Below are 114,892 nucleotides of genomic sequence, written 5' to 3'. Positions count from 1 at the left end.
GGCGGCTGCCCCGGCGGCACCGTTCGCACACCAGCGCGGGCGCCCCCGGTGGACGCACGCCCCCGCGCACCCGGCGCGAGCACCGGCGCACGGGTCCTCCGGCGCTACCGACGGGTCCGCCACGCGGACCGCGGTCTGCGCGGCGCCGCGGGGCCCGCCCCCTGCGGCGGCGCGGGGCCGCTACCAGCGGACCGCGGCGAAGTCCACCGGCGCCGACCGCAGCTTCCGGCAGCGCTCGGCCAGCGAGCGCAGCCGGCGGTCCGCCTCCTCGGCGGGCATCCGGCGGCGCTCCCCGTGCCCGGGGAGCAGCCACTCGAAGCGGAGCACGCCCAGGCTGCGCTCCAGCGAGGCCGCCTGCTCCTCGATCGAGTACCAGGTGATGGCCTCGTGCACCTCCACGTCCCCGGTGGTGCGGGACCAGTACAGGCTGTCGCCGCTGAAGCAGTACCGCTCGTCGGCGACGAACAGCACGCTGCCGCGGGTGTGGCCGGGGAGCGGGTGGGCGACCAGGCCGGACCCGACCTCCACCGGCTCGGTGCCGCGCAGCACCCGGTCCGCGTCGGGGGCGGCGTCGAGGTCGCCCTCGTGGATCCAGAGCCGGGCGCCGAGCCGGTCGGCGTACTCCCGGCCGTGCCGGGCGTGGTCACGATGGGTCAGCAGGACGTCGGTGACCGGGCCGAGCGCGGCGTAGCGGGCGGCGAGCTCCTCGCTGTAGCGGGGCGTGTCGACCATCACCCAGCCGGTGGGGCGGCGGCAGAGGTAGGAGTTGGCGCCCGCCGTGAGGCGGGAGTTGTGGCCGAGCAGCAGCACGCCGTCGTCGAGGGCGAGCGGGAAGGGGTCGTCGGCCGGGTCGAGCCGGCCGGAGCCGGGGCGGACGGAGCGGGTCGGGCAGGCGTGGGCGGCGGCCAGCAGCTGTCGGCGTTCGGCCTCGTCGCGCGGCTGGCGGACCAGCTCGGAGCGGCCGGCGTGCTCGCGCACCAGGTCGGGGGCGAGCTGGCGGGCGGCGTCGCAGTTGGTGCAGCGGCCGTCGATCGACCAGTTCTCGGGCACGTCGGAACGCGGGTTCGTGGCCATGGATGTCTTCCCCCAGAAGGACGGCGGCCGGGGCGGCCGCTCCCTCGAAGCATCGGCCGCACGGGCCCGAAAGCGGAAGGGGGGACGGTCCTTGTGCTTTGCCGGGCACGGCGCTCTGAGCCGCCGCGCGGGGCCGACGAGGGCACGTGGTCCATCTCACGTGCCGCCACGGTCACCTACGGTGGCGTAGGTCACTTGATTAGGTGAACTATCTCTTTCATGCCGAACCTCCAGGAGACCCTCGACCTCAATTCGTACGCCGCCCTCGGGGACAGCTTCACCGAAGGCCTGAACGACCCCGGTGTCGACGGCAGGTTCGCCGGATGGGCCGACCGCCTGGCCGCGATGCTCGCCGACGGGCGTCCGCCGGGCGACTTCCGCTACGCCAACCTCGCGGTGCGCGGCCGGCTGCTGGACCAGATCACGGCCGAGCAGGTGCCGGAGGTCCGTCGCCTCCAGCCCGACCTGGTCACCTTCTGCGCCGGCGGCAACGACATCCTGCGGCCGGGCGCCGACCCGGACGAGGTCGCCGAGCGCTTCGAGGCGGCCGTCGTCCAACTCGCCGAATCCGCCGGGACGGTGCTGATCTGCACCGGCTTCGACACCCGCGACGTGCCGCTGCTGAAGCACCTGCGCGGCAAGATCGCCACCTACAACGGGCACATGCGGGCCGTCGCCGACCGCAACGGCTGCAAGGTGGCCGACCTCTGGTCGCTGCGCGCGGTGCAGGACCGCCGCGCGTGGAGCGAGGACCGCCTGCACCTGTCCCCCGAGGGCCACCAGCGGGTCGCCCTGCTGGCCGCCCGCTCGCTGGGCCTGGCCACCGGGCAGGACCCGGAGGCGCCGTGGCCGGACGCCCCCGTGCTCACCTCCGCCGACCAGCGGCGCGAGAACATCCAGTGGGCCCGCGAGCACCTGATCCCGTGGGTCGGCCGGCGCCTGCGCGGCGAGTCCTCGGGCGACCACGTCGAGCCCAAGCGGCCCGACCTGATGCCGCTCTGACGGATCGTCAGCCCTGTCGGGCTGTTCCACCGGCCGCCGCGGGACGCACACCCCGCGCCGCCCGGTGGAGCAGCGCGGCACCGGCCGCGCCGGTCAGGTACCAGAGCAGGTCCGGCGGGTTGAACGTCGAACCGAGGACGAGCCGGGCCAGGACGCTGCGGCGGCCCCACGCGTCCGGCAGGCCGGTGAGCTGGAACAGCTCCACCGCCCAGCTCAGCCCGGCCGCCCACGCGGCGGCCCGGACGGGGCGCACCCGCGGAGCGGCGAGCAGGACCAGGCAGTACAGCAGGACGGTGTAGAGCGCGTCCCCCGCGTACTTGGTGACGTCCCCGCCCGCCACCGCCCGCACGCCCAGGCCCGCGGCCACCGTCACCACTGCTGCTGCGCCTGCGGCCGTACGCGCACGCAGGTTCCCCCGAAGATCGTCCATCCGGCCCACGCTACCGGCCGCCCGACCGGGCGCCGCACGCACCACCCGACGCGCTCGGGCCCGGCGGAGCGGGCAGGGCGGGCAGAGCAGCCGGAGCGGGCCGGTGCGGCCGCCGGTCCGGGGGCGAGGCCAACCCCACCCGCCCGGCCGGAACCACCGCGCGGCCCCGGACGTCACTCCCCCCGATGAATCACCATCCGCGCAGGTCGCGGGCGGGTAAGGACCGGAAGGGACGGGCGGGGCGCGGTGGCGCGGATGACCGAGGCAGTGGACGGGGCGGAGCCGGGAGCAGCGGCGGGGGGCCGGGGCGGGGGGCCGGGAGTCGTGGCGCAGCGCAGTGCGCCGGGTGCGGGCGGCCCGGAGGGGCGGGCCCGGCGCGGGTTCGCTGTGGCCGGGTTCGCCCCGGCCCAGGACGGGCAGGCGCGGGAGCGCGGCAAGGAGCTGCGGGCGCGGCTGCCCCGGGAGCGGCACGCGGAGTTCGCCGTCACCGCCGGGCGGCCGACGGCCGTGGAGGCGCTTGAGGCGTCGAACGCCGGCCGGATCGCCGAGTTGGTGGCGATCCGGGTGGGGCGGATGGCCGCCACGCCGTTCGCCTTCCTGCGCGGATCGGCCGGCCTGATGGCGGCCGACCTCGCGGGCACACCGGTGACCGGGGTCGGCGCCCAGCTGTGCGGGGACGCGCACGCCGCCAACTTCGGGCTGTACGGTGACGCGCGCGGCCAGCTCGTCATGGACATCAACGACTTCGACGAGACCGTGCACGGCCCCTGGGAGTGGGACCTCAAACGGCTCGCCGCCAGCCTGGTGCTGGCCGCCCGGGAGACCGGCGCGCGCGAGAGCACCGCGCGCGAGGCAGCCGAGCACGCGGCCGGCTCCTACCGCCGGACCATGCGGACGCTCGCCAAGCTGCCCGCCCTGGACGCCTGGAACGCCGTCGCCGACGAGCAGTTGGTGTCCTTCGCCGAGGCGCACGACCTCGCGGACGTGCTGCGCAAGGTCGGCGCCAAGGCGCTCGGCAACACCAGCGCGAAGTTCGCGGCGCGCAGTACCACCCGCACGCCGGACGGCGGTTGGCGCTTCACGGCCGCTCCCCCGGTGCTCACCGAGGTGACCGACGCGACCGCCCGGGCCGTCGCCCACGCGCTCGGCGCGTACGTGGAGACGGTGCCCGCCGAGGTGCGCACGCTGCTGTCCCGGTACCGGGTGCAGGACGTGGCGTTCCGGGTCGTGGGCACCGGCAGCGTGGGCACCCGCTCGTACGTGGTGCTGCTCACCGACCACCGGGACCAGCCGCTGGTGCTGCAGGTGAAGGAGGCCCGCCCGTCCGCGCTGCTGCCGTACCTGCCGCAGGCGGAGCAGGACGGCCACGAGGGCCGTCGGGTGGTGCTCGGCCAGAAGCACATGCAGGTGGTCAGCGACACCCTGCTGGGCTGGACGACCGTTGACGGGCTCCCCTACCAGGTACGGCAGTTCCGCAACCGCAAGGGCAGCGTCGACCCGGCCGCGCTGCAGCCCTCGCAGCTGGACGACTACGCGCGGATCACCGGCGCGCTGCTGGCCCGGGCGCACGCCCACACCGCCGACCCCGGTCTGCTGGCCGGGTACTGCGGCAAGGGCGAGGCGCTGGACGAGGCGGTCGCGGCCTTCGCCGTCGCCTACGCGGACCGCACCGAGGCGGACCACGCCGACCTGCTCACGGCGGTGCGCAGCGGGCGGCTGCCCGTCGAGCACGGCGTGTAGCCGCTCCGTTGCCCGCTCTCACGGTAGGTGAGCGTCACACCGGGCAGGTCCACGGTCCGTACGTCGGTCATGGCGACCACCGTACGGACCGCGGGCCGGTCAGCGGACCGGCGTTCGCCCCGGGCGCAGCGCGACCGGCTCCTCCCCGTGCCGCTCCTCCTCGTGCCGCTCCCGCGCGGTGGCGCGGCCCGCGAGGACCGAGGCCAGCACGGCGACGCCGGCCACCGCCGCGCAGACCGTGCTCGCGGTGAGGTAGGCGGCGCGGTGCCCGCCGCCCCCGGCGGTCTCCCGCAGGTAGACGCCGGACAGCGCCGACACGGCGACGGCCGCCGCGATCCGCTGCGCCATCTGCAGGATCGCCCCGCTCACCCCGGCCGCCTCGGCGGGTGCGTGGCGCAGCACGAAGGCCTGGTTGGTGGAGCCCATCAGGCCGATCGAGGCGCCGCCGAGGAGCTGCAGCAGCGCCAGCAGCCAGGGCAGGACGGCGGCGGACGCCCAGTGCGCGACCAGCCCGCCGGCGAGCATGGCCAGGGCGGAGCCGGTCATGCCGACGGTGACGGTGCGCCGGCCGAAGCGCTGGACGACCCGCCAGGCGAGCGCGGAGGCCACGCCCATCGCGACGGCGGAGGGCAGCGCGACCAGCGCGGCACCCACCGGGGAGAGTCCGAGGCCGTCCTGGAGGAACATGGTCAGGACCAGTGACGCCGCGAGCGAGGAGCCGAACTGGGCCATCGCCGTCGCCGTGCCGAGCGCGTACGGCGCGGAGCGGGTGAGCGCGGGGTGGATCAGCGGGTGGCCGCCGGAGCGGGCGTAGCGGCGCTGCCACCCGGCGAGCGCGCCGAGCAGGAGGACGGCGGCGGTCGCGAAGGCCGCCCAGCCGGTCCAGCCGGGCGGCCGGACGAAGGGCAGCATCAGGGCGAGGGTGAGCGCGCCGACCAGCAGCAGTCCGACCAGGTCGAGATCGGCGTGCCGGGTGCTGGGGCGGGGCCTGGGCAGGTGACGGGCGGCCAGGGCGACGGTGGCCAGGCCGAACGGCACGTTGAGCAGGAAGGTCAGCCGCCAGCCGTGCTCGGGGCCGGCCGCCGCCAGCACCGCGCCGCCGATCGGCGGGCCCAGGGCGAAGGCGAGCCCTCCGGTGACGGCGTACATGCCGAGGGCGCGGGCCCGCAGCTGGCCCTCGAAGACGTCCTGGAGGGTACCGATCATCTGGGAGTTGACCAGGCCCGCGCCCGCCCCCTGCACCAGCCGGGCGGCGATCAGCACCGCGGGCTCGGTCGCGGTCGCCGAGACCAGGCTGACCAGCGTGAACAGGGCGAGCCCGGAGACGAAGAACCACTTGCGGCCCTTGACGTCGCCGAGCCGCCCGCCGGGGACCAGCGCCAGGCCGAAGGCGAGCGAGTACCCGGCGACGATCCACTGCAGGTCGGCGGGCCCGGCGTGCAGGCTCTCGCGCAGCGCGGGGATGGAGGTGTTGAGCACGGACTGGTCGAGCAGCGTGGTGAATCCGCCCGCGACGCAGACCAGCAGGACGCGGCGCCCGGCCGTGTCGAAGCGCTGCTCGGCTATCGGGCCGGTGGCGCTCACGGCTCGACCACCACCAGGGCGTACCGGGCGTCGCCGGGGCCGAGGCTGCGGAAACGGCTGGTGGCGCCGACGTAGCGCAGGCAGTCGCCGGGGGCGAGCAGCCGCGCCGCGCCGTCCACGGTCAGCTCCAACGCCCCCTCGAACAGCCAGAGGTGGTGTTCCCGGCCGGGCGTGCAGGCGCGGTCGTACGCGATGTCGGCGCCGGCGGGCAGCCGCCCCTCGATGATCTCGGCCCGCAGCGAACCGTGCGGCGGCGAGACCGAACGGCGCACGAAGCCGGTGCTGTCGTCCCGCCACACCTGCTGCTCCCCGGCCCGCACCAGCCCGGCCGGGCCCGCCGCCTCCACCTCGGCGAGCAGCCGCGACATCGACCGCCCGTAGACGGCGCACAGCCGCCCGAGCAGCGCCGCCGTCGGGCTGACCTCCGCCCGCTCCACCCGCGACAGCGTGGAGCGGCTGATGTCCGCCAGCCGCGCCAACTCCTCCAACGTCCACCCGCGTTCGAGCCTCAGCTCGGCGAGCCGTTGCGCCAGCCGCTCGTCGACGGCCGTTTCGATTCCCATATTCGCGATGCTATCCCGGATATGGGATCCACTCCCCCGGATATCCCGGGGCCGGCTCGGCGACACGGCGACGCCGGCCCCGTCCGTCCGCCTGGCCGTCCGGCCCCGTACTCCCGCCCGTCCGACCGGCCCCGGACGCCGCCCATCTTTGTGGCTTCGACCAGTACGGCGCCCCGGCTGGCGTGCGGTTGACTGCCCGCCAGGGGCCGCTGCCCGTCCCGACGACGCGGCCGGGGCCACGGATCCGACGGAAGGACGACGCGATGGGCGTGCAGCAGTACGACGGGATCGGCGAGGCGTTCGAGGGCTTCAAGTCCCTGCCCCTGATGCGCTTCGGCGAGGTGCCGAGCTTCCTGGGCCTGGTCGGGGACGTGCGCGGCAGGTCGGTCCTCGACCTGGCCTGCGGCACCGGCTTCTACAGCCGGGAGTTCAAGCGGCGCGGCGCCGCGGAGGTGTTCGGGGTCGACATCTCCGGCGAGATGATCGCCGCCGCCCGGGGGATCGAGCAGTGCGACCCGCTGGGCGTGGGCTACGAGGTCGGGGACGTCGCCGAACTGCAGCCGCTCGACCGGCGCTTCGACGTCGCCCTGGGCGTGCAGTGCCTCAACTACGCGGGCTCCGTCGCCGAGATGGAGCGGATGTGCCGCAACGTCCACCGGAACCTGGTGCCCGGCGGGGAGTTCTTCCTGCTCGCCCAGAACCCGGACTACCGGTTCGACTGTCCGTCCCTGGAGACGTACGGGTTCCGCTGCGAGCCGCTCGGCGAGGAGAGCGAGACGGGCCCGCGGATCCGGGTCACGGCGCTCCTCGACCCGCAGCCGATCAGCATCGTCGCCACGGCCCCGCGCCGCGAGGTCTACGAGCAGTCGCTGCGGGCCGCCGGGTTCGGCGGGCTGGAGTGGGTGCCGCTGCAGGTGTCCGAGGCCGGACTGCGCGAGTACGGCGAGGACTTCTGGGCGGACCTCCTCGCGTACCCGCCGCTGGAGATGCTGCGCTGCCGCGCCTGACGACCGCTCGGACCGCCCGGAGCTCCGGGAGTGCCGGAAGTGCCGGGAAACCCGGCGAACCCGGAGCTCCCGCCGGCACGATCGTCCCCGCCGGGGAACCGGCCACCCGCCCAGGGGCCTCCTGATCCCCGGGGCTCGGCCCTCGACCGGGGCTCGGCCCTTGACCGGGCTCGGCCCTCGACCGGGACAGGGCCTCATCGCGGGCTCGGCCCAGGCGCGCCGCTGATCATATGATGTGCGGCGAATCGTGGCCGGTCAGCGGCCACAGCGCGAGGGGGACGGGGACGATCGTGTTCGGCATCATCAGACCGTGCAAGCACCGGCTGTCGGAACGGCTGCAGACCTCCTGGATGGCCCACCTGTGCGGGCTCTGCCTCGCACTGCGCGACGACCACGGACAACTCGCCCGGACCGCCACCAACTACGACGGTCTGATCATCTCCGTCCTGGTCGAGGCCCAGGCCGCCCGGGAGGACTCCTCCTGGCGACGCACGGCCGGGCCGTGCCCGCTGCGCGGCATGCGGACCGCCTCCGTCGCCAAGGGCGAGGGCGCCCGGCTCGCCGCCGCCGTCTCGCTCGCCCTCGCCTCGGTGAAGATCCGCGACCACGTCGAGGACCGCGACGGCGTCTTCGCCCGCCGCCCGGTCGCCGCCGGGGCCCGCGCGGTCACCCGGCGGTGGGACCGGCAGAGCGCCGGCAGCGCCTCGACGGTCGGCTTCGACACCGCCGTCCTGCTCGAAGCGGCCTCCCGGCAGGGCGAGTTGGAGCGATCGCTGCAGCCCGGCGGGTCCGTCCTGCTGGTCACCGAGCCCACCGAGACGGCCACCGCCGCCGCCTTCGCGCACACGGCCGTGATCGCCGGACGCCCCGGCAACGCCGCCCCGCTCGCCGAGGCCGGGCGGCTGTTCGGCCGGCTGGCCCACCTCCTCGACGCCGCCGAGGACCAGGCCGCCGACGCCGCCTCCGGCGCCTGGAACCCGCTCACCGCCACCGGCACCGACCGCGCCGAGGCCGAACGGCTGTGCCGGGACGCCGTCCACGGCATCCGGCTCGCGCTGGGCGAGGTCGAGCTGAGCGACCGGGCACTGGTCCACGTCCTGCTCGCGCACGAGACCGAGCAGGCCGTCGACCGGGTCTTCGGAGCCCGGCACGCGGCGAGCTGCCGCACCAAGGCCGGCGCCGGGCACGACAAGGACCACGGCACCGGGCACGGCACCGGGCACGGCCCCGCCGGTGGCGCCGCGGCCGACCACCCGCACCAGGCGCCGCCCCACCAGGCACCACCCGGCCAGGACCCGGGCGCACCGATGCCGCCGTGGGTGCCGCAGGGCCCCGGCTTCACCCCGCCCGGTTCGAAGCCGCCGCACCCGCGCAATCTGCTCGCCGGGTGCGCGGTGTGGGCGCTGATGGCCTGCACGTGCCAACTGCTCTGCTGCGACCACAACGACCCGTTCAGCCGCGAGCGCCGCAAGGGCTTCTGCGAGCGGCACGACTGCTGCGACTGCTGTGACTGCTGCAGCGGGTGCGACGGGTGCGGCGACTGCTGCAGTTGCTGTGACGGATGCGACGGGTGCGACGGGTGCGACTGCGGCTGCGACTGCTGACCTCCCATCAGCCGATGTCGGCCGCGGCGCCCGCCGCCCCCTCCTGATCGACCGACGCCGGCCCGGGGTGCCCCCGCAGCACCCCGGGCCGGTCCACGCCCTCGCGTTCCGCCCGCTCACCCGCGCCCTCGCCGCGCCGCCACAGCGGAACCACCGCCACCGGGCGCCACTCGGCGAGCTCAGGCATCGCGCCCCGCCGCCTCCCGGTCCGCCGCCAGCGAGTGCTCCAAACTCGCCAACAACTGCCGGAACCGCTCGGTGTCCTGCTCCGTCATCCGCCCCTCGGGCGCTGCTCCCGGCCACTCGGCCGTTCTGTCGTCCATGCGCCCGAGGCTAGGCGGCGACGATCAATGGCCGATAAACGTCCCCTGGAGCCGGCCCCGGCCCCACCCGGGGGCCCGGGGCCCGGGGCCCGTTCCGGCCGAGGCGACCGGCTCAGCCCGCGAGGGCCGTGTCCAGCAGCAGCCGGGCGGCCTCCTTGGCGTCGGCGGCGGCCGTCGGGTCGCCGTGGACGGCCGCGGTGGTGATGGCGCCCTCGGCGAGCAGGGTGAGGTGCACGGCGGTGGCGGGCGGGGCACCGGCGGCCTCGGCCAGACCGGCGAGGTAGCCGGCGAACTCCTCCTTGTGGTGCCGCGCGACGGCCGCCACCACGGGCGTGGTGGCGCCCAGTTCGCCGAAGGAGTTGACGAACGCGCAACCGCGGAAGTCGGGTTCGGCGAACCACTGGCCGAGCCAGTCGAAGACCGCGAGCAGCTGGTCCCGGGGCGGTCCGCCGGCGCGGGAGACGTACACGGCGAGGCTTTCCCGCCAGCGGCCGTCGCGGCGCAGCAGGTAGGCCTCGACCAGGTCGTTCTTGGACGGGAAGTGCTGGTACAGGCGGCGCATCGTCATGCCGGAGGCGGTCCGGACGGCGTCCATGCCGACCGCCTGGATGCCCTGCCCGTAGAACAGCTCCTCGGCCGCGTCGAGGATGCGGGTCCGCGGGTCTTCGTGCTCCATCTGCCGTGCCCTTTGCGCGAGAACGATAGTTCTCCTATCGTAGCCACTGACGCGAGAACGATCGTTCTCATTCGTCGAGTACCCGTCCCGTGGAGTACCCGTCCCGAGGAGTTCACGCATGGCCGACCAGCACGACGGGCGGCGCCCGCCCCTGCCCCCGTTCACCGAGGAGACCGCCCGGCAGAAGGTCCGGGCCGCCGAGGACGCCTGGAACACCCGCGACCCGCAGCGCGTCGCCCTCGCCTACACGCCCGACAGCCGCTGGCGCAACCGCGCCGAGTTCCTCACCGGCCGCGAGCGGATCGCCGAGTTCCTCACCCGCAAGTGGCAGCGCGAACTCGACTACCGGCTGATCAAGGAGCTCTGGGCGTACGACGGCGACCGCATCGCCGTCCGCTTCGCCTACGAGTGGCACGACGACGCCGGGCAGTGGTACCGCTCCTACGGCAACGAGAACTGGGAATTCGCCCCGGACGGACTGATGGCGCACCGCCACGCCTCCATCAACGACCTGCCGATCACACCCGAGGAGCGCCTGTTCCACTGGCCGCCCGGCCGCCGCCCCGACGACCACCCGGGCCTCACGGCGCTCGGCCTCTGAACTCCCGAGCCCGCCGGCCCCACCCCGCCCCTCCGACGGGCTTCCGGCGAAGGGGGGCTGACACCACGTCGGCGCATCGGCGCAACACCGAACCGGTGCGCCCGACCACACTGTTCCACGGCTGTGACACACCGCGAACCGGTCATTGACCTGGCCCTGGGACGCTTCCTTCTCGTAAGCGAACAGCACCCGAGGGGGACCTGGAATGTCCGTGCGCAACAGATTCGGCACCGCCGCCGCGATCGCCCTGATGACCACCGTCGGCGCGGTCCTGCTCTCCGCCTGCGGGCCCGACAGCTCGGACTCCGGTCCCACCGCGGCCCCGACCGGCGCCGCCCCCGGTTCGGCGGCGCCGGGGACGGCCGCGCCCGGCACGGGCTCCCACCCCGGCAGCCCCGCGCCGGGCGGCAAGGAGGTCAACGGCACCTCCGCCGCCAACCACCTCACCATCAGCACGGGCACCCAGACCGTCGCGATGAACGGCGCCACCGTCGACTTCGGCACCACCGTCCGCGACCTCGCGTGGTCCCCCGACGGCAAGAAGGCCGCGTTCGTCAACGGCAACGGCGACCTGGTGACCGCCAACCCGGACGGCACCGGGAAGGTGACCCTCGCCAAGAACCCCGGCGGGGAGACCTGGTCCCACCCCACCTGGCAGCACGCCACCACGGATCCCAGCGTCACCACCGTCCCCGGCGCCCTCGACCGCTTCGACACCATCGTCTTCGCGAGCAGCAAGGGCGGCGCGCTGAAGCTGGAGAAGGTCCCCACCAAGACCCCCGGCGCCACCCCGGAGGTGCTCACTCCGCACAACTCCGAGGGCGGCTCCGAGGACATGCCGCAGCCGCCGCAGACCGGCAACACCTGGGCCAACGCAGGCGGCCACCGCGGCGAGATCGCCTACGCCAACACCCCGGCCGGCGAGGTGTACATCTACGACGACTACATCCGGCCCGCGACCCGCGACCTGGGCAAGGGCTCCCAGCCCGCCCTCTCCCCCGACGGCGAGCACCTGGTCTTCGTCCGCTCGGTGAACGGGCACGACCACCTGTTCACCCGCTCCACCCAGTTCGACCAGAAGGCCGAGAAGGACCTCACCCCCTCGGCCACGACCGACTACACCGAGCCCGCCTGGTCCCCCGACGGCAAGACCATCGCGGCCCGCACCCCGGACGGCGTCAGCACGCTGCCCGCCGACGGCTCCGCCGCGCCGACCCAGGTCTCCACCATCAAGGGCCTGCCCGCCTTCCGGCCGTGAGCCGGGTCCGGTCGCGAGCGGGAGCGGGCAGCGGCGATCACCCGATCGCCGGCCCCGCTCCCGGCTGCCGCACCCGGCCGGGCTGCGCCAACTCGGCGCGCAGCTCGGCCAGGTGCTCGTCGGCCGACTCGTGCGGCAGGTACTCGACCAGGTCGAGGAAGCGGAACAGCACCCGGCTCTCGGTGACGGCGTACTCGTAGTCGCCGAACCCGACCACCGCGCCCAGCCCGCCGCGCGCCGCCCCGCGGACGGCGGCCGACGTCAGCGCGTCGGCCGTGTCCTCGGCGGTCACCCGGCGGCGGGCGTTCGGGCGCGCCAGGTAGGGGCAGACCATCGACGCGTAGAGCATGCAGGCGCGGTGCCCGGGGCCCTCCATGGTCGGCGCGAGGTTCCGGTACGGGCGCCCTTCCGCCAGCGCCCCGGCGATCGCGGCGCTCTCGGCGGGCCCCACGACCCGCCACACCGGTCCGCGCTCCATGAACCCGCCGCACACCGAACAGCGGCGCTCCAGCGCACAGTTGGCGCTGCGCCCGTGGTCGGTCAGCGCGAACTGGGGCTCACCCCCGTGCCACGGCGTGATCGCCGGCACCGGGTACCCCCGCCCGTCCCGGGGCCGCGCCCCCACACCGTCCGGCATCGGCACAAGTTCGAATCGCACGGCCCTATCGATACCAGGCCCGGGCCCGCCGGGTCGACCCCCGGGCCGGGGCCGGCGCAGGGACCGAAGCCGAGCCGGGGCCGGCGCGGCCGGCCCTAACCCTCCCCCGCCTCCTCCTGGACCAGCATCACCTTCCGCAGCAGGTCCGCCAGCGTGCGCCGCTCGTCGGCGGAGAGCACGCCGAGCAGTCGGCGTTCCTCCCGCCCGACCACGTCGAGGGCCTCGTGCCAGGCGGCGCGGCCGGCGTCCGTCAGCTCGATGTCGACCTTCCGGCGGTCCGCCGTCGAGGGCGTGCGCACGACGAAGCCCCGCCGCTCCAGGGTCTCCAGGCGGCCGGTGATCGACGCCGGGGCGAGGTTGAGGTCGGCGCGGAGGTCGGAGGGGGCGGCGTGGCCGCCGAGGCCGGCGAGGACGTGCAGGGTGTCGAACTCGTGCTTGTGCAGGCCGTAGTCGGCGACGCCCTGTTCGCGGACCCGGCCGAGGTGACGGGTGAGCCGCGACATCCGGGTGACGGCGGCCTCGATGTCCGGGTCGAGGTCGGGCAGCGCCGGCTGCCAGCGGTCGACGTGGCCGTCCGTCCAGTCGCGGGGCGGGGTGTCGTGCTGGTGGAGGTGTTCGGCCATGTCAGGAGTCTACAAACCCCCAGGCAACGGGTAGGCACCAAAATATTCGTTGCCAAAATTTCGGTACCGAAATACAGTGCGCCGCGTGATCGAACACCCCTTGCGCCTGCCCGGCTTCCGCCTGCTCTTCCTCGGCCGCACGATCTCCACCCTCGGCGACGCCGTCGTCCCCGCCGCCCTCGCCATCGCCGTCACCCGGGCCACCGGCTCCTCGGCCGCGCTCGCCCTGGTGCTGGGCTGCGCGATGGTGCCGCGACTGTTCCTGCTGCCGTTCGGCGGCGTGACCGGCGACCGCTTCGACCCGCGCCTCGTCGCGCTCACCACGGACCTGGTGCGGGCCGTCGCCCAGCTGCTCGTCGGCCTGGAACTGCTCGGCGGGCACCCGAGCCTGCCGCACATCGCGATCGCCTCCGCCGTCGGCGGCGCCGCCTCCGCCTTCGCCATGCCCACCGCCTCGCCGCTGGTCGCGGCCACCGTCCCGGGCGAGCACCGGCTGCGGGCCAACGCCCTGCTCGGCACGGCGAGCGGTGCCGCCCGCCTGGCCGGCCCGGCCCTCGCCGGGGTGCTGGTGTACACCGCGGGGCCCGGCTGGGCGTTCCTGCTGGACGGCGCCTCCTTCGTGCTCAGCGCCGCGCTGCTCACCCAGCTCACCGTCGAACCCGCCGGCAAGGCCGGCGCGGCCGACCGCACCCCGGGCGAACCGCGCTCGCTGCGCCGGGACCTCGCCGAGGGCTGGAGCGAGGTGCGCGCCCGGGACTGGTACTGGACCAGCCTGATCGCCCACGGGATCTGGAACGGCGCCAGCGCCGTACTGCTCACCCTCGGCCCGCTGATCGCCGCCACCCGCCTCGGCGGCGACGGCGCCTGGGTGGCGGTGACCCAGGCCGGGGCGGTGGGCCTGCTGGTGGGCTCGCTGATCGCCGGACGGCTCCGTCCGCGCCGCCCGGTGCTGGCCGGCAACCTCGCCCTCGCGCTGTACGGGCTGCCGCTGCTCGCGCTCGCCGTCCCGACGCCGGCGCCCGTCGTGGTGGCCGCGCAGGCGGTGGCGATGGCCGGGCTGGGCTTCCTCAACCCGGTGTGGTCGACGGTGGTGCAGCAGGACTTCCCGGCCGCGACCCTGGCCCGGGTCACCTCGTACGACTGGCTGCTCTCGCTGGGCGCGGCCCCGGTCGGGTACGTCCTGGCCCCGCTGGCCGCCGACGCCTGGGGCAGCCGGGTGCCGCTGCTGGCGGCCGCTGCGCTGGTGACGCTGGTCTGCGCGGGCACGGCCGCCGTGCCGGGGGTTCGCCGGCACGGCACGCGGCCCGCGGCCGGGCCCGCATCCGGGAACGGCAACGGCGACGCAGCCGGGAGCGGCAACGCGGCCGCAACCGCGCCCGGGCCGGCGGCCGAACAGCCACCGGCCCGGGTTCAGGAGCGGGAACAGGTTCAGGATCGGGATCAGGCACAGGCCCGGATCACGCCCTGACCAGCACCACTCAGTTCCAGATGCCGGTGATGTCGCTCGCGGAGGCCGCGTTGCCCGCGTGGCTGCCGGTGCCGGCCAGGTCCTCCAGGGTGCGCAGCACGTTGTAGTGGTTGTAGGTGGTGGTGGAGCTGCTGCCGGGGGTGACGTGGGCGCCGTAGACCACGGTCGGGATCCGGTTGCCGGACAGGCTGTTGTCCTCGTCGAAGGTGACGACCAGCAGGCTGTTGTGGGTCTGCGCCCAGGAGGCGTAGGCACCGAGGTTGTTCTTGATCCAGGTGTCGCCGGTGCTGACCGAGCAGTCGTGCATGTCGCTGCAGAGGTTCGGCACCACGAAGGAGACGTTCGGCAGGGTGCTGTAGTCGGTCGGGAACTGCGCGAAGGTCTTGGCGCTGCTGAGCGGGACGTTGCCGAAGCCGAACCACGGGTTGTGCTTCTGCGCGTACTTGCCGCTGCTGCAGACGGTGCTGCCCTGGCTGGGCAGGGTCTCGTTGTAGCTGGCCCAGGTCTTGCCGGCGGCGATGACCTCGGAGGCCAGGTTGGCGCTCTGGAAGCCTCCGACCGTCACGCAGCTGTCGTCGACGCGGCCCTGGGTGGAGCCGGAGAACAGCGCGTAGTAGTTCGGCTCGCTCGGGTGGGTGATGCCGAAGGACTGGGTGAGGTTGGCGCCGCCCGCCTTCAGGGAGTTGAGGTACGGGGCGCTGCTGCTGCCGATGACCTGGGTGTAGGCGTGGTTCTCCATCACCACGACGATGATGTGGTCGGGCGCGGGCAGGGCGGCCGCCTGCGCGGTGGTGGCGGTCGCGGCCCACAGGCCGGCGGAGGCGGCGACCAGGGCGACGGCGGAGCCGATCGCGGTGGCGGTGCGGCGGGAGCGGGGGCCCTTGGGCTTTGTGGACGAAGTCATGACAAATCCTTGGGTGAGGAGCGGCCCGGCGAGCCGCTCGGCCTGGGGGGTGGGAACGTCTCCCGTACGGCGGGTGCGCGCAGCGCTGCCGGCGCAACCGCCCGCGTGAGGACGGCTGGTGACGGCTAGTACGGCGTGCCGTTCGCGAAGTCGCGGGCGACGGTCGACTCGATGGTGTCGAGCACCCCGGAGTCCGTGGTGATCAGGCCCAGCTCCCGGTTGTGGTTCAGCGAGTTGTCGGAGAAGTTCTCCGAGCCCGCGAACACCTCGGCCGTGGCCGTGCCGTAGTCGGCGACGATCGCCTTGGCGTGGACGTACGGACCGGTGGTCGACGAGTAGGTGACGACCGCGCCGCCCGCCGCGGTCACCTGGTCGAAGTCGTCGGCGTACGAGCTCGGGTTCATGCCGACCACGCGCACCCTGACGCCGCGCGCGGCGGCCTCGGCGACGGCGTCCACCAGGGCCGGGTCGCCGAACTCCAGCTGCTCCAGGTCGAGGCTGGTCCGCGCGCCGTCGATGAGGGCCAGCAGCCGGGACTGCGAGTCGGTGGGCGACCAGACCAGGTTGTCGCCGTCGGTCGGGGTGACGGCGGTCTTGGCGTAGTCGGCGGCGAAGACCCGCTCGATCGCGGCGACGTCGTTGGTGTCGGTGTCGATGACGCCGTAGTCGCGGTCGTTCGCGTAGTAGGTGGAGTCCAGGTTGCCCGTCATGATCAACGACGTGGCGCCGTCCACCGTCACGGTCTTCTGGTGGGTGTAGACGAAGGCCGTGGAGGAGTACGTCACGCCGACCCCGGCGGCCCGCAGGGCCGAGAAGGCGGAGCCGTTGACGGAGGTGTGCGCGCCGTCCAGGATCACCCGGACCTTCACCCCGGCCCGCTGACGGGCGATCAGCGCGTTGACGGCGGTGGTGTCGCGCAGCTCGTACATGGTGACGTCGACGGACCGGGTCGCCGAGTCGATGAGGTCGTGGACCACGGTGTGGTCCTGGTCGGGGAAGACGATCGCGGTGAACCCGGCGGAGGCCGTGGTGGCCGCGTGGGCGTTGCCGGACAGCGGTATCAGACCGGCGGTGGCGAGCAGCAGGGCACCGGCGCGGCGCGCCGGGGAGGACAGGGGCATGGGGAAGCTCCGTGGTCGGCGAGGGGACTGGCGGCGGAGGCCGGGACAGGGCGGCGGCGGGGCGGGGCGTCGGGTGAGGGGTTCCGGCGGACGGGGGGCCGGCGCGGGGAGCGCACCGGAACGCGCGTCAGGCGCCCGAACAGCATGATGCGCAGCCGTCAACGCGGGTAGACGACAGCAGGTGAAACCTTGGCCCCGGAGCGGGAAACGAACGGTGCGGCCGACACGCCGGTGTCCGTAACGGGCGATGCGGGCGAACCGGTTCACATTGCCTTCGACCGTCCCGGCCGGTGATAGTGATCTTCGATCGGCGCGGCCCGACGCCGCGTCAGCTGACGAGAGAACCGAGGAACATGGCGAAGACCAGCCTTCTGCGTCCCCTCGCGGTGGCCGCCACCGCTGCCGTCCTGGTGGCGACCGGCGCCGCCCACGCCGTGGCCGCCGACCGGGGCACCGCCGACGCGCCCGCCTCCGACGTCCCCGGCGTGCTCGCCGCCCTCCAGGCCACCACCGGGGCCGGCGCCCCGGGTGCCTTCGCGGTGATCCGCGACCACGACGGCAAGGAGAGCACCCGCTCGGTGTCGGTCGGCAAGGCCGACCTGGACGGGACCCCGATGAACTCCTCGTGGAGGTTCCGGGTCGGCAGCAACAGCAAGATGTTCACCGCCGTTCTCGTGATGCAGCTGGCGGAGGAGGGCCGGATCGACCTCGACAAGCCGCTGCGCGACTACCTGCCCGAGGGCACCCTGCCGGAGGGCTGGACCATGACCGGCCGTCAGGTCATGGAACACCGGGCGGGCATCTACGACCACACCAACGACCTGCTGGAGCAGGCCGGCGAGGAGACCACCAGCGCGTTCGAGGCGCGCATCCGCACCAAGGAGTACGACCCGCGCGAGCTGGTGGCGATGTCGGTCAAGCACGGCCCGCAGTACACCCCCGGCAGCCGCTACTCCTACTCCAACACCGACTTCGTGCTGATGGGCCTGGCGGTCGAACACCTCACCGGGCAGCCGTACGCCGAGGTGCTGAACGAGCGGATCATCCAGCCGCTCCACCTGCGCAAGACCTCCTTCGTGGTGCCCGACCAGCGGATCCAGGGAGCCCACGTCACCGGCTACCTGACCAACGACGACCGCAGCAAGCCGCTGCTGGACTCCACCGAGCAGACCGGCTCCTGGGTGTGGAGCGCCGGCGCCGTCATCTCCGACGCCGCGGACCTCGACCGCTTCCTCACCGCGCTGCTGGCCGGCGGCGCGGGAGGGCTGGTCTCGGACGACTCGGTGCGCCAGATGACCGCCGCCCTGCCGACGCCCACCGCGAAGATCTCCTACGGGCTCGGCCTGCGCCGCATCTCGCTGTCCTGCGGGGACGTGTACGGCCACGGCGGCATCGTGCAGGGCTTCCAGACCCAGTCCTTCGTGACCCAGGACGGACGGCGCAGCGTGGTGGTCTTCGCCAACGCCTCCAACAACGGCGCGGTGACGCAGGGGCTGATGAACACGCTGGAGCCGGCCTTCTGCGGCAAGAAGCCGGCGGTCGCACCGCGGACGGCCTTCGCGCCGCGTGCCGACCTCCCGAGCGCCGACCTTCCGGCTGCCGACGGTGCCGGTGCTCCGGGCAGCGCCCCGGTGGCGCAGCTGCCCGTGGTGGAGGACACCCGGATCTGACCCCGGATCCGATCCCGGCTGACCCCGGCCGACCCCGGCTGCCCGATCCCCCCGGGGCCCGTTCGCTCCGGGTGCCCGTTCCCTCCGACTGCGGGCAGGGAACGGGCGCTCGGGGTCAGTGCCGCGGCGGCGCCGGCCGGGGGCCGTCCGCGCTCAGATCGGTGAGCGCCTCGGTGAGCAGTTCCCGGGCCTCCTCGGCGCGGCCCTGTTCGATCAGCGCGGTGCCGAGCTCGGTCAGCGTCTTGGTCATGCTGTCCGGCCGTCCGACGGCCTCGTAGTGCACCAGGGCCTGCCGGTAGGCCTTCTCGGCGGCCGGCCAGCGCTTCAACGCCGCGCGGTCCAGGCCCAGTTCGTGGGCGGTCATGGCCGCCAGCAGGTTCATCAGCGGCGCGGACCAGCGCTCCACCAGCTCCAGTGCACCGGCCAGCGCCCGCCTGCGGACGTCCACCGCCTCCTCGGCCCGGCCGGAGTCCCGCAGGCAGTTGGCGGCGCCGCGCAGGGTGACCAGCCGGCCGATCATCGCCGCGCGGCTGTCGAGCTCGGCGAAGGCATCCGCCGCGCGGTGGAAGGCGTCGGTCGCCTCGCGGTGCCGCCGCAGGTAGCGCAGGCCGGAGGCCAGGTAGGTGAGCGCCCACCCCTGCTGCTCCCGGTCGCCCGACTCCTCGGCCAGCTCCAGCCCCTCGGCGGCCAGTTCGATGCCGCGCTGGTAGCGGTGCAGACAGGTGACGTACGTCCAGGCCAGGTAGTTGACGTGCACCCCCTCGGCCCGCCGGTCGCCGAGCGCGCGGGCGGCGTCCACCGAGAGCTGGAACACCTCCGCCCAGATGCCCCAGCTGAGCAGCCGGTCGGAGAACCAGTGCATGGCCTCGGCGGTGTCGACCACCTCCCGGTACCGGCCGGCCTGCTGCGCCTGGTACAGCGCGGCCAGCCACTCCGCGTGCTCGTCCTCCAGCCAGCGGGCCGCCTCGGTGAGGTGCGCGGAACCGGCGGGCGCGGTTCCGGCCCCGCCGTGCTCGGGGTCGAAGCGCAGCCCGTAGCCGGCGGCCCGGTCGAGGATCCAGCGCCCGGCCCGGGTACGGGCCTCGGCCAGCTCCAGGGCCGTCTCGTCGACGGCCAGCCGCTCGCTCGCGTAGAGCCGCACCAGGTCGTGCAGGCGGTAGCGGTCCGGGGTGGCCGGCTGCACCAGCCCGGCGTCGACCAGTTGCTCCAGCACCAGCTCGGTGCGGGCCGGCCCCCGGCCGGCGTAGGCGGCGGCGACGACCGCCGTGAAGTCCGGGCCCGCGGTCAGCGCGCAGCGCCGCAGGACCAGCCGGGACTCGGCGGGCAGGCGGCGGTAGGACAGCTCGAAGGCCGGGCGGACCGCCAGGTCCCCGGTCTCCAGCAGGTCCAGGCGGTTCTCCTCGACGGCCAGCTGGCGCACCAGGTGGGCGACCGGCTGCTGCGGCCGGGCGACCAGCCGCTGCCCGGCGATCCGCAGCGCCAGCGGCAGGTAGCCGCAGAGCCGGGCCAGTTCGGCGGTGGCGTCGGGCGCGGCCTCGATCCGCGCCCGGCCGGCGATCCGGGCCAGCAGGCCGGCCGCCTCGGCCGGGGCGAGCACGTCCAGGCCCAGCCGGTGCACCGACTCCAGGCCGGGCAGCGCGTTGCGGCTGGTCACGATGGTCACGGCCGGTCCGGAGCCGGGCAGCAGCGGGCGCACCTGGCTCTCGTCGGCGGCGTCGTCCAGCACCAGGACCATCCGCCGCTCGCGCACCAGCGCCCGGTAGAGACCGGCCCGCTCCTCCGTCCCCGCGGGCACCGCCGCGTCCTCGACGCCGAGGGCGCGCAGCACCTGGCCGAGGGCGTCGCGGGCGGACAGCGGCTGCGCGGACGTGCTGCCGAGGTCGAGGGAGAGCTGGCCGTCCGGGAAGCGCCCGGCCAGGGCGTGGGCGGCGTGCAGGGCGAAGGCCGTCTTGCCGAGGCCGGGCTGACCGCTGACCAGCACCACCCGGGGGTGGGCGGGCCGGTCGTCCGAGGCGAGGCCGACGAGGGCGGCGAGGGCGCCCTCGCGGGCGGTGAAGTCGGCGATGTCACGGGGCAGGGCGAGGGCGCTCTGGCCCGCGGCGCCGGGTGACGCCCGGTGGACCGGCTCCCGGGGCGCGGCCTGGGCCGGGACGCCCGCCCGGCCCGGCCGGACCCCGCGCGGGCGCCCGGACTGCGCGGCGCGGTCCAGCTCCTGCGCCTGCCCGCCGTCCAGCCCCAGGGCGACGGCCAGGGCCTGCACGGTGCGCCGCTGCGGCCCGCGGGTGCGGCCGCGCTCCATGTCCCCGAGGGCGCGCAGGCTGACCCCGGCCGCCGCGGCCAGCTCTTCCTGGGTCAGGCCGGCCGCCACCCGGTGCCCGGCCAGCAGGCGGCTGAACCCGCCCACGTCGGTGCCCGTCCCGTCGACCCCGGTCGCCATGCCCCGCCACCTCACTCAATCGGTCCTGCCGGTCCTGCCGGTCCTGCCGGTTCCGCACGTCCGCACGTCCGGGTGTTCGCCCGTTCGTACGTTCGCCCGTTCACGCGTCCGTGCGTTTCGCACTTCCGCCTGGCCCCGCGCCCGACGGTCGCCGCCGGGCAGAAGTACGGCCGGGCGGCAGAAATCCTCGCACCCGATCGTTCGTCGGCGTCCCACGCCCGGTCCGGGCGCACTGCCCGGGGGCCGGACGGCCCGGTGCGAGGGCGGCTCCACCCGCCGGAACTGCCGGTAGTTCCGCCTGTGGTTCCGCTCCTTGGACAACGGCTCGACGGCGGGGCGCGGTTCACTCCGGGTTCCCGTTCCCCGCCGCCGGGCTGGCCGCCGGGCCGTCCGTCAGCTGCCGCCCGCCGTCAGCAGCTCGGCACGGCGCCGGGTCTCGGCCCCCTCCGCGCTGCGGCCCAGCTCGTCCAGCAGGTCCGCGAGCATGCCGTACGAGCGGGCCTCCAGCGCGGGATCGCCCACGGTACGGCCGAGGGCGACGGCGAGCCGGGCCGAGGAGAGCGCGGCGTCGCGACGGCCGAGCGCGTGCAGGGCACGGGCGCGGCTGTGGGTGGCGAGGACGGCCGGGGCGCCGCCGGCGCGGGCGGTGGCCGCCCGGACGGCCTCGTCCGCGTGGGCGAGGGCCGGGCCCGGGTCACCCGCCAGGACCAGGGCGTCGGCGAGGCCGGTGAGCGAGGGGACCAGCAGGTGGTCGGTGGCCGGCGTCCGGGCGGCGGCCACCAGGTCGGTGAGCAGCGGCAGCGCCCGCTCGTAGCGGCCGGCCCGAAGCAGTGCGGCGGCCACCCGGCTGCGGCAGTGGTGGCGCAGCGCCGGGTCGCCGGCCCGATCGGCCGCGGCGACGGCGAGGTCCAGCTGCTCGGCGGCCGTGCGGTGGGCGGCGCGGGCGATGTGCAGGACGGCGAGGTCGGTGCCGAGCCGGGCCACGGCCGACTCGTCCCCGTCGGCGTGCGCGGCGCTCAGCCCGGCCTCGACGACGGCCCGCCAGTGCCTCGGCTCGTGACCGGTGGCCTCGTACAACAGCGAGATCCGGTGGGCGAGTTGCCAGGAGCCGGTGGTCCGCCCGTACTGCTCGGCGCTGACCACGACGGCGCGCAGGGCGCTCTCCTCGCGGCGGAACCAGGCCGCCGCCCGCTCACCAGTGCCGGCCGCCGTGCACCCGGCCGTCCGGTCTGCGGTCACGTCCAGGTAGTGGGCGATCAGCCGGTCGAGCGCCACGAACCTTTCGTCGCAGGTGAGTTCGGCGGCCTGCCGGGCGGCGTGGCGGCGCACCAGCTCGCGCCGGGCGTAGCGGCCGGGGGCCGTCTCCTCCAGCAGGTGGACGGCGTCCAGCCCGGCCAGCAGGGCACGGGTGGCGGCGGGCGGGAGGTCGGCGAGGGCGGCGGCGGTGTCGGTGTCGATCACCGCGCCGGGGTGCAGGCCGAGCAGGGTGAACAGCCGGGCGGCGTCGGGCGGCAGGGTCCGGTACGTCCGGTCCAGGGCGGCGACGAGGCCGATCGGGCCGCGCGCGGAGATGGCGCCGGTGCCCGCGAGGGTGGCCAACCAGGTCTCCTCACCGGCGAGTTCACGGGCGAGGTCACCCGGGGACCAGTCGGGCCGGGCGGCCAGCCGGGCGCCCGCCAGGCGCAGCGCGAGCGGCAGGCGGTCGCAGTGCTCGGCCAGTTCGGCGAGTTCCGCGGCGGTGTCCGGGTCGTCCCCGGTCCACTCCGGTCCGAGCGTGCGGGCGAGCAGCGCGGTGGCGTCCTCGCAGGTGAGCGGGCCCAGCGGCAGCGGAAGGCCGCCCTCGCGGACGAGCAGCCGCAGCAGGCGGCCACGACTGGTGACGACGGCGACGGGCCCGGGATCCCCGCCCTCGGGATCCGGATACCCGGCGCCGAGCCCTGGCCTCCCGCGCCCGGGGTCCGCCGGCGGTGGCGGGTCGGGCAGCAGCGGGGCGAGCTGCTCGTAGGAGGCGGCGTCGTCCAGCAGGATCGCCATCCGCCGACCGGCGACCAACTCGCGGTACCGGCGGGAGCGTTCGGCGGTCGACGCGGGGAGGGCGTCCGGGGCGACACCCAGGGTGGCGAGGAACTCGCCCAGCACGTCGGCGGGTTCGCGCGGCCCGTCCGGGTCGAAGCCGCGCAGCTCGGCCCGGAGGACACCGTCCGGGAACTGCCCGGCGCCGTGCCGCGCCGCCCACTGCCGGACCAGGGCGGTCTTGCCGACCCCGGCCGGGCCGGTGACCAGGATCGGGAGGCCGGCCCGGGCGGCGGGCAGGGCCTCGTCCAGCCGGGCGAGTTCGGCGCCCCGGCCGACGAAGCGGCGGTCGACCGGGTCCGGCCGGGCCCCGAACGGCTCACCGGCGCGGCGCAGTTCCGGCCCGGGCGGGACGGACAGCCGGGCCAGCGCGCGCTCGTACCGCTCGCGGGCCTCCGCGCGCCGCCCGTCCTGCTCCAGGCAGCGGATCAGCCGGGCGGTCAGCGTCTGCCGGTGCGGGTGGGCGTCGGCCGCGTCTGCCAGTTCGGCGGCCGACTCGCCGCCGCGGCCCGCCCGCAGGCGCCCGTCGGCCAGCCGTTCCAGGGCGCGCAGCCGCAGGTCGGTGAGGCGCGGGAGGGCCCGCTCGCGCAGCCGGACGGAGCCGCAGTCGGCGAGCGCCGGGCCGCGCCACAGGTCCAGGGCGGCGCGTAGCAGGGGCAGCACCGGGTCCGCCGCGGCCGGTTCCCCGGGGGTTCCGGGCCCGGGCAGCAGCACGTCGGCCTCCTCGCAGAGGCGGACGAAGCGCAGCGTGTCGACCCGATCCGGATCACCGGCCAGCAGGTACCCGGAGCCGCGGGTGTCCAGCACCAGCGCCGGGTCGTCCAGCAGCTGGCGCAGCGCCGCGACGTGCCCCTGCAGCGCGGCCCGCGCGGTGGGCGGCGCCGCGCCGTCCCAGACCAGCTCGATCAGTTCCTCGGTGGCCACCGTCTGGTTCAGCCGTACGGCCAGCGCGCTCAGCAGGGCCCGCCGCTTGGGGGCCGAGGGCGTCACCGCCGTCCCGTCCTCCCGCCGCACCAGCATCGGCCCGAGCAGATCGATGTGCACGCGTCCCTCCCCTCCCCCACCTGCGGACTCCGGTCCGAGGATAGGCCCGACGGCCGGACCCGGCCGTTCATGATCCTGCGGACCGCTCCGCCCCGCCGGGCGGGGCCCGGTGCTCCGGCCAGGCCGGCCACACGTCCGACTCGGGGCCCGGCTCCGGCCCGGCGAGGACCCGCACCGTGAACGGTGCGAACTCGTCGGCGGCGTCCCGGGCGGTGGAGCCGGCCGCGGACAGGATCGCGGTGATCGCGGCGGCCATCGCGACGCCCGCTGCGCCAGGTACTCGAACCGGGCGCGCGGATCCGTTCTCCGTGGCTCCACCATGGCCGCACGGTACCCGGCCGGTCCGACACGAACGGTCCGGGCCGGGACCGGGGGCCGGGACCGGCGTCCTCGTGGGCCCGGGATCGGCGTGGGCCGAGGAGTGGCGCCCCTCGACGACCGACGCAACCGGTCCGGGCCCCGACCACGTCAACCGGAGGCAGGGGCGACGACCTGCCGCGGACCGGACCGGTTCGCGCACTACAATGCTCCACCCCGGGCCCACTCCGGGTGGGGTGAGCGGCGATCGTGGGGGTACCTGGTGCGGATTCGGCTGCTCGGCCCGGTGGAGTTGCGGGCCGGGGCGGACGGCTTCACCACGTTGGCGGGGGCCCAGCGCCGGGCCGTCCTCGCACTGTTGGCGCTGGGGCTCGGGCGCGTCGTCACCGTGGACCGGTTCTGCGAGGCGCTGTGGGGCGAGCGGCCGCCGGCCAGCGCGCGGGCGGCGGTGCAGGGGCACGTCGCCGCGCTGCGCAAGGTGCTCGCCGACACGCCGTTCGAGCTGCACACCCGGGCGTCCGGCTACCTGCTGACCGGGCCGGCCGACGAGGTGGACGCGCTGCACTTCGAGTCGCTGACCGCCCTGGCCGCCGAGCACGCCGATGCCTTCGAACTCACCGGAGCCACCGGCACCGGCACCGTCTCCGGCGACGCCGAGGCGATCGCCCTGCTGGAGGAGGCGCTGCGGCTGTGGCGCGGCGAGGCCCTGGCCGACCTGCCCGACACTCCGCTGCGCACCGCCGCGGTGGACCACCTGAAGCAGTCCGGCACCGCCGCCCTGCTGCGCTGGGCCTCGCTGCGACTGCGCCAGGGCACCGGCGCGGCGGCGGTGCCGGTGCTGGAGCAGCACGTCCGGACGAACGAGCTGCGCGAGGAGCTGGTGGCGCTGCTGATGCGCTGCCTGCGCCAGGCCGGACGCCCCGCGGACGCGCTGGCCGCCTACCACCAGGCGCGGCTGCGGCTCGACCGCGAGTTGGGGATCCGGCCCGGTCCGGCCCTGCAGGCGGCCCTGGCCGAGGTGCTGGCCGACGACGGGCCGGCCCCGGCCCCCCTGCCGCCGACGGCTGCGGCCGCCCGCGTCCCGGAGCAACTCCCCCGCCGCATGGTGGACTTCGTCGGACGGCGGGCCGAGCTCGACCGGCTCGACCAGGCCTGCGCCCCGGACCGCGCTGCGGACGGCCCGGTGCTGGTGGTCGGCCCCGCCGGCGTCGGGAAGAGCGCGCTGGTCACCGCCTGGGCCCACCGGGCCGGTGACCGGTTCCCCGACGGCCGGTTGCACGCCGACCTGCGCGGCCTCGCCCCGGCCGGCCCGGCGCGCCCCGACGCCGTCCTCGCCGACTTCCTGCACGCGCTCGGCGTCCCCGCCGACGCCCTGCCCGCCGACCGCGCCGGACGCGCCGCGCTCTTCCGCGAACACACCAGGGACCGACGGCTGCTGGTGGTCCTGGACGACGCCGCCGACCCGGACCAGGTCGCCGACCTGCTGCCCGAGGGGACCGGCTGCGCCGTCGTCGTCACCAGCCGGGGATCGCTGGAGGCCCTGGTCGCCCTCGACGGGGCCACCCTGCTGCGGCTGGCCGCACTGCCCGAGGGCGACGCCCGGCACCTCCTGGAACGCGCCCTGACGCCCGCGCGGGTGCGCGCCGAGCCGGACGCCGCCGCCCGCCTCGTCCGCCGCTGCGACCGCCTGCCGCTCGCCCTGCGGATCGCCGCCGCCCGCCTGGCCGCCCAGCCCGACTGGACGATCGCCGGGCTGGTCGCCGAACTCGACGACGAACAGCGCCGACTGGCCGTCCTGGATGCCGGCGACGGCCTCGACATCGGCTCGCAGCTCGATCTGACGCAACGTCAACTCTCCTCGTCCGCAGCGGAACTGCTCACTGCCCTGGCCGTCCACCCCGGCGACGAGGTGGACGCCCTGGCGAGCGCCGCCCTGCTCCGCACCGATCCCGCCACCGCCCACCGGGCGCTCGGCGAACTGGCCGCCCACCACCTGCTCACCGGCACCTCCCCGGCCCGCTACGGCCGCACCGACCTGGTCCGTCTGTACGGCGTCGGACTGCTCGCCGAGCTGCCCGAGGCGCGCCGACGCCTGCTCCGCGAACGCCTCGCGGACTACTACCTCGCCGCCCTCCAGCGCTGCGGCCTCCTCCTCGATCCCGGCCAGGAGGACGCCGAGCCGCCCGTCCACCCACCGCAGGCCCTCCCGTCCGTCGGCGACATCCGGACCGCGCTCGACTGGTTCCGCGCCGAGGAACCCGCCGTCCGCGCGCTGGTCGACGCCACCGCCGTCACCGACCCCGCCCGCGCCTGGCGGCTCGCCCTGACCAGCGGCTCGCTCTACTACGGCGCCAGCCGCTTCACCGACTGGCTCGCCCGCGCCGTCGTGGGCCAGGAGGCGGCCGAGCGGTGCGGGGACCAGGTCGCGGTCGCGCTGCTGCACAACTGCCGGGCGCAGGCCCTCGTCGCGCTCGAACGGCGACACGAGTCGGCCGAGGCGGCCCGGAAGGCGGTGGCCGCCACCGACGCCACCGACGCCACCGGCTCCGCTGACTCCACCGACTCCGCCGAGTCCGCCGAGTCCGCCGACGGACCTCGGGCCGCGTCCGCCCGCGTCCGCTCGCTCGCCACCCTCGCGCTGGTCACCGCCATGCTCGGCAGCTCCGCCGAGGCCGAGCGGCTGGCGGCCTCCGCCACTTCCCTCGCCCTCGCCTCGGGCAACCGCCGGCGGCTCGTCGACGCCAAGGTCCACCAGGGCTGGGTGAGCCTGGCGACCGGCGACCGGGACGGCGCGCAGCGCCACTCCCGGGAGGCCCGCGAACTGCTGCCGCCCACCCCCGTCACCCAGGTCCACCTCTGGTCGCTGCTGACCGAGGCCCAGGCCCTCCCGCCGACCGTCCGCGACGAGACCGCCGACCTCGCCTGGCACCGGCTGCTCGCCGCCTGCGAGGAGGCCGGCCTGCTCTACCTGCACGCGCTCGCCGAACAGTCCTACGCCGCCCACCTGCTGGCCCGCGGCCGGCAGCGGGAGGTGAGCGGCCGGCTGCGCACCGCGCTGGACCGCTTCCGCTCCCACGACCGGCAGGCGGGCTACCGGAGCGAGTTCACCGCCGCCCTGGAGGAGCTCAACCTCCGCTCGGCGGACTGGTCACCGGGGCGCTGAGACGCCGGACGGTCACCGGGCCGCCGAGGCGGCGCCGCTCTCCGCCGCCGACGACGACGGGCTCCCGGTCGGGGCGTACCCGTGCTCCGCCGCCAGGACCGGGCGCAGCGCCCGGATCGCGTAGAAGTTGCGGGACTTGACCGTACCCGGCGGCACCCCCAGCTTGGCCGAGGCCTCCAGCACCGACCGGTCCTTCAGGTGCAGTTCGACCAGCACCTCGCGGTGGTGCTTCTGCACCCGGCGCAGCGCCAGCGCGATGTCCCGCGCCGCCACGACCTGCTCGTACGGGTCCTCGGCGAGCGGGCGGTCCTCCAGCGGCTCGCCGATCACCTCCTTGGCGCGGGCGGCGGCCATCCGGTAGTGGTCGATCGCGATCCGCCGGGCCACCGTGAACAGCCAGGGCCTGCTCTGCTCCGGGCCGTTGCTCAGCGCCTCCGGGTGCTGCCAGGCCCGCAGCAGGGTCTCCTGCAGGATGTCCTCGGCCTTGCCGCGGTCCCCGCCGGTGGCCCGCAGCAGCGAGCGCAGCAGGTAGCCGCCGTGCAGCCGGTGGATCTCGGCGAGCGTGTCCGGGTCGAGGGTCGGACGGTCCTGGCGGGCGCGGCGGTCCTGGCCGTCCTGGCGCGCCTGGTCTGTGGCAGCCGCCGCCGCGTCCGACGGGCCCCCGGCGGGCTCGGTGACGGGCATGGGCTGAGCAACGAACGGCTTCGACACGCGCTACCTCTCAGGTCGGGCAGGGGGGCGCGGTACGGGCAGGGCACCGCTGGGCGCCGACCGGACGGGCCCGGCGGCGACTGCAACAGCACACTGCCGGACCCCGCCAAGTCCTCGCCAACGATCCGCCAACGCCCCGCCCACGGCACCCGCGCCGCCCGCCGGTGCCGCGTGGGACGGGGGCACGGGGCCGGGCGCGGGGAGCGGGCGCGGGGAGCGGGCGCGCGGGCCGGGCTGCCCTCGGAGGGCGCGCCCGTCAGGCGAGGCCGCCGATCCGTTCGGTCGGGATGTCCGTCGGCAGCAGGAGGCCGAGTTCGTCCAGGTCCACCACGTCCACGCGGGACAGCCGGCCGGCCTGCCGGGTGATCATCGCCTCCAGCACCTGCCGGGCGAACCGGCCGTTGCCGAAGGAGCGGTCGCGCCGGGCGCCCCGGAACAGCGTGCCGAGCGCCGTGAGGGTCTCCGGGGTGCAGTCGTAGCCGGCCGCCTCGGCCTGCCGCCGGACGATGGTGACGAGTTCGTCGTCCGCGTAGTGGTCGAAGGTGATCTCGCGGGAGAAGCGCGATGCCAGGCCGGGGTTGGAGGCGAGGAAGCCCTGCATCTCCTCCCGGTAGCCGGCCGCGATCACCACGACCTCGGCGCGGTGGTCCTCCATCAGTTTCATCAGGGTGTCGACGGCCTCCTGGCCGAAGTCGCCGACGGCGGCGCCGTGGCGGGGGGTCAGCGTGTAGGCCTCGTCGATGAACAGGACACCGCCGCGGGCGCGTTCGAAGGCGTCCCGGGTGAGCTGCGCGGTGTGGCCGATGTAGCGGCCGACCAGGTCGGCGCGGGCGACCTCCACGAGCCGGCCGCCGGGCAGGACGCCGAGTTCGGCCAGGAGTTCGCCGTACAGCCGGGCGACGGTGGTCTTGCCGGTGCCGGGCGGGCCGGCGAAGACCAGGTGGTGGCCGATGGCGGCGGCGGGCAGCCCGGCGTCGGTGCGGCGGCGGACCTGCCGGGTGAGGTTGACCAGGTCCTCGACCTGTTCCTTGGCGGCGGCGAGGCCGACCATGGCGCGCAGCCGGTCGAGCGGACCGGGCTCCCCGGGACCGGCCGCCCGGGCCCCGGCCGCGGCGGCCGGCCCGCCGACGTCGGCGGGCAGCAGCCGGGTGAGTGCGGCGTCGTCGAAGTGCTCCAGCCCGGCGAGGCGGGAGGCCTGCCGGTCGACCATCTCCTCGAACACCCTGCGGGCCGCCCGGCCGTTGCCGGAGGCGGCGCCCCCGGGCAACCGCTCGAAGTGCACGGCGATCGCCGCACGGGTGCCCTCGGCGAGTTCGTAGCCGTGGCCGGCGGCGGCGTGCTCGACGATCGTGGTGAGCTCGTCGACGCTGTAGTCGCGGAACTCGACGGTGCGGCTGAACCGGGAGGCCAGGCCGGGGTTGGCGGCGAGGAACCCGCGGATCTCGGCCTCGTACCCGGCGACGATCACCACCAGGTCCTCGCGGTGGTCCTCCATCAGTCTGACCAGGGTGTCGACGGCCTCGCGGCCGAAGTCGGGGCCGGTGCCGCCGGAGCCGGAGCCGGAGCCGGAGAGGGTGTGCGCCTCGTCGACGAACAGCACGCCGCCGAGGGCCGCCCTGACCACCTCGGTGGTCTTCAGGGCGGTCCCGCCGATGACCGGGGCGACCAGATCGGCGCGGGCGACCTCGACCAGGTGGCCGCCGCGCAGCACGCCGAGTTCGGCGAGGAGTTCGCCGTACAGCCGGGCGACGGTGGTCTTCCCGGTGCCGGGCGGCCCGGCGAAGACCAGGTTCCGGCTCATCGGGAGGGCCGGCAGGCCGGCCTGTTCGCGGCGCCGGGTCAGCTTGTTGAGGTTGACCAGGGTGGCGACCTGCTCCTTGACGCCCTCCAACCCGACCAGGCTCTGCAGGACGGCCTGCGGCCCCCGCGAACCCTGCGGCCCCTGCGCCTCCCGAGGTCCCGGGTCAGCGGCTGCGACATCGGGAACAGCGGCGGCCCCGGACGCACCACCGACCCCGGCGACCGCCACCGGGCCGACGGCGTCGGACGACCCGTTGTCCCGGCTGTCGAGGTCCTCGACCGCGAGCCGGTCGGTCGGCCCGGTCTGCCGCAGGCCCGCGCCCCGGTTCCCGGTGGCCAGACAGCCGGTGAGCCGGACGGGCTCCGCCGAGTCGGAGCGCAGCCCGTCCACGGTGTTGCCGGTGAGCCGGCAGGCCGTCAGCGCGGCGCGGGCGCCCGCCGCCAGGTGCAGCCCGTGGCGGCCGTTGGCCCGCAGCACGGCGCGGGTGACGGTCAGTTCGCCGCCGCGTTCGACGCTCGCACCGTCGAGGGCGTTGTCGGCGCTCTCGACGTCGCGCAGGGTGGCGGCGCCCTCGGCGCCGACCGAGATGCCGCAGGCCCCGCTGCCGTGCACCCGGCTGCCACCGAGGTGGGTGTCGGCGCCGTCGGCGACGCGGACGCCGTGTCTGCCGGAGTCGAGCACGATGGCGTCCTCGATCCGGCCGCGCCCGTCGCGCAGCACCTCGATCCCGTGGCCGCCCGCCGCGGTGACGGCGGTGCGGCGCAGCATCGGGTCGGCGCCGTCGCGCACCACGATGCCGGTGCCGGCCGGGTCCCGGACCTCCAGCCGGTCGAACTCGGCGGCGCTCTCCCCGGTGAGTTCGACGCCGTCGGCCTCGGCGTTGCGCACCACCGTCCGGACCAGGACGGGACGGGCCGACTCGCCGACGTGGATGCCGGCCCCGGCGGGGGCGCTCACCTCGCAGTCCTCCAGGGTGCCCCGGGAGCGGCCCGCGATGTGCAGGCCGTGGCCCTGGGGGTGTACGGCGCGGCAACGGCGCAGCAGCGGGTCGGTCCCGTCGGCGAGCACGTAGCCGTGGCTGCGGACGGTGGTGACGGTGCAGTCCTCCAGCACGACCCGGGCGGTGGACCCGACGTACACGCCCAGGGCGCTGTCGCGGATCTCGGTGCGCAGCAGGCGGGTGGTGCTCCGCTCCTCCAGGGCCACGGCGGGCCGGTCGGTGGCGGAGATCTCGCAGTCCTCGACGGTGCCGCGGGCCTCGCCGTTGGCGCACACGCCGTTGCCCCGGGCGTCGCGCAGCACGCAGCGCCGTACGGTCGGGTCGGCCCGCTCGCCGATCACCAGGGCGGAGGTGCCGAGGTGTTCGATGACGCTGTCCTCGATGACGCTGCCACCGGTGGAGGTGTCGACCAGCCCGGCGCCGACCGGGTTGACCACCCGGCAGCCGTGCATGGCGAGTTCGCCCTGCTCGCGGGTGAGCACGGCGGTCCAGGCGTTGCCGGTCACGTCGCAGTCCTGGAGGGCGAGCCGGCCGCGCGGTACGTCCACGGCGGGCAGCTCGTCGTCCTGCCCGTGCAGCACCAGCCCGGTCAGCCGGACGTCGTCGGCGAGCACGTGGACCACCGAGCCGCGCCGCGGGCCGATCCGCACACTGCCCCGGCCGGCCTCGGCGGTGATGGTGACCGCCCCGGTGAGCACCAGGTTCTCGTCGTAGCGGCCGGGGCGTACCGAGATCACCGCGCCGCTGCGGGCGGCCTGGAGGGCTGCGCCGATCGTGCGGTGGGAGCCGGGCTCCCCCTGCTCCGCGCAGACCGTCAGCACCGGGCGCGACATGCCTGGGGTTCCCTTCGTCGTGGGGCGGGGTGGGCCCGGTCGGGGGACGCACCGGCGGCGCGTCCTCTCCGGTGCTACGGCCGTCCGGGCCGGGCCGGTTCACGGGGGTGTCCGCCCGGCGCGAGCCCGCGCGCCGGCACGCCGTCACCGGGACGGGTTCCGCCCGGGAGCGGACGGACCGTCAGGCGCTCTCGGACGAGACGCAGTGCTCTCGGCGGCAAACACCCGCGCACACCCGGTCCTAGCGTGGGTGGCCCGGCGCAGCCCGCGCGCTGCGCCGGCAGACATCGGCACCAAGAGCACGCAAGAGAGAAGGACCCCATGCCGTTCATCACCGTCGGCCAGGAGAACACCACGCCCGTCGACCTCTACTACGAGGACCACGGCACCGGTCAGCCGGTCGTGCTGATCCACGGGTTCCCGCTGGACGGACGCTCCTGGGAGCGGCAGAGCGCCGCGCTGCTCGACGCCGGCTACCGGGTGATCACCTACGACCGCCGCGGCTTCGGCCAGTCCTCGCACCCGACCACCGGCTATGACTACGACACCTTCGCCGCCGACCTGAACACCGTGCTGGAGACCCTGGACCTGCGGGACGCCGTGCTCGTCGGATTCTCGATGGGCACCGGCGAGGTCGCCCGCTACGTGTCCTCGTACGGCTCGGAGCGGGTCGCCAAGGTCGCCTTCCTGGCCTCCCTGGAGCCGTTCCTGCTCAGGACCGACGACAACCCGGACGGCGCCGCCCCGCAGGAGTTCTTCGACGGCATCGTCGCCGCGGTGAAGGCCGACCGGTTCGCCTTCTACACCGGTTTCTTCAACGACTTCTACAACCTGGACGAGAACCTCGGCACCCGGATCAGCGAGGAGGCCGTCCGCAACAGCTGGAACACCGCGGCCTCCGGCGGCTCCTTCGCCGCCTCGGCCGCACCGACCACCTGGTACACCGACTTCCGCGCCGACATCCCCCGCATCGACGTGCCCGCCCTGATCCTGCACGGCACCGGCGACCGCACCCTGCCCATCGAGAACACCGCCCGCGTCTTCCACCGGGCCCTGCCCTCCGCCGAGTACGTGGAGATCGAGGGTGCGCCGCACGGCCTGCTGTGGACCCACGCCGAGGAGGTGAACACGGCGCTGCTGGCCTTCCTCGCGAAGTGACCGACGCGTCGTGACCCGGGGCGGCCCGTCCGCCCCGGCACCGAGCCCCGGGCCTCCCCCGTCCCACCGGACGGGGGGAGGCCCGGGGCTCTTCCGTCGTCCCCGCGACCCCGCTCCACCGGCCCGGACCGGTGCCCCGCCCGGCCGGTTCACTGGCGGACCGGAGACGGTGCACTGTGCGCCAACTACCCATCCCATCTGCGACTTAACGTTCTTTCAGGCGATCGGAGCGGAGCCGGGCCGGTGAGTGCCGGCCCCGCCCGGACGCCCCTCCGCCGCCCGAACCGGGGCGGCGGTCCGAACCCTCACAGGAGGCTGGAGCGGTGCCTGCAATGCCGGTCGGCGGGCTGGTCCCCCGCGCCGTCGAGAACGCTGCCGACGTCGTCGTCCGCAACGCGAAGATCCACACCGGGGACGCCCGCCGCCCACAGGCCGGCGCCCTCGCCGTCCGCGACGGCCTGATCACGGCCGTGGGGGACGACGCGGACGTCGCCCCGCTCATCGGGCCCGCCACCACCGTGGTGGACGCCCTCGGCCGGCGGGTGGTGCCCGGCCTCAACGACTCGCACCTGCACGTGATCCGGGGCGGCCTCAACTACGTCCTGGAGCTGCGCTGGGACGGTGTGACCTCGCTGCGCGAGGGCCTGGCAATGCTGCGGGAGCAGGCCGCCCGGACCCCGAAGGGGCAGTGGGTGCGGGTCGTCGGCGGCTGGTCGGCGGAGCAGTTCGCCGAGCGGCGGCTGCCCACGCCCGCCGAACTGAACGAGGCCGCGCCGGACACCCCGGTGTTCGTGCTCCACCTCTACCAGTCGGCGGTCCTCAACCGCGCCGCGCTGCAGGCCGTCGGCTACACCCGGGACACCCCCGACCCGAAGGGCGGCCAGATCGTCCGGGGCCGCGGCGGTGAGCCCAACGGCATGCTGCTGGCCGCACCCAGCGCGCTGATCCTCTACTCCACCCTCGCCAAGGCGCCGACCCTGGCGCCCGAGGAGCGCAAGTCGTCCACCCGGCACTTCCTGCGCGAGCTGAACCGCTTCGGGCTGACCTCCGCGATCGACGCCGCCGGCGGCTTCCAGAACTTCCCGGAGAACTACGCGACGGTGACCGAGCTCGCCCGGGAGGGCCTGCTCTCCCTGCGCATCGCCTACCACCTGTTCCCGCAGACCCCGGGCCAGGAGCTCGACGACCTCACCCGCTGGATCGAGACGGTCCGCCCCGGGGACGGCGACGAGTGGCTGCGGCTGAACGGCGCCGGCGAGAACCTCACCTGGGCCGCCGCCGACTTCGAGAACTTCGCCGAGCCGCGTCCGGAACTCGGTGACTACGAGGGCGAGTTCGAGAAGGCCGTCCGGATGCTCACGGAGCACGGCTGGGGCTTCCGGCTGCACGCGACGTACGACGAGACGATCCGGCGGGACCTCGCGGTGTTCGAGAAGCTCGCCGCCGAGGGGCTCTTCCCGGCCGGGAACCGCTGGCTCTTCGACCACGCGGAGACCGTCTCCCGGGACAGCCTCGACCGGATCGCGGCGCTCGGCGGTTCGCTGTCCGTACAGAACCGGCTCTCCTTCCAGGGCGAGGTGTTCACCCGCCGGTACGGCTTCGGCGCCGCCGCCGAGGCGCCGCCGATCCGCGCGATGCTGGACCGCGGGCTGACCGTGGCCGCCGGCACCGACGCCACCCGGGTGTCCTCGTACAACCCCTGGGTCGCGCTGCACTGGCTGGTCTCCGGACGCACGGTCGGCGGGCTGGCGATCCGGCCGCCGCAGAACCGGGTGGACCGGGCCACCGCGCTCGCGATGTACACCACGGCGGGAGCGGCGCTCACCGGCGAGCAGGACGTCAAGGGCGTGCTGCGGACGGGCTGTTACGGCGACCTCGCGGTGCTGTCCGACGACTTCTTCACGGTGCCCGAGCACGAGATCCCGCACATCGAGTCCCTGCTGACCGTGGTCGGCGGCCGGATCGTGCACGCCGCGGCGGAGTACGAAGGCCTGGACGAGGAGCTTCCTGCGGTCAGCCCGGCGTGGAGCCCGGTCGCCCGCTTCGGCGGCTACCGGTCCCACCGGAGCGGGGGCACCGGCGCCCGCCAGGCCGAACTGCTCGGCGAGGTCGTCGCCGAGTCCGAGCTGCACCGCCGCTGGCGCGTCGGCCGTGGCCTGGCGACGGAGCAGGCCCAGCCGTTCGACCCCTGCTTCCTGCTCTGACCCGCCCCGCCGGGTGCTCCGGCGGGCCGCCAGCCGGAGCACCCACCGCACCACCCACCCGACTTCCTCCGCGGATCACCGCGCGAAGGATCCACCGAAAGAACCCGAAGGGAACCCTCATGGTCGACGTCTCCCAGGTCAGCGCCACCCCCAGCCCCGACCTGCTGACCCCCGACAACGCCGTGGTGCTGTTCGTGGACCACCAGCCGCAGATGTTCTTCGGCACCGGCAGCGGCGACCGCACCGCCATCATCAACGCCACCGTCGGCCTCGCCAAGGCCGCCAAGGCCTTCGACGTCCCGACCGTGCTGACCACCGTCGCCGCCGAGTCCTTCTCCGGCCCGCTGCTGCCGCAGCTGGCGGCGGTCTTCCCGAAGGCCGAGGTCCTCGACCGCACCTCGATGAACGCCTGGGAGGACGAGGCGGTCGTCGAGGCCGTCAAGGCCACCGGTCGCGGCAAGGTCGTCATCGCCGGCCTGTGGACCGAGGTCTGCCTGGTCCTGCCCGTGCTGTCCATGATCGACCAGGGCTACGAGGTCTACGTCGTCACCGACGCCTCCGGCGGCGTCTCCCCGCAGGCCCACGAGCACGCCGTCCAGCGGATGATGCACTCCGGCGCGGTGCCGGTCACCTGGGTCCAGGTGCTGCTGGAGCTCCAGCGCGACTGGGCGCGCCAGGAGACCTACGGCGCCGTCATGGAGATCGTCAAGGAGCACGCCGGCGCGTACGGCCTCGGGGTCGTCTACGCGCAGGCCGTCATCGGCGAGCACGCCGCCGGCTGAGTCGGCGCACACCGAATCGGCATCAGCTACAGCGACCAGGGACAGGAACAGGAACGATGGACACCGGACTGCTGATCCTCCGTGTGGTGGTGGGCCTGCTCGTCGCCGGGCACGGCGTACAGAAGGTGAGTTTCCGGCTGGGCGGCAACGGCCTCGCGGGCGGGACGGAGGAGTTCCGGCACGACGGCTTCCGCGGCGGGACGCTCACCGCGCTCGCGGCGGGCGCCGGGCAGGTCGGTGCGGGCCTGTTCCTGGCCCTCGGCGCGCTCACCCCGCTCGCGGCCATGGTCGCCATGGGCGTGATGACGGTGGCGCTGACGGTCAAGCTGCCGCACGGGCTCTGGGTGCAGAACGACGGCTACGAGTACCCCCTGGTGCTGGTGGTCGTCTCGGGGGCGCTCGCCCTCACCGGGCCGGGCCGGTGGTCCGCGGACCACGCCGTCGGCCTGACCGGCTGGCCGCTCTGGCTGTCGGTCGCCGCCCTGGTGCTCGGCCCGGCGAGCGGCCTGCTCACCCGGGCGGTCCTGCACCGCGCGCCCGCGCCGCAGGAGGAGGCGGCCGGTGCGCACCCTGCTGGCTGACGCCGGGCGGACGCTGGTCCCGCCGCGCGCGGACCGGCACGGCCCGCTGCCGCCGCTGATGCTCCTGCTGACGGTGGCCACGGGCCTGGTGGACGCGGTGAGCTACCTCGGCCTCGGCCACGTGTTCGTGGCGAACATGACCGGCAACGTGGTCTTCCTGGGGTTCGCCCTGGCGGGGGCCCCGGGGCTGTCGGCCACGGCGTCGCTGGTCTCGCTGGGGTCGTTCCTGGCCGGTGCGCTCGTCGGCGGACGGCTCGGCAGCCGGACGTCGGGCCACCGCGGGCGCCTGCTGGCCCTGGCGGCCGGCGCCCAGACGGTCCTGACGGCCGCGGCGGCCGCCACCGCCGCGGCCGGCGGGGCCGACCACGCCCTGATCGTCCTGCTGGGGCTGGGCATGGGCCTGCAGAACGCGGCGGCGCGGCGGCTCGGCGTGCCCGACCTGACCACCACCGTGCTGACCCTCACCCTGACCGGCCTGGCCGCCGACTCCACGGCGGCCGGCGGCGCGGCACCGCGCCCGGGACGCCGGATCCTCTCCGCGCTGGCGATGCTGCTCGGCGGCCTCGCGGGGGCGGCCCTGGTCCTGCACGGGCAGACCGCCACCGCCCTGGCCCTGGCCGCCCTGCTGCTCCTGGCCACGGCGGTGACCGCCCACCGGATCTCGGCCCCGGACGTCCACTGGGCGCCGCCGGTGGCCTGATCCGCGCTCCTCCACCGACTCGATCGACCATCAACGAACCCCGCACGCGCCCGGCGACCGCTCAGCGGGCGCCGGGCGCGCCGACGACCGGGAGGTCCCCGATGAACCGACGCTTCCTGCGACGCGTCGTCCCGCTGGTGGCGGCGATCGCCGCCCTGACCGCGGTCCCCGCCGCCTCGGTGGCCCAGACCACCCAGAGCACCCGGACGACGCAGGCCGCCCAGGCCGCCCCGACGTACGCCCACCGGCAGTTCGCCGTCGGCCCGCAGTACGACTCCACCCACGTCTACGTCGAACCGGGCACCGAGCAGGCGTTCGTCGCCTCCTGGGTGGCCACCTTCGGCGGGACGACGATCGGGCCCAACGCCACCCAGGTGACGCCCACGCCGAGCCGGACTCTCTCCGAGCTGGTGCTCTCCCCGGTCGGCACCCTGTCGGTGTTCGACTACACCACGCCCGTCCCGTCCCCGTTCGGCACCGAGCGCACCGGCTGGCTGGTGACCGACCTCGACCAGGCGGTCCGCGCCGCCCGGGCCGACGGCGCGGCCGTCACGGTGGCGCCGTTCGCCGACCCGATCGGGCGCGACGCCGTCGTGCAGTTCCCCGGCGGGATCAGCGCCCAGCTCTACGTGCACACCACCCCGCCGTCCTACCCCGCCCTGGCGAGCGTGCCGGAGAACCGGCTCTACCTCTCCCCCGACGCGGTCGGCGGCTTCCTGCGCAGCTACCTCGCCTTCACCCAGGGCCGGATCGTCGCCGACGACCGGCGGGCCGACGGCGCCGCGATCGGCCTGCCCGGCACGACGTACCGGCTGCTGACGCTCACCTCCGGCTTCGGCACCACCACCGTCGCCGTGACGGACGGCCACCTGCCGTACCCCTTCGGCCGGGAGCTCACCGGCTACGGCGTGCCGGACCTCGGGGCGACGCTGGAGCGGGCGAGGGCCGCCGGCGCGTCGGTGCTGTCGGGTCCGGTCACGGCGGGCGGCCGGGACAGCGCGATGGTGCGCTTCCCCGGCGGCTACGTCGCGGAGGTCCACACGGCCCGATGAGCGACGTCTGGTGAACGACGCCCGATGAGCGACGCCTGGCGAACGACGCCCGGCGAGGCGTCACCGGCACGGCGTGAACCGTGGCGAACGACCGGCCGTCCCGGTCGACCCTCCGGCGGGCCGCCGGGCGCACACCCGCGCCCGGCGGCCCGCCGCTTCGGGTTCGGCCCGCCGCTTCGGGTTCGGCCCGCCGCTTCGGGTTCGGCCCGCCGCTTCGGGTTCGGCCCGCCGGCTCAGACCGCGATGCCGTAGCCGGACGCGCGGGCCCCCGGAGCGGTGCCGGCGCCGGCACCCGTCCCGGCGTAGGCCTGCCACTCGCGCGGCGAGAGCCCGTACACGGCCCGGAACGCCCGGCTGAAGTGACTGGCGCTCACGAAGCCCCAGCGGCTCGCCACCGCCGCCACGGTGGCCCGGCCCGCCGTCCGGCGGGCGAGGTCGCGGCGGCACATGTCCAGCCGCTGGCGCTGGATCCAGCGGGCGAGCGTGACCCCCTCGAAGCGGAAGAGCTTGTGCAGGTAGCGCACCGACACGTGGTGGGCGGCCGCGATCCGCTCCGGCGAGAGGCCCGGGTCCCCGAGGTTGCGCAGGATGTGGTCCTTCACCCGGGCCAGGACGGCCAGGGCCGCCTCGGGGGCCTCCGCCAGGGACAGGCCGCGACGCTCGTGGGCGAGCACCGCGAGCAGGTCGAGCGCCGTGCCGGCGAGCCAGCACGCGAGCCGGGGCTCCATCGAGCCGGCCGACCGCGAGAGGCACTCCAGGTACGCGGCCACCAGCCGGGCCGTGCCGTCGGCGCTGTCGAAGACCGTCGTGGTCAGCGCCTTCAGGTCCTCGTCCGAGACGCCCACGGCCGTACGCGGCCAGTGCAGCGCGGTGAAGGCGAAGGCCTCCGGCAGTTCCTTGGCGAACGGACGTCCGGCGTCGGAGACGGCGAACGTACCGGGCCGCAGCACCACCCGGTGGCCGTCCTGCTCCAGGCGGGCGGTGCCGCGGTGCTGGAGCGCCAGGGTGAGGTGGTCCTCCCCGCCGCGGGCGATCAGCCCGGCGCTGCGCTCGACCCGCTGCGGCCCGGCCTCCACGAGGGAGAGCTGCACGTCGCCCACGCGGTGGCTGGTGATCGTCGCGGGTGCGGGCGCGCGGTCGAGCAGCGCCACGTCGAGCGGGATGAAGGTGCGGGAGACGGCCTCGTGCCAGTACTCGGCGCGGTCGTCGGACGGAACGTCGGTGGTGTCGAGAACGACGGGCATCAGTGCTCCTCGGAGGGGGTCTCTTCGGTGGGGGGCTGTCCGGTGGTGGCGTCGGGCGGCGGGTCTCACCACGAACGGCTGTGCAGGGCCATGTGCACGGTGTCGACGACCTGGATCAGCGCGGCCCGGGCGGTGCCGGTGGGGCAGTGCCCGGCGAGCAGCAGGAAGCCGTGCACCACGCCCTGGTAGCGCGTGGCCACCACCGGAACGCCCGCCGCGCGGAGCCGGGCCGCGTAGGCCTCGCCCTCGTCGCGCAGCACGTCGGCCTCGGCGGTGACCACCAGTGCCGGGGGGAGCCCGGCGAGCCGGTCCAGCGGGGCGCGCAGCGGCGCGGCGGTCGGTTCGGCCCGCCCCTGCGGGTCGGGCAGGTAGTCGTCCCAGAACCGGCGCATGTGGTCGCGGTGCAGGAAGTAGCCCGTCGCGTACCGGTGGTAGGACGGGGTGTCGAAGTCGGCGTCGGTCACCGGGTACAGCAGCACCTGGTGGAGCAGCGGGAGGTCCCCGTGCTGACGGGCCAGCAGGGTCAGCGCCGCCACCAGGTTGGCCCCCGCGGACTCGCCGACGGCGACGATGCGGCGCCCGTCTAGCCCGATCCCGTGGCCGTGCTCGTGGATCCAGCGGGCGACCGCGAGGCACTGCTCGGCGGCCACCGGGTAGCGGGCCGCGGGCGCCCGGGCGTAGTCCACGTACACCACGGCGGCGTCGGTGCCCAGGGCGAACTCCCGGACCAGCCCGGCGTAGCAGGCGGCATCGCCGAGCGACCAGCCGAGGCCGGGCAGGAACAGCACCACGGGGCTCGGCCCGACGGTGCCGGCGGGTCTGGTCACCTGGACGTGCACCCGCTGGGTCGGTCCGCAGGGCAGGGCGAGCCACTCCGTCGAGGTGCCGTGCGGGTCGTCCGGGTCCGGCTCCCCGTCGGGGCCCCGGTCGAGCCCGTCGTCCGGGCCGCCGTACGGCCCGTCGCCCGGTACCCCCGCCGGGCCGACCGCGCCGACCGCCGGGCCGTCCGGGGTGAGGAAGGAGAGGTCCGGCAGCGGTTCCGTCGCGGAGCGGCCGGCCCGGGTGTCCAGGAACTCCTGGAGCGCCCGGTCGAGCACCGGGCGCGGGTCGGACAGGGGGGTGGGGTCGGACAACGTCTTCGCTCCTGGCTTCGATCAGTGGGGCCGCACGGCATCGCGTGCGTCGCGGCGGGTGCCCGGGCGCGTCGGGCGGGCGGCCCCTCGCACCTCCCCCGGGGGTGCGGCGGCGCGCCCGCTCGACCGTACTCCCGGGGCGGGTGACCGCGGTGGACCGGCCCGGGCCCGGACGGCGGCCGGACTGGCGGCTCGTCAACCGGCGGCACCGCCCGGAGCCTCCCGCCGCTCGCGCCACTCCCGCGGGGAGACGCCGTACGCGGCGCGGAAGCTCCGGCTGAAGTGCGCCGGATTGACGAAGCCCCAGCGCTGGGCCACCGCCGAGACCGTGGGCGCGGTGCGGCCGCGGCGGGCCAGCTCGCGGGCGCACGCCTCCAGTCGGCGCTGCTGGATGAGCCGGCTCACCGTCACCCCCTCCCCCTCGAAGATCCGGTGCAGGTAGCGCACGGAGATGTGGTGGGCCTGCGCGATCCGCTCGGGCGCCAGCTCCGGTTCGGCCAGGTGCTGCTCGATGTACTCCCGCACCCGGCGGACCAGGTGCGCGTTCGGGGTGTCCGCCTCGCCGGCCGGACGGGCGTCGGCCAACTGGGCGACGAGGGTGCTCAGCAGGTCGGCGACGCTGCCCGCCAGCCGGTCGCCGACCGGGGCCGGGTAGGAGTGCGCGGAGGCGGCGAGGACGGCGAGGAACGGCAGGATCACCGGCCCGCAGCCCTCCGTGGGGCCGAGGGCCGTCGCCGCCGCCTGGCGGAGGTCCCGCTCCGGCACGCCCAGCAGTCGGCGCGGCAGGTGGAACAGGTGGGTGCGGAAACGCTCCGGGTAGTCGACGGCGTACGGACGCGCCGTGTCGTACACCACCAGGCCGCCCGGGGACACCTCCGCCCGACGCCCGTCCTGCTCCAGGACGGCCCGGCCCTCCTCCTGCACGCCGACCCCGATCTGCGGCTCACCGCCCGGCGCCCGCTCGATCAACGCCGCCGTGCGGGAGAACCGGGCGGCGTCCGCCTCCAGCGTGGAGACCCGCACGTAGCCCAGCCGGTGGGAGACCAGCAGCCCGTCGAACGGCCGCGGGGTGAGCGGGTGCACCTCGACGGGGACGACCGTCCGCGACACCGCCCCGTTCCAGTACGCCGCCTTGTCCTCGTCCGCTACCGAAGCGGTCGTCACCCGCACGCCCATCTGCCCGCCCCTTCCGCCGAATCCTCGCGATCCCAGCCTGGGGCGGGCGGGCGGTGGACGGTTAGGTCATCTGACTGCTCTCTCCGGCAGTACCCCGCGGGGCCCGCCGAGGCACCGGGAAGGGCACCGCAACGGGCCCGGCCGGGCAGGCGTCAGCGCAGGTCAGAGGCTGTCGGGTGCGGTGTCGAGCGCGTGGGCGAGCGCGGCCCGGGAGGTGATCCCGAGCTTCGGGAAGATCTTGTAGAGGTGGGCCGCGACGGTACGGGGCGACAGCTGGAGCCGACGGCCGATGTCCTTGTTGGTCAGACCGGTCGCGGCGAGCCGGGCTATCCGCAGCTCCTGGCCGGTGAGGCCGGACGGCGCCTCGGCCGGTGCCCCGGGCGGCGGCGCCACCGGGTCGCCGGCGGCCCTCAGCTCCGCCTCGCAGCGCTGCGCCCAGGGCTCCGCCTGCAGCCGGCGGAACACGTGGTGGGCGGCGCGCAGCGGCTCCCGGGCGCCGGGCCGGTGACGGCGGCGCAGCCACGAGCCGTGGGCGAGCCGCAGCCGGGCGAGGTCGAACGCCCACCGCTCCGCGCCGGGGACGGCGTACGCGGCCCGGTAGGCGGCGTCGGCGTCGTCGTCCTCGGCGGCCAGGGCGGCGGCGGCCGAGCACAGGAAGGCGTGGCGGTCGGAGATCTCCGCGGAGCGGGCCGCCCGCCCGGCCTCCAGGTGGGCCCGGGCCTCCTCGTGCCGGCCGGTGTGCACGGCGGCCGTGACCAGGTCGAGGACCAGCGCGTGGTGCCAGGGCGGGCCGCCGGGCAGCCGACCGGGCGGGGTGATCTCGCAGAAGTGCGCGTACGCCTCCTCGTGGCGCCCGTGGGCGAGCGCGGCCAGTCCGCGCAGGTGGGTCAGGCGGTCGAGGACGTAGCGCATCCGGGCCCGGGCGGCGGTGGGCCGGATGGCCCGCTCGACCTCCCGCAGGCCGGCCTCGTCGCCGCGGCCGGCCAGGTAGTGGGCGTAGTACTGGCGGAACATCAACGCGTTGGTGTGGTAACCGAGTTCGTCGGCGATCTCGGCCTCGCGCAGGCAGACGGCGGCCTGGTCCCAGTGGCCGAGCAGGAAGTCCTGGTGGCACTTGGCCTTGGCGATCGAGCCCTGGGTGGCGAAGCCGTGCAGTCCGGTGAAGCGGTGCCAGAGGTCGCTGTCGGGGCAGTCGAGCGCCGAGGCGGTCCACAGCAGCAGCCAGGCCGCGCCGGCCTCCTGTTCCTCGGTCATGCCCTCGGCGACGGCCCGGAGGGTGGCGGTGGTGTCCGGGCCCGGGTCGGTCCAGGCCCGCAGGCACAGCCGGCCGGCCTCGGAGACCTCGCCGCGGTGCCGTTCCAGGGCCCGCCAGGCCCAGGGGTCGTCCGTGTAGGTGGCGGCCAGGAGCAGTTTGAAGTAGACCTGCTCGGTCAGCCCGCCGAAGGTGTCGGCGCCCGGGGCGGTGAGCGCGTCCAGGGCGGCGGGCAGCAGGGCGGCGGAGGACTCGAAGTCCACGTGGTGGCTCTGGTCGGCGTAGACGACCGCGTACGCGAACAGCGGGGCGGCGTCCGGCGGCACGCTGCTGCTCTTCAGCTCCTCCACCAGGGCTGCGGTGTGGCGCAGTTGCCCACCGCGGGCCGACATCACCGCGGCCCAGGCGAGTCTGCGGACGCGGTCGCAGGAGCTGGGGCTGAGGACGGCGGCGCGTTCGAGCAGCAGGGCGCCCTCCGCGTCGCCGCCGCGGTGGGCGAGGTCCCGGCCGGCCTCCTGCAGGCGGTGCGCGAGGCCTTCGTCGGGCAGCAGGGCGGCGGCGGCCTCGTGGACCAGCCGCCGGGGGTCGTCCGGCGCGAAGGCCTCGGACAGGGCGCGGTGGGCCTCGCGGCGCGCGGTGTCGGAGGCTCCGGCGACGACGGCGGTACGGACCAGGGGGTGGCGGAACACCAGCAGGCCGGCCGGGTCCAGCCGGGCCAGGCCGGTCGCCTCGATCCCGTCCGGGATCTCCCCGGCGTCGCCGTCCGCGGCGGCGCGCAGCCAGCCGCCGCTGGTGAAGTCCGGGCCGGTGGCGAGGGCACCGAGCAGCAGGTAGCGGCCGATCTCGGGTGTCACCGCGTCCAGCCGGTCGGCGAACATCCGCTCCAGCTTCTCTCCGAGCGGCAGCCGTTCCGGCAGCGGGGCGGTCCCGCGCTGCTGGGCGGCCTCCAGCTGGCGCGGCAGTTCCACCAGCGCCAGGGGATTGCCGGCCGCCTCCGCCAGGACGCGGTCCCGGGCGGCGGCCGCGAGTTCGGGGTGGTGGGTGCCCAGCAACAGGGCCGCGTCCGGCCGGGGCAGGGCCCGGACCTCGACGGCCTCGGCCGACCAGGTCTGAGCGGCCGGTCCGTCCGGCCGGGTGGCGCCGACGATCACCACGGGCAGGTCGGCGCAGCGCCGGTGGAGGAAGGCGAAGACGGTCGCGCTCGACGAGTCGATCCAGTGCAGGTCGTCCAGGAGCAGCAGCACGGGGGCGGTCCGGACGGCCTCCTCCAGCAGCGTCAGGGCGGCGGCGCCGACGGCGAAGCCGCTCGGGGTTCCGGCGCGGATGCCGAGCGCGCTCTCCAGGGCCTCCCGCTGGTGGGCGGAGAGGGAGGCGGAGCGCTGGAGCAGCGACCGGAAGGCCTGGTGGAGTGCGCCGAAGGCGAGGTCCGTCTCCGCTTCGGCGCCGACGGCCCGCAGGACGGTGAAGCCGCGTTCACCCGCGGCGTGCTCCACCCAGGACAGCAGGGTGGACTTGCCGACGCCGGGCTCGCCGCGCAGCAGCACGGTGCACCCGCTGGCGCCGTCCTCGGCCTGCACCAGGGCGGCGGTGAGGAGCTCCGTCTCCCGCTGCCGCCCGACCACGGCCGGTCCCCGGCTGTCGTGCACCACTCTTCTGTTCCCCTCGCGTCGGTCCCCCCGCCACGGGAAACCAAGGTTAACGCCCGTCAGGACCAGCCGTTACCACGCTGGGTGTGGCCCCGATCACATGCGGCGACGTGCTCGCGGAGGCGGCCGGCCGCCCCGACGGCGGCCGAACGTGTTCAGCCAACTCAAGGCGTTCGTCCGCCGTACAGCGGGCAGTCATGAGTGGTCCGCCGGGCGGTACCCCGCAGCCGCTGTCCTTGGGGTGCCGTCCTCCACTCCCGTCCTTCCAGAGGTCACCCACCCATGGCAGAGCTGAACCGCCGCCGTTTCCTCCAACTCGCGGGCGCCACCGCCGCGTTCTCCACGCTGTCGCAGAGCATCGCGCGTGCTGCGGCGATCGCCCCGCGGGGCGCCACCGGCACCCTCCAGGACGTCGAGCACATCGTCGTCCTGATGCAGGAGAATCGTTCCTTCGACCACTACTTCGGTGCGATGAAGGGGGTCCGCGGCTTCGGCGACCCCCGCCCGGTGACCCTCCCGAGCGGCAAGTCCGTGTGGCACCAGACGGACGGCGCCAAGAAGGAGGTGCTGCCGTTCCGCCCCCAGGTGAACGACCTGGGCATGCAGTTCGTCCAGGACCTCAACCACGACTGGGCCGGCGGCCACAAGGCCTTCAACAACGGCAAGTACGACCAGTGGGTCCCCGCCAAGACGGCCACCACCATGGCCTACCTGACCCGCCAGGACATCCCGTTCCACTACGCCCTCGCCGACGCGTTCACCCTGTGCGACGCCTACCACTGCTCGTTCATCGGATCCACCGACCCGAACCGCTACTACATGTGGACCGGCTTCACCGGCAACGACGGCACCGGCGGCGGCCCCGTCCTCGGCAACCAGGAGGCCGGGTACGGCTGGACGACCTACCCCGAGCGGCTGGAGAAGGCCGGGGTCTCCTGGAAGGTCTACCAGGACGTCGGCGACGGCCTGGACGCGGCCGGCTCCTGGGGCTGGATCAGCGACGCCTACCGCGGCAACTACGGCGACAACTCGCTGCTCTACTTCAACAGCTACCGCAACGCCAAGCCCGGCGACCCGCTGTACGACAAGGCCCGCACCGGCACGAACGCCAAGGCCGGCGACGGCCTCTTCGACCACCTGCGCCGCGACGTCCAGGCCGGCACGCTCCCGCAGATCTCCTGGATCGCCGCCCCCGAGGCGTTCACCGAGCACCCCAACTGGCCCGCCAACTACGGTGCCTGGTACGTCTCCCAGGTGCTGGACGCGCTCACCTCCAACCCCGACGTGTGGGCCCGCACGGCGCTGTTCATCACCTACGACGAGAACGACGGCTTCTTCGACCACGTGGTGCCGCCGTTCCCGCCCTCCTCCGCCTCCCAGGGCCTGTCCACGGTGTCCACCACCGCGGACTACTTCGCCGGGAACATCTCCAACGCGGCCGGCCCGTACGGCCTCGGGCAGCGGGTGCCGATGCTGGTGGTCTCCCCCTGGAGCACCGGCGGCTTCACCTGCTCGGAGACCTTCGACCACACCTCGATCATCCGCTTCATGGAGCGCCGCTTCGGCGTGCTGGAGCCCGACATCTCGCCCTGGCGGCGCGCCATCTGCGGCGACCTCACCTCCGCCTTCGACTTCACCGCCTCGAACACCGTCCCGGCCGCGCTGCCCTCCACCGCCGGCTACCTCCCGCCGGACCGCAACCGGCACCCCGACTACGTGCCCACCCCGCCCGCGACCGGGACCATGCCGAAGCAGGAGGCGGGCTCCAAGCCCACCCGCCCGCTGAAGTACGCCCCGTACGCGGACGGCGCGGCCGACGCCGGCACCGGCAAGTACCGCCTCACCTTCAGCGGCGGCGCGGCGGCCGGCGCCCAGTTCCTGGTGACCTCGGCCAACCGCACCGACGGCCCGTGGACGTACACCGCCGAGGCCGGCAAGACGATCTCCGACGCCTGGAACACCACCTACTCCAAGGGCGTCACCGACCTCACCGTGCACGGCCCCAACGGCTTCCTGCGCCGCTTCCGCAACCCCGGCAAGACCGCCGGGCCCGAGGTCACCGCGCGCCACAACCCGACCACCGGCAGCCTCGACCTCACCCTCACCAACGCGGGCACCGCCGACGCCGTGCTAACCGTCGCCAACGCCTACGCCGGCACCCCGCAGACCGTCACGGTCCGCCGGGGCGCCACGGTCACGTACACCGTCGACCTGCGCACCTGCCGCAACTGGTACGACGTGACGGTCACCTCCACCGCGACCGCCGACTTCGTCCGCCGCCTGGCCGGCCACGTCGAGACCGGCGCGCCGGGCCTGTCGGACCCGGGTCTGCTCACCTACTGACCCGGGCCCGCCCACCTGCCGACCCGCCCGGCCCCGCACCGGCCCGACCCCGCCGCCACCGACACCGGCGGCCCGCCCCGGGCACCCCACCCGCCCGGGGCGGGCCGCCGGGCCCGGTGGCGGCGGCCATTCGGCGCAGTGCGACCCCGCACGGAGCGGGCCCGGCCCGGCGGCGTGCCTATCGTGGGCGGATGACCGACCGTCGGACCGCCCGGCCGGCCGCGGGCCGCTTCCACTACCTGGTGGCCGCCGCCGCCTTCGCCGTCTGCATGACCGGCACCACCCTGCCCACGCCGCTCTACGGGCTCTACCAGGAGAAGATCGGCTTCTCCGAACTGACGGTGACGGTGGTGTTCGCCGTCTACGCCTTCGGCGTCATCGGCGTCCTGCTGCTGATCGGCAACGTCTCCGACACCGTCGGGCGCCGCCCCGTACTGCTCTGCGGGCTGGGGTTCGCCGCCGGCAGCGCCGCCGTCTTCCTCGGCGCGGACAGCGTGCCGCTGCTGCTCCTCGGCCGGCTGCTGTCCGGCTTCTCGGCGGGCCTGTTCACCGGCGCCGGCACCGCGTACGTGCTGGAACTCGCCCCGCCCGGGCAGCGGGCCCGCGCGGGCTTCGTCGCCACCGCCGCCAACATGGGCGGTCTGGGCTTCGGACCGCTGCTGTCCGGCTTCCTCGCCGAGTACGCGCCGCGGCCGCTGGTCCTGCCGTTCGTCGTCCACCTGGTCCTGCTCGCGGTGTCCTTCGCACTCACCCTGCGCCTGCCGGAGACGGTCGCCGGGGCCCGCCCGCTGCGCACCGCGCGGCCCGACCGGCCGTCGCTGCCGCCGGAGGTCCGCCAGGTGTTCGTCCCGGCCGGGATCGCCGCGTTCGCGGGCTTCTCCCTGCTGGGCGTCTTCACCTCGGTCAGCCCCGCCTTCCTCACCACCGATCTCGGCGTCGACAACCACGCCACCGTCGGCCTGATCGTCTCCTCCGCCTTCTTCGCCTCCACCCTGGGCCAGCTGGCGGTGCCCCGCCTGGGCACCGCCCGGGCGATCCCGCTGGGCTGCCTGGTGCTCATCGCCGGACTGGCCCTGCTCGCCGCCTCGCTCGCCTGGACCACCCTCGCGCCGCTGGTGCTCAGCGCCCTGGTCGGCGGCACCGGGCAGGGCATGGGCCTGCGCGGCGCCGTGGGCGAGATCGCCGCGGCCAGCCCGGCCGAGCACCGCGGCGGCGCCCTGTCGGCGCTGTTCGTGGTCGCCTACTTCGGCATCTCGATCCCGGTCATCGGGGTGGGCCTGCTCAGCGAGCCGGTCGGCCTCGCCGACGCCGGCCTGGTCTTCGCCGCCTGCATGGCCGTCCTGGCCGCCGCGTCCGGCGCCTACCTGGCGCGCCGGGCGAGCGCCGGGACCTGACCCCGTGTTCCGCCTGCCGGTGCTTGCCGCCCGGGCCAGGGACCGATAGACACGGACCCGACACCGAGCGTGACACCCGGAGGTCTCCGCCATGAGCGTGACGAGTCGGTACAGGGACGCCTGGGAGGGTTTCTGGCGCGACGCGCCCGAGGAACCGGGGGCGGTGATCTGGGACGCCGAACCGGCCGTCACCGCGGAACGCCACCTCGCACTGTTCCGCCCCCACCTCGCCGACCCGGAGCTGCCCCTCGTCGACCTGGGATGCGGCAACGGCACCCAGACCCGCTTCCTCGCCGACCGCTTCGCACGCGTCCTCGGGGTCGACCTGTCCGTGGCCGCCCTCGACCACGCCCGACGCCGGGACCCGGCCCGGCGGGCCGAGTTCGCCCAGCTGGACGCCACCGACGCCGACGCCGTCCGGGCGCTCCACGAGCGTCTCGGCGACGCCAACGTCTATCTGCGCGGGGTGATCCACCAGAGCGAGCCGGCCGACCGCCGACCGGTCGCCGAGGCCGTCGCCGCGCTGGTCGGCGAACGCGGCCGGGCCTTCCTGGTCGAACTGGCCGAGGCCGCCAAGAAGGTCCTGGCCGACCTCGCCCACGACCCCGCCGGGCCGCCGCCGAAGCTGCGCCCGGTCTTCGCGCACGGCCTCGCCCCCGCCGAGGTCGCCGACGCGGCCCTCACCGAGCTGCTGCACACGGCCGGCCTCACCGTGCTCGCCTCCGGCGACCTGCCGCTGGCCACCACGGAGTCCGCCCCCGACGGCCGGCCGATCGAACTCCCGGCCCGGTGGCTCGTCGTGGGTGCCGGACCGGGCCGCCCCTGAGCCACCGCCGATCATCCTTACCACGGCGCGTCGCCGGGCCCGACCGGCTAGCCTGGACCGCTTCCGAGACCGACACCCGTCCGAGGAGCACAGCGCCGTGTCCGACAGCTTCGCGCATCTGCACGTCCACACCGAGTACTCGATGCTGGACGGTGCGGCGAAGAACGGGAAGCTCTTCGCCGAGGCGCAGAGACAGGGCATGCCCGCCATCGCGATGAGCGACCACGGCAACATGTTCGGGGCGTACGAGTTCTTCCACGCGGCCGCCAAGACCGGCGTGAAGCCGATCATCGGCATCGAGGCGTACGTCGCACCGGCCTCCCGCTTCCTGAAGAAGCAGGTGTTCTGGTCGCCCGGCGGCCAGCGCCCGACCGGCGCCGACGGCGAGGGCGGCAAGGACGTCTCCGGCGGCGGCCGCTACACCCACATGACCATGTGGGCGCAGAACGCCACCGGTCTGCGCAACCTCTTCAAGCTCTCCTCGCTCGCGTCGATGGAGGGCTACTACATGAAGCCCCGGATGGACCGCGAGCTGATCGCCGCCAACGCGACCGGCATCATCGCCACCACCGGCTGCCCCTCCGGCGAGGTGCAGACCCGGCTGCGCCTCGGCCAGTACGAGGAGGCGGTCAAGGCCGCCGGCGCCTACCAGGACATCTTCGGCAAGGAGAACTACTTCCTGGAGCTGATGGACCACGGCCTAGACATCGAGAAGGACGTCCGCGAGGACCTGCTCCGCCTGGCGAAGCAGCTGAACATCCCGCTGCTGGCCACCAACGACTCCCACTACGTGACCGCCGACCAGGCCGACGCCCACGACAGCCTGCTCTGCGTCGGCGTGGGCAAGAACAAGGACGACCCGAACCGCTTCAAGTTCCAGGGCACCGGCTACTACGTGAAGACCGCCGAGGAGATGCGCGAGCTCTTCCGCGAGCTGCCGGAGGCCTGCGACAACACCCTCGCGATCGCCGAGCGGGTCGAGTCGTACGAGGAGGTCTTCACCTACGTCGACCGGATGCCGCAGTTCGACGTGCCCGAGGGCGAGACCCAGGCCTCCTACCTGCGCAAGAAGATCGAGATCGGGCTGCAGCACCGCTACGGCGACAGCCCCAGCCAGGAGGTGCTGGACCGGATCGAGCTGGAGATGGGCGTGATCACCCCGATGGGGTTCGACGCCTACTTCCTCGTGGTCGCCGACATCTGCCAGTACGGCCGGGACAACGGCATCCCGGTCGGCCCGGGCCGTGGTTCGGCGGCCGGCTCGATGGTCGCCTACCTGACCGGGATCACCCAGCTGGACCCGCTGGAGCACGACCTGCTCTTCGAGCGCTTCCTCAACCCCGAGCGCATCAACCCCCCGGACGTCGACATCGACTTCGACGACCGCCAGCGCGACCAGATGGTCCGCTACGTGACCGAGAAGTACGGCGCCGCCTACACGGCCCAGGTGAACACCTTCGGCACGATCAAGGCCAAGGCCGCCGTGAAGGACGCCAACCGGATCCTCGGCTACCCGTTCGCGATGGGCGACCGGATCACCAAGGCGATGCCGCCGGACGTCATGGGCAAGGGCGTGCCGCTGGCCGACCTGTTCGACGAGAAGCACGCCCGCTACAACGAGGGCACCGAGATCCGGGCGCTCTACCAGAACGAGCCCGACGTCAAGAAGATCATCGACACCGGGCGCGGCATCGAGGGCCTGATCCGCGGCACCGGCGTGCACGCCGCCGCCGTCATCCTCTCCTCGACCCCGCTGCTCGACCTGATCCCGCTGCACATGCGGGACAAGGACGGCGTGATCATCACCGGCTTCGACTACCCGTCGTGCGAAGCCATGGGCCTGATCAAGATGGACTTCCTGGGTCTGCGGAACCTGGGCATCATCGACCACTGCATCAAGATCGTGAAGGCCAACCGGGGCATCGACGTCGACATCGAGAAGATCCCGATCGACGACCCCACCACGTACCAACTGCTGGCCCGCGGCGACACCCTGGGCGTGTTCCAGCTCGACGGCGGCCCCATGCGCGCCCTGCTCAAGCTGATGAAGCCCACCGAGTTCGCCGACATCTCCGCCGTCTCCGCGCTGTACCGGCCCGGCCCGATGGGCATGAACTCGCACACCAACTACGCGCTGCGCAAGAACGCCCAGCAGGAGATCATCCCGATCCACCCCGAGCTGGAGGAGCCGCTCAAGGACGTCCTCGGCCCCACCTACGGCCTGATCGTCTACCAGGAGCAGGTCCAGCGAGCCGCCCAGGTGCTGGCCGGCTACTCGCTCGGGCAGGCCGACCTGCTGCGCCGCGCGATGGGCAAGAAGAAGAAGGAGGTGCTGGAGAAGGAGTTCGTGCCCTTCCACGCGGGCTGCAAGGAGCGCGGCTACTCCGACGAGGCGATCCAGGCGGTGTGGGACGTCCTGGTCCCGTTCGCCGGCTACGCGTTCAACAAGTCGCACTCCGCCGCGTACGGCCTGGTCTCGTACCAGACCGCCTACCTGAAGGCCAACTACCCCGCCGAGTACATGGCCGCGCTGCTCACCTCGGTCGCCGACGACAAGGACAAGATGGCGGTCTACCTGGCCGAGTGCCGGCAGATGGGCATCAAGATCCTCTCCCCCGACGTCAACGAGTCGGTGGTCGACTTCACCGCCGTCGGCAGCGACGTCCGCTTCGGCCTCAAGGCGGTGCGCAACGTCGGCGTGCCGGTGATCGAGTCCCTGGTCGGCACCCGCGCGGAGAAGGGCAAGTACACCTCCTTCGCGGACTTCCTGGACAAGGTCGAGCTGGTGGTCTGCAACAAGCGCACCGTCGACTCCCTGGTCAAGGCGGGCGCCTTCGACTCGCTCGGCCACACCCGGCTCTCGCTCAGCACCGTGCACGAGAGCGCCATCGACGCCGTCACCGGGGTGAAGAAGCAGCAGGCCATCGGCCAGGACGACCTGTTCGGCGCGCTCGACGACGGCACCGACGGCGGGCCCGCCATCGGCCTGGACTTCCAGCTCACCGACAACGAGTGGCCGCGCCGCCAACTCCTCGCCCTGGAACGGGAGATGCTGGGCCTCTACGTCTCCAGCCACCCGCTCGACGGCGCCGAGCACATCCTCTCCCAGAACCGCGACACCTCGATCGCCGAACTCCTCGGCTCCGGGCGCTCCGAGGGCGAGGTCCGCCTCTCCGGCCTGATCACCGGCGTCGACCGGCGCATCAACAAGGCCGGCAACGCGTGGGCGATCATCACCCTCGCCGACCGCGACGGCTCGGTCGAGGTGCTGTTCTTCCCCGCGACCTACAACCTGATGGCCGAGCAGATGATCGAGGACAACGTCATCTCGATCCGCGGCCGCCTCAACGAGCGCGACGGCTCGCTGAGCGTCTTCGGCCAGGAGATCACCACCCTCGACGTCTCCTCCGCCGAGCTCGGCACCAAACCGCCCGTCCAGATCACCGTCCCGGCCTCCCGGATCACCCCCGAGGTGGTCGCCGAACTCAAGCTCGCCCTCCAGGCCCACCCCGGCGACGTCCCGATCCGGCTGCTCACCACCAACTGGGACAAGAGCACCCTCTACGAGCTGGGCTTCCGGGTGAACCCCGACAACGGCCTCGCCTCGGACGTCAAGACCCTCCTCGGCAACCGCGCCTGGGCCGGCGCGGCCACCCGGGCCTGAACCGCGGACGGCCGTTGTCCTGCCAGGGCAGGAGAACGGCCGTCCCGGTGCGCGGATCTCGTGGGCTCAGCCGCGGCCGAGGACCCGGTCCACGGCGATCTCGATGACCACCCGGTCCGGGTTCACCCGCGGCTGGCGGTAGCGCTCGGCGTAGCGCCGCTCGGCGTCCGCGACCTGCTCGGGCTCGTCGCGGACGACCGCGACGCCCTCCAGGGTCGCCCAGCGGGCGCGGTCCACCTGGCAGACCGCGACCCGCAGGCCCTGCGGCCCGGCCGCCGCGACGTTGAGCGCCTTGCGGCTGGTGCGGCTGGTGATCACCCGGGCGGTCGCCGTCTCCGGCTCGAACGTGACGCCGACCGGCACCACGTGCGGCGTGCCGTCCGGGCGGGTGGTGGTCAGGGTGGAGATGTGCCGTTCGCGCCAGAAGGCGAGCATGGCGTCGTCGAGGTCGCGCGGGTCATGGGCCATGATCGCGATCGTACGGCCCCCGGGGAACGATCAAGCCCCCGGGGGCCGTTCGCGTCGCACCCCGGTGTCCCCGGGGGCCGTACGGGCGGCGCCTCAGTGCCCGCGGTCGATCCACTCCGGCAGCGCCGGGGCCTCGGCCCCGATGGTGGTCGGGTCGCCGTGGCCGGTGCGCACCACCGTGTCGGCCGGGAGCGTCAGCAGGCGCTCGCGGATCGAGTCGATGATGGTCGGGAAGTGCGAGAACGACCGGCCGGTCGCGCCCGGGCCGCCCTGGAAGAGGGTGTCGCCGGTGAAGACGGTGCCCAGGTCGGGCGCGTACAGGCAGACGGCGCCCGGGGCGTGGCCGGGGGTGTGCAGGACGGTCAGCCCGGTGCCGGCCACCTCGATCCGCTGCCCGTCGGCCAGCTCGCCGTCCGGGAGGCGGTCGGGGTGGGTGAGCTTCCACAGCGGCAGGTCGTCCGGGTGCAGCAGGATCGGCGCACCGGTCCGGGCCGCGAGGGCCGGGGCCGCGTCGATGTGGTCGTTGTGCGCGTGCGTGGAGACGATCGCCCGCAGCCGGCGCCCGGCGAGCGCCGCCTCGATGGCCCCGGCGTCGTGCGCGGCGTCGATCACCACCGCCTCCTCGTCGTCGCCGACGATCCAGACGTTGTTCTCCACCTCCCAGCTGCCGCCGTCGAGCTCGAAGGTCCCGGCCGTCACCAGCCGGTCGACACGGGCGGCGGAGGTCACAGGATCACCACCGAGCGGAGCACGTCGCCCTGGTGCATGCGCGCGAAGGCCTGCTCCACCGCGTCGAGTTCGATCGTCTCGGTGACGAAGGCGCGCAGGTCCAGGCGGCCCTGGAGGTAGAGGTCGATGAGCATCGGGAAGTCCCGCGAGGGCAGGCAGTCGCCGTACCAGGAGGACTTCAGGGCGCCGCCGCGGCCGAAGACGTCGAGCAGCGGGAGCTCCAGCTGCATCTCCGGGGTGGGCACGCCGACCAGGACGACGGTGCCGGCCAGGTCGCGGGCGTAGAAGGCCTGCTGGTAGGTCTCGGGCCGGCCGACCGCCTCGACGACGACGTCCGCGCCGTTGCCGCCGGTCAGCTCGCGGATGGCCTCGACCGGGTCGGTGGTGCGGGAGTTGACGGTGTGGGTGGCGCCCAGCGTACGGGCGGTCGCCAGCTTGCGGTCGTCGATGTCGACGGCGATGATCTTCGCCGCCCCGGCCAGCCGGGAGCCCATCACGGCCGCCCCGCCGACGCCGCCGCAGCCGATGACGGCGACCGAGTCGCCGCGCCCGACGTTGCCGGTGTTGATCGCGGCGCCGATGCCCGCCATCACGCCGCAGCCCAGCAGGCCGGCGACGGCCGGCTCGGCCGCCGGGTCGACCTTGGTGCACTGGCCGGCCGCGACCAGGGTCTTCTCGGCGAACGCCCCGATGCCCAGCGCCGGGGACAGCTCGGTGCCGTCCAGCAGCGTCATCTTCTGCTTGGCGTTGTGGGTGTCGAAGCAGTACTGCGGGCGCCCGCGCCGACAGGCACGGCACTGGCCGCACACCGCACGCCAGTTGAGGACCACGAAGTCACCGGGCGCGACCTCGGTGACGCCCTCGCCGACCGACTCCACGACGCCCGCGGCCTCGTGGCCCAGCAGGAACGGGAACTCGTCGTTGATTCCGCCCTCCCGGTAGTGGAGGTCCGTGTGGCAGACACCGCAAGCCTGGATCCGGACCACCGCCTCACCCGGACCGGGGTCCGGCACCACGATCGTGGTCACCTCCACGGGCGCGCCCTTGGCGCGCGCGATCACTGCCTTGACCTGCTGGGCCATCCGATTCCACCTCCGACGGCCGGTGCGGCTCTGCACCGGCGTGACCTGCGACGACACGACTGCAGTAGGACTGCAGAAGCACTGCCCACGAAGCGTAGCGCCCGCTCCGGCGGCCACCGGCGGAGCGGGTCGGCGATCCGGCGCGATCCGGCGTGATTCGCCTCACCGCACGTGCCGACGGCATGTCCCCGACGTTCCGGCAGCTCACGGTGCTTCACCCGGCACATGCCACGGGCCTACCCGCGGGACCGCCCGCCGACGGCCCGGCACGGCCCCGGAACGGGGGCGCACGGACGGCGCTGAGCGCTCGTCAGCGCGCCTCGAACCGCCCGGAAAGCACCGGTGTTGGCTGGAACTGCCGCAGACGGGCGCCCCGCGGCCCACGTACGGTCGTAGCTGAGACGGTCCACGCGACCACGCTCAGCACACCCGCCCCACCTGACGGTGCGCCACCGCGCACCGTCCGTGCCCGGCGCGCACCGAACGTACGCCCCCGCACATTTCGCGCCACCCCGCAGCAGATGCCCTACCCAGCCCCGGCACGTGTCGAGCCGCCAGCCGGCCGCACCACCCGTCCCCGCACCATCCTCCGATCCACCCCCCGTCGGGCCGCGCCGAGCGGCCCACCGCCCTGGAGTCTGGAGTACGGATGTCCACCGAGAACAGTGCGACCGGTGCCGGGCCCGGCACCGCCCCGCTCCCCCCGCTGCACTGCCTGCGCCACCTGGAACCCGGACCGCCGCGGCTCGCCGCGCTGCCCACCGGCACGCCGGTCTGGCTGGTCAGCCGGCACGCCGACGTGCGGCAGGTGCTGACGGACCCGCGCCTGGGCCGCGCCCCGCTCTACGCGCCGGACGCGCCGCCGGTCACGGTCACGCCCAACATCCTGGACGACCCGCAGAGCATGCTGAACATCGACGGCACCGAGCACCAGCGGCTGCGCCGCACGGTCCAGCGGGCCTTCACCCCGCGCGCGATAGCCCGCTGGAAGCCGTGGGTCGCCTCGGTCGTGGAGTCGCTCATCGACGAACTGATCGACCAGGGCTCCCCCACCGACATCGTCGCCGCCTACACCCGGCCGCTGCCGGTCGCGGTGATCAGCCGGCTGATGGGCCTGGACAACCTGGACACCAAGCGGCTCGCCCACTGGAGCGACCACGCGCTCTCCACCACCGCGTACCCGGCCGAGGCGATCGTCACCGCGATGAACGAGTTCTCCGCCTTCGGCGCCGGGGTGATCGCCGAACGCCGTGCCGAACCCGGCGACGACCTGGTCAGCAGCCTGCTGACGGCCGCCGCCGAGGACGGCTCGATCACCGAGGGACAGCTGGTCGCGCTGGTCGTCGGCCTGGTCGTGGCCGGCCACGAGACCACCATGACCAGCCTCGGCAACGCCCTGGTCTACCTGCTCCACGACGGCCGCGAGGCCTGGCAGCAGCTCGCCTCCGACGAGGCCAGCGCCGCCGCCGCGACCGAACAGCTGCTGCGCGCCGTCCCGCTCGGCGACGCCCACGAGCACATGCCCGGACTGATGCGCCGCACCGTCGAGGACGTGGAGATCGGCGGGGTGGTCATCCCGGCCGGCAGCGTGGTCGCCGCCGACACCGCCGCCGCCAACCAGGACCCGGAGGTCTTCACCGGGGACCTGCGCACCGAGCTGTTCTCCCCGCTGGCCGCACCGATGCTCACCTTCGGGGCCGGGCCGCACCACTGCCTGGGCGCGTGGCTGGCCCGGATGGAGCTGGAGCTCGCCCTGCACCGGCTGGCCCGCCGGCTGCCCGCCCTGCAGATGGCCGACCAGGTCGAGCGGATCGACTGGCGGCGCGGCCTGCTCACCCGCAGCCCGAACTCCCTGCAGGTGACCTGGTGACGCGCGCGGCGGACACCGAGCCGGTCGTCGTCCGGGTCGACCGGGACCGCTGCATCGGCTCCGGGATGTGCGCCCTCAGCGCGCCCGACTCGCTGGCCCTCGGCGCGGACGGACTGGCCGCGCCGCTGGCCGACTACGCCGACGGCGGTGCGGAGTTGACGGACGGGCTGACCGAGGCGGTGGACTGCTGCCCGGTCGAGGCGCTCACCCTCCACTCGGCCCGCGGCGGTTACCGGATCGACCCGGCGGACTGAACCCGCCCCGGTGGCGCCCGCCGCCGCGTCCCGCTCGGGCGGGTGCGCGGCGGGCGCCACCGGGAGCCGGGCCGCCATGCGCCCCGATCGATGAGCCGGGCTCATGGATCGATGAGCTCATCGATCTTGTTCGGCCCTTCCGGCGCCTGGTGAGCTGCCTCCATGACAGACGCCGAAACCGTTGCCGCCACCGAAGCCCCTGCCCCACCGACCGGTCCCGGGCCGGCCCACCGCTGGTCACCGGTCGTCGCCGTGGCCCTCGCCACCTTCACCGTGGTCTCCTCGGAGATGATGCCGGTCGGCCTGCTGACCCCGATGTCCCGCAGCCTCGGCGTCTCCGCCGGGGTCACCGGCCTCTCCCTCACCGTCACCGGCCTCATCGCGGCCGTCCTCTCCCCCTTCGCCCCGGCGCTCATCGGGCTGCGCGACCGCAGGACCGTCCTGGTCGTCTTCATGCTGCTGCTCGGCGTCGCCGACGCGCTGACCGCCCTCGCACCGGACTTCGTGGTCCTGGCCGTCGGCCGGGTCCTGCTCGGCACCGCGATGGGCATCGTGTGGGGCCTCGCCGCGAGCATCGGCCCGCGCCTGGCCGACGGCCCGCGGAGCGCCCTGGCCATGACGCTGATCTTCTCCGGCGTCTCCGTCGCCTCGGTCCTCGGTGTCCCACTGGGCACCTCGCTCGCCGCACTGCTCGACTGGCGCGCCGCGTTCTGGGCGCTCGCCCTGCTCGGCGCCGCCTCCGCCGCCGTCCTCGCCGCCACCCTGCCCCCGCTGCCCGGCCGTGAGCGCGGCCGGCCGGGCGGCCTCGTCGGTGCCCTGCGCAACCGGGGCGTCGCCGCCGGCATCGCGATCACCGCCCTCGTCGTGCTCGGCCACTTCACCGGCTACACCTACGTCCGCCCGGTCCTCGAAGCCGACGCGGGCCTGAGCGGCGGCGTCATCGCCGCCTGCCTCCTGGTGTACGGACTGGCGGGCGTCGCCGGGAACTTCACCCTCGGCCCGCTGTCCGGGCGCCACCCGCGGGCCGCCGTCGCGCTCGCGCTCGCCGGCGTCGCCCTGGCCGCCGTCCTGCTGCCGTACGCCACCGGCGGCGTCGGCCCGGTGCTGCTCGCCCTGGTGGTCTGGGGCGCCGCGTACGGCGGGGTGTCGGTCGCCACCCAGACCTGGGTGCGCACCGCCGACCCGGCCGGGATCGAGGCCTCGGCGGCCCTCTGGGCGGGCGTGTTCAACGCGAGCATCGCGCTCGGCTCCTTCGCCGGCGGGCTGGTCGTCGACCGGGCAGGGAACCACGCCGTGCTCTTCACCACGGGGGGCCTGGCGGCCGCCGGCCTGCTGCTCGCCCTCCTCTCCCGGCCGGGCACCCGCCGGCCGGAGTGAGAGCGGGGCCCCGGGCCTGGGCGACCCCCGGGCCCCGGGCCGCCTCAGTCGACGTGCGCGGCCAGCAGCTCGACCAGGTCGGCCGCCAGCGGGTGCGGCCGCCGCTCGCGCTGCACCACCTCCAGGGTGGTCGGCGCCAGCCCGGGCACCGGCAGGAAGCGGATGTCCGGCCGCCGGACGTACGCGGTGCTGCGCTCGCACAACAGCAGCCCCCGGCCGGTGCCGGCCACCATCGACAGGCCCTCCTGGACGGTCCCGGCGCCGGCCGCGTAGGTCAGCTCCCGACCGCCGGGCGTCCGCCGGGGCGCGTTCACCTCGCGCCAGTACGCGGGGGCCGGGCCGCGCGGCTCGATCAGCGGCAGCGCGGCCAGCTCGTCGGCGCTCACCCCGGTCTCCTCGGCCGGCTCGGCCGGGCCCCGTGCGGCGGAGAGGGCCAGGCACACCGGCTGCCGGGAGAACTCCAGCAGCACCTCCAGCCCGGGCTCCCGGCAGGGGGCGAGCACGATGGCCAGGTCGACCTCGCCCCGGCCGAGGTGCGAGAACGGGTCCGCCCAGGGCAGTTCGACCAGCCGGGCCGCGCCCTCCGGCAGGGTGGCGATCGCCCGCGCGACCGGCTCGTACACGGCGCACTGGAAGCCCAGTCGCAGCGGCCGGACGGTCGCCGCCGCGGCCCGGGCAGCGGCGTAGCCGTCCCGGAGCCGGTCGAAGGCCGGCACCACCTGTGCGGCCAGCGCCCGCCCCAGTTCGGTCGACTCGACGCGACGGCTGGTCCGCCGGAACAGCGGGGCGCCGACCCGGCTCTCCAGACGCTTGATCAGCTGGGACACCCGGCTCTGCGAGACGCCCAGGCGCTCCGCCGTCCGCCCGAAGTGCAGCTGGTGGACGAGGACGGAGAAGCACTCCAGCTCCTGCAGCGGCAGTTCGGGGAGCACGGGGAGCATGGCGGCCCCGGAGGGCGCGGTGCCTCCCGGGCCCGGCGTCGGTCGTTCCACCCCGGCAGTCTACGTCCGGCCGCCCGCCCCGCCGCAGGCCGCGACGGCGCGCAGCTCGGCCGGATCGCCCTCGTGGTACGGGCGTTCGTACGCGTTCCCCGGTGGGTGGGATCGACCGTCACGGCCCGGCTGCTCGTTCGCGGCAGATCACCACCGCGGACACACCGCACTCGCAGGCAAGCAAGCCCCCCGCCGGCCGCGTCCACAACCTCACAGGTCAGCACACCTGGCCCTGACGGCGCGCCGCGTCAGCCGATCGCCACGCCCGTACCCGAGACCCGCACCCGCGGGTCCTCCGCCCGCAGTTCGACCCGCAGCACACCGGGGCGGCCCAGGTCCTCGCCCTGGTGCAGCGTCAGCACCGTCGGGGCCTCCACCGCGCCCAGCTCCCGCAGGTACGCGCCGAAGGCGGCCGCGGCGGCGCCGGTGGCCGGGTCCTCGACCACGCCGCCGACGGGGAACGGGTCGCGGACGTGGAAGACCTCGGGGGCCTCGCGCCAGACCAGCTGGAGGGTGGTGAGGTCCCGGGCCCGCATGTAGGCCGCAAGGCCGTCGAAGTCGTAGTCGAGCCGGGCCAGTCGGCCGCGGGTGGCGGTGGCGAGCACGAGGTGCCGGGCACCGGCGTAGGCGACCCGCGGCGGCAGGGCCGGGTCGAGGTCGGCGGCGGACCAGCCGAGCAGGGCGAGCGCCTCCTCGACGTCGGCCGCGGTGACCTCCTCGACCTTCGGCTCGACGCTGGTGAGCGTGGCCCGCAGCAGCCCGTCGGCGCCGCGCTCGACCTCGACCGGGACGTCCCCGGCCGCCGTCGCGAAGACGTACCGCCCGGGGCCGGTGCGCTCGGCGAGCGCGACGGCGGAGGCGACCGTCGCGTGCCCGCAGAACGGCACCTCGGCCAGCGGGCTGAAGTACCGTACGCGGTAAGCCCCTTCGGCCGGTCCGGCGGTGAGGAAGGCGGTCTCGGAGTACCCGAGCTCGGCGGCGATGGCGAGCATCCGGCGGTCGGTCAGCCCGGTGGCGTCGAGCACCACGCCGGCCGGGTTGCCGCCCTCGGGGCGGGTGGCGAAGGCGGCGTAGCGGAGGATCTCGGGCGAGGGGGCGGCGGAGACTGCAGCGTCGTCGGTCATGCCCGGACGAACGCGTTCCGCCCGGCTGCTGTTCCCGTCCGCCCGGCGTTTGTTCCCGCTCGCCCGGTCACCGTTCCTGCCCGGCCGCTGCTCCCGCTCGCCCCGTCGCCGCTCCGGCCCGGCCTCCGTCGCCGTCCGGCCCGGTCACCGCAGGACCGCCTCCAGGAAGTCCGAACCGAGACGGGCGCTGCCCGCCAGGTCGAGCTGGTAGAGCATGTACCGCCCGCGCCGCTGCGTGGTCAGCAGCCCCGCCTTCCGCAGCACCGCCAGGTGCCGGGACACCTCGGGCGCGCTGAGCTGCCAGGCGGAGGCCAGTTCGCCGGTGGTGTGCGGGCCGCGGGCCATGGTGCGGGCCAGCCGCAGCCGGACGGGGTGGGCCAGTGCCTCCAGGCGCTGCTGGACGAGGGCGAGCGAGACCGGTTCGGGCAGGCCGGCCTCGGCGACGGGGTACTGGAGGACGGGCCGCCAGCCGGGCGCGTGGACGACCAGGAGGTGGGGGCGGCCGAAGGCGGTGGGGATGAAGGTGACGCCCCCCTTGTCGGCGGCGCTGGTGGTGCTGTCCTGCAGCTTGTCGATGACGATCCGCCGCCGCCCGCCGCCCTGGTCGAGGCTGACGGAGGGTGAGACGGCCGCGAGCGTCTCGCCGAGGCCCCGGCGGGCCAGCAGGTCGGCCTTGCGCCGGGCGTCGGCGGCGAGGTCGGGCAGGACGCGCTGCCAGGCGTCGGCGAAGAACGCGGACACGCAGTCCTCCAGCATCCGCCGTACCAGCGCCCGCACGGCGGGCGGGTCGGCGAGCAGCCGGTCGGCGAAGGCGGCCTGCCGGGGGCCGCGGGCGAGGGCGAGTTCGCGGGCCCGCTCGTTGGCGGCGGGGTCGGTGAGCGGGGAGGTCTTCCGGAAGGTGAGCCGCGAGGAGCCGCAGGTGGTGATGAGGGCGCCGGCCACGAACAGCTCGTCGTCGAGCCGGTCGACGGCGTCGAGCTCCTCGGCGAGGGTCGCGCCGGGCAGGCCGGGGACGAGGAAGTCGGCGCGCGAGGAACGCCAGAGGAAGTCGGCCTCCAGCAGCCGCTCGGCCAGCTCCGGCGGGATCGCCGCGGTGGTGCTGCTCGCCCAGCCGCTCAGCGCCGGGTGGTGCGCAGGCTCGGCGAGGACGTGCAGCATGGCGTTCAGCTCGGCCAGCGGGGAGGGCGTGAAGAGCAGGCGCTCGTCGGACAGTCCGGTGATGTCGATGGTCACACTCACGCAGGAGATCCTGTCACCCGATCCGGTGACGCCTGCCGCCGATTGACGGGAACCGTCAATCCACGTGCCAGGCGGCCCGGCCAGGACGGACGGTACCGGCCATGAGCCTGATCCAGGAGAAGTCCGTCCACGACCACGCCGCCGCCCGCACCGGTGAGCCGCCCGCCCTGCCTGTCGGCACCGGTCGCGGCGGCCCGTCCGCGCTGCTGAGCCTGCTGACCGCCGCCGGCGGGCCCCGGTACGCCGCCGCGCTGGCGGTGGACGCGGTGGGCGGCGGCATGCTGCGGCCGTTCCTGCTGCTGTACGGGATCGGCATGCTGCACCTGGGCGCGGGGGCGGTCGGGCTGGCGCTGTCCGCCGGGATGGTCGCGGGCCTGCTGGTGGTGCCGCTGACCGGCCGCTGGATCGACCGCGGCGCCCGGACCCTCCCCGCGGCCGTGACCCTGCTGCTGCGGGCGGCGGGCGCACTGACGCTGCTGCTCGCGGACGGCCTGCCGGTGTTCACGGCCGCGGCGGTGCTGTTCGGGGTGGGCAGCCAGTCCTGGCCGACCACGCACGCGGCGGTGGTGAGCACCCTGACGGAGGGTCGGCTGCGGGACGCGGCGCTCGCCGCCGGGCGGTCGGTGCGCAACGCGGGGCTGGGCCTGGGCGCGCTGCTGGCCACCGTGGCGGTGAGCGGCGGCGCGGGCGCGATCCGGCTGCTGGCCGGGGTGACGGCGGTGGCCTGCCTGGTCGCCGCCGCGCTGGTGGGCTCGCTGCGGGTACGGGCGCGCCGGGAGGCGCCGCACAGGGCCGTACGGGCCGACGCCCACGCCCACGCCCACGCCCACGCCGACGCCGACGCCGACGCCGGGGAGCAGCGCGCACCGCTGCGCCGGATCAGCCTGCTGAGCCTGGCCAACCTGCCGTACGCGTTCTGCTTCGACGTGCTGGAGGTGGCGCTGCCCGCGCTCCTGGTGCTGCAGCTGCACGCCTCCCCGGCCTGGTCCTCGGGCCTGTTCGTGGGCAACACGGTGCTGGTGATCGCCCTGCAGCTGGCGCTGGTGCTGCGGCTGGCGGACCGTTCGCGGCGGGCCGTGCTGGCGGCCTCGGGCGCCCTGCTGGCGCTCTCGTACCTGGGCTTCTGGGCGGCCGGGGCGCTGGGCGGCACGCCGGGCGCGGCGGGCATAGCGGTGGTCTCGGTGCTGTACACGCTGGGCGAGATCCTCTACACCGGCTCGGGTACGGCGCTGGTGGCGGCCGTCGCCCCGCCGCACCTGCTCGGGCGCTCGCTGGCCCGCTGGGAGCTGTCGATGGGCGTGGGCCGGGCGGCCGCGCCGGCCGTGGTGACGGCACTGCTCGCCGCCGGTCCGGGCGCGCTGTGGCTGCCGCTGGCCGCCGCCACCGCGCTGGGGGCGCTGGCGGTGCTGCGGCTGGGCCCGGCGCAGTAGCACCGGCCCGGTGGGATGATCGGCTCCATGGCCCTGAGCCCGTACCAGCAGCACCTGCGCGACCGGATCCTGGCCGCCTCGGTGACCGCGCCGCCGGAGCCGTGGCGGCCGGTCGGCCGGGGGACGATCCCGGTCGGCGGGCTGCTCGGCATCGGTTTCGCCGTCCACCCGGAGAGCGGGCACGACCTGGTGCTGACCGTGTCGCACGGCGGGCACGGCCTGTTCGACGCCGTGACGGGCCTCAAGCTGGCGCGCGACCACGACCCGGCCGAGGACCCGGACGGCCCGGACCTCTGCTGCCCCGGGCTCGGCCAGGTCACCGACGTGCGGATCCCGGTGGCCGGGACGTGGGGCGGCGGCCTGCACACCGACGCCGAGGGCGGCTGGCACGTCGAGGTCGCCGCCCCGGAGTGGCCGCACCAACGGGTGCTGCTCGCGACCGGCCGCGGGCCGTGGCAGGGCGAGCACGGCGAGAGCTGGTGGCAGGTCTTCGACTCCAGCTGGTCCACCCTGCGCGCCGCGGGCTTCTCCCCCACCGGCCGGACCCTCGCGGTGGCCACCAGCAGCGACCTCACGCTCTGGACCCGCGCCTGAGGTCCCGCCCTCCGGCGACGGGGCCGTGCGGGACCGCCGCGACCGCGGACCCGGGCGCCGCACGGACAGGCATCCGGGGCGGACCCGGGCGCCGCACGGACAGGCATCCGGGGCGGACCCGGGCGCCGCACGGACAGGCATCCGGGGCGGACCCGGGCGCCGCACGGACAGGAGCGCCGGCCGGCTGCGGCCGCCTTCCGGATGCGCCCGGGACGCCCAGCGCCGATGCTGGCGGCGAGGCGTGCCAGGCCCGAGGAAGGACACCCGATCCCATGAGTGCGCTCGACTTCGAGATCGTCGACAGCCCCGACAGCTCGCTCAACAAGACCTCCGTCCTGGTCACCGGCCCGCACGACGCCATGCTGGTGGACGCCGGGTTCACCCGCTCCGACGGCCGCCGCCTGGTCGAGCGGATCAGGGCCACCGGCAAGCGGCTGACCACCGTGTTCGTCAGCCACGGCGACCCGGACTTCTACTTCGGGGCCCAGGAGGTGCAGGACGCCTTCCCGCAGGCCCGGTTCCTGGCCACCGCCATGACCGTCGACCACATCCAGGAGACCTGGGAGGACAAGCTGCGCGCCTGGTCCCACCTGGGCCCCGAACTGGCCACCCGACTGGTGCGGCCCGAGGTGCTGCACGGCGACGAGATCGTCTTCGAGGGCCACCGCTTCGAGGTGCGCGGCGCCGACTTCCACCTGCCGGACCGGCACTACCTCTGGCAGCACCACCACCGCGCCGTGCTCGGCGGGGTACTGCTCTTCGAGGGCCTGCACGTGTGGACGGCCGACACCCCCACCGCTGCCCAACGGGCCGCCTGGATCGACCTGCTGGACGGCATCGATGCGCTCCACCCGACCTGGGTGGCGGCCGGCCACCGGGTCGCCGACGCCCCCACCGACCTGAACGCCGTCGACCACACCCGCGCCTACCTGCGCGCCTTCGAGACCGAGATCGGCCGGGCCGCGGACGCGGCCGCTGCCAAGGAGGCCCTGGAGCGCCGCTTCCCGGAGCTGGGGCTGCGGATCGCGGTGGACGTCGGCACCAAGGTCGTCATGGGCGAGATGGCCTGGGGGTGAGCGAGCCGTGATCGAGATCCCGAGGGACGTGGCCGGCTTCGCCGAGTCCTCCGCGCCCGCCGACGTGGTCCGCCGCCAGTACCTGGCCGCCGCCCGGGGCGACCTGGCCGCGCTTCGCGCCACGCTCGCCGAGGACGTCGAGTGGACCGAGATGGCCGGTTTCCCGCTGGCCGGCACCTACCGAACCCCCAAGGGCGTCACCGCGAACGTGATGGAGCGGCTGGCCGCCGAGTGGCACGACTGGACGGCGCACGACGACACCTACGTGGTGGACGGGGAGGAGGTGGTGGTCCTGGCCCGCTACACGGCCGTCCACAAGACCACCGGAAAACCGCTCGCGGTCCGGGTCGCCCACCACTTCACCGTCCGCGGCGGACGGATCGTCCGGTTCGAGCAGTTCACCGACACCGCGCTGGTCAGGGACGCGATGACGCCGTAGCCCCGCCCGGCCCCCCGGACCCACCGTTCACCCGTACGGGCGAGCGGGGCGCGACGCGCCCGCCACGGTCTCGACACACCACCCGGACGGCGTCAGGCTGACCCCGTTTCCACGGCCGGACAACGAGGAGTCGAGCATGGCGGGCACGGACATCGGCACCACCGGATCGGGCGGCGGGCAGGACCGCCCGATCGTGATCGTCGGCGCTTCCCTGGGCGGCGCGAAGGCGGCCGAGGCGCTGCGCGAGGCCGGGTACGAGGGCGGCGTCGTCCTGATCGGCGAGGAGCACGAGCGCCCGTACGAGCGGCCGCCGCTGTCCAAGGGCTACCTGCTGGGCAAGACGCCCCGGGAGAAGATCTACGTCCACCCGCCGCAGTGGTACGCCGAGCACGACATCACGCTGCGCCTGGGCACGGCGGTGGCCGCGATCGACCCGGCCGGGCACACCGTGACGCTCGCCGACGACGGCCGGGTGGAGTACGCCAAGCTGCTGCTGACCACCGGCTCGGTGCCGCGCCAGCTTCCGGTGCCGGGCGCCGACCAGGACGGCGTGCTCTACCTGCGCCGGGTCGACGACAGCGACCGGATCAAGGCGGCGCTGCGGCCGGGCGCCCGGATCGTGGTGATCGGCGCGGGCTGGATCGGCCTGGAGGTGGCGGCCGCGGCCCGCGAGTCGGGTGCCGAGGTGACGGTGCTGGAGGCACTCGAACTGCCGCTGCTGCGGGTGCTCGGCCGGGAGGTCGCCCAGGTCTTCGCCGACCTGCACCGGGACCACGGCGTGGACCTGCGCCTCGGCGTCAAGGTGGCCGAGCTGACCGGCGACGGCACCACGGTGAGCGGGGTGAAGCTCGCTGACGGCACGACGGTGGCGGCCGACGCGGTGGTGGTCGGCATCGGCATCGCCCCCGCCGCCGGACTCGCCGAGGCGGCCGGCCTGGAGGTCGACAACGGCATCAAGACCGACCGGCAGCTGCGCACCTCCGACCCGGACGTCTACGCGGCCGGCGACGTCGCGAACGCCTACCACCCGCTGTTCGACCGGCACATCCGGGTCGAGCACTGGGCCAACGCCCTCAACCAGCCGCAGACCGCCGCCCGCGCACTGCTCGGGCAGCCGGACGCGGTCTACGACCGGATCCCGTACTTCTTCAGCGATGCCGAGTGGACACCCCGGCATCCTAACGAGCCCGTGGCCTCACGGGACAAGCTGAGCATGGAATACCTCGGCTACGTCGAGCCCGACGGCTACGACCGAGTCGTGTTCCGAGGAGACGTGAAGGCCAACGAATTCATCGCGTTCTGGCTCAAGGACGGCCGAGTCCTCGCCGGCATGAACATGAACATCTGGGACGTCACCGACCCGATCCGCGACCTGATCGTCTCCAAGCGCGTGGTGAGCGCCAACCGCCTGGCGAACCCGAACATCCCCCTCGGCGAGGTCTGAGACACGGCAAGAGCCCTGGTCGACGAGCAGCCAACCAACACCCCGTCCGTTCACCGCTGAGGGATGCACGCGGACGGGGCCGGTTCATCTGCGGGGGCGGCCGGGCCAGCGAACGCTCTGGTGCCTCCGCGCTCTCGCAACGGCAGGTCCCGGACGTCGCGGCCCGGCAGCGCGAGGGCGTCCCAGGTCACCTTCAGCACCTGCTTGACGGCGGCGGCCCGCACAGCGGGGGCGCAGCAACGCGGTGAAGTCCAGCTCGCCCCGTCCACCGCCTGGAGCAGCTCCAGCGGCCATATCGCCGCCTGGGCCGAGCGAAGCCAGGCTCAGTGGGAGCACTTCACCCCGATCTTCGCGGAATCTGGACTTGGTCAGACGCCGGATCGGCGAAGACCGGGCTGATGCAGTTCGTCGGCCTGTCCGACCGGTCCTCCACCCACTACGTCCTGTCGGCACACCCGCGGCGGCGTGTCCGCCCGATACGGCGCGCTTCGCGGTTTACACCCACCCTTACGCGGATCGTCGACCTCATGGAATGATCGCGGGACCGGTCTGGCTTTGGGGGTGTGATGGCAGACGGCGGAGAGCAGTACGAGGCGTCAGCGTCAGCTTTGGGCTATTTGTTCCAGTTCGCAAAGGCTCTGCACATGTGCTTCGAGCAGTGGATGAGCGCCGGCCCTGACTGGAGCATTGCGGTTGAGGCCGCCGACGACATCGAGCAGCATGTGGGCTCCGTGACGGACCTTCTACAGCTCAAACAGCGTGCTGAGGGCGTGCGTTTGACCGATACGTCGAAGGATCTGTGGAAGACCCTCCGAATTTGGGCGGAGGCGGCCACGGCAGGGCGCATCGACCTTGACGAGACGAACCTTTACCTGCTCACCACAGCTGAGTTGCCCGTAGGCAGCGTCGGCTATCTCCTCCAGCATCGCGACACGGGGCACCGCGACGAAGAGCGGGCCCTGGAACAGCTCTGCGCTGCAGTCGAAGCCTCGAAGACCACGAGTCGGGACCTCCTGAAGTCATTCGCTGCGCTGACCGGCATGGCCAAGCCGCTGCAGAGCGCCCTGCTCGCGCGAGTTCAGGTCGTCGGAGGTACTGAAGACATCGCCGACATCCGTACCGCGATGCTTCGCCTCGCCGCCGTGGCCGCTGGCCACGACGCCGCCAAAGCCTTCTTGAACCGGCTGGAGGGCTGGTTCTACGACCGCGTGATCGAGCAGATGCGCACGCCAGGTGGCAGCCCTATCACCGGCGTCGAGTTCGACGAGGTATTCAGCAGCCTCCAACGACAGTTTCAGCACGACAACCTGCCGATCGACGGCGACATCACCCTCATGACCGGCGACCCCACGGAGCAGGCAGAGAAGATCTTCGTCCGGCAACTGGGACTCATCGGTGTGGGCTCCACCCGCATCCGCCTCGCAGTTCGAGACTACGTGCGCGCCTTCGCGCAGCGCTCGCGGTGGACCAACGAGAACCTGCTGCGACCTGGTGAGATCGGCGAGTACGAGCGTCGGCTGGTGGAAGAGTGGGAAGCCCGCTTCGCTGTAATGGAGGAGGAACTCGGCCCCGAGGCCACCGAGGAGCAGAAGAAGGCTGAGGCCAAGCTCATCTACCGATGGGTCGACCAAGAAGCCCGCTTCCAGATCCGCGCCGGATGCGACGAGGTCTTCGTGACCAAGGGCTCCTACCAGATGCTCGCCGACGACTGCCGAGTCGGTTGGCACCCTGACTTCGCCGCCCGCCTGATGCAGCTCCTTGAGCCCGTCGAGGTGCATGGGTGAACCTCAGCCGCGAAGAGCGCGCCCTGTACAACCCCGCCTTCACCGCGCTCCTGTGCACCCGAGCCGTCCAAGGGCACGAACAGCAGTACAACTCCCCCTGCCCGCTGCCTGTGGTCGTCGTGGCAGGGATCATGGCCCTTCAGCCCGCGGTCAGGGCAGCCCTCCCGAGCACCCTGAACAGCGGACTGATGAAGTGGCTCGAGGCGAATGACGGCGTACGCATCGCCATGACCCGCAACGCGGCCCTCCTCGCCGCCGTGGTTCGCCCCGGCATCCTGTTTGCCCTCCAGGCCAGGACGTTGCTGGCCACAGCAGAGGGACTCACCCTGGCCCTGGGCCCCACCACCAAGGGGGTTAAGGGAGCCACCGATCAGACCATCGCCATTCAGCAGGCCGCCCAGTTCCTCGGGCGCTGGCTGCCCAGCACGGGTAGCCTCAGCACAGTCCTGACCCTTCTCGGAGTCAAACCGTGACGTTCCAAATTCGATCGGTCACCATCTACGGCAAGAAGCCCGGCCAGATGCGTACCGTCTCATTCCAGCTCGGCGCCCTAAACATCGTCACGGGTGACTCCCGACGTGGAAAGAGCGCACTGCTGACGATCATCGACTACTGCCTCGCCAGCTCCGACTATCCCGTCAAGGCAGGCAAGGTCCGCACCTACGTCAGCACCTACGGCATCACCGTCACCAAGCCCGGTGAGCAGCTCTTCGTTGCCCGTCAGGCACCCAAGGACAACGCCAAGACCAGCACCACGATGTGTGTGCTCACCCAGGCCCCCGGCAGCCTGCCACCAGCCCTGGAAGATCTGCGCTTCACGACGCCCGAGGACACCGCCAAGGCCTACTTGAGCGACTTCTGCGGCATCGACAACACCGTCCGTGTGCCGGCCGTCGGCAAGAACACACTCATAGCCCCGTCCATCCGCCACGCCCTCTTCTTCTGCCTCCAGGCTCAGAACGAAGTCGCTAACCCCGATGTTCTTTTCCACTCGCAGGGCGAGGAGTGGAGGCCGAACACGATCCGGGGAGTCGTCCCCTACTTCCTCGGCGCCGTCGACCCCGAGCAGGCCCTACTTCACAACAAGCTCCGCAACCTTCGCCGGGACTTGGCCGACAACGAAGCCAAGCTCGCCGTATCCGCAGACCGAACCCCCGCCAGCGGCCAGGCACAGGCACTCCTGATCGAAGCCATCGAAGCCGGCCTGCTGCCCCCGCAGACCAGCGCGCAATCGGCAGACGATGTCCTTCAGATCCTCCGTCGTCTCCGCAATGAACTGGCCCGCGGCGGCACACTGCGGCCCCACGAGACCGATGGCGACCCCCTTGCGACCCTCCACGCCCGCCGAGCGGATCTGCGTCGGGACTTCGCACTGGCTCGGGCTCGGATGGCCGATCTCAAGGGCGCCCTCGCCGAGAACGACGAATTCAGCAACCAAGCCATCGAACAGCGTGCCCGCCTCACGTCCCTTGGCCTCCTCCGCCAAGACGCAGACGCCAGGGATGTCCATCACTGCCCCGTCTGCGACAGCACCATCCCCTCGGCGAATGACACTATCGCCGCCCTCACGCGGGACCTCGCCCTCCTCGACGGCGATCTCGGGGTCATCCGAAACGACACCCCCGCGATCCGACGGCTCATCGCCGACCAAGAAGACCGCCTGCAAGAGCTTCGCTCAGAACTTGCCCGCAACCAGGAGCAGGTTCAAGAACTCACCACGAGCCTGCGCACGACCCAACGGGAGCCCGATGACCTGCGCAGGGCCGCCATCGTCCAGGGACGTATCAGCTTCTACATCGACACGATCGCCCAGCAGGCCGCGGCGCCTCGTGTCATGGACCGCCGTGACGAGCTGCGCGAGCAGATCGCAGGGCTAGAGGAACAGCTCAGCGGGAGCACCCAGGACGAGCGCCTCGCCAGCTTCTTGTCCCTGCTCAACCAGGACATCAGGGCGAAGGCCATGAACCTGGACCTGGACTTCGCGACCTCGCCCATCCGACTCGACCTCAACCGGCTCACTGTGGTGGCCGACACCACCGACGGACCAGTCCAGCTCAAGGACATGGGGAGTGCCGAGAATCACCTGGGCTACCACGTATCCACCCATCTCAGCCTCCATGAGTGGTTCACCAGGCACCAGAGCCCCGTTCCCAACGTCTTGGTCCTCGACCAACCGTCGCAGGTGTACTTCCCAGCGGAACCGACCGGCGAGGAAGTCCTGCAGACCAACGACCGCACGCATCTACTGAATATTTACGAGGCCATTCACCGAACGCTGCAGCAACTCGAAGGCAAGATGCAGGTCATCGTCATGGAACATGCTGACCTCGACGACCCAGTCTTCAGCCAGCACGTCGTCGAACGCTGGCGCTACGGCAACGATTCAGGACTCGTACCCTCGACCTGGATGGAGTCCCCGACCCCAGACAGTTAATGAGCGGCCGGGCGGATCTCACCCCAGGAAGTCCGTCCGTGGGCCCCGCCAGGCCGCTATGTGCGGGTGGCTGGACGGCTCCAGGCCTCACCCGTCAGTAGCCGTACTGCGTAAGCTGATCCATCACCTGGTTCATCAGACCTGCCAGCTCCTGCTGAACAGAAGGCAGGCGCATTTGGTGCCTAAGGGCTTGCAGAGGAACAACGTGTTGCTTCACGGTGCTGGGCTCGTTGATGTGGTATGCGCATCTCCGAGTCGATCCGTGACCAACTCGCCCTGAAGTTCGAGGTGTTGTTTCCGCATCTGGACGAGCGACAACGGCGTCTGCTGATGGCGCCGAAGCCCGAGTGCTGGGCCATGGGGGCATCCGGGCCGTCGCGCGGGCGGCTCGGGCCAGCGAAACTACCGTCCGTAGAGGCGCGGACGAACTGGACGCCGGAGAAGAGCCACTCGGCCGGGTGCGTCGGCCAGGCGGCGGACGTAAGAAGGCCGCCGACTTGGACCCCGAGCTGCGGCCGGCCCTGCTGGCCCTAGTCGAGCCGGACGAGCGCGGGGACCCGATGTCGCCACTGCGCTGGACGACGAAGTCGACCAGAAGGCTCGCCGAAGAACTCACCTTGCAGGGACACAAGATCGGTGCCGACACGGTGGCCGACCTGCTGCGAGAGGAGGGCTTCAGCTTGCAGGCCAACACCAAGACCATCGAGGGCACCCAACACCCCGACCGTGACGCCCAGTTCCGCTACATCAACGAACGAGCCAGGGAGTACGTGGGATCCGGCGAACAGAAATGCCACGCGTGTCCTGCCACTGCCGGAAGGCGTAGACCTCCTCATCAGCGCGGAGCGGGCCGCCGGGCGGATAGCGGCCCTCGCGACGAGCCACCACGAAGAGGGTTTGCGCCAGCCCGTACACGTCGGCGCTGGCGCCGACCTCGCCCGCGTCGGTGCCGGCTGTGTCCGCTGCTGACTCAGTCAGTCCTGTCGAGCCATTCGAGGGGCACGAGCTTCTCCTGTCCTCCACGCCATTTGTGGCCAACAGCGGCTTGGAACCAGGGGTTCGGGAGATCGACGTGATCGACGACGATGACCTGGAAGTTCGGTGTCAATTCCTGGACAACGGACTCAATCAGTTCGAAGAGCCGGCGCACAGCCTCCTGGTCGGCCTTCGCGTGCTGGGCGCCTCCATCCGGGTACCACGCCTGGGTCGGCTGGTCGAGCCACAGGATGCGGGGCACGGGCCGGTTGTGCTGCACGAAGTAGCGGTGCAGTGCGAGGTGCGCAAGGACGTGGTAGCCGACCCAGTTCTGCCCGCTGCCAAGCCGCGAGAGGGTAAGCCCGCTGTCAGGGCTGCGGAAGGAGAGGGTCAGCCGGTCTGGGTCGAGAAAGACCTGATCAGCGTGTTCAAGTCCAAGTCGATGGGCCAACGCCGTGATGTCTTGCCCGATGGCGACCAAGCGGTCGTCGAGCTCCCGACGACGGGTCGCCAGGCTCAGTTCCGCTTCCAACGACGCGACCCTCGCAGCGGCTGCTTCGCGCAGTCCCTGGAGTTGGTTCATGTCGTCGCCGGAGGTGGCGGGCAAGGTACTGAGCACACCGTGGATGCGCCCTCGCAGGAAGTCGATTTGTCCGCGTTGAGAAAGACGTGCCGTCAGATTCTGCTCGGAGATCAGGGTCTGCAATGCTCCTTCTGCCGCCAGGAGGCGGTCACGCAGCTCCTGGGCACGGGCGTCGAGTTCTTCCAGCGCCTGCCGGCTGTTCGCTGGAACGGACACGACCGCGGAAAGCTGCCGACTGAGGTGGTCGAGGCTGCGGCTGAGGGCAGCCGGTGTCGGATCCGCTTCCGGGAGGTCCGAACCGCACAGCACGCAGATCGCGGCATCGTGCTCGGCCAGGGGATTCTCCCTCTGGTCGATTGTCAGTCCCAGCAGGTTCAGCGAGGTGAGTCGGTCGGTGGGGATCGTCAGGGAAGCGGCGTAGGACTCTGCTGCTTTGCCGTGGTCAAGAAGGATCTGACGGTCGGCAACCGCCGCCCTCAGCTGGTCGCGTAGCTCCGTGCATTGGTGGCGCAGGCTGGCCATCCGCTGCTCGGCCTGTGGGTTGCCTTCTATCAGCTTCGGGTCGTGGTCTGCGGTGATGGCTTGTCGGAGCGCGTCGATGGAGGCCGCAGAGCCGGCTGGTGGGTTCTGAGCAACCATGCCCAGTCTGCGGGCGTCCTCCCACAACGGGCTGAGCGCCCTGCGAGTGGCTGCTTCGGCTTCCTGCGCGGTGAGGTAGCTGTCTTCCGCGTGCTGTGCCTGCATTCTTGCTGTCGCCAACTGGGCGTGCTTGCGCGCTTGTGCCTGCGGGACAGCGCCGATGAAGTACGGCAACGTGTCCCTGAGTGCCTTCCCAATCCATGGCTCGGCTTGCCGATGGAAGAGCAGATCCTTGTTGGCGATCTCGGCCTGGCCTTGGAGGCATAGCAGGGTCGCGTGGCCGAGGTTCGCCTCGACGGTACGGCCGGCTGAGTCTTCGTAGGTGTTTTCGCGGATGCCGATGCGTCGTCCGAGTTGCTCACCTACGGCGTGGATGTTGAGCTCAGGCTTGAGCTCTTCGTACTCCAGCGGCCCTTGGTCCAAGCTCAGCCTGAGCATGGCCCTCGTGCTGGCCTTCCCTCCGGGGCCTGGAGCGCGCCGGGCGACGAAGGCGCGCCCGCCGTTGTGCAGCTGGAAGAGCACGGCATACCAGGAGACAGCGTCCGCGACCGGTCCGGCGGGCAAATCGAACGTAGAGCGCCCCATGCAGTACTCGAAGATCCCGAGAAGGCTGCTCTTGCCCGTGGCCGAGTCACCTGTCACCACATTGAGCGCGCCGGGTTTGAAGGAGACGATTCGACGGTCCCCGCGGGTGCTGTAGAGGATGATCGCAAGCAGTTGCACCCGTTCAGGGTGCCACGCCGAGCAGAGAGAAGGCACTGGCGGTGTCCAGGCTGGACAGCCATCGTCCGGCGTTCCGCGCGCAGTTGATGATGTCGTCGAGTTCCGGGTGCTGTGGTTGCGGCTGTTGCCGGTGCAAGCGCGTCTGTAGGCGGTCGTCCGTGAGGCCGAGGACCTGGTGCCTGAGGCCGAAACGTAGGCCCGCGCGCACGGGGGTGACCAGAGCTTGGGCCCGGGAGGGAAAGCCGGCGCGAAGGAGCGGGTGTTCCTGGACCCAGGCGCCGAGGTGGGAAGTGCGCGCGCGTGCGCCCGTTGGTAGAGCCCCTCTGGTACTGCGGTGCAGTACCAGAGGGGCGGCAATGTAGGAGAGCATCCACGGCATGCCTTGGGAGGAACGCCCGCCACTGTAACCGCTGATGGTGCTGGCCAGGAGGCAGGTGATCAAAGCGGGATTGAACATGGCACCGACCAGCGGCGGGCGTTTGGCCCAGGCGCTGCCGAGCAGCGGCGGCTGATCCTGGCGGGTGGGCGGCGTGGTCATGGTCGCTCCTTGCTCGGGGCCTGGATACGATCGGCGTAGTCAATATGCCAGCCAACCTGGCCGCAGTCGGCCAGAAGGTGACGCTGTCCCCGGGTGAAGAAGGCATCGCTGTAGCGCGGTCGAACGGTTCTCGCTGCGCGTTCCGTCAAGTCGCGCAGTAGCTGTCGACCGGCGGCCTGCTTGGTGGCCTCGTCGGCGTTCGGGGCGAGTCCCAGGGCCATCCATTCGAAGGCCCGGTCCCATTCGTCGACGAGCTCTTCCTGCACGCGGTTGAGTTCCTCAGGTCCTATGAGGCACTCGTCCAACCAGCGGATCGTCTGGGTGGTGGCCCGGTAGAAGTCGACGACCGCTCCCTGGAGGTTCCGGGGTGGGTAGGCCACCCACTGCATCTGCTGCACGAACAGAGCGTCTGTGTGCTCGGCGGTCACCGCGGAGGTGTCCACATCGGCACGCTCAAGATAGGTGGGGAGGTCCGCTTGGGTGAACCGGTCGCGGATCCTTGCGATGGCGGCCTTCGCGGCGCCCACCTCGACACCGTCCTGGAGGCGGCGCAACATGGCGAGGGCCTGACCGTCCCACCAGTGCCACACCTGCGCCAGAAACGCGTCTTCGTGCCCGGGCGGCAGGGCCCACGACAGCGCACGGCGGACGGCTGCGGGAATGTCCTGGATGTGATCGGAGTCGTCTACGACGCGGATCTTGGACAAGAACGTCTGCCGGTCCAACGAGCCGAGGGCCAGGAACTGCTGCCGGGCTCGACCCGTCGCGTCGGACTGGGAGTCAAGGGCCACCGACTCCAGGACCTCCAGGGCCCATGCCTGGTCGCGTGACTGCGGGCGCAGTGCAGCGATGGCGGATCCGCTTTTCGCGGTCTGCGTCGTCACGAGCACCAGAGTCGGCCCTGCGGGGTCTTCGGGTGCAGCTGTGTCCATCCAGACTTTCAGCGTGTCCCATACGTCCGGGGAGCGGTCTGTAAGGAGCCGGCTGCCCTTGCGGTGGTGTTTGAGCTGTAGGAGCTCGGTGGGCGTCCCGTGTTCCTCCCAGGACACGTCATCGTAGAGCTCCAAGGCAATTGTCCCGTCCGGCCGGTCATCCCCGGTTCGGAGCAGTTCCAGGAGGGCCCACCACGTCTGGTGTTGGTACCCGAGCGCGCTCGGGGCCGCACCGTGCGAGGTGTCTGCCACTAATGAACCCCCTGCCTCTGAAGCAAGCCGCAGCCTTTGCCGGTCCTCGCAGTCAACCAGGCCATTATCCGCGCCTGGTCGGGGGCTCCAAGCTCCAAGCGTGAGGACCACATCGCAGCCCGCTGTTCGGGTGTGGTGCTTTCATCCGATCTGTGGGCGGGAGCTGAGGTCCCGGGCGTGGCTGATCCAGTCGGTTGGGATGATTTTGCCTCGTCACCTACACACCCGAGCCTGGCAGGCGCTTCGTCGGCTTCAAGACGACGGTCGGACGGGACGGCGGGGCCAGGGATCAGCGGAACGGCTTGACTAAGACAGTTGCGAAAGGGTCAGCGTCAGGAGTGTGGGCCAACGTGGGCAACTCGTGCCCGGGGAACCCCTCGACCTCGACGGCCGCCTTCCCTGAGGCGTGAGCCGAGCCAATGGATTGACCATTGGCTATCGCGGAGTAGAACTGCGCCGCGTACACGATCGCTGCCTGGTCCTCGACCGCGCTTCAACCGCACCCTGCTCGACGAATGGGCCTACGCCAGGCCCTACCGCACCGAACAGGAACGCCGAGACGCCTACCCCACCTGGCTCCACACCTACAATCACCACCGCGGACACACCGCACTCGCAGGCAAGCCACCCGCCAGCCGCATCCCCAACCTCACGGGACAGAACACCTAGCCGTTGTCGGCGCAGCCACCAACTTCGGCTCTGGCAGCAGCCGTTCGATGCCCAGCGGCGCCGTCATCTCGCGCAGCGCCCGCTCGGTCAGCTCGGCCGCCTCCTGCTCGGGGCCGAGCAGCGGGTGCAGCGCGGCGGCCGAGCTGAACTCGACGGCGCATCGACTTCCGTCCCGCTGCCGAAACAGCCGCAGCACCTGGGCGTCGCCGACGGTCCTCACCGGTCCGCAGCGGACGGGGTACTTCTCGAAGGCGGTCATCTCGTGCTCCTCCTGGGGTGGGTGCCTGGCCGCTCAGTCCTCGTAATGCTGGACGTAACGGCACTGGCCCACCAGGCGTCCCGGCTGGCAGGGCTCAGCCGGACGTCGCTCGAACACGGTGTCACGCAGCAGTCGGCGCAGCACCGTCTCGTCCACGACGGGCCGCGCCCGACGTTCGTCGGGGTCCGTCGAGATCACCAGGTAGCCGGTCATGGCGTGCATTGTCCTTCCCGTGCCCTGCGGGCTCAGCTCCGAGCCCGCCTCCAGTGCAACCCGTTCGGGACTGGCAGCGCCGCCCTTGACGCGCCGTCTACACCCATCGGGCCTGTCCTGACGTTTCCTTGACATCCCTGCGGCCGAAAGGGTGCGGCCCCGTCCTGGCATGATCTGTGGCCATGGACCTGGAGACGCTGCTGCGCCGGCTCGCCAACGAGCACATCGAGGACCCCTGGGACCGACCGAAGGAGTACCACCACGCCGGTGACGCGACCTTGCCCAGCCTGCCGTCGGGCTCGCATCCGGTGCACATCGGCGCCGAGATCACCGACAACGCCGCAGTCGGGGCGGAGGAGGCGTTCGTGGTCCTGCTGCTCGTCCAGCTTGGCCCGCCCGAGCGGATCGCCGAGGCCGAGTTCGTAGCGGCCGCACCGCACTGGCAGGCTCTCAGCGCCGACCTCGGACTGCTGTGGGACGCCGCCACCATGGAGCACCGGACCGGACCGGGCCGCCACCAGCGCGTCTGGCTGTCCCGCCAGATCACCCCGAACATCAGCCTGCCCGCTCTCCCGACCTTCGCCGAGAACGCCGTCTGCCGCGAGGGCCGCACGGCCGACGGGGCGCTGGTCGCCCTGCTCTTCACCCTCGACCAGCAGTCATCCTGACCGTAAATCAGTTGAACGGGCACTCGGCGGCATGCGAACCTCCCGCGACGACGCCGATGTCAGGAGACCCCGTGACCAATGCCCTCCCGCCCAAGGTTGCCTCCCTGTTCCGTGACGGGCGCCTGGAGGCCATCCCTCGCAAGGCCGCCCGCCGCGACCCGTTGCTCGACCACCTCGCCGCGACGCTCTTCGAGCCCGGCCGCGCCTACCGCGAGGTCGAGGTCAACGAGGCCATCCGCACGGTGCACGACGACTTCCCGGCGCTGCGCCGCTACCTGGTCGAGAGCGGCCGGTTGAGCCGGGCCAAGGACGGCAGCAGCTACCGCCGCGCGAGCTGACGCCGAGGAGCGCCTACGATCTGCACCACCGCGCCGCCCACAGGTCCAGCTGGTCCTCCAGCTTGAGCAGGCTGCGACCGGTGAGGTCCTCGATCCGCTTGATCCGGTAGTGCGCCGTATTGACGTGGATGTGCAGCGCCTCGGCCGTCCTCGACCAGGAGGCACCCAGGCGGAGGAAAGCGTCCAGAGTCGTCCTGCACGAGCGTTGGTGGACCAGGATGGTCACGCCCGATCGGGCCACGCACTTCTTCGTCGGTAACATCGCGGCCCGCCCGAGGACGTTCATGCTCCTTGGCGTGTTCAACCCCACGATTGCCGCTCTCACCGCCCCGCGCCAGGACGCGCTCTTCTGAGCGCGCGCTCGGAGTCTTTACCGGTCTCAGACCGCAGGCGTGTGAGGCCCCTCATGGGAGCAAGCCCCATCGCCACGAAGCCCGACGGTTGGCGGTGGAGTCAGGCTTACTCGGACCGGCGCACCGAGCTCTGCGCCACTCGATGCTGTCGACCGCGGTCAACATCTACGGCCATCTGCTCCCGCACGCCGTGCCGTCACCGCACTGTGCCAGGCGCTGGACGACGACTCGCCTCCACCTGCCACCACCGAAGGCGAGGTTTCAGAGACCCGCTGGTCACATACGTCGGGACGACAGGATTTGAACCTGTGACCCTTTGACGCTTTGCAAGGCTCCCGGGCAGTTGAGTGAGACATCCGATGGGGCTAGAGATCGTCTTCACAGCTGATCAAGTGGTGGTGGAACTTCATCGGGCGCTCACACGAAGACATTACCCGAGCGCGCGAGGAGTGGATGAGCTCCACGGACCCCGACCGCTTCGGCGCCGTCCAGGGCTACCGGGGCGACCGCCTCCCCGCCCCCGAGCTCCCCGCGATCCCCCTGAAGCCACGCGGACGCGTGCGCTGACCTGGGTAGTTACCAGTCGGGGGTGCGGCGGCCAACTCCCCCGCACCCCCGAGCCGGAGTCCCCCTACGCCCACCTTGAAGCGCTCCTGTCGACACTCGGCTCGGCACTCGACGCGTGACACCGTTCGACCATCCGCGACAGCGCCTGACAGGACCAATGCTGACTCAATGCTGAGTTTGCTGACGGTCCATCAGAAATGACCAGGGCGCTCACGGAGCCCGGGACGTCATCGCCGGGTGCCGCCGCGAGAACCGGCGAAGGCCCTGCCACGGCCCCCTCGCCGGCTGCCGAAGGACGGTCACCACCAGAGTGGCGCGGGCCGGAGAAGACAGCAACCATGCCGTCCGTTGCCCTCACTAACGATCTTGCCTCAAGCCAGTTATTAGCTCCGAGCCCTGCGGGACATTCCCAGCCCCCTCCGTCGGCAAGAGCCCGCCGACCTGCCCCGACCGGGCGCTAAGGTGACCTCATGGCGGACGCCCCGACGACAACAGCGCCCTCGGTCGAGGCGCTGGACACCCTCGTCGAGCGTGCCTGCAAACCACCGACCGGCAGGTCTCGGGCGAAGCAACTGCGCTGGGTCGCCGGCGAACTACGCACGGCCCTGGAGCGCGGCGCGATCGCGCCCACGGCCGCTGGCTCACTCGCCCTGCTCCTCGCGCCGGACACCCTCGCCGACTACCTCACAGCCGCCGAGCGGGGCCTGCTGCGACGCAAGCCCACCGCACGACCGGGCCAAGCCTCACCCGCGTCCATGCGCGTCCGCGAGGACTGCCTCCGCATCCTCGGTGCCCTGGCCGGCATCACCGTCATACTCCCGGACCGCAACCCGCCACCGGTCGAGCTCCGGCCCGTAGTCGCCGCCCGCCCGCGCAGCATCCTGCTCGGCCACCTCGAACACTCCGCCCGCCCCGGCCAATCGGAGTCCCGCAGCCGGATCCTCGCGATCATCGGCACCGTGCTGGACGCCGGCTGCCGCGCCGGCGAACTCTGCGCCCTACGCACGGACGACGTCGACCTGCACCGCGGCACGCTCCGCCTCACCCACCTCCCCCAACACCGCAACCCGCGCACCACGCCCGCCACCGAGACGGTCGGCCTATCCGGGCCCACCCGGGCCGCGATGCGCCACTGGCTCACCGACCGCGGCCACCTCGTCGCACGCGACGCCACCCAATCCGTCGGCCCGGGCAACGAGACCACCGACGCCCTGTGGGTGAGCATCGCCCCCAGCGGCCACCCCCGCTCCGGCCTGCCCCTGCACTTCCGCGGCCTGGCCCGCGCCTACGCCCGCGCAATCCGCGACCTCAACGCCGACATGGCCGCGGAACCCGGCTGGCACCCGCTGCCCCAGCGGATGGAACAACTCCGCCGCGCCATCGAACTCGAACCGGCCAGCCCCGGGGGTTCGACCTTCCGCCGACGCACCCACACACCTGCCGGCGGCCCCGAAGCGACGGCATCGGATAGTCAGACCGTAAGCCCCTGCTGGTCAGGGTGAGGGGCACAGGATTGACGGTGGAACACCAGGCAGTCACCTCAGACTGAAAACCCAGCGCGGCAAGGTCACCGTCTACGAGGCCGTGTCCATGCCACGCAATACGCTGAACCACGCCGTGAGCTCCCGGCGCCTGCGCTACAACCCGCCCAAGCCCCGCGCCGCCAAGCGCACCTGCTGGTCCCCGACCATGCCTCGACCTCCCTGAAGCACGGCGTGGAACAGTACGCGGACCAGCTGACCGGCCTGTTCGAGCGCATGCTCGGCACCGGCATCCTGCGCAGAGGCGTCGAAGGGCAACTCGGTGCGCGAGACGTGTCGGTCCGAGTCCGCGTCTGCGGCGCGGCTGGCCTCATCGGCATCGGCGGGCGCGCGGTAGACGGACGCGAACGACGGGAACCGGCGCGCGGGACCACAAACACCCACCGCCCGACGTGCAAGTGGTGGTCGAGGTCCTCGCGGTCGAGGAGGTCCGCGGGGTCAGGAGGTCGTCGTCGTCCGCGACGCCGCGATCGTTGGAGTACCTGCGCAGAAGCGAGTGGCAGTGCTGGCTGGGGTGTCGGCCCGCCGGTGGTGGCGGGCCGAAGGGTCGGGGCGGTTGGGGTGGGGCCGGTTCGCGTCCGGCCGGGTGCCGGGTCAGTCGCTACTGGAAGGCTTCTCGGGCACCGTCAACCCCGTTGGAGTGGTTTCGAGTTCGGCCGTGGAGAGCTCCGTGATCGTTCCGCTGCCGAAGGGGATCCAGGTCACGTCGATCACGACCGAGTCGGAGTTGCTGGGCATGAAGTGGCAGGAGTAAGAGACTTCTTTGCCCTTCCTGACCGGCAGCGTCGCCGAGGACGCGGCGCCGATCGCCGGATCAACAATGAGGCTCGGCCCGCCATCAACGGTCAGGAAGATGTAACTCTCGTAGTTGGCGGCACCCGTTTTGGACACCGTGAGTACGAGGAGGCCATCGGTCGGCGCCACGAACATCTTGGCTTCGGGGTAGGGGGTCGGGAGCGTCTGGATGCCCCCGAGGAGTTGCACTGTCCCCTCGCCCTTGGCGGTGATGGAGCCGTTGACGACGAGGTTGGCGACTTCGAGGTCGGGGACGCGGACGGTGACGGTGGTGGACAGGATCCGCTCGACGGTGCCGGTGCCGGCCTGGACGGTGGCGCGCAGGTAGAACACCGTGGTGTGGCGGACGTTGTTGACGGTGTAGGTGCTCTGGTCGAGGACGTTGACCTCGGCAACGTCGTACAGCAGCTTGAGGGAGGAGGCACCGGTGGCCTCCCAGTTGAGTTTGACGCTGCCGCCGTTGTCGATGATGAGGTCTTCGGCGATGAAGTTGCGCAGGACGAAGTCGGCGGGGAACTTGCCGACGTCGATCGTCAGCGAGTCGGTGGTCCAGTAGTCGTCGCCGGTCTCGGCCCACTCGACGTCGATGCGTAGCGGTGAGCTGCCGACCACGGTGTTGATCCGCAGGCCCATGAGCTGCAGGGTCACGCCTTCGTCGCGGCCGATGGTGGCGTGGCCGGAGGTGGGGGTGAAGGTGATGGTCTTGGCGGCGGCGCTGGTAGTGGCTGTCCAGCCGGGGAGGCTGATCTGCGCGGTGGCGCTGTTCAGGTCGGAGGTGAGGTCGGGCGAGTTGGGCCCGGTGGGGACGTGGAGGGTGATCTTGCGGCAGTCGATGGCGAGGGAGCTTCGACGGCTGCCGACGAGGATGAAGTCGGCGCGGGCGGGGTCGCCGTTGGTGGGCGAGACGCGTACGGGGTCGGGGTTGGTGTTGAGTTCGAAGTGGAGCGGTGGTGCGGCGTCCGTGCCGTTCTTGGCCTCGGGGCCGGTGGTGGTGATCTGCGGGATGGTGGCCATCAGCGGGCTCCTCGTTCGTTGCCGGCGGTGCTGCGGGTGGCGTGCCTGGCGTCTTCCAGGGTCATGAAGCCGGTGCGGATCTGGGGGTGTTCGCCGATCGGCAGGGAAGCGGGGTCGGGGACAGTGATGGGCAGCCGGGTCCAGTCGGTGCCGGTGCGCTCGGTCCAGGACCAGCTGCCGGTGGCGGTGGTGGGCTGCGGCAGGGTGGCCGCGCCGTGTTCGGTGGTGGCGATCAGCAGCGGGCCGGTGCGGAAGTTGACGGCCATGTTGGCCAGTGCGGCCTCGGTGAACTGCGGCGGGACCAGGACCGAACCGGCCGGCAGGATGTCGGTGGTGGCGTGCACGGGCGCACGGGGGTCCAGCAGCAGTGTGACGGTGGCGGAACTGGTCCCCGCGAAGGAGAGCTTGAGGCGCTGGCCGTGCTCGATGGGCCGCAGGTAGCCGCCGTGTTCGCCGCGCGGGGTCAGCACGGTCTCCAGGTGGTCGTAGTCCTGGTCGAGGACGTAGCCGATCAGGCCGTCGTCGGTCTGCAGGGCCTCGCCCAGGCGCACGGTCCACTGGTAGCCGGGCATGTCCGGTTCCGCCTGGGCGATGACGTTGCGCCAGGCGGCGTCGGTGCGCGCCGGTCCGTGCAGTTGCAGGTCCAGGCGGGCCCGGACCAGGGCGAGGGGCCGGCCCAGCAGGAAGGCCAGACTCTGGTCCTCGGGGCCTTCGGGGTCGATGGCGGCCAGGGTGTCGTCGAGCTGGGCCCTCACGGCGTCCAGCACGTCCGGGCCGCGCTGGGCGATGGCGGCGAGCAGCTGGTGGGCGTGCGGCGAGAGCGCGGCGAGCTGGTCGAGTTCCTGGACGGGTGAGCCGGGCAGTGCCGTCCAGGCGACGATGCGCCGGCCGTCCGGGTCGAGCACGGCGCGCAGGTCGCCCAGTGCCTGGCCGTCGGGGGCGTAGCAGGCCAGTGCGCGGTCCAGGCGGTTGTGCAGCAGCCAGGCGCAGACCGGGTTGGTGCCGGGGGTGAGTTCGACGTCCTCGTCGCCGGTCGAGGAGAGGAAGTCGAAGCCGAGCCGGGCGGGTTGCAGCAGGCGCGGGCCGAGTTCGGCGTAGCGGTCGGTCTGGATCTCGCCGACGGGGTGGTCCGGGGTCATCGAGGCGGGCTTGATCAGCCGGTTGAAGTGCAGCGGGTTGTCGATCAGGTTGACGGCGCGGCCGAACCGGTCGACCACGGACAGTTTGGTGAACATGAGGTGCCCGCAGCGCAGTTCCTGGAACGCGACGAGGTCGACGACGTCGTCCCAGTCGTCCCAGGGGTTGACGGGCTGGCCGCCGGGGTCGGGCATCGGTCCGGTTCCGCCCGCGATCAGGTTGCCCAGGTCGCCGGTCGGGATGGCCGAGCCGCCCGCCACGCGCTGGCCGACGGCGGTGCTCAGGCCGTCCAGGCGCTGTGAGAGCTGGTCCAGTTCGCGGCTCTGGCGGCGCAGGCGGCGGATCAGGTCCTCGGGCAGGTCCGCGCGCCCGGCCGCGTAGTGCTCGATCTGCCCTTCCTGGTCGTAGCCGCTGGTGGGGGTGAGGATCTGCCGTCCGCTCACCGTCCTGGGCACGGGCAGGGTGCCCTCGCCGTCCCAGCGGTAGCGGTGGCCGTCGAAGGTCCAGCGCTCGGTGCCGTCCTCCTGGAACGGGATGGCGGTGTACTCGGCCTCCCAGAGCAGGTAGAGCGGCTGCCAGGGCTGGCACCAGGGCTCGGTGCCGTGCTCGGGCAGCCGGCCGTCGGCGTCGTCCAGGCCGACGCCGGTCCTGCGGGCCTGGTCGAGGATGAAGAACTCGCTGAGCAGCGCCGGGAGCAGCGGCGGCAGGCCGGCCGTGTTCACCTTGGCCACGTCCGCGGCCACGCTCGCCGCCGTGATCGAACCGACACGGGTGATCAGGCGTTCCTGGACGCGGCAGGGCAGGTCCGAGTCTCGGGTCATGGGGGCGTTGAGCTTGGCGCCCTGCAACATCAGCACCGGGTCCGCGCTCTGTTCGAACGGTTCGGCGGGCACCCGTTGCAGCACCTGGGTCGAGCGCAGGCCGTGCTCGGTGGCGTACTCGCGGGCCTGTTCGGCGAGTTCCTCCTCCCGGGTGGACCAGGGAAGTCGGGCGCGGGCCGCGGTCACCTGGGCGGCCAGGGCCCTGGTGCGGCCGGCGGCGCCGGTCGCGTAGTCGGGGTCGAGTTCGCGCCTGATCCGGGAGCTGAAGACCTCGGGCTGCTTCGGCTCCTGGCTCAAGGCCCAGAGCACATAGAGGTGTTGCTGTGCGCCGTACAGCTCGCGTTCCAGTACGTCGAGTTCGCGCTGGGCGCGGTTGAGTTCGGCGGTGACGTCCTGGGCGAGGCGCCGGTCGGCGGCCCGTTCGGCGGGGCCGCGCTCGGCGCGGGCGGCCTCGGTGTCGCGGTCCACCACACGCCAGGCGTGGCCGCCGGGGACGGGGCCGAAGCCGGAGTCGTGGGCGGCGCGGTCCGGGAACAGGTCGCCGTCCGGGCGTTCGTAGTCCTCCAGCACGCCCAGGGTGAAGGCGGCGTAGCGGCGGGCGTCCTCGGCACTGAGCGCGCCGGGGCCTTCGGTCTGCTCCTGGAGGACGGCCGCGGCCTCGCCCACGCTGTTGCCGATGGCGACGGCGATGGAGGAGGCGAGCGGGGAGTCGGATTCGGGGATGCCGCCCTCGGGCTGCCAGGCGATGCCGAGTGCGCTGCCGGTGTAGAGAGAGCGGCGGGGGCTTCCCATGCCGGGGGCCAGGCTCCACTCCAGGTCGCGCAGCAGTTCGGTGAAGTCCCGTTCGGCGTTGCCGTCGGCGACCAGGATGTCGCTGTCGGGGTCGGCGTACCAGCCGGCCACCGAGTAGCTGAGTCGGTCGTCGCCGGTGAGGTCCTCCAGGGTGTCGTGCAGGGAGAACACGTTGGTGTTGTACGGCTGGTAGACGGAGAAGGTGAGCAGGCCCGGGCCGAGGGCGGTCAGGAACGCGTCCGGAGCGTCGGCGGGTTCGCGCCAGGGGTTGGCGGCGGTGAGCTCGACCCGGCGGCCGATCCTGGTGGCGGTCGCGGTCGCGGCGGCCGGGTCCAGGTAGGAGACGGTGCCGGACCTGAGATCGAGGTGGTCGGACTGGACGATCCACGAGCGCACGCCAGCGGTGGAACGGCGCACGACCAGCCAGCGGTTGGGGACCAGCGGGAAGTCGCCGATCTCGCCGCTCTCCTCGTCCTGCCGTCCCTGGCACAGGCCCTCGGGCAGCTGCCACTGCAGGTAGACGCCGAGCCGGGAGGCATCGCCGGTCCACATCTCGGTGCTGGCGAACGGCTTGGGTTCGGGCCTCGCGTTGTCGTTGACGAACGGGACATAATTGGTGATCCAGCGCTGCATGACGTAGCTGCCGTCGGTGTCGCGGGTCTGCGCGTTGACGGCGAACGCCGCGACCTCGACCGGCACCACCAGGGTGTCGTTGGGCATGGGGATCCTCTTCGGGGACGGTGTCGGTGGGGTCAGGGCCGGACGAAGGTCTGCAGCTGCGGCGCCTTGATCATCTGGAGCGCGAACTGGGCCGGGGACAGGCTCGGCAGCCGGTGGGCGGCGGCCAGTTCGGGGGCGAGCGTGCCGGCGATGTCGAGCACGTCGCGCCCGCCGGGGCGCAGGAAACGCGCGAAGCCGGGCGGCTCGGGGAAGTCGCCCATCGGGTGGCCGATGTCGCCGGTCAGCCGGCGCAGTTCGACGGTGCCGACGTCGCCGATGCCGAAGTGCAGGCCCTGCGGCGGTTCGGCAAGGGTGAAGGTGTCGATGACCCGCGGGTAGAGCAGCAGCAGCACGTCGTTGCCATAGCGCAGCCGGTGCACCGGCTCGACCACGTCCTCGCCAGCAAAGGCGGTGATGATGGTGCGCGGCCAGTTGGGGATCAGCTCGGAACGGATCAGCACCACGCAGGCGGGCGGCGCGGGCACGGTGGCCGCCAGCGCGTTCAGGTCGGCGTCCAGCGCGTGTCCGACGCCCACGCTCAGCGCTCCGTCGACGGCGGCGCGAATCCACCCCGCGTCCGGGTAGGCGAACCGGATGCTCTCCGGCGGCAGCATCCGCGGGTCGGGCACCAGGTGGTCGAAGGGGACCATTGCCAGCCGGGAGAGCTCCGTCAGCCACGCTTCGACCGGCTCCCGTTCGGGGTCGGTCGCCTCCCGGAGCACCTCGCGCACGTGCTCTGAGGCGAGGTGGGCGCGCAGGTCGCCGGCGGCCAGCGGCAGCGCCGCGGTGGTGCGCTGGGCCGGGCGGTGCGCGGCGCCAGCCAGCTCGGCGCCGGTGCGGGCCAGCGCGCCGGGCAGCACGGTGCCGATCAGGTGGTCGAAGGCGGTGCGTTGCGGGTTGGCGTTCAGCTGGTCGGCTGCCTGGCGCACGGTGCGGGACACGGTGACGAGTCCGGGCCTGGTGGCCAGGCGGCGCACGACGCGGCGGGCGGCTTTGCGAAACTCCAGGAGCCCGTTGCGGAACGGCGCGTCGGCGAGCGCCAGGGTGCGCCCGAGGCTGAACGCGGAGGCGTAGCCGGTGTCGAAGACGCCGTGCTGCTGGAGGTAGATCAGGGCCTCGCCGGCCGACTCCAGGCGCGGGTCCGCCGGGGCGGGCAGCGCCTGGGCCGGGGTGGCGGTGAGCGGGCCGCGGTAGAAGGCGAAGGTGCGCTCGCCGGATTCCAGCCGCTGCGGCAGGGCGGTGGCGCCGCTCGCCAGCCGCTGCCGCACGTCACCGTCCGCGTCGCCGGGGTCGAGCGGCAAGCGCAGGAGCGTGTCGGTGTCGGCGGCCAGGTTCTCCACGACGTCGCCGAAGCCGATCCCCGCATCCGGCAGGGTCTCGAACGACCAGGTCTGCAGCGAGACCAGGCGCAGGCCCTCGGCGGGCGGGGCGGTTCCGGTGACGTACGGTTCGAAGCCCTCCAGGGAGACCAGGTGGACGACCTGCTGGCCGCCGGCCGCCGGCGGGAAGCGGTTGGCGACGACGACGGCGTTGAGGTCCTCCGTCAGTGGTTCCGGGTCGCTTCCGGCGACGCGCTGGTGGTCGGCGTCCGGCGGGCAGCCCTCGCGGATGTGCGCCAGCAGCGCCAGCTCGGCGGGCTCGGGGCGGATCGCGGCGAACAGCTCGGCCGGCACCAGGATGCTCCGGCAGGCCTCCTCGTCCTCGCCGGGCAGCAGGTGGTCGCGGTCGATGGCCGGTGCGCGGCCCTCTCCCGCCCGGCCGTCGAGGAGCTGGGCGACGGTGCTGACGGTGACCTGGCCCACCGCCTCGCGGTCGCCGGGCAGTTCGTCCTCGCCGAACAGCAGCAGCGCCACCCACGGCACGCCCTCGGCGGTGCCCTTCAGCTGCCGGGCCCAGGGCAGCGCGGGCGCGTCCAGCGTGATGTGCGGCAGGATCTGGCTGTAGGTGCCGACCGCGCCCGGCACGGGGTAGGCGGCCTGGACCTCGGAGGCGGCGATCGAGAAGCGCGGCTGGCGCACGTCGAAGCGCTGCACGCGGTCGGGCAGCGTGCCGCCGGTGGTCAGTCCCTCGATGTTCTCGCTCACGGTGGCGGCGTAGCGGCCGGCGTAGAGCGAGGGGAGGCGGTGGTCGAAGAAGCGGGTGCGGTGGGCGACGGTGGCCATGCGGGATCCCCTCTCTCAGCTGGTGGTGACCAGCATGGGCTCGGCGGTGAACGCGGTCCGGGCGGCGCGGGCGTAGCCGGACAGGTCGCTGTCCAGTGCGCCCAGGTCGAGGCCGAGTTCGGTGAGCTGGTCGGCCAGCCGGGTGCGGGCGGTGGTCTGGGCGTGGGCGGCGATGGTGTCGGCGATGGCGGCGATGACGCCGCCGGGGCGCTGCGGCACGGCGCCCACCGGCCGGGCCGCCGGGTCCAGCGGCTGGCTGCCGTCGGGGTAGATCGGGTCGAAGGCCAGTGCCTTCTCGTCCATGTAGCCGGTGGAAGTGCCGTGCCGGGCTGCCGGGGAGGACAGGCTGATGCCGGTGAGCTGGTCCTTGACGAGTTGCTGCTCGCCGTCGGGCAGGGTGCCCTGGGGCGAGGTGCCCCACAGCTCCTGGGGGACGGCGGCCAGACAGCGGCTGCGCGACCAGGTGGCGGGGTCGACGGCCGAGCCGTCGTGGGTGAGGGTGACGCGCTGGGTGCTGGTCAGGTTCCGCTCGCGCATCGGCCGGATGTTCAGGGCCGGGCCGGTTTCGGCGGCGGTGCCGGAGGCGCCCAGGAAGATCTGCTTCAGCGGCACGGCGCTGTCGGTGGCGAAGGTGAAGCCGTTGGCCGAGACCTCCCAGGCGGCCTCGGCGCCGAGCGCGGCGCCGGGCACGTGGTCGACCAGCAGCCCGACCCCGGGGCTGACCCGCACGGTGGTGGGCGGCGGCGGGAGCATCTCCGCGAACCCGGCCCAGTCCAGCGCGTTGCCCGCGCTCGCGCGGCCCTTGCCGAAGTTGATGGTGAAGGAGACGAACCAGAGCTTGATCTTGGCCTGTCCGCCGGTGGGCGGTCCCCAGATGCCCAGCGAGACGCCGACCTCGACGGTGATGGTCACCTTCACGAAGAGGATCTTCACGGTCGCCGAGACGCCGATCCGCACCTGGAGGCCCACGTCGACGTAGAACGGCTTCCACTGGAGGAGCGCGTCGACCTTCGCGGTGCACCAGGCCCGGATCGCCCCGGAGTGGAAGCGCACGTCCAGCGCGCCGCCGGCCATCGCGGCGGCCGGGGTGATCGCCAGGTAGGCGCTGCCGGAGATGGTGACCGAGCCGGTCAGGTCCCAGTCGAAGCCCAGTCGCGGCACCACCGGATAGCGGTCCGGGGCCTTGAAGTTGGGGTGGTAGCCGCCCACCGTGTAGACGAAGTCGCCCGCGTGCTCGCTGGGTCCGAACCAGCTGCGGAACGCCACGCCGCCGCGCAGGCGGCAGTTGGGGTCCAGCACGAACGAGGCGGGGGTGAGCTCGGCGTCGAACCAGAGTTCGCCCTGGCGGGGTTTGACGACGGCCCGCAGCGCCGCCTCGATCCGCGCGTAGGTGCGCGAGCCACCCTTGGGCAGCGTGGCGGCGGCGGTGCCGAGCAGGGCGAGGGTCAGCTCCGAGCCGGTCTGTACGACGGCCATCGCCCGGCCCTCGATCAGCTCGGCGATGGTGAACTTCAGTCCCGCCGCCAGCCACAGTTCGTCCTGGGCTGGGGTGATCCAGGCGTCGTCGCCGGTGGTGAGGTTGCGCAGGATCTCCACCGGGTCCTGGCGCTCGGCGCCGATCGAGCCCGGGTCGTCCAGGGCCTTCAGCAGCGGGAAGTCGCCGACCTCGGAGACCTCGGGCAGCCGGATCCGGCTGTTCCAGCCCAGTCCGGCGGCAACCCCGTTCAGCCGGATCGCCGGGATGCCGATACCGGGATCCGCGCCGATGCCCGCGTAGCCGAAGAACGAGGGCTTGGCCCCGGCGGAGGACGGCACCACGTAGGCGCCCACGCCGGTGCCGTACACGCCCCGGCCGGCCTGGCCCCCGTCCGTCGCGTCGCCGCCGCCGAAGGAGAACATCAGCGCGCCGCCGACGATCGACCGGTAGGGCTCCTCGGCGGGCAGCATGCCCAGACCGCCGGTCACCCGCAGTGGCGCGTAGTCATAGTCGACGTTGATGACGGCCTCGTCGTCGCTGATCTCCAGCTGCCAGCGGCCGTTGCCGCGCTCGCCGTCGCTGCCCGCCAGGACCGCGAAGCCCGTCGCGGTGGCGATCGCCCGCGCCCGGCGCTCGGACCGCCGTCGCCCCCGCTCCACCCGGGCAGGCAGGGCCCGGCCCAGGCCGTCCACCCGCGAGCCGTCGGCCACCAGGTGCGGCCGGGCCGGACGCAGCGCAACCGGCTGCGACCCGGTGCCCGGCAACAGCAACCACGCGCCGGCGGGCAGCTCGCGCCGGAACGGGCCGGGCCGTGTGGCGACGGACTCGCCCGCCAGTTCGCTGAGTTGATTGTGCGCCAGTGGACGGTCCGTGCAGATCACCCGCCAGCCGTCGGCTTCGGCCAGGAACGCCCGCCCGGCGCCGGTCCGCATGCGCACTCGGCCGCACGGGCCGTCGGCGGTCATCGTGCCGCCGGCGGGGTCCGCGGTGAGCGTGACCCGCTCGACCACCAGCCCTGGCAACGGCGGCACGTCGAGACCCAGGCCACGTGCGAGCAGGTGGGCCGGCGCACCGGGCCCGTCGACCCGCACGTCGAGCGTGAATGCGATTGCGGTGGAATCATCGTGACGGATCGTCAACTCAACTGCGACCGGCCGTTCGGCGAACGCCACCGTGGCCACCCCCGCCGCCCACGGCACCTGAGGGCCCCCCTCGGCCCAGGTAAGGCGCAGCGTCCCGTCGGGGAAGATCCCCCGCACCGCCTCACCACCGAACCCGAGGGCTTCGACCGGCAGTTCCACCTCCTGCCCCACGGTCGCGTCCAGCAGTTTGCGCAGCGCATCGATGTGGATCGCCACGGGTACCCCTTTCGCCGCCGCCCGCACCCACGGCACGGACCCGGATGGCTTTGACCTGGGCTCGCCAACCTCCGGGCGCCGCGGCTCCGAGCGGCCGGGAGAAGGCTTCGCGCCGGGCGGTCCGGGAGTGATCGCACAGATCAATCGAACACAGTTGGTGATCAAATCGATGCAAACAGTATCCACGGCGGGCTGCTTCCCACCATGGGTGAAATCAGGCAGCGCCCCGCTCCGACGCACGGCGCTGCCGCGCGCACATCCCTGCCTCCGGCCGCTGCCGGCTGTCGGCCGCCCCTCTCGGGCCGAACCGGGCACGAACCGGATTCACCCCCAGGAGGGACTTGCCGAACGGTAGACCGTCATCGCGGTAGGGCCCGAGGCACGTCGGGAATCGACAGCACACGCGGCCTCACGGCGGGCCGAGGCAATGGCATACCGCTGGCCCCCTACGCGCCTTCGCAGGGCCCGGCACGGCGCACCGGGCCTCTTGGCCAAGAGGCGCCCCGTGGTACAGGCCGAAGGCCCGCCACAGGAGCCGCTCCCTCTAGCGTGAGTGTGAGCACCCGGAATACGCACGTCACCGGCACACGATCACGGACTTCATACTCAATACCGCAGGCGCGGATCACAAGCGGAGAAGCTCCGGTCAGCAGCAGGAAGCCAGCGGCTGTCGACCGGAGTTGGTGGCCCGAGTCCCGTCGCGCACAGCCGTGGCCACCGCCGGCACCTGGGTGATTGTCTCCGGCAGGTCCCCGCCGTCACCCGCTCCCGGTGCCGGTCAGCGCGAAACGGAAGACCGACCGGCGACGCACGGGAAGCGGGGGCCGTCCGCTCGGTCCTTGGAAGGCCTGGGCCCTGTCAGGGAGGCAGGACCTACTGGCCGATGCTCCTGACCCCCGCTACCTCGGGGCCCTTCGCACCCTGGGTGAGATCGAACTCAACGCGAGCACCGGCGCTGGGGTCCTGGCTGCCTTCGGCGATGGCCGAGCGGTGGAAGAACACATCGGGCGCCCCGCCGTCCAGAGCGATGAAACCAAAGCCCTTTGCCGCATTGAAGTCCTTCACCGTTCCCTGGGCCATGCGAAACTCCTTCAGTGGCTCTCGTCTGCGCCTACCGAGTCCGATAGGACGCCATGAGAACGATCAAGGAACCCGGAGGTCACGCCGCTCGCGAGCCCTCCTGTGTTGGTCGCAGGTTCCGTCCTGGCTCACAATTCCTTGGCACGGCGCAGGAGATACCCGTCGGCGGGTCTCAACCGGGCACTGACGTGCCGGTTCTCCGACGCCAGCGGACGAGGCTGTCCGCCGGCTGTCCGCCGCCGGTCAGAGCCCGCCGACGATGGGCGGGACGTTCCGGAGGCACCGCGCCCATAGCGTTGGCGCCATCCGGGGTTGCCGGGCCGTTCGCGGTCTGCAACGGGAGCAGGCCGCCCTTCGACTGGTCAAGGCGTGCCCGCCCGGGTGTTCCCGACCCGCGGGCGAGAGCGGTCCGGCGCGACCTGGCCTCCTGCTCCGTCAAGGCGGGCCAGTGGGCGGCCAACCCGGTCGGGCTTCCGGCACCGCCGATCTCAGCTGGTGAAGGCGGAGACGATGTGCCGGAGGATGACGAAAGCGTCGCCGCCCGGCGTTTGCACCAAGGCCCGTACCCTGCCAGCTGCGTCGTCACCGCCCGCAAGGCCCGCCCTGCGACCGGCGCCGCCCGGCCCGCCGACTGGCGACCGGACGGTATTCCTCTTTCGAGTGAAGATCACGGCAAGTAGCCGTTCTGGCCCCGCTCGGACACGAGACTGCGGGCATGTCAAAGTTCCCCGCTGGAAACTTCACGATCGTCAACGACGAGACCGGCCGGTGCGTCCGGGTGCGGCTGGGCCGGACCGCGGACGTCGGCGACAGCACGCTGGGCATCACGCATCTGATGTCGGTGACCTCGAAGCCGACCGTCGAGCTGGGCACGGCCGACGGAAGCCCGGCAACCGCCTGGTGGTTCAGCACCGCCGACGACGCCACGAACCGCCAGCGGATTGTCAGCCACGCCGTCGGCGAGTACCAGAACATCGGCGACTACTGCGTGTGGATGCACACCGACTCCTCCGCCGGGACTGGCAAGAAGGCCGCGCTCGCGGCCTTCGAGAACCGGCTGAACGGCCTTCCCGCCGACGTCAAGGCCAAGCTCGCCCCACTGATCCCCGATACCTGGAAGGCCTGGGAGGCCAAGCGCCACAGCGCCGAGCTGAAGCAGTGGAAGACCACCAACGAGGACGTGGAGTCGAAGCGCACCGAGGTGATGGCGCTGCGGGAGGCGTTCACGGCCGACCAGGAGCCACCCGGCGCCGACGAGCTGGACCGGTACATCGCACTGCGGGAGCGGGACCTGGAGATCGAGCTGGCGCAGCAGGCCCGGGAGGAGTACCAGCGCAAACTCAAGGTGCAGGAGGAACGTGAGGAGGAGGCGTACGCCCAGCACCTGGGCGAGTATGAGGTGGAGTGGGAGGCAGGCGAGGAAGTGCAGCCTGTGCAGGTGCCCGAGCCGACACCGGAGGAGCAGGCTCTGCGGGCGGAACTGGAGCAGGAGCCCCGGTACGCACGGGTCCTGGACCGCGCCTTGGACCTCGAACCCGCAGTGGCCGAACGCAGGGCGAAGGCGCTGGAGGAGGAATGGAAGCTCCGGGCGCCGGCGGCGGAGATGGAACAGTGGCACATGCGCTGCGCCGGCCTCGCCTTCGACGGGTCCGCCACCCGCTTCCGCGGTGCGTCAGCAGACCAGCAGAAAACCTTCGAGACCGCGATGCGCGCCTACCTGGACGCCGCCGCCAACGAAGGCGTCAAGCCGACGACCGACCCCTGCGGCGCACCGACCGAGATGGACAGCTGCGCAACAGCCCGCACCAAGGGCAGCACCGCCCGATGGGTCTACGACGGCACCTACATCCACGGCGCCGACAGCAGCACCGTCTTGTCGGAGCGGACCTACTGGACCGACGACGACGGCCGCCTCGTCGGCAAGGGCAAGGGCGGCCCCGGCCAGATTTGGACCCTCGCCCCCTGGACCCCTTCCTCTTCCTCCCCCACTCCCGAGGCCGGACGCGCCATCCTGCTCACCGGCCTGTACGGTCCCCTCGGTGTCGCCACCGGCAACGCCCCCGGCCTGTAACAACCCGAACATCAACAGGGCCGACCAGCCCCCCTTTCCGGCCCCGCGCAACACCGCTGGCACAGGGCCACGCTGCGGCCGGTGCGAGCGGCAAGTGGTGGACTCACCCAGGAGACGGATCTGTCGGCGTATCGGATCTCCCCTTCCGGCCACGGCCGTCGTCCCCACGATCTCCGCGAGGAACTCGGCACAGGAACGAGGAACCGGACGGGGCGGCCCGCAGCACCTGTCGGCACAGGCAAGGCAGCTCCGGACCCATCCGGCGCGGACGTCCTCGTGGCAGGTGGCCGGCCGACCCGGCGGCCCGTCCGGGAAAGGCCGCCCGGGCCACCGGATCCTGGGGACGAAGCCTCCGGACGCGCGCCGACAGGTCGAGTGAGTCGGGCCGGTCGACCTGCCGGTCGCTCGGTGGACGGCCGACGGCGTCGGCGCCTGTGCCGTCCCGTGCGGCAGCGGTATCCGACTCGTCTCCTTCTGGTTCCGGTCGCCGTCGCAGCCGGCGAGTGCCGGCAGGGCCCAGTTGTCGAGGAAGACGGGCGCGTCGAACGGCAGGGGCCGCGGCGCGGCCTGGTCGCGCGGGGCGGGGAAGCTCCCGTCTGCCTGCCGGCAGGACAGCAGGTGTGCTGCCCCGGCCCGCACCACCTCGGCCCCGTCGGCGTACCGGTGCGTGACCTGTGGGTGGAGACCCTCGACACCTCTTCCGGGTGACACGTGAACCGGCGGAGGTCCGGCATCGGCCGCACGTACTCGGCCCTGTTCCCAGGGAGGCGGACGCCGGGGAGAACGTTCCGGCCAGTCTTCGGGATTCCGCGAGGAACCCTTGTGGGGCCTCGTTCCAGGGGCCCGGTCGCGAGGTCTACCCTTCCCCTCGAATTTCGTCCCCACTCCTCGTGCAGGAGGTTTGCCGTGTCCGATGCCAGCGTCGACGGCCGTGTTCTCGTATAGCTCCAGCCAGGTGGTGTGTAGCGCTGAATAACCACTGAGATTGATCAGGGCCCGGCCGGTGTGAGCGTGGCAACCCGGTTCTCGTACTACCGGCGGGCCTTGCGCTGGGCTGGGACCGCCAGGGTGCCCTGGCTGCCGTCGAGCGGTTGGCAGCGGTTGAGGTGTTGCCGGTGCACGGCGGGGACGGCGGTGACGCGCAGGCTGTGGCCCTGGCCGCACCGTACGGTCGCCCCCTGATCGAGCGCGGCGCGCTCGGCGGGCTCCAGTGCGGTGGTGCGGAGGAAGTGGGCGACCTTGCCCGGCATGTCGAGGGTGGCCGGCAGCTTGGGGCCGAGCCGTCCTCGCCGGTGGCGGTGTGCTGGGGCAGGAGGTCGGCGACGGCGGTACGGAAGGCGCCGCGGCTGGCGCCGTGGTCGCGGGCGAGGGCAGCGATGGAGCGGCCTTCCCGGTACGCGGTGCGCACGTCATCGGTCTTCCCGGCCGCCACGGCGGGGCGGCGCCCGCCCTTGCTGCCCTTGGCCTCGGCGACGCGGAGCCCGTCGTAGGTCAGCCCGCGCTGGAGTTCGCCGACGGTGGCGAGGGCCTGCAACATGAACTTCACTGTGGACAGCAGTGCGCCGGAGCGGGGGTGGCGCGCGGTCAGGTCCATCGCGGAGGAAGCGCCGTCGTATATGCGCAGGGCCACCTGCGCCCGGTGGAGGACGTCAAGCACGTCGAGGATGTGCCCGGTGCCGTGTACGAGACGGGACATCTCCGAGATGTGCACGGTGTCGTCCGGCCGCGCGTAGGTGAGCAGTTCGCGGAACTTCGGACGCTCCAGCGGGTGGAGTCGGCTGGAAGTGCCCGCGGGCTCCTCGAAGACAACCGGGTCCTCAATGCCGACCTCGTCCGGGACGAGGCTCTGCCGGGCGGTGGACTGATGGTCGGTCGAGACCCGCTTTGTAGACCAGGTTCGCCGCCGGGAGCCCCTTCCGTACGGAGGATCGGGCCCTATCTGTCGTCAAACTCTGTCAGCAAATGACCATCGGATCTGATTGGATTCGTGCCGCCGCGAACCGCCGGATTGCACGGGTTTACTTGCGGCGTCGCCTCCCTGTCGTAGGACGGTCGTTTGACGACAGGCAACCGGGCGGGGGTGGGCCCGGCGACGTGTCAGCTGAGACCGAGCTTGGATACGACCTGCTCCGGAGTTGCCCCCTGCTGCAGCAGATCGACGATGCGCGGACCGTACTCCGCGTTGAACGCGCGGGTCGACTCCTGCATAACCTGGGGCAGGACGCTCGCCATCTTGTCGAGCGCATCGAGGGTTTCCTGCTTCGTGGCGTCGTTCTTGAGCATCTCGTCGATGTTTGCGACGACGAACGTGGCTGTATCGGACATGGCGGACATGGTTTCCCCCGGGGGTTTTGAGCAGTCGAGTACTGGCGGCCGAAGTCTATCCAACCAGCGTCGTTGTCATGCACATTTAAGGTCGCTTCGAGTGGACCTTGTGCCCCTTGATGCCAGGTGATGACGCCCTATCAGAGCAGCGCTCCGCTCCGGGCCGGCTCGCCCGATCTTCGTACGGACACCCGGTGCGGCCGGGATCATCGCGCGCGGCAGACGGCGATGATCAAGGAGTGCAGCGGTGCCCACGGACTTCCTGACGGAGGACCAGCGCCGGCGCTACGGCCGCTTCACCGACATCCCCGACGAGGGCCAGCTCACCGGCTCCTTCCTCCTCGACCAGACCGCCCGGCGCCGGGCGACGGCCGCCAACGACTCACGCAACCGCCTGGGCTACGTGGTCCAGCTCGGGACGGTGCGCTTCCTGGGCACCTTCTTGGACGACCCGCAAGAGGTGCCCGACGTCGTGGTGGAGTACGTCGCCGAGCAGCTGGGCCTGTCGGCGACCGCCTTCGCCGGGTAAGGCTCGCGCAAGGCCCGCTGGGAGCACCAGGAGGAGATCCGCACCACCTACGGGTACGTGAAGTTCGGCTTCGACCAGTGGTTCTCGCTGGCCCGCTGGATGTACCAGCGCGCGTGGATCGGCTCGGAGCGCCCGACGCTGCTGTTCGACCTGGCGACCAAGCGCCTGCTCGACCAGCAGGTGCTGCTGCCCGGGGCGACCATGCTGGAGCGGCTGGTGTCGGGCACCCGCGAGCGCGCCGAGAAGCGGCTGTGGGCGACCCTGGCAGCGGCCCCGACCGCCGAGCAGGCGACGCGGCTGCACCAGCTGGTCACGGTGCCCGGCGGCCGGCGGGTCTCCGAGCTGGACCGGCTGCGCAGGTCGCCGCGCGACATCTCCCCGCGCGGGGTCCTCAAGGCGCTGGAGCGCTACGACGCGCTCAAGCAGTTCGACGGCCCGACCTGGGACCTGACGGCGATACCGCCCGGCCGCATCCAGGCGCTGGCGCGGTTCGCCAGGGCGCCCCGGGCCCAGGCGGTGGCCGAACTGGGCAGCGACCGGCGCCTGGCCACCCTGGTGGCGTTCGCCGCGGTGATGCCCCAGGTCGCCGCCGACGAGGCGATCGAGGTGTTCGACCTGGTGATGGGCGATGTGATCCACAGCTCGGCCAGCGAGATGACCAGGAAGCGGCTGCGCTCGCTGAAGGACCTGGACGCCGCCGCGCTGCTGCTGCGCAAGGCGTGGCTGGCGGTGTGCGAGAGCGCGGCCGATCCGGAGGGCGACATCCGGGCGATGCTCGACGCGATGGACGTCGCCCCGGTCCACGCCGCCGCCGACACCGTCAAGGACCTGGCCCAGGAGCCCGACGACGGGTTCGAGCAGATGCTGGAGGCCCGGTGCAACACCATCGCCCGGTTCCTGCCCGAGCTGCTGAAGCAGCTGGACTTCCGCGCCAGCCCGGACGGCGAGGACGTGATGAAGGCGGTCGCCTTCGTGAAGGCCCTCAAGGGCCGGCGCAAGCCCATCGAGGGCTGGGAGACCCCGATCAAGTTCCTGTCCGCCGCCTGGCTGCGCAGGGTCTTCCCGCCCAAGCCGGCCCCAGTGGGCATCGCGGAGAAGCGCGCCTACGTCGTCGCCACCACCGAGGCCCTGCGCTCCGGGCTGCACCGCCACGAGATCTACGTGCCGGGCCTGCGCAAGTGGGGCGACCCCAACGCCCGACTGCTGAGCACCGACGCCTGGACGGCGGCCCGCCCCCGGGTCTGCGAGGAACTCGACCTGGACACCGATCCGAACGCGGTGCTGGCCGGCTGGAGCGCTCGCACCGCGAGCTGGTCCAGGGCCTGGCGGCCAACCCAGCGGTGCGGATCGAGCAGCACGACGGCCGCGACCGCATCATCCTCACCGGCCTGGACCGGCTGGAGGTCCCCGCCTCGCTGGAGGAGCTGAACCGGCAGATCGAGGCCCGCCTGCCCGCGGTCGACCTGCCCGAGATGATGATGGAGGTCAACTCCTGGGTGCCCTACCTCACCGACTTCACCCACGCCTCCGAGGCCGAGTCCCGGATGGACGACCTGGAGCTGTCGGTGGCCGGGGTGCTCACCGCGGAGGCCACCAACGTCGGCATGGAGCCGATCGTCCACGACGGCGTCGAAGCCCTCAGCCGCACCCTGCTGCCCGCCCTCCCGGCACTGGTTACCGCCGCTGAGTGGCAGCTGAAGGCCGCCGCTGCCCGACTCGCCCGCGCTCGGCAGGCTCCGGCCGGCGCTTCGTTCACCACACCGGAGGGCCAGCTGCTGGTCCTCTGCCGCGGCGCCTCGGCCCGCGTCCTGGCCCACGATCCCGCCACCGGCCGGCGCTGCGACCTGACCGTCGAGGAGGAACGCGCCTTCTGGGCCTGGGCGATCGTCGAGGTCCTGCGGCACACCGGCATGCGCATCGAGGAGACCCTGGAGCTGACCCACCACAGCTTCGTCGCCAACCGGCTGCCGACCACCGGCGAGATCGTGCCCATGCTCCAGGTCGCACCGTCCAAACTCGACCAGGAGCGGCTGCTGCTCGTCTCCCCGGAGCTCGGCGAAGTCCTCACCGCGATCATCCAGCGCGTGCACCGCGGCCAGCCGGCCATGCCGGCGGTCAGCGCCTACGACACCCTGGAGCGGCTGTGGAGCGCACCGATGCCGTTCCTCTTCCAACGGCCCGTCGGCCCCGAAGACCGCGCCATCCCCCGCAACTGCGTCTACACCTGCCTCAACGACGCGCTCGCCGCCAGCGGACTGACCGGCCCCGGCGACCAGCCGCTGCACTACACCCCGCACGACTTCCGCAGGATCTTCGCCACCGACGCCCTGCGCTCCGGCCTGCCGCCGCACATCGCCGCTCGCATCTGCGGCCACCGGACCGTCGACACCACGCTCGGGCACACCGCGATCTACCCGGAGGACGTCATCACCCACCACCGGGCCTTCATCGCCCGCCGCCGCTCGCTGCAGCCCAGCGAGGAGTACCGCGAACCCACCGCCCAGGAGTGGCGCGAATTCCTGGACCACTTCGAGCTGCGCAAGGTCGCCCTGGGCGTGTGCGCACGCGACTTCGGCACCCCCTGCGTCCACGAGCACGCCTGTATCCGCTGCCCCGTCCTGCGGCCCGACCCCGCGCAGATGCCCCGGCTGCAGGATCTCCACGCCAACCTGCTCGACCGTCTCCGCGAGGCCAAGGAGCAGGGCTGGCTCGGTGAAGTCGCCGCGATCGAGGCCAGCCTCGCTGCCGCCGAGCACAAGCTCGCCGCCATGCGCGACCTCGCCACCCGGCACACCACCGTCCACCTCGGCATGCCCGACTTCCGCAGCAGCGCCGGCCGATTCGCTCCGGCGCACGAAGAGTGAGCCCACCGCACCAGGCGCTGGAGGGCGGCGGCCTCCAGCACTATGTACCTGCGGTAGCGGTCGGAAGCGGCGACTGTGGTTAGTCGGTGACGCGCAGGACCTGCCCAGGGTAGATCTTGTCCGGGTGCCTCAGCATGGGCTTGTTGGCCTCGAAGATCTTGTTGTACTGGCCCGCGTTCCCGTACGCCGTCACGGCGATCGTGGACAGGGTGTCCCCCTTCTTGACTGTGACGAACCGGGCCGCCGACGTGTCGGCGCCGGTCACCTTAATGTTGCTGTCCACAGACGCCACGCCGGAGACGTTCCCGAGGACGAGCACGATCTTCTCCAGCTCCTCCTGGGAAGCCACCTCGCCGCTGACGGTGACCTTGTCGCCCTCGAAGGAGACCGTGACGTTCGGGTTCCCCAGCCCCGCGTACTCGATCTGCTTCTTCAGAGCCTCCCCGGAGTCACTCCCGGAGAGGTCGGCGACCTTCTCTCCCGCTTCCTTGACGAAGCTGAACACAACCATCTGTGACACTCCCTGATAGATGATCAACTCAGGCGACCGTAGCCGACCCAGCACTGCCGGGATGCGGCTTTGCGTACATGCCACTCGGAGGGGCGAAGATTGGCCGCCGTCCCTTGGCCACACCTACGTCCTGGTGGTAGCGCACGACACACCCGGATGAACCGACGATTTCAAGATCCCTCAGGACTACCTTCGGTGACCCGCCCGCAGTCGGTCCTGAAAGCACCTCACACCGGGCTGGTTCGGATAAGACCAGCTCGACGCCCTGGGGCTGGCCCTCAACTCGGTGGTGCTGTGGAACAGCCTCTAACTGGACCGCGCGGCCAAGCAGCTGGCCGCCGACAGCTTCCCCGTCACCGACGACCTGCTGGCCCGCCTGTCGCCGCTGCAGTTCGACCACATCAACTTCCTGGGCCGCTACGCGCTCGCCCGCAGGAGGCCGGCCGACGGCCCCTGCGGGAGCCGTCGGCCAACCAGGACGAGAGCGAGCCGTAGGAGCGGCTACCAGCGGAAGCAGCCACAGCTTCCACTGGCCACGGGCCCCGATCCGATTCGACGGGTGAGCCCGGCCCCGCCCGTCGGAAGGGCCCTGCTGACAGGCGGGTGTCACGGAGGCGGCCGGTGCTACTCCGGGTCAGGTACAGGACGGCGCTCGATGGTGATCGTGCTGATCACGACCGGCTCAACGGGGCGGCGCTTATCGTCGGTGCGGACATCGGCGATGGCGTCCACGACCTTCTGGCTGGTCTCGTCCTCGACCCGACCGAAGACGTTGAACTCGGCTTCCGGCGGCCGCTGGTGGCGCCCGACAGCGATGAAGAACTGCGAGCCGTCGATCCTCTCGGGATCCACGCCCTTGGAGCGGGCCGTGGCGAGCGCGTACCCGCCGAGGAACCAGCTGTTCGCCCCGGGCTCGTGGTCGAGGAAGTAGCCCACGTTGCCCTCACCGACGCCCAGCGGGTCGCCACCCTCAATAGAGCTGCCGCGCGTGACATGGTGGAACTTCGTGCCGTCGTAGAGCGGCCTGCTGGTCTTCTTGAGCGTCGACGGGTCCGTCCACTCGCGCTTGCCCTCGGCGAGCGCGATGAAGTTGGCGACGGTCTTCGGAGCCTTTTCCGGGAACAGCCGCGCCGTGATGTCGCCGTGGTTGGTCTTGATGACGGCGTAGGTGAGCTCCACGAGTCCTGCCTTTCAATCGGGTTGCGCTCATCGTCCACGCACCCGTCCCGTTGCCGGAGTGAAGCCACGCCGCCAGGAACACGGGATCACACCTCCGTGGTACCGACCGACCCTTTGAGGTCGCCATCGTTTCCTGAAGAGCACCGGCCGGACCCGCCGACGACCCCTCAGAACCTTCAAAAACTCCTTCAAAAACCAGGGCTGTTCAAGAACCCCGGAACACCGTTTTCTGACAGAATCCCGGGCGTGATCACACCCTCCGAGCCCGACGTCTTCGACCTCCTGGTCGCCGAGCCCGCCCACCGCACCGAGATCCTCATCGGCTACGCCCGGGTCTCCACCGGCGGCCAGAACCTCGACCGCCAGCTCGACGCCCTCACCGCCGCCGGCTGCCGCCGGATCTTCGCCGACAAGAAGCCCGGCAAGGACGACCTCCGCCCCGAGCTCAGGGCATGCCACGCCTTCCTCGCCCCGGGCGACACCCTGGTCGTCCCCGCACTCGACCGCTACGGCCGCTCCCTCAAGGACCTGGTCAACATGGTCGGCGAGCTCCGCCGCCGCGAGATCGGCTTCAGCTCGATCCACGAGCGGCTCGACACCACCACCCCCGGCGGACGGCTCGTCTTCCACGTCTTCGCCGCCCTCGCCGAGTTCATCCGCGAGCTCATCGTCTCCGGCACCCGTGAAGGTCTGAACGCCGCCCGCGCCCGCGGCCGGGTCGGCGGCCGCCCCACCGTCGCCACCCCCGAGATCATCCGGGCCGCCCGCGACATGCTCCCCAACCCCGAGAACTCGATCACCTCGATCGCCAAGATCCTCGGCATCAGCCCCGGCACCCTCTACAACCACATCCCCGACCTACAGGAACTCCGCACCTCAGGCCGCATCCCCGGGCAGCTCACCACCGGCTGACCCCTCCCGCTACTGACCGTTCAAGTCCCGAGGGGCATATCGGCCAGCCGGCCCGGGCGGCTTTGGGACCGTCAGCAGATGCGACGCGTTCGGTGGTGTCTGTGTGCGAGTCGTGTCGTTGATCACCAGGGGTCTTGTACCGCCGATGACGCCCAGTCCAGTTCCTGTACACCGCACCGTCAGCAACCAGCAGGGAGAAGCATGCCCGACGTCGCAGCGCGCGTGAAGAAGATCATCGTCAAGCAGCTCAACGTCAAGGAGGAGGACGTCACCCCCGAGGCGTCCATCGTCAACGACCTCGGTGCCGACGACATCGACGTCACCGAGCTGATCATGGCCCTGGGGGAGGAGTTCGGGACCGAAATTCCCGACAGTGATGCGGAGAAGCTGACCAGGGTCGAGAAGATCGTCAAGTACTTCGACTCCATCGACGCCTGAGCCGAAGCGCGGGCCCGACCGAAGGCTCTGGCCCCCAAGAAGGGGGGGCCAGAGCCTTCGCGCCGCCGGGTCCCCCTTGAGGCTCGGCCGGGGGTCACCCGTCCGCGGCCGGGACCCTGGTCCGATCCCGACCGGCTTGCCGATCCTGCTCCACTGGCTGACCGCTCCGCTACTGGCCGTTCCGATCCTCCCCGAGGGCCGTCTTGCCGGGTGCGCACGGCCTCCGGGCAGGGGTACGGGAACGCGGCGGTGCCGTCCGCGGCCGCCGTGACGGATGCCCGCAGCCCCGGGTGTCACGCCGGGCTGCGGCTTCCTTCACCGGGGATGTGCGGGGACCGGGCACCACCGCCCGGATGGCCAGATCCAGGTCGAGACGGCTGTTCATGTCCAGCTCGAACCGGCCGTACATCTCCTTATCTGGACACTTTCGAGTGATGCTCGCGCCGGTGCCGTGGCGGTGGCAGCGGTGGTGTCATTGGGCCATCCGAGTGCGTGCTCGGGGAGGCCTGACGGTGTTTCTGCTGATGCTGGACGGCGGACTGCGGCCGGGCGAGGTGCTGTCGCTCCACTTGGACGACATCTCCCGTCTTATGAACAGTTCAGCTGTCTCACAGGCGTGCCTGTCTCAGGGGTTTCAACGGCGAGGGAGCGTCCGTCGTGCGAGGGCGATGGCGCGGGGTGTCTCAGATCCGTCGCGGATTCGTGAGCCTGTCGGTGGTCCTCACCCACACGAGTGAACGATCAGGCGAGTCCGCCGCTACCGGGAGCCCTGGTCCATAGGGTCGCTTTGTCTTGTCCCGAATGAAGGAAGTTGAGTGGATCATGGCTGACGGCCACGTGATCGTTCTCGGTAGCGCGGCCGTGGGGACAGGACCCAGACGCTGACGCGCGACGGCTACGACATCAGCGCGCTGGACGACAACGGCTTCATCGGCTCGGTGGCCCTCCGGAAGGGGCGGACGGCCACACTGTGCGAGCACCCGCAGTCAGGTGACCGCAGCGTGGTCCTCACGGAGCCGGATGACGCCGGCAACGGGTTCGACAACGTCACGTTCTTCATGGACGTCCCCAGCCCCGAGGCCGTCGGCTTGCGCCGGTGCTCCTGAGGGCCTTCGGTCAGATGCCGGCCGGCGAATTTCCACCTCTCCGATCTTGACAGGAGAAACGGAATCGGTGGCCGGGTTTATGGAGAGTTGTGACAGCTCACGGCATCCGCGATTTCACTGTACTGGCCATCAGGAGGTTTCTTCCATGCCTGTTTCTGTCGACACTGCGATCTACGACCACAAACTGGTCGGGACGGTCTGGGGAGAGAAGCTGGATGCCGATCTCCTCTTCTCCTTCGAGCGCAAGCCGGGGGAAGTCGAGAAGATCCCCGTCAAGGGCAGTCTCCTCACCGGCATCAAGGAGACCGTCAACACCGATTTCCTCCGAGGCGAAGTCAAGTTCTGGGCCAAGAAGAACGACACGGGAGAGTACGACCTTTACGGAAACGTCGACCTGAGCGGCGAATTCTTCAGCCACGGACGCAAGCACAACGGCTTCGGCACGGGCGACGTCAAGCTCACGACGCTGGCGCCAGCTGCCCCTGCCGGTTCCCAGGACGGGGCACCTGTAAAAACCGTCTCCGTCGACGCTACGACCTACGACAACAAACTGGTCGGGACGGTCTCGGGAGAGAAGCTGGATGCCGATCTCATCTTCTTCTTTCAGCGCAAGCCGGGGGAAGTGGAGAAGATCCCCGTCAAGGGCAGTCTCCTCACCGGCATCAAGGAGACCGTCAAGAGCAGTTCCCTCCAGGGCGAAATCAAGTTCTGGACCAAGAAGGACGGCACGGGAAAGTATGACCTCTACTGCCAATTCGAAATGCGCGGCGACTTCCTCTTCGATGGGCACTCGGCCGGCGCTGTCGAAAGCGGTGATTTCAAGATCACGACGCTGAGTTTCTGACAGGCTCTTCAGGGGCGGAGCATTTCGAGCCGGCCCGGGCTGGCCGGGCTTTCGCTCCGGCAGCGTTTCCCCGGCCTGGTCCTGCCGGGACCGTCATTGTCGTGGCTCGGGAGCGTTTGCGTGGGTCGGGCCCGGGCGCGTCGGTCCTGCGGTCGCGCGCTCGGGGCGTGAACGGCCTCCGCCTCCGGACGGGTTGTCCGGAGGCGGAGGCCGTTCTGATCAGCCGGGTGCCGGGACGGCGGCGAGTGTCCGGTGGGTGCCATCCGTATGAGTGAACGATGGGGCGAGTCCGCCGTTGCCCGGAACCCGTGATCCCTAGGGTCGCCTTCGTTCAGCAATCCCCAGGCCATGCCGCCGATCAGAGAGGAACACGATGGGATCCGACGTCACGGTCAGTAGCGACTGTCAGAAGCAGTACCTGGAGCTACTGAAGACAAAGAAGGCCACGTACATCATCTTCGCCTTCAACAAGGACGAGACGGAGATCGTCGTCGAGAAGTCCTCCACCTCCAAGGACTACGAGGACTTCCTCGCGGATCTGCCCCAGACCGAGTGCCGTTGGGCTGTGTACGACTTCGGGTGGGAGTCAAACGGGTACAAGCGCAGTAAGTTCGTCTTCTACTCGTGGTCGCCCGACGGCGCCAAGTCGAAGCAGAAGATGCACGCCACCGCCTCCAAGGACGCGCTGAAGGGTCTGTTCGAGAGCATCGCGGTTGAGGTGCGGGGGACCGATTCCGACGGGATCTCCCACGAGATGATCTTGGCCAAGGTGAAGTGAGCCTGCCGCTCGGACCGTGAGAACCCCGCCAGCCGCGCGGAGCAAGCGGACTGGGGTGGTGGTTGCGGCACCCACAGTCGCCGGATCACGCCGGCCGACGTAGGGGGCAGGCTCTGTTGGATCAGTTCATGCCCCCTACGTCGGCCGCCACCATGCCCCGCCCTCCCCCGTACTGGTGCCCGCCCTGGTTCGCTTCCGGGGGACCGGGTCGGCGGTCAGTCGGGTGTCGGCATCGTGGCGAGTGTCCGGTGGGTGCGTCGGGTGCGGTCCTGCTTGTGGGCCTGGTTCTGGTGGTAGAGGTTGGCGGTCACGGTGGCCAGGGCGTCGAGCTTGTTCTGTAGCAGAGAGGCGTGCTGCTTGGACTTGCAGAGCTGGCGGCGGCGTTCGGCGATCTCCTCGTCGCGCCGCACTTCGCCGGGGGTCCGCAGGACGGGCCGCTCGACGTGGGTGCCCCAGTCGGCGAGGACGGTGTCGGCACGGTGGACGGTGGCGTGGCTGACGCCGGCTTCCCGGGCGAGGTTCTCCTTGGTGAGGGCGCCGTCGGTGCGCTCCGGCCGGCCTTCCAGCAGGCGGGTCATGGCGGCGCGGAGCCTGGCCTCGGTGGCGGGCGAGACGGGCATCAGGCGCTCTCCAGGGTCGGGTTGAGCTGCTCGAAGTGGGCGGTGACCACGCGGACGTCGGCGAGGCGGTTCTCGATGAGTCGCCGACGCGGGGCGGGAAGCTTGCCGGCGAGACGCTCTTGCAGGTCTTGTTCTTCGAGGCGCCAGATCGGGGCGTGCTTGATCGTGAGGACGGAGTTGCGGCAGCGGGCGGACTGGCAGGCGCCAAGAAGGGGCTGGTTGCCGCGCCGGTCTTCGGGCAGGGCGTTCTGGCACTCGGCGGTGGCCTTGTTCCACAGGCAGTGGTTGATGGTGCCCAGGCGCAGGTCGGCGATCTCGTCCCGCAGCAGGCTGACTTCCAGGCGGCCGTCGGCGGCGGTGGCCCGCAGGGTGGTTCGGGCCTGGTCGAGGCGGGTGTTGACCTCGTCGAGGCCGGTGTGGAGGCGGTGGGCGCCGGGCCCGATCGCGACCTTTTGCCTGAGCGGCGGGAGCGGAGCATGGCGGTGAGGCGTTCGGCGGCCGCGGTCTCCAGTTCGGTGCTGAACTCCTTGGCCCACTGCTTGTCGGCCTGGCCGTAGCCGGCGGTCACGGCGTTGGCCAGGGCCCGGCGGGAGGCGTGCTTGAGCTGCAGGCCGTTGGCGATCTCCCCGTCCGGCTCCAGCCGGGTGATCAGGGCCATGGTCCTGCGGAACATGTGCGGGCGGACGGAGCCGGCGGGGATGGGTTCCAGACCGAGGACGGTGGCGTTGTCGTTGACGGTGGCGATGAAGTAGTCGATGTCGACGGCGGGGTTGAAGCCCTTGCCGCTGTCCAGGTTGTCGCTGCGGGCGGTGCTCTCGGTGAGGTTGGCGAAGATGTGGGTCTCGTGCCAGGAGAACGCTCGGCCAGGGCGATGGCCTGGGCGACGGGCTCGATGATCCACCAGTGCTTGCGAGGCCGGCCGGGTTCGGCCTTGACCAGGGTGGAGGCGATGGCCGGGGCCCCGTAGTGCTGGGTGAGGGCTCCGCGGCGGATCTCCCGGATCTCGCTGTCGCGCATGGCCGACGTCGCCGCGATGAAGATGTAGCAGGCGGCCCGGATCATCCGCAGTTCGTTGGTGTTGCCTCCCTGGTGGTGGAGGGTGCGGCGGGCAGGGCCCTTGGCCGCGTCGCGCACCAGGTCGCGGCGGGCCAGAACGTGCTCGTTGCCGAGGGCTCCGAAGGCGGAGTCCGCGCGCTGGCGGCCGAGCAGGATGGTTTCGAGGTGCGACCAGACCGCTGCTTCAACCGGTTGAAGCAGCGGCGCGGCCTGGCGACCCACTACGACAAGACCCGCGAGTCCTACCAGGCCGCCGTCACCATCGCCTCGTTCCTGCTCTGGATCTGATCTTTGAAGACGACTCCAAGGGCTTGTTGCAGAAGGTCGGGTGTGGGCAGGTCGGTGTGTGTTCTGACCTGTGGGTACATGCGGTTCGGGCGAGGTTGTGCATGTGGGCGACGGCCTGCACTACGTGGTGCAGGCCGTCGCCTTTCTGTCGGCAGTCACGGAGGATCTTGTAGTTCTTCATGCGAGCGAAGGTGTGCTCGACGCGGGCATACACCCTTCGGTGCTCGGCGTTGTCCTCCTCCTGGGCCCGCAGGAGCGGACGGCCGACTCGTCGGCGGTGGGGTACGACCAGGCCGGTGTTCAGGTAGGCACCGTCGGCCAGCACGGTGGTGTCGGCGCATTGCGCGGGCAGGCCGGAGGCCCGCCAGACGTGGGCGTCGGCCTTGTTGCCCGGCGCCGGACGAGCGGTGGCGACCACGAGCCGGGTTTCCGCGTCGATGACGACCCGCACGTTCGTCGAGAACCGGTAGTTGCCGCTGGACGCGCCCACGGTATGGTCGCGGACCGGGACCAGGGTGCCGTCCACGATCCACAACCGCTCCACGCCCGGCCGCGGGCGGTCGGCGGCCTCCAGCGCAAGCAACGGGCCCAGACGCCGGACGATCCGGCACACCGTCGCCGAGGAGATCCCGAACAACGGCGCCAACTGCCGCATCGTCAGATTTTGCCGGTAGTACACGGCCACGAGCAGGACCCGGTCCGCCAACGGCAGACCCACAGCCGCCCCCTTCTTCCGGCCCTCCGTCTCACACCGCGCGATCCTGGTGTACCTGCGACTGGACCCGGACACGGTGGAGCTGGAGGTGCGGATAGTCTCGTCCGCAGACGTGGAGAGAGCCGTGCCGTTGATCCGGCGGGCGGTCGACGAGTCCTGAGGGACGCCGGAAGGGCGGCTGAAATCTGAGTGCTCCGGCCGCCCTTCTCGCGTCCTCGGCCGCTCGCCCTGGTGACGGTTCTCATGCTCACGCCTCCGGTCCCGCGAGGACGAAGTTGTCCTGGGCCAGCTCGGCGTTCAACCGCTGTTCGGCGACGTCTGCGTAGTGCGGACTGAGCTCGGCGCCGACGAAGCGTCGGCCTTCGCGCAGGGCGGTCCTTTCGGGGCTGGGAGGCGGTGAAGTGGCCGGGCAGGTAGAGGTCCCGGCTGTTGTCGAGGGTGCCCTTGACACCCCAGATGATGAACTCCGCGCTCTGCTTGAAGCCGCCCTTGCGGGGGCGGCTGACGGGCTTGATCCAGGCGATGGTGCCCTGCCAGGTCCAGCCCGCCATCTGCAGCGCGTCGCTCGTGGTGGGCTCCTGCCGCCAGTCGGAGAAGACCATCGCGACCGAGTACTCAGTGCTCGCCCGGTACGCCTCGGTGAGCAGTCCGGTAAGCCACGAGCGGTACGAGCGCTGGTCGCGGTTCTCGCCGGGGAAGGTCTTGAGGTCGTGGATGCTGCCGCTGGTCACGTACTTGGCGCGGGCGTCGCGGCTGGTGCGCTCGGAGCTGGTCCGCCCGCCGCTGTTGTACGGGGGGTCGGTGATGACGGCGTTGACGGACTCGTCCGGGAGGGCCTTCAGCACGGTGAGGGCGTCGCCGCGGTGCAGCTGGTAGCTCATGGGTCTTCCTTCGGGGCATGGTGCTCGGGCCCGCTCCGGGCGGCGCCCGGCGGCAGCCGCCGGGGGCGGGGATGCCCGGGAAGGTAGCCGCGATCGGCGGCCGTACCTAATGAGTGGCGACGGGGTGCCGGGCTCGGCCGGGGGTCGTTTGGTGCGGCCGACTTTCGCGTCTACTGTCTCGCCATGCCGACCGGGCAGCTGGCCAAACGGCCCTGGCCCGGGGCGTGTTGGTTCGTGCTGCCTGTGCAGGCGCGATCACGTGCGGGCGGCGTCCCCTTCCCCTGTCTTCTGAGGAGCGCCGTCGTGTTCCGGCTGAGATTACGAGCGCGGCTGGCTGCCGCGCGTGACCCGAGACCGGCGTCCTGGAGCTACCAACTCCCTGGACCCGGGCCCGCTCTGAGCAAGGGCGGTTTCATCACCGGCGCGGTGCCGGCGACTTCTTCGCACGAGAGGCCGGCACCGCGTTCTCCTACGAATCCCCGAGGAGCCGCTGCGATGCAGCATGCCCTGGCACACCCGTGCCCTCATCCTCTTACGCCACCCGGTCGGCCGCTGCCTGGTGACCGGGGGCCGTCGTGAAGAAGACGGTCGGCGCGCTCGTCTCCGTCGTCGCCTGCGGTCCGCTGGTACTGGCCCTACCGGTCGCGATTGTCGGTGCGGGCAGCGCCTCGGCCTCCACGTCCAGTTCCTGCCCTCCCGGGGGAAGTCCACAGGGTGTGGATTCCTCGGCGGTGGCGGCGCAGGTCGAGGCGATCCTCAAGGGCTCCAGTCCGCTGTCGGCTCCGGCCGTGGCCGGGCTGAGCAAGCCGTCCGAGCAGATCCCCAACGCCCGGACGATCCAGGCCACCGGTGTCGCGATGCACATCCCCGTGCGCGGGCAGGTCGTCGCTCTGGCAACGGCGCTGCAGGAGAGCGAACTTCGCAACGTCAACGGCGGCGACCGGGACTCGCTGGGGCTGTTCCAGCAGCGGCCGTCGCAGGGCTGGGGCACGCCGGAGCAGATCATGCAGCCGGTGTACGCCTCGACGAAGTTCTACGAGGCGCTACAGAAGGTCAGCGGCTGGGAGTCGATGACCGTCACCCAGGCCGCCCAGGCGGTGCAGCGCTCCGGCTTCCCCGACGCCTACGCGAAGTGGCAGCCCCTGGCGGAGGCGCTCCAGAAGGCCCTCGCCCCGCTGCTCGGCCCCGCTCCCGGCGCCTCGTCGACGCCGGCACCGACGCCAACGGCCGGCGCGAGCGCCAGTCCGACAGCGGGGAGTGGCTGCGGAACGCCTACGGCGGGCGGCGACGGCAGCGACTTCGGCACCATCCCCGCGGGCTCGCTGCCCAGCGGGTACACGATCCCGGCCGATGCGCCGCAGCCGGTGCAGACCGCGATCCGCTGGGCACTTGGCCAGTTGGGCACCGCCTACCAGTGGGGCGGCACGTGCGCGTCCTCGCACGGCGCGGACCCGATGGGCAGGTGTGACTGCTCCTCGCTGATGCAGATGGCCTACCGCTCGGCCGGCGTCTCGCTGGAGCGGACCACGTACGACCAGGTCAAGCAGGGCACCGCCGTCTCGGCGGACGCGCTCAAGCCGGGCGACCTGCTGTTCACCCGGGGCAGCGCCGCCGTGCCGGAGCACGTGGGCATGTTCATCGGTTCGGGGCTGATCGTGCACGCGCCGAAGACCGGTGACGTGGTCAAGATCTCGACCCTCGCCTCGTGGCGGCCGGAGATCCTCGCCGCCCGCCGAATCGCCTGACCGGCTTCCCCTCCCTTTCTCTTCTCTCCCCTTCTTCTTTGGGCTGCCTTCGCGCGCCCTGAACCGCTCTGGAGCTTCCCTTGTATCTCGCGGACGCAGTCGTACAGCTCGCCTACGACCCCGGTATCACCCCCAACGAGGGCGGCCTGCCTGGACTTTCGGTCCTCAAGCAGGTGATGAGCTCCCTGAACTTGTTCGGGATCATCGCGGTCGTCGGCGCCCTGGCCGTCAGCGCCGGTGTGTGGGCCTGGGGCCACCACTCCGGCGGCCACCAGGCCGAGGCCAACGGCAAGAAGGGCGTGCTCGTCAGCGCGGGTGCTGCCCTGCTGCTGGGCGCCGCGAACGGCGTCGTGTCGTTCTTCTCGGCGCTCGGAAGCCAGGTCAAGTGATGCAGAAACGTTCCTTCGCTTCGGGTCCTCGCCCAGGTGGCTCCGGCGGCGCGCTGGTGCGCCGCCGGACGCTGCTGGGCTCGCTCGTCCTGGTGGTGCTCGTCGCCGGCGCCGGCGTGCTGGCCTACGTCACCCGGGACGGGCGCGAGGCCGCCAACCCGACTGCTGCGGCTGCGGGTTCGACCGCGCCCTCCGCACCGCTGGCTTCGCCGTCGCCGGGCGGGCATGCGAAGGCGCTGCCGGGTCCGCCCTCGACGCACGATCCGATCGCGTTCGCGAAGGCGGCGGCGGTGGTGCTGTGGTCGTACGACACCCGCTCCTCCTCGCAGCCGGAGCTGGTGGCCTCCTTCCACCGGTGGCTGACCGGCGAGGGGCAGTACCTCGACGCCGACTCGGTCGACCGTCTGGTGCCCTCGCCGGTGCTGTGGGGGCGGATGGCCGACTCCGGGCAGTTCGCCACCGCGACCGCGGACGAGGCGCACTTCCCGGACCGGTTCACCAAGGCGCTGCAGGCCGATCCGGGGGCGATCACGCAGGCGTACGTCTACGCCGTGACCGTCTCCGGAAAGCAGTCGATCTCCTGGAACGGCGCCCCGCAGGGCGGGGCCGAGGACCGCTCGGCCACCCTCGCCGTGCAGTGCCGTCCTGACCGCCCGTGTGCCCTGGCCGGTGTGCTGCCGGCCGTGGCGCCCTGACCTGGGGAGTTCCTCGTGGATATCTGCAACCTCCCGATGGTCTCCCAGGTCTGCGACATCGTCGACGGCATCAACTTCGTCAGCGACCCGGGCAAGAGCATCACGGACGGAATCGGCGCGTGGATCGCCAAGAGCATGGGGGAGCTTGCGGCCAGCGCCGTCGACCTGTGCGCGAAGGCGGTCGACGAGACCACGGCCATCGACCTGTCGGCGCCGTGGTTCAGGGACAACTACCAGTTGATCCTGCCGATCGGGCTGATCCTGACCGTGGGCACCTTCTGCGCCCAGCTGGTCCTGGCCGCCTGGCGGCGGGACGAACGGGCGCTGGCCAAGGCCGCCTGGGGCACGATGACCGGCGTGCTGTTCGCCTTCGGCGCGATCAGCTTCACGGCGGTCGCGGTCACCGTGGTCGACGCCTTGTCGGCCGGGCTGTTCCAAGCCGCGCACACCAGCGTCGCGGACGCGGTCAGGCGCATGATCAAGGTCAGCCAGTTCGGCCCCATGTTCGCCCTCGGCTGGGCGATCCCCGCCCTGGTCGCGGTCGGCAGCGCGATCGGGGCGTTCCTCTACTGGTGCGTGATGGTCGCCCGCAAGGTCGGCGTGCTGATCCTGGTGGTGCTCGCCGCCTTCGCCGGTGCCGGTGGCGGCTGGGAGGTCGCCCAGCGGTGGCGGCGCGGCTGGATCGAGGCCACCGCCACCCTGATCGTCTCCAAGCTGCTGATGACCGTGGTGTTCCTCGTCGGCGTCTCCGCCCTCGGCAAGACGGACGCCAAGGACGGCATGGCCGCCCTGTCCGACGCCATGGCCGGTGTCGTGATCATGGTCATGGTGCTGCTGTGCCCGTACGCCGTCTACAAGTTCGTCCACTGGGCGACGGACGGCAGCGGCCACGACGACACGCACCGCACCGGCATGGCCGGCATGGCGGTCGCGGCCGGGGCGGCGAAGACCGCCGGTTCCCTGGCCATGCAGATGAGCACCGGCGTCCCGGCGCCGCAGGGCCCGGCCCAGGTCCCGGGTACGGGAGGTGGCGGTGCCGCCCCCGGCGTCGACCCGACCGGCCGGATCAGCAAGGAGGGAATCGACGCCGGCCCCGCGCAGCAGCCGACGAAATTCCGCTTCGGCGAGAACCCGAGCGCGGGAGGCGACCGCGGACGCGCCCTGGTCACCCGGCCCGGCATCCCGGCCCTGATCACCCGGGCCTCCCCCGGCAGCGGCGGCGGGCAGCAGTCGGCGTCCGGCGACGGTCAGGACGGCGTCGCGGCCCAGCCCTCCGCGCCGTCCGTGCCCGGCGTCTCGACCGCCCCGGCCGCGCCCGCGCCCTCGGCGCCAGGCCCGGCCCCGGCGGGCCCCGGTGTACCGGCACCGCCCGCACCGGCGAGCGCAGGACCGGCCGCGGGCGGAGCACCGGCTCCGGCACCGGCCCGGTTCGTCTACCCCGGTCCCACCCAGCCCGGTTCCTGACCGGCACCCCCATGTCCTGGGGCGGGCGGCAGCCCGCCGCCCGCCCCGGGCCCCGGCCACCAGGGAAGGAGCATCCGCGATGACGTCCAGAAGAGTGCCGCGCCCCCGCCCACCGCCCGCACGCTCTCCCCCTCTGGAATCCCGATGTCCTCCTCGACGCCCGACGCCACCCCTGCGTCCGTCAAGTTCCCCCACCGAAGCCGCCGAGGCGTGCTGCTCGGCCTGAGCGCCCCGCAGCTCATCACCACCTCGGCCACGGGCCTGCTGCTGCTCGCCGTGCTCGTCACCCGGGGCGTCACCGGCGCCCTGGAGCTCATACCCCTGTGGGCCGGTGTCGCCGCCCTGGTGTTCATCCGCTACCGGGGCCGCACCCTCGCCGACTGGGCGCCCGTCGCCGCCCGCTACGGCCTGCGGCGCCTGCGCGGCCAGCTGGTCTGGCTCACCCGGCCCTCCTCCCGCCCGATGCGCGAGGGCCTGCTCCACCTGCCCGGCAGCGCGGCCAGCCTGCGCGTGGTCACCGCGCCCGATGGCCGCTACGGCGCCGTCCACGACCCGCACGCCGGCACCCTCACCGCGATCGTCAAGGTCTCCTCCCGCGCCTACGCCCTCCTCGACCCCGGCACCCAGAACGCCAACGTCAACGGGTGGGGGCGTTCCCTGGCCGCGCTCGCCCGAACTGGTCAGGTCGCCCGCATCCAGGTCATCGAGCGCACCGTCCCGGACACCGGCGACGCGCTTCGCCGGTACTGGGAGGAGCACGGCCGCCCCGACGCGCCGCTCGCCGGTGAGCTGTACGGGGAGCTGATCCGCGGCGCCGGTCCGGCCGCCGCCCCGCACGAGGCGTACGTCGCCATCGCCCTGGACTTCAAGGGCGCGCGGCGGCTGATCTCCCAGGCCGGAGGCGGCCTGACCGGTGGTTTCGCGGTCCTGGCCCAGCTCACCTCCGCGTTCGAGCAGTCCGCCCGCACCGCTGGCCTCACCCCGTCCGGCTGGCTGTCCGCTGGCGAGATCGCCGCCGTGGCCCGGACCGCCTACGACCCCAAGTCACGTGCCGCGCTGGACCGCTGGTCCGAGGACGGACGCCCGTCTGCCGACCCGGCCGCCGCCGGCCCGGTCGTGGTGGTGGAGAAGGCCGACCACATCTCGACCGACTCCGCCCATCACACCACCTACTGGGTCGAGAACTGGCCGAGGACGCAGGTCAACCCCGGCTTCCTCCACCAGGTGCTGTTCGCCTCCGGCGTGCGCCGCACCGTCTCCCTGTCCTACGAACCCCAGGACCTGGACTCGGCACTGCGCGACGTGCGCCGCAAGAAGGCCAGCGTGATCGCCGACTCGGCCGAGCGCGCCCGCAAGGGCCAGGTCTCCAGCGAAGCCGACTCCGTGGAGTACCAGGACATCCAGGACCGCGAGCGGCAGCTGATCGCCGGCCACGCCGATGTCGCCCTCACCGGGCTGCTGACCGTCTCCGCCGACACCGAGGACGAACTGCGCTCCGCCTGCGCCGTGGTGGAGACCGCCGCCGTGGGCGCGCAGCTCGACCTGCGCCCGCTGACCTGGCAGCAGGCCGAGGCGTTCACCGCCTCGGCGATGCCGTTCGCCCTCGCTTCCTAATGTTGTTTGTCAAGCCGTCTCGGTCGCTGGCGGTGTGACGTGGTAGCACCGTCTGTCACGGATCAGGGCCCAGAGGACGTTGACG

The 114,892-nt window shown here is 72.7% G+C and carries 88 protein-coding genes and 7 pseudogenes; 49 read left to right on the top strand and 46 right to left on the bottom strand.

The window, feature by feature from the left end:
- Positions 1 to 180 precede the first annotated feature (180 nt).
- Positions 181 to 1,074 (bottom strand): MBL fold metallo-hydrolase, encoded by an 894-nt coding sequence (locus ACZ7KX_RS19935; protein WP_470327564.1) that lies wholly within the window; start codon positions 1,072 to 1,074, stop codon positions 181 to 183.
- A 219-nt stretch (positions 1,075 to 1,293) separates the two neighbouring features.
- Here ACZ7KX_RS19935 and ACZ7KX_RS19930 point away from each other — a divergent pair, with 219 nt between their 5' ends.
- Entirely contained in the window at positions 1,294 to 2,076 is a 783-nt protein-coding gene (locus tag ACZ7KX_RS19930; protein WP_470327563.1) for an SGNH/GDSL hydrolase family protein, read from the top strand.
- 7 nt (positions 2,077 to 2,083) lie between these two features.
- On the opposite strand, the gene ACZ7KX_RS19925 is transcribed toward ACZ7KX_RS19930, so the two are convergent.
- Positions 2,084 to 2,506 (bottom strand): ribosomal maturation YjgA family protein, encoded by a 423-nt coding sequence (locus ACZ7KX_RS19925; protein ID WP_470327562.1) that lies wholly within the window; start codon positions 2,504 to 2,506, stop codon positions 2,084 to 2,086.
- A 255-nt stretch (positions 2,507 to 2,761) separates the two neighbouring features.
- On the opposite strand from ACZ7KX_RS19925, the gene ACZ7KX_RS19920 reads away from it, so the two are divergent.
- On the top strand, positions 2,762 to 4,246 hold the full coding sequence (locus tag ACZ7KX_RS19920) for a DUF2252 domain-containing protein (protein ID WP_470327561.1): 1,485 nt from the start codon (positions 2,762 to 2,764) through the stop codon (positions 4,244 to 4,246).
- 99 nt (positions 4,247 to 4,345) lie between these two features.
- Here ACZ7KX_RS19920 and ACZ7KX_RS19915 read toward each other — a convergent pair whose 3' ends face one another.
- Entirely contained in the window at positions 4,346 to 5,830 is a 1,485-nt protein-coding gene (locus ACZ7KX_RS19915; RefSeq protein WP_470327560.1) for an MFS transporter, read from the bottom strand.
- On the bottom strand, positions 5,827 to 6,393 hold the full coding sequence (locus tag ACZ7KX_RS19910; protein WP_470327559.1) for a helix-turn-helix domain-containing protein: 567 nt from the start codon (positions 6,391 to 6,393) through the stop codon (positions 5,827 to 5,829). Before ACZ7KX_RS19910 ends, ACZ7KX_RS19915 begins: the two co-directional genes overlap by 4 nt.
- A 263-nt stretch (positions 6,394 to 6,656) precedes the next feature.
- On the opposite strand from ACZ7KX_RS19910, the gene ACZ7KX_RS19905 reads away from it, so the two are divergent.
- Together ACZ7KX_RS19905 and ACZ7KX_RS19900 are read left to right on the top strand one after the other, a co-directional pair.
- Positions 6,657 to 7,400: a class I SAM-dependent methyltransferase gene (locus ACZ7KX_RS19905; RefSeq protein ID WP_470327558.1), complete on the top strand. Its 744-nt coding sequence runs from the start codon at positions 6,657 to 6,659 to the stop codon at positions 7,398 to 7,400.
- A 290-nt stretch (positions 7,401 to 7,690) separates the two neighbouring features.
- A complete protein-coding gene (locus ACZ7KX_RS19900; RefSeq protein ID WP_470327557.1) occupies positions 7,691 to 9,004 on the top strand; it encodes a DUF5685 family protein in 1,314 nt (437 codons plus the stop codon).
- A gap of 7 nt (positions 9,005 to 9,011) precedes the next feature.
- Here the strand turns inward: ACZ7KX_RS19900 and ACZ7KX_RS19895 are convergent, their stop codons facing one another.
- From ACZ7KX_RS19895 to ACZ7KX_RS19885, 3 genes are all read right to left on the bottom strand, one after another.
- Complete coding sequence (locus ACZ7KX_RS19895; RefSeq protein ID WP_470327556.1) at positions 9,012 to 9,191, bottom strand: hypothetical protein; 180 nt, start codon at positions 9,189 to 9,191, stop codon at positions 9,012 to 9,014.
- Positions 9,184 to 9,327, bottom strand: a complete 144-nt coding sequence (locus ACZ7KX_RS19890; RefSeq protein ID WP_396546206.1) for a hypothetical protein — start codon at positions 9,325 to 9,327, stop codon at positions 9,184 to 9,186. The genes ACZ7KX_RS19895 and ACZ7KX_RS19890 overlap by 8 nt, the downstream gene beginning before the upstream one ends.
- Before the next feature lie 112 nt (positions 9,328 to 9,439).
- Positions 9,440 to 10,003 carry a TetR/AcrR family transcriptional regulator gene (locus tag ACZ7KX_RS19885; RefSeq protein WP_470327555.1) on the bottom strand — a complete coding sequence of 188 codons (564 nt, stop codon included), beginning with the start codon at positions 10,001 to 10,003 and terminating at the stop codon, positions 9,440 to 9,442.
- Positions 10,004 to 10,121: 118 nt separating this feature from the next.
- Between ACZ7KX_RS19885 and ACZ7KX_RS19880 the strand changes: the two genes are divergently transcribed.
- Both ACZ7KX_RS19880 and ACZ7KX_RS19875 read left to right on the top strand, forming a co-directional pair.
- Positions 10,122 to 10,604: a nuclear transport factor 2 family protein gene (locus ACZ7KX_RS19880; RefSeq protein ID WP_470327554.1), complete on the top strand. Its 483-nt coding sequence runs from the start codon at positions 10,122 to 10,124 to the stop codon at positions 10,602 to 10,604.
- Between the two features lie 205 nt (positions 10,605 to 10,809).
- A complete protein-coding gene (locus ACZ7KX_RS19875; protein WP_470327553.1) occupies positions 10,810 to 11,862 on the top strand; it encodes a hypothetical protein in 1,053 nt (350 codons plus the stop codon).
- Between the two features lie 37 nt (positions 11,863 to 11,899).
- Here ACZ7KX_RS19875 and ACZ7KX_RS19870 read toward each other — a convergent pair whose 3' ends face one another.
- The gene (locus ACZ7KX_RS19870) at positions 11,900 to 12,520 is read right to left on the bottom strand and encodes a hypothetical protein (RefSeq protein ID WP_470327552.1); all 621 of its coding nucleotides are present in this window, start codon (positions 12,518 to 12,520) and stop codon (positions 11,900 to 11,902) included.
- Between the two features lie 95 nt (positions 12,521 to 12,615).
- The gene (locus ACZ7KX_RS19865; protein ID WP_470327551.1) at positions 12,616 to 13,143 is read right to left on the bottom strand and encodes a MarR family winged helix-turn-helix transcriptional regulator; all 528 of its coding nucleotides are present in this window, start codon (positions 13,141 to 13,143) and stop codon (positions 12,616 to 12,618) included.
- An 88-nt stretch (positions 13,144 to 13,231) separates the two neighbouring features.
- Here ACZ7KX_RS19865 and ACZ7KX_RS19860 point away from each other — a divergent pair, with 88 nt between their 5' ends.
- Positions 13,232 to 14,611 (top strand): MFS transporter, encoded by a 1,380-nt coding sequence (locus ACZ7KX_RS19860; RefSeq protein WP_470327722.1) that lies wholly within the window; start codon positions 13,232 to 13,234, stop codon positions 14,609 to 14,611.
- 10 nt (positions 14,612 to 14,621) lie between these two features.
- On the opposite strand, the gene ACZ7KX_RS19855 is transcribed toward ACZ7KX_RS19860, so the two are convergent.
- Complete coding sequence (locus ACZ7KX_RS19855) at positions 14,622 to 15,515, bottom strand: alkaline phosphatase family protein (RefSeq protein ID WP_470327550.1); 894 nt, start codon at positions 15,513 to 15,515, stop codon at positions 14,622 to 14,624.
- A gap of 125 nt (positions 15,516 to 15,640) precedes the next feature.
- On the bottom strand, positions 15,641 to 16,636 hold the full coding sequence (locus ACZ7KX_RS19850; RefSeq protein ID WP_470327549.1) for a phospholipase D-like domain-containing protein: 996 nt from the start codon (positions 16,634 to 16,636) through the stop codon (positions 15,641 to 15,643).
- Between the two features lie 353 nt (positions 16,637 to 16,989).
- On the opposite strand from ACZ7KX_RS19850, the gene ACZ7KX_RS19845 reads away from it, so the two are divergent.
- Complete coding sequence (locus ACZ7KX_RS19845; protein WP_470327548.1) at positions 16,990 to 18,306, top strand: serine hydrolase domain-containing protein; 1,317 nt, start codon at positions 16,990 to 16,992, stop codon at positions 18,304 to 18,306.
- Positions 18,307 to 18,421: 115 nt separating this feature from the next.
- On the opposite strand, the gene ACZ7KX_RS19840 is transcribed toward ACZ7KX_RS19845, so the two are convergent.
- From ACZ7KX_RS19840 to ACZ7KX_RS19830, 3 genes are all read right to left on the bottom strand, one after another.
- Positions 18,422 to 20,743, bottom strand: a complete 2,322-nt coding sequence (locus ACZ7KX_RS19840; RefSeq protein WP_470327547.1) for an ATP-binding protein — start codon at positions 20,741 to 20,743, stop codon at positions 18,422 to 18,424.
- A gap of 393 nt (positions 20,744 to 21,136) precedes the next feature.
- On the bottom strand, positions 21,137 to 23,860 hold the full coding sequence (locus tag ACZ7KX_RS19835; protein WP_470327546.1) for an AfsR/SARP family transcriptional regulator: 2,724 nt from the start codon (positions 23,858 to 23,860) through the stop codon (positions 21,137 to 21,139).
- Positions 23,861 to 23,927: 67 nt separating this feature from the next.
- Positions 23,928 to 24,116 carry a hypothetical protein gene (locus ACZ7KX_RS19830; protein ID WP_470327545.1) on the bottom strand — a complete coding sequence of 63 codons (189 nt, stop codon included), beginning with the start codon at positions 24,114 to 24,116 and terminating at the stop codon, positions 23,928 to 23,930.
- Positions 24,117 to 24,440: 324 nt separating this feature from the next.
- Here ACZ7KX_RS19830 and ACZ7KX_RS19825 point away from each other — a divergent pair, with 324 nt between their 5' ends.
- Entirely contained in the window at positions 24,441 to 27,341 is a 2,901-nt protein-coding gene (locus tag ACZ7KX_RS19825) for an AfsR/SARP family transcriptional regulator (protein ID WP_470327544.1), read from the top strand.
- A 12-nt stretch (positions 27,342 to 27,353) separates the two neighbouring features.
- Here the strand turns inward: ACZ7KX_RS19825 and ACZ7KX_RS19820 are convergent, their stop codons facing one another.
- Both ACZ7KX_RS19820 and ACZ7KX_RS19815 read right to left on the bottom strand, forming a co-directional pair.
- A complete protein-coding gene (locus ACZ7KX_RS19820) occupies positions 27,354 to 28,025 on the bottom strand; it encodes a sigma-70 family RNA polymerase sigma factor (RefSeq protein ID WP_470327543.1) in 672 nt (223 codons plus the stop codon).
- A 283-nt stretch (positions 28,026 to 28,308) separates the two neighbouring features.
- The gene (locus ACZ7KX_RS19815; RefSeq protein WP_470327542.1) at positions 28,309 to 31,686 is read right to left on the bottom strand and encodes a right-handed parallel beta-helix repeat-containing protein; all 3,378 of its coding nucleotides are present in this window, start codon (positions 31,684 to 31,686) and stop codon (positions 28,309 to 28,311) included.
- A 321-nt stretch (positions 31,687 to 32,007) separates the two neighbouring features.
- On the opposite strand from ACZ7KX_RS19815, the gene ACZ7KX_RS19810 reads away from it, so the two are divergent.
- The 6 genes from ACZ7KX_RS19810 to ACZ7KX_RS19785 all read left to right on the top strand — a co-directional run bounded on the left by ACZ7KX_RS19810 (position 32,008) and on the right by ACZ7KX_RS19785 (position 38,163).
- Positions 32,008 to 32,844, top strand: coding sequence for an alpha/beta fold hydrolase (locus ACZ7KX_RS19810; RefSeq protein ID WP_470327541.1), 837 nt, complete (start codon positions 32,008 to 32,010; stop codon positions 32,842 to 32,844).
- A 332-nt stretch (positions 32,845 to 33,176) separates the two neighbouring features.
- Entirely contained in the window at positions 33,177 to 35,048 is a 1,872-nt protein-coding gene (locus tag ACZ7KX_RS19805) for an amidohydrolase (protein ID WP_470327721.1), read from the top strand.
- Positions 35,049 to 35,167: 119 nt separating this feature from the next.
- Positions 35,168 to 35,830, top strand: a complete 663-nt coding sequence (locus tag ACZ7KX_RS19800; RefSeq protein WP_350520989.1) for a hydrolase — start codon at positions 35,168 to 35,170, stop codon at positions 35,828 to 35,830.
- Between the two features lie 56 nt (positions 35,831 to 35,886).
- Positions 35,887 to 36,411: a DoxX family protein gene (locus ACZ7KX_RS19795; RefSeq protein ID WP_470327540.1), complete on the top strand. Its 525-nt coding sequence runs from the start codon at positions 35,887 to 35,889 to the stop codon at positions 36,409 to 36,411.
- The gene (locus ACZ7KX_RS19790) at positions 36,392 to 37,111 is read left to right on the top strand and encodes a YoaK family protein (RefSeq protein ID WP_470327539.1); all 720 of its coding nucleotides are present in this window, start codon (positions 36,392 to 36,394) and stop codon (positions 37,109 to 37,111) included. Before ACZ7KX_RS19795 ends, ACZ7KX_RS19790 begins: the two co-directional genes overlap by 20 nt.
- A gap of 101 nt (positions 37,112 to 37,212) precedes the next feature.
- On the top strand, positions 37,213 to 38,163 hold the full coding sequence (locus ACZ7KX_RS19785; RefSeq protein WP_470327538.1) for a VOC family protein: 951 nt from the start codon (positions 37,213 to 37,215) through the stop codon (positions 38,161 to 38,163).
- 233 nt (positions 38,164 to 38,396) lie between these two features.
- Here ACZ7KX_RS19785 and ACZ7KX_RS19780 read toward each other — a convergent pair whose 3' ends face one another.
- The 4 genes from ACZ7KX_RS19780 to ACZ7KX_RS19765 all read right to left on the bottom strand — a co-directional run bounded on the left by ACZ7KX_RS19780 (position 38,397) and on the right by ACZ7KX_RS19765 (position 44,614).
- Complete coding sequence (locus ACZ7KX_RS19780) at positions 38,397 to 39,407, bottom strand: AraC-like ligand-binding domain-containing protein (protein ID WP_470327537.1); 1,011 nt, start codon at positions 39,405 to 39,407, stop codon at positions 38,397 to 38,399.
- A gap of 65 nt (positions 39,408 to 39,472) precedes the next feature.
- Entirely contained in the window at positions 39,473 to 40,540 is a 1,068-nt protein-coding gene (locus ACZ7KX_RS19775; RefSeq protein ID WP_470327536.1) for an alpha/beta hydrolase, read from the bottom strand.
- Between the two features lie 195 nt (positions 40,541 to 40,735).
- On the bottom strand, positions 40,736 to 41,716 hold the full coding sequence (locus ACZ7KX_RS19770; RefSeq protein WP_470327535.1) for an AraC-like ligand-binding domain-containing protein: 981 nt from the start codon (positions 41,714 to 41,716) through the stop codon (positions 40,736 to 40,738).
- 162 nt (positions 41,717 to 41,878) lie between these two features.
- The gene (locus tag ACZ7KX_RS19765) at positions 41,879 to 44,614 is read right to left on the bottom strand and encodes an ATP-binding protein (protein WP_470327534.1); all 2,736 of its coding nucleotides are present in this window, start codon (positions 44,612 to 44,614) and stop codon (positions 41,879 to 41,881) included.
- Positions 44,615 to 44,896: 282 nt separating this feature from the next.
- On the opposite strand from ACZ7KX_RS19765, the gene ACZ7KX_RS19760 reads away from it, so the two are divergent.
- The 4 genes from ACZ7KX_RS19760 (at position 44,897) to dnaE (ending at position 52,841) form a co-directional block, all read left to right on the top strand.
- Entirely contained in the window at positions 44,897 to 46,957 is a 2,061-nt protein-coding gene (locus tag ACZ7KX_RS19760; RefSeq protein ID WP_470327533.1) for a phosphocholine-specific phospholipase C, read from the top strand.
- A gap of 191 nt (positions 46,958 to 47,148) precedes the next feature.
- Entirely contained in the window at positions 47,149 to 48,351 is a 1,203-nt protein-coding gene (locus ACZ7KX_RS19755; RefSeq protein WP_470327532.1) for an MFS transporter, read from the top strand.
- 91 nt (positions 48,352 to 48,442) lie between these two features.
- Positions 48,443 to 49,177 (top strand): class I SAM-dependent methyltransferase, encoded by a 735-nt coding sequence (locus ACZ7KX_RS19750; RefSeq protein ID WP_470327531.1) that lies wholly within the window; start codon positions 48,443 to 48,445, stop codon positions 49,175 to 49,177.
- Between the two features lie 97 nt (positions 49,178 to 49,274).
- Entirely contained in the window at positions 49,275 to 52,841 is a 3,567-nt protein-coding gene (dnaE, locus tag ACZ7KX_RS19745; protein WP_470327530.1) for a DNA polymerase III subunit alpha, read from the top strand.
- 66 nt (positions 52,842 to 52,907) lie between these two features.
- Here dnaE and ACZ7KX_RS19740 read toward each other — a convergent pair whose 3' ends face one another.
- From ACZ7KX_RS19740 to ACZ7KX_RS19730, 3 genes are all read right to left on the bottom strand, one after another.
- Entirely contained in the window at positions 52,908 to 53,309 is a 402-nt protein-coding gene (locus ACZ7KX_RS19740; protein ID WP_350521001.1) for a pyridoxamine 5'-phosphate oxidase family protein, read from the bottom strand.
- Positions 53,310 to 53,402: 93 nt separating this feature from the next.
- Positions 53,403 to 54,038, bottom strand: coding sequence for an MBL fold metallo-hydrolase (locus ACZ7KX_RS19735; RefSeq protein ID WP_470327529.1), 636 nt, complete (start codon positions 54,036 to 54,038; stop codon positions 53,403 to 53,405).
- Complete coding sequence (locus ACZ7KX_RS19730; RefSeq protein ID WP_470327528.1) at positions 54,035 to 55,120, bottom strand: S-(hydroxymethyl)mycothiol dehydrogenase; 1,086 nt, start codon at positions 55,118 to 55,120, stop codon at positions 54,035 to 54,037. Before ACZ7KX_RS19730 ends, ACZ7KX_RS19735 begins: the two co-directional genes overlap by 4 nt.
- 649 nt (positions 55,121 to 55,769) lie before the next feature.
- On the opposite strand from ACZ7KX_RS19730, the gene ACZ7KX_RS19725 reads away from it, so the two are divergent.
- The 3 genes from ACZ7KX_RS19725 (at position 55,770) to ACZ7KX_RS19715 (ending at position 58,621) form a co-directional block, all read left to right on the top strand.
- The gene (locus ACZ7KX_RS19725) at positions 55,770 to 56,990 is read left to right on the top strand and encodes a cytochrome P450 (RefSeq protein ID WP_470327527.1); all 1,221 of its coding nucleotides are present in this window, start codon (positions 55,770 to 55,772) and stop codon (positions 56,988 to 56,990) included.
- Positions 56,987 to 57,244: a ferredoxin gene (locus ACZ7KX_RS19720; RefSeq protein WP_470327526.1), complete on the top strand. Its 258-nt coding sequence runs from the start codon at positions 56,987 to 56,989 to the stop codon at positions 57,242 to 57,244. The genes ACZ7KX_RS19725 and ACZ7KX_RS19720 overlap by 4 nt, the downstream gene beginning before the upstream one ends.
- A gap of 162 nt (positions 57,245 to 57,406) precedes the next feature.
- The gene (locus ACZ7KX_RS19715) at positions 57,407 to 58,621 is read left to right on the top strand and encodes an MFS transporter (RefSeq protein WP_470327525.1); all 1,215 of its coding nucleotides are present in this window, start codon (positions 57,407 to 57,409) and stop codon (positions 58,619 to 58,621) included.
- A 44-nt stretch (positions 58,622 to 58,665) separates the two neighbouring features.
- Here the strand turns inward: ACZ7KX_RS19715 and ACZ7KX_RS19710 are convergent, their stop codons facing one another.
- The 3 genes from ACZ7KX_RS19710 to ACZ7KX_RS19700 all read right to left on the bottom strand — a co-directional run bounded on the left by ACZ7KX_RS19710 (position 58,666) and on the right by ACZ7KX_RS19700 (position 61,976).
- Entirely contained in the window at positions 58,666 to 59,613 is a 948-nt protein-coding gene (locus ACZ7KX_RS19710) for a LysR family transcriptional regulator (RefSeq protein ID WP_470327524.1), read from the bottom strand.
- A gap of 248 nt (positions 59,614 to 59,861) precedes the next feature.
- Entirely contained in the window at positions 59,862 to 60,737 is an 876-nt protein-coding gene (locus tag ACZ7KX_RS19705; protein ID WP_470327523.1) for a PhzF family phenazine biosynthesis protein, read from the bottom strand.
- A gap of 144 nt (positions 60,738 to 60,881) precedes the next feature.
- A complete protein-coding gene (locus ACZ7KX_RS19700) occupies positions 60,882 to 61,976 on the bottom strand; it encodes a DUF5937 family protein (RefSeq protein ID WP_350521008.1) in 1,095 nt (364 codons plus the stop codon).
- Positions 61,977 to 62,077: 101 nt separating this feature from the next.
- Here ACZ7KX_RS19700 and ACZ7KX_RS19695 point away from each other — a divergent pair, with 101 nt between their 5' ends.
- The 9 genes and pseudogenes from ACZ7KX_RS19695 to ACZ7KX_RS19655 all read left to right on the top strand — a co-directional run.
- Positions 62,078 to 63,406, top strand: coding sequence for an MFS transporter (locus ACZ7KX_RS19695; protein ID WP_470327522.1), 1,329 nt, complete (start codon positions 62,078 to 62,080; stop codon positions 63,404 to 63,406).
- A gap of 27 nt (positions 63,407 to 63,433) precedes the next feature.
- The gene (locus tag ACZ7KX_RS19690; RefSeq protein WP_470327521.1) at positions 63,434 to 64,000 is read left to right on the top strand and encodes a hypothetical protein; all 567 of its coding nucleotides are present in this window, start codon (positions 63,434 to 63,436) and stop codon (positions 63,998 to 64,000) included.
- Between the two features lie 272 nt (positions 64,001 to 64,272).
- Positions 64,273 to 65,076, top strand: coding sequence for an MBL fold metallo-hydrolase (locus tag ACZ7KX_RS19685; protein WP_470327520.1), 804 nt, complete (start codon positions 64,273 to 64,275; stop codon positions 65,074 to 65,076).
- Between the two features lie 7 nt (positions 65,077 to 65,083).
- Entirely contained in the window at positions 65,084 to 65,515 is a 432-nt protein-coding gene (locus ACZ7KX_RS19680) for a nuclear transport factor 2 family protein (RefSeq protein ID WP_396551946.1), read from the top strand.
- Positions 65,516 to 65,651: 136 nt separating this feature from the next.
- Entirely contained in the window at positions 65,652 to 66,959 is a 1,308-nt protein-coding gene (locus ACZ7KX_RS19675) for an NAD(P)/FAD-dependent oxidoreductase (RefSeq protein ID WP_470327519.1), read from the top strand.
- A 644-nt stretch (positions 66,960 to 67,603) separates the two neighbouring features.
- Positions 67,604 to 68,743 carry an ABC-three component system protein gene (locus ACZ7KX_RS19670; protein ID WP_470327518.1) on the top strand — a complete coding sequence of 380 codons (1,140 nt, stop codon included), beginning with the start codon at positions 67,604 to 67,606 and terminating at the stop codon, positions 68,741 to 68,743.
- Positions 68,740 to 69,216, top strand: a complete 477-nt coding sequence (locus ACZ7KX_RS19665) for a three component ABC system middle component (protein WP_470327517.1) — start codon at positions 68,740 to 68,742, stop codon at positions 69,214 to 69,216. Before ACZ7KX_RS19670 ends, ACZ7KX_RS19665 begins: the two co-directional genes overlap by 4 nt.
- Entirely contained in the window at positions 69,213 to 71,177 is a 1,965-nt protein-coding gene (locus ACZ7KX_RS19660; protein WP_470327516.1) for a DUF3732 domain-containing protein, read from the top strand. The genes ACZ7KX_RS19665 and ACZ7KX_RS19660 overlap by 4 nt, the downstream gene beginning before the upstream one ends.
- Before the next feature lie 240 nt (positions 71,178 to 71,417).
- Positions 71,418 to 71,962, top strand: a pseudogene (locus tag ACZ7KX_RS19655) (ISAzo13-like element transposase-related protein); the annotation flags it as partial.
- A 185-nt stretch (positions 71,963 to 72,147) separates the two neighbouring features.
- Here ACZ7KX_RS19655 and ACZ7KX_RS19650 read toward each other — a convergent pair.
- Genes ACZ7KX_RS19650 through ACZ7KX_RS19640 form a run of 3 tightly spaced genes read right to left on the bottom strand, consistent with a single transcriptional unit; the run spans position 72,148 to position 75,702 of the window.
- A complete protein-coding gene (locus ACZ7KX_RS19650; RefSeq protein WP_470327515.1) occupies positions 72,148 to 74,097 on the bottom strand; it encodes a DUF3732 domain-containing protein in 1,950 nt (649 codons plus the stop codon).
- Between the two features lie 4 nt (positions 74,098 to 74,101).
- Positions 74,102 to 74,635: a three component ABC system middle component gene (locus ACZ7KX_RS19645; protein ID WP_470327514.1), complete on the bottom strand. Its 534-nt coding sequence runs from the start codon at positions 74,633 to 74,635 to the stop codon at positions 74,102 to 74,104.
- Positions 74,632 to 75,702, bottom strand: coding sequence for an ABC-three component system protein (locus ACZ7KX_RS19640; protein WP_470327513.1), 1,071 nt, complete (start codon positions 75,700 to 75,702; stop codon positions 74,632 to 74,634). The genes ACZ7KX_RS19645 and ACZ7KX_RS19640 overlap by 4 nt, the downstream gene beginning before the upstream one ends.
- Positions 75,703 to 76,254: 552 nt before the next feature.
- On the opposite strand from ACZ7KX_RS19640, the pseudogene ACZ7KX_RS19635 reads away from it, so the two are divergent.
- Positions 76,255 to 76,488, top strand: a pseudogene (locus tag ACZ7KX_RS19635) (integrase core domain-containing protein); the annotation flags it as partial.
- On the opposite strand, the gene ACZ7KX_RS19630 reads toward ACZ7KX_RS19635, so the two are convergent.
- Both ACZ7KX_RS19630 and ACZ7KX_RS19625 read right to left on the bottom strand, forming a co-directional pair.
- Entirely contained in the window at positions 76,469 to 76,747 is a 279-nt protein-coding gene (locus ACZ7KX_RS19630) for an SAV_915 family protein (RefSeq protein ID WP_470327512.1), read from the bottom strand. The pseudogene ACZ7KX_RS19635 and the gene ACZ7KX_RS19630 sit on opposite strands and share 20 nt — an antisense overlap.
- A gap of 33 nt (positions 76,748 to 76,780) precedes the next feature.
- Complete coding sequence (locus tag ACZ7KX_RS19625) at positions 76,781 to 76,960, bottom strand: hypothetical protein (protein ID WP_470327511.1); 180 nt, start codon at positions 76,958 to 76,960, stop codon at positions 76,781 to 76,783.
- Positions 76,961 to 77,142: 182 nt separating this feature from the next.
- Between ACZ7KX_RS19625 and ACZ7KX_RS19620 the strand changes: the two genes are divergently transcribed.
- Entirely contained in the window at positions 77,143 to 77,628 is a 486-nt protein-coding gene (locus ACZ7KX_RS19620; protein WP_470327510.1) for a hypothetical protein, read from the top strand.
- Between the two features lie 71 nt (positions 77,629 to 77,699).
- Positions 77,700 to 77,966 (top strand): DUF2087 domain-containing protein, encoded by a 267-nt coding sequence (locus ACZ7KX_RS19615; protein ID WP_470327509.1) that lies wholly within the window; start codon positions 77,700 to 77,702, stop codon positions 77,964 to 77,966.
- Between the two features lie 13 nt (positions 77,967 to 77,979).
- Here ACZ7KX_RS19615 and ACZ7KX_RS19610 read toward each other — a convergent pair whose 3' ends face one another.
- Positions 77,980 to 78,207 carry a helix-turn-helix domain-containing protein gene (locus tag ACZ7KX_RS19610; protein ID WP_470327508.1) on the bottom strand — a complete coding sequence of 76 codons (228 nt, stop codon included), beginning with the start codon at positions 78,205 to 78,207 and terminating at the stop codon, positions 77,980 to 77,982.
- Positions 78,208 to 78,706: 499 nt separating this feature from the next.
- Between ACZ7KX_RS19610 and ACZ7KX_RS19605 the strand changes: the two are divergent.
- Positions 78,707 to 78,886 (top strand): annotated as a pseudogene (locus tag ACZ7KX_RS19605) (pirin family protein); the annotation flags it as partial.
- Positions 78,887 to 79,356: 470 nt separating this feature from the next.
- Positions 79,357 to 80,388 carry a site-specific integrase gene (locus ACZ7KX_RS19600; protein ID WP_470327507.1) on the top strand — a complete coding sequence of 344 codons (1,032 nt, stop codon included), beginning with the start codon at positions 79,357 to 79,359 and terminating at the stop codon, positions 80,386 to 80,388.
- Between the two features lie 633 nt (positions 80,389 to 81,021).
- Here the strand turns inward: ACZ7KX_RS19600 and ACZ7KX_RS19595 are convergent.
- The 5 genes from ACZ7KX_RS19595 to ACZ7KX_RS19575 form a co-directional block, all read right to left on the bottom strand.
- A complete protein-coding gene (locus ACZ7KX_RS19595) occupies positions 81,022 to 82,236 on the bottom strand; it encodes a hypothetical protein (protein WP_470327506.1) in 1,215 nt (404 codons plus the stop codon).
- The gene (locus ACZ7KX_RS19590) at positions 82,236 to 85,706 is read right to left on the bottom strand and encodes a hypothetical protein (RefSeq protein ID WP_470327505.1); all 3,471 of its coding nucleotides are present in this window, start codon (positions 85,704 to 85,706) and stop codon (positions 82,236 to 82,238) included. Before ACZ7KX_RS19590 ends, ACZ7KX_RS19595 begins: the two co-directional genes overlap by 1 nt.
- A gap of 32 nt (positions 85,707 to 85,738) precedes the next feature.
- On the bottom strand, positions 85,739 to 87,868 hold the full coding sequence (locus tag ACZ7KX_RS19585) for a hypothetical protein (protein WP_470327504.1): 2,130 nt from the start codon (positions 87,866 to 87,868) through the stop codon (positions 85,739 to 85,741).
- A gap of 15 nt (positions 87,869 to 87,883) precedes the next feature.
- Positions 87,884 to 90,703, bottom strand: coding sequence for a DUF6603 domain-containing protein (locus ACZ7KX_RS19580; protein WP_470327503.1), 2,820 nt, complete (start codon positions 90,701 to 90,703; stop codon positions 87,884 to 87,886).
- 873 nt (positions 90,704 to 91,576) lie between these two features.
- On the bottom strand, positions 91,577 to 91,783 hold the full coding sequence (locus ACZ7KX_RS19575) for a cold-shock protein (RefSeq protein ID WP_470327502.1): 207 nt from the start codon (positions 91,781 to 91,783) through the stop codon (positions 91,577 to 91,579).
- Positions 91,784 to 92,498: 715 nt separating this feature from the next.
- On the opposite strand from ACZ7KX_RS19575, the gene ACZ7KX_RS19570 reads away from it, so the two are divergent.
- Positions 92,499 to 93,854, top strand: coding sequence for a hypothetical protein (locus tag ACZ7KX_RS19570; RefSeq protein ID WP_470327501.1), 1,356 nt, complete (start codon positions 92,499 to 92,501; stop codon positions 93,852 to 93,854).
- Positions 93,855 to 94,885: 1,031 nt separating this feature from the next.
- Here ACZ7KX_RS19570 and ACZ7KX_RS19565 read toward each other — a convergent pair.
- From ACZ7KX_RS19565 to ACZ7KX_RS19555, 3 genes and pseudogenes are all read right to left on the bottom strand, one after another.
- On the bottom strand, positions 94,886 to 95,104 hold the full coding sequence (locus ACZ7KX_RS19565; protein ID WP_470327500.1) for a hypothetical protein: 219 nt from the start codon (positions 95,102 to 95,104) through the stop codon (positions 94,886 to 94,888).
- A 254-nt stretch (positions 95,105 to 95,358) separates the two neighbouring features.
- Positions 95,359 to 95,676, bottom strand: a pseudogene (locus ACZ7KX_RS19560) (recombinase family protein); the annotation flags it as partial.
- Between the two features lie 275 nt (positions 95,677 to 95,951).
- Complete coding sequence (locus tag ACZ7KX_RS19555) at positions 95,952 to 96,179, bottom strand: hypothetical protein (protein ID WP_470327499.1); 228 nt, start codon at positions 96,177 to 96,179, stop codon at positions 95,952 to 95,954.
- 247 nt (positions 96,180 to 96,426) lie between these two features.
- On the opposite strand from ACZ7KX_RS19555, the pseudogene ACZ7KX_RS19550 reads away from it, so the two are divergent.
- Together ACZ7KX_RS19550 and ACZ7KX_RS19545 are read left to right on the top strand one after the other, a co-directional pair.
- A pseudogene (locus ACZ7KX_RS19550) lies at positions 96,427 to 98,136 on the top strand (DUF4158 domain-containing protein).
- Positions 98,049 to 99,572: a tyrosine-type recombinase/integrase gene (locus ACZ7KX_RS19545; protein ID WP_470327498.1), complete on the top strand. Its 1,524-nt coding sequence runs from the start codon at positions 98,049 to 98,051 to the stop codon at positions 99,570 to 99,572. Before ACZ7KX_RS19550 ends, ACZ7KX_RS19545 begins: the two are co-directional and overlap by 88 nt.
- Before the next feature lie 79 nt (positions 99,573 to 99,651).
- Here ACZ7KX_RS19545 and lysM read toward each other — a convergent pair whose 3' ends face one another.
- Both lysM and ACZ7KX_RS19535 read right to left on the bottom strand, forming a co-directional pair.
- Positions 99,652 to 100,110 carry a peptidoglycan-binding protein LysM gene (gene lysM / locus ACZ7KX_RS19540; protein ID WP_470327497.1) on the bottom strand — a complete coding sequence of 153 codons (459 nt, stop codon included), beginning with the start codon at positions 100,108 to 100,110 and terminating at the stop codon, positions 99,652 to 99,654.
- A gap of 597 nt (positions 100,111 to 100,707) precedes the next feature.
- Entirely contained in the window at positions 100,708 to 101,262 is a 555-nt protein-coding gene (locus ACZ7KX_RS19535) for a peptidylprolyl isomerase (RefSeq protein WP_470327496.1), read from the bottom strand.
- 246 nt (positions 101,263 to 101,508) lie between these two features.
- Here ACZ7KX_RS19535 and ACZ7KX_RS19530 point away from each other — a divergent pair, with 246 nt between their 5' ends.
- From ACZ7KX_RS19530 to ACZ7KX_RS19515, 4 genes are all read left to right on the top strand, one after another.
- Entirely contained in the window at positions 101,509 to 102,174 is a 666-nt protein-coding gene (locus ACZ7KX_RS19530) for a recombinase family protein (RefSeq protein WP_470327495.1), read from the top strand.
- A 201-nt stretch (positions 102,175 to 102,375) separates the two neighbouring features.
- Positions 102,376 to 102,612, top strand: coding sequence for an acyl carrier protein (gene acpP, locus ACZ7KX_RS19525; protein WP_470327494.1), 237 nt, complete (start codon positions 102,376 to 102,378; stop codon positions 102,610 to 102,612).
- Between the two features lie 1,251 nt (positions 102,613 to 103,863).
- On the top strand, positions 103,864 to 104,562 hold the full coding sequence (locus ACZ7KX_RS19520; protein WP_470327493.1) for a hypothetical protein: 699 nt from the start codon (positions 103,864 to 103,866) through the stop codon (positions 104,560 to 104,562).
- Between the two features lie 373 nt (positions 104,563 to 104,935).
- Complete coding sequence (locus tag ACZ7KX_RS19515; protein ID WP_470327492.1) at positions 104,936 to 105,340, top strand: actin-binding ADF family protein; 405 nt, start codon at positions 104,936 to 104,938, stop codon at positions 105,338 to 105,340.
- A gap of 215 nt (positions 105,341 to 105,555) precedes the next feature.
- Here the strand turns inward: ACZ7KX_RS19515 and ACZ7KX_RS19510 are convergent, their stop codons facing one another.
- A complete protein-coding gene (locus ACZ7KX_RS19510) occupies positions 105,556 to 105,960 on the bottom strand; it encodes a hypothetical protein (RefSeq protein ID WP_470327491.1) in 405 nt (134 codons plus the stop codon).
- On the bottom strand, positions 105,960 to 106,496 hold the full coding sequence (locus tag ACZ7KX_RS19505; RefSeq protein WP_470327490.1) for a hypothetical protein: 537 nt from the start codon (positions 106,494 to 106,496) through the stop codon (positions 105,960 to 105,962). Before ACZ7KX_RS19505 ends, ACZ7KX_RS19510 begins: the two co-directional genes overlap by 1 nt.
- A gap of 430 nt (positions 106,497 to 106,926) precedes the next feature.
- Here ACZ7KX_RS19505 and ACZ7KX_RS19500 point away from each other — a divergent pair, with 430 nt between their 5' ends.
- Positions 106,927 to 107,304, top strand: coding sequence for a hypothetical protein (locus tag ACZ7KX_RS19500; protein ID WP_470327489.1), 378 nt, complete (start codon positions 106,927 to 106,929; stop codon positions 107,302 to 107,304).
- An 82-nt stretch (positions 107,305 to 107,386) separates the two neighbouring features.
- On the opposite strand, the pseudogene ACZ7KX_RS19495 reads toward ACZ7KX_RS19500, so the two are convergent.
- Both ACZ7KX_RS19495 and ACZ7KX_RS19490 read right to left on the bottom strand, forming a co-directional pair.
- Positions 107,387 to 108,060: pseudogene (locus ACZ7KX_RS19495) on the bottom strand (transposase family protein); the annotation flags it as partial.
- 206 nt (positions 108,061 to 108,266) lie between these two features.
- Positions 108,267 to 108,900 (bottom strand): annotated as a pseudogene (locus ACZ7KX_RS19490) (DNA-methyltransferase).
- 575 nt (positions 108,901 to 109,475) lie between these two features.
- Here ACZ7KX_RS19490 and ACZ7KX_RS19485 point away from each other — a divergent pair.
- From ACZ7KX_RS19485 to ACZ7KX_RS19465, 5 genes are all read left to right on the top strand, one after another.
- Entirely contained in the window at positions 109,476 to 110,645 is a 1,170-nt protein-coding gene (locus ACZ7KX_RS19485) for a C40 family peptidase (RefSeq protein ID WP_470327488.1), read from the top strand.
- An 80-nt stretch (positions 110,646 to 110,725) separates the two neighbouring features.
- Positions 110,726 to 111,034 (top strand): DUF6112 family protein, encoded by a 309-nt coding sequence (locus tag ACZ7KX_RS19480; protein ID WP_470327487.1) that lies wholly within the window; start codon positions 110,726 to 110,728, stop codon positions 111,032 to 111,034.
- Positions 111,034 to 111,729 carry a hypothetical protein gene (locus tag ACZ7KX_RS19475; RefSeq protein ID WP_470327486.1) on the top strand — a complete coding sequence of 232 codons (696 nt, stop codon included), beginning with the start codon at positions 111,034 to 111,036 and terminating at the stop codon, positions 111,727 to 111,729. The genes ACZ7KX_RS19480 and ACZ7KX_RS19475 overlap by 1 nt, the downstream gene beginning before the upstream one ends.
- Before the next feature lie 15 nt (positions 111,730 to 111,744).
- Complete coding sequence (locus ACZ7KX_RS19470) at positions 111,745 to 113,193, top strand: SCO6881 family protein (RefSeq protein WP_470327485.1); 1,449 nt, start codon at positions 111,745 to 111,747, stop codon at positions 113,191 to 113,193.
- 144 nt (positions 113,194 to 113,337) lie between these two features.
- Entirely contained in the window at positions 113,338 to 114,807 is a 1,470-nt protein-coding gene (locus tag ACZ7KX_RS19465; protein WP_470327484.1) for an SCO6880 family protein, read from the top strand.
- Positions 114,808 to 114,892: the final 85 nt, after the last annotated feature.

Source organism: Kitasatospora sp. NPDC038210 (assembly GCF_055600605.1).
Note: the sequence above shows the minus strand (reverse complement) of the source record. Positions and strands in the feature narration are given on the sequence as shown.

What these genes read in the sequence shown, in the direction of transcription:
- ACZ7KX_RS19935 (WP_470327564.1), bottom strand. Translation starts at nt 1,074, where the DNA reads ATGGCCACGAACCCGCGTTCCGACGTGCCCGAGAACTGGTCGATCGAC.
- ACZ7KX_RS19930 (WP_470327563.1), top strand. Translation starts at nt 1,294, where the DNA reads ATGCCGAACCTCCAGGAGACCCTCGACCTCAATTCGTACGCCGCCCTC.
- ACZ7KX_RS19925 (WP_470327562.1), bottom strand. Translation starts at nt 2,506, where the DNA reads ATGGACGATCTTCGGGGGAACCTGCGTGCGCGTACGGCCGCAGGCGCA.
- ACZ7KX_RS19920 (WP_470327561.1), top strand. Translation starts at nt 2,762, where the DNA reads ATGACCGAGGCAGTGGACGGGGCGGAGCCGGGAGCAGCGGCGGGGGGC.
- ACZ7KX_RS19910 (WP_470327559.1), bottom strand. Translation starts at nt 6,393, where the DNA reads ATGGGAATCGAAACGGCCGTCGACGAGCGGCTGGCGCAACGGCTCGCC.
- ACZ7KX_RS19905 (WP_470327558.1), top strand. Translation starts at nt 6,657, where the DNA reads ATGGGCGTGCAGCAGTACGACGGGATCGGCGAGGCGTTCGAGGGCTTC.
- ACZ7KX_RS19895 (WP_470327556.1), bottom strand. Translation starts at nt 9,191, where the DNA reads ATGCCTGAGCTCGCCGAGTGGCGCCCGGTGGCGGTGGTTCCGCTGTGG.
- ACZ7KX_RS19890 (WP_396546206.1), bottom strand. Translation starts at nt 9,327, where the DNA reads ATGGACGACAGAACGGCCGAGTGGCCGGGAGCAGCGCCCGAGGGGCGG.
- ACZ7KX_RS19885 (WP_470327555.1), bottom strand. Translation starts at nt 10,003, where the DNA reads ATGGAGCACGAAGACCCGCGGACCCGCATCCTCGACGCGGCCGAGGAG.
- ACZ7KX_RS19880 (WP_470327554.1), top strand. Translation starts at nt 10,122, where the DNA reads ATGGCCGACCAGCACGACGGGCGGCGCCCGCCCCTGCCCCCGTTCACC.
- ACZ7KX_RS19875 (WP_470327553.1), top strand. Translation starts at nt 10,810, where the DNA reads ATGTCCGTGCGCAACAGATTCGGCACCGCCGCCGCGATCGCCCTGATG.
- ACZ7KX_RS19865 (WP_470327551.1), bottom strand. Translation starts at nt 13,143, where the DNA reads ATGGCCGAACACCTCCACCAGCACGACACCCCGCCCCGCGACTGGACG.
- ACZ7KX_RS19855 (WP_470327550.1), bottom strand. Translation starts at nt 15,515, where the DNA reads ATGACTTCGTCCACAAAGCCCAAGGGCCCCCGCTCCCGCCGCACCGCC.
- ACZ7KX_RS19850 (WP_470327549.1), bottom strand. Translation starts at nt 16,636, where the DNA reads ATGCCCCTGTCCTCCCCGGCGCGCCGCGCCGGTGCCCTGCTGCTCGCC.
- ACZ7KX_RS19845 (WP_470327548.1), top strand. Translation starts at nt 16,990, where the DNA reads ATGGCGAAGACCAGCCTTCTGCGTCCCCTCGCGGTGGCCGCCACCGCT.
- ACZ7KX_RS19840 (WP_470327547.1), bottom strand. Translation starts at nt 20,743, where the DNA reads ATGGCGACCGGGGTCGACGGGACGGGCACCGACGTGGGCGGGTTCAGC.
- ACZ7KX_RS19830 (WP_470327545.1), bottom strand. Translation starts at nt 24,116, where the DNA reads ATGGCCGCCGCGATCACCGCGATCCTGTCCGCGGCCGGCTCCACCGCC.
- ACZ7KX_RS19820 (WP_470327543.1), bottom strand. Translation starts at nt 28,025, where the DNA reads ATGCCCGTCACCGAGCCCGCCGGGGGCCCGTCGGACGCGGCGGCGGCT.
- ACZ7KX_RS19815 (WP_470327542.1), bottom strand. Translation starts at nt 31,686, where the DNA reads ATGTCGCGCCCGGTGCTGACGGTCTGCGCGGAGCAGGGGGAGCCCGGC.
- ACZ7KX_RS19810 (WP_470327541.1), top strand. Translation starts at nt 32,008, where the DNA reads ATGCCGTTCATCACCGTCGGCCAGGAGAACACCACGCCCGTCGACCTC.
- ACZ7KX_RS19805 (WP_470327721.1), top strand. Translation starts at nt 33,177, where the DNA reads ATGCCGGTCGGCGGGCTGGTCCCCCGCGCCGTCGAGAACGCTGCCGAC.
- ACZ7KX_RS19800 (WP_350520989.1), top strand. Translation starts at nt 35,168, where the DNA reads ATGGTCGACGTCTCCCAGGTCAGCGCCACCCCCAGCCCCGACCTGCTG.
- ACZ7KX_RS19795 (WP_470327540.1), top strand. Translation starts at nt 35,887, where the DNA reads ATGGACACCGGACTGCTGATCCTCCGTGTGGTGGTGGGCCTGCTCGTC.
- ACZ7KX_RS19785 (WP_470327538.1), top strand. Translation starts at nt 37,213, where the DNA reads ATGAACCGACGCTTCCTGCGACGCGTCGTCCCGCTGGTGGCGGCGATC.
- ACZ7KX_RS19780 (WP_470327537.1), bottom strand. Translation starts at nt 39,407, where the DNA reads ATGCCCGTCGTTCTCGACACCACCGACGTTCCGTCCGACGACCGCGCC.
- ACZ7KX_RS19770 (WP_470327535.1), bottom strand. Translation starts at nt 41,716, where the DNA reads ATGGGCGTGCGGGTGACGACCGCTTCGGTAGCGGACGAGGACAAGGCG.
- ACZ7KX_RS19760 (WP_470327533.1), top strand. Translation starts at nt 44,897, where the DNA reads ATGGCAGAGCTGAACCGCCGCCGTTTCCTCCAACTCGCGGGCGCCACC.
- ACZ7KX_RS19755 (WP_470327532.1), top strand. Translation starts at nt 47,149, where the DNA reads ATGACCGACCGTCGGACCGCCCGGCCGGCCGCGGGCCGCTTCCACTAC.
- ACZ7KX_RS19750 (WP_470327531.1), top strand. Translation starts at nt 48,443, where the DNA reads ATGAGCGTGACGAGTCGGTACAGGGACGCCTGGGAGGGTTTCTGGCGC.
- ACZ7KX_RS19740 (WP_350521001.1), bottom strand. Translation starts at nt 53,309, where the DNA reads ATGGCCCATGACCCGCGCGACCTCGACGACGCCATGCTCGCCTTCTGG.
- ACZ7KX_RS19730 (WP_470327528.1), bottom strand. Translation starts at nt 55,120, where the DNA reads ATGGCCCAGCAGGTCAAGGCAGTGATCGCGCGCGCCAAGGGCGCGCCC.
- ACZ7KX_RS19725 (WP_470327527.1), top strand. Translation starts at nt 55,770, where the DNA reads ATGTCCACCGAGAACAGTGCGACCGGTGCCGGGCCCGGCACCGCCCCG.
- ACZ7KX_RS19715 (WP_470327525.1), top strand. Translation starts at nt 57,407, where the DNA reads ATGACAGACGCCGAAACCGTTGCCGCCACCGAAGCCCCTGCCCCACCG.
- ACZ7KX_RS19705 (WP_470327523.1), bottom strand. Translation starts at nt 60,737, where the DNA reads ATGACCGACGACGCTGCAGTCTCCGCCGCCCCCTCGCCCGAGATCCTC.
- ACZ7KX_RS19695 (WP_470327522.1), top strand. Translation starts at nt 62,078, where the DNA reads ATGAGCCTGATCCAGGAGAAGTCCGTCCACGACCACGCCGCCGCCCGC.
- ACZ7KX_RS19690 (WP_470327521.1), top strand. Translation starts at nt 63,434, where the DNA reads ATGGCCCTGAGCCCGTACCAGCAGCACCTGCGCGACCGGATCCTGGCC.
- ACZ7KX_RS19685 (WP_470327520.1), top strand. Translation starts at nt 64,273, where the DNA reads ATGAGTGCGCTCGACTTCGAGATCGTCGACAGCCCCGACAGCTCGCTC.
- ACZ7KX_RS19675 (WP_470327519.1), top strand. Translation starts at nt 65,652, where the DNA reads ATGGCGGGCACGGACATCGGCACCACCGGATCGGGCGGCGGGCAGGAC.
- ACZ7KX_RS19670 (WP_470327518.1), top strand. Translation starts at nt 67,604, where the DNA reads ATGTGCTTCGAGCAGTGGATGAGCGCCGGCCCTGACTGGAGCATTGCG.
- ACZ7KX_RS19645 (WP_470327514.1), bottom strand. Translation starts at nt 74,635, where the DNA reads ATGACCACGCCGCCCACCCGCCAGGATCAGCCGCCGCTGCTCGGCAGC.
- ACZ7KX_RS19630 (WP_470327512.1), bottom strand. Translation starts at nt 76,747, where the DNA reads ATGACCGCCTTCGAGAAGTACCCCGTCCGCTGCGGACCGGTGAGGACC.
- ACZ7KX_RS19625 (WP_470327511.1), bottom strand. Translation starts at nt 76,960, where the DNA reads ATGACCGGCTACCTGGTGATCTCGACGGACCCCGACGAACGTCGGGCG.
- ACZ7KX_RS19620 (WP_470327510.1), top strand. Translation starts at nt 77,143, where the DNA reads ATGGACCTGGAGACGCTGCTGCGCCGGCTCGCCAACGAGCACATCGAG.
- ACZ7KX_RS19600 (WP_470327507.1), top strand. Translation starts at nt 79,357, where the DNA reads ATGGCGGACGCCCCGACGACAACAGCGCCCTCGGTCGAGGCGCTGGAC.
- ACZ7KX_RS19595 (WP_470327506.1), bottom strand. Translation starts at nt 82,236, where the DNA reads ATGGCCACCATCCCGCAGATCACCACCACCGGCCCCGAGGCCAAGAAC.
- ACZ7KX_RS19590 (WP_470327505.1), bottom strand. Translation starts at nt 85,706, where the DNA reads ATGCCCAACGACACCCTGGTGGTGCCGGTCGAGGTCGCGGCGTTCGCC.
- ACZ7KX_RS19585 (WP_470327504.1), bottom strand. Translation starts at nt 87,868, where the DNA reads ATGGCCACCGTCGCCCACCGCACCCGCTTCTTCGACCACCGCCTCCCC.
- ACZ7KX_RS19575 (WP_470327502.1), bottom strand. Translation starts at nt 91,783, where the DNA reads ATGGCCCAGGGAACGGTGAAGGACTTCAATGCGGCAAAGGGCTTTGGT.
- ACZ7KX_RS19570 (WP_470327501.1), top strand. Translation starts at nt 92,499, where the DNA reads ATGTCAAAGTTCCCCGCTGGAAACTTCACGATCGTCAACGACGAGACC.
- ACZ7KX_RS19565 (WP_470327500.1), bottom strand. Translation starts at nt 95,104, where the DNA reads ATGCCGGGCAAGGTCGCCCACTTCCTCCGCACCACCGCACTGGAGCCC.
- ACZ7KX_RS19555 (WP_470327499.1), bottom strand. Translation starts at nt 96,179, where the DNA reads ATGTCCGATACAGCCACGTTCGTCGTCGCAAACATCGACGAGATGCTC.
- acpP (WP_470327494.1), top strand. Translation starts at nt 102,376, where the DNA reads ATGCCCGACGTCGCAGCGCGCGTGAAGAAGATCATCGTCAAGCAGCTC.
- ACZ7KX_RS19520 (WP_470327493.1), top strand. Translation starts at nt 103,864, where the DNA reads ATGCCTGTTTCTGTCGACACTGCGATCTACGACCACAAACTGGTCGGG.
- ACZ7KX_RS19515 (WP_470327492.1), top strand. Translation starts at nt 104,936, where the DNA reads ATGGGATCCGACGTCACGGTCAGTAGCGACTGTCAGAAGCAGTACCTG.
- ACZ7KX_RS19510 (WP_470327491.1), bottom strand. Translation starts at nt 105,960, where the DNA reads ATGCCCGTCTCGCCCGCCACCGAGGCCAGGCTCCGCGCCGCCATGACC.
- ACZ7KX_RS19475 (WP_470327486.1), top strand. Translation starts at nt 111,034, where the DNA reads ATGCAGAAACGTTCCTTCGCTTCGGGTCCTCGCCCAGGTGGCTCCGGC.
- ACZ7KX_RS19465 (WP_470327484.1), top strand. Translation starts at nt 113,338, where the DNA reads ATGTCCTCCTCGACGCCCGACGCCACCCCTGCGTCCGTCAAGTTCCCC.